The organism is Rhizobium sp. NLR22b, assembly GCF_019685295.1.
Classification (GTDB): Bacteria; Pseudomonadota; Alphaproteobacteria; order Rhizobiales; family Rhizobiaceae; genus Rhizobium.
This window is the reverse complement of the sequence record NZ_JABDWM010000011.1, coordinates 1-113,977: the sequence shown is the minus strand read 5'-3', so window position 1 is coordinate 113,977 and position 113,977 is coordinate 1. Positions and strand designations below refer to the sequence as shown.

The following is a 113,977-nucleotide window of genomic DNA, read 5'->3' as shown; positions in this document are numbered from 1 at the left end:
GCACTTGTCGAGGCGGGGCTCCTGTTGCGCAAGGACAGTCCCAACGGCAAGCGCTATGTCCGCAGGGACAGCGCAGGGGAGGTCAACGAGGCCTTCGGCTTCTCGCTGGCGCCACTGCTTGCCCGGGCCGAGGAGATCGAGCAGCTCGCAGCCGAGGTGATGGCGGAGCGACAGCACGTCCAGCGCTTGCGCGAACGCGTCACGCTTTGCCGCCGTGATATCGCCAAGCTGATCGAAGCGGGCGTCGAGGAGGACGTGCCAGGGGATTGGCAGGGGCTGTATCAGGAATTTCGGGACTTGGTCGAAGGCCTGCCGAGGTCGCCGACGACAGCCCAGATCGAACAGCTGCTGGATGAATTGACGGCACTTCGGGCGGAGATCCTTAACCGGCTGCAAACTCAGATTAAATCAACAAAACAGCGCGGCAATGCCCATTATATCGAGCGTCACATACAGAATTCAAATCCCGAATCCACTTCTGAACTTGAACCAAGCTTCGAAACGAAGCAGGGCGCAGCGGCGGAGCAAGACAATGGGCGAGGGGTCGTGACGATGGAAGGGAAGAAGCACGAGGATGCCGAGATGACCAAGCCGGAGGAACGGCAAGGCGGGGGACCGGGCGGTCGCCATAATGCTGGCGGCCTGAAATCCTTCCCGCTTGGCCTGGTCCTGCAGGCCTGCCCGGAAATCCTGGCCTATGGGCCGAATGGCGTGATCGGCAACTGGCGCGAGCTGATGAGCGCTGCCGTCACGGTTCGATCGATGCTGGGCGTCAGCCCGTCAGCCTATGAGGAGGCGGCAAATGTGATGGGCGCTGAGAACGCTGCGACCGTGATGGCATGCATCCTGGAACGCGGGGGCCACATCAATTCAGCCGGCGGCTATCTTCGCGACCTGACGCGGCGAAGTGAAAAGGGAGAATTCGCGATCGGCCCGATGCTGATGGCGCTCCTGCGGGCAAATGCGCCGGCCGGCCGAAAGGCTGGGTAGGTCTCGGCGGCTGCCGGTGGTCGGGTGGATGCCGGCGAAACATGTCAAAACGGAGGAGGGACGATGTGGAGAATTTCAGCGGATAAGCCTTCGCTCGAGGAAAGCCTGCATGTCGCGGCGTCCGTCCACCACGCAATAGACGACGACGTCGGTGCCGATGATGCGGTAGATCATACGCCAGGGTTTATGGTGCAGTTCCCGGTATTCGGAGATGCCGATGCTGGCCAATTCCCTTGGGATATTTCTGCGGGCGGGGAATTCTTCGAGATCGGCACAGGCGCTCTCGATTTCCGTCAGGATGCGTTCCGCCGTTTCGGTGCCGTCGCGACCGGCGATGAAACGATAGAGATCCTCGACGTCGCGCTCCGCGCCTTCGGCGAAAAGAACACGATAAGGCATCAGGACTGGCTGTCGGCCAGACGCTTGCGAATGTGCGCGAAGGATTCCGCAGCGGGGCGCGTCTTGCCTTCCTCGACTTGCCGATTGGTAAGCGCCAGCACCTTCAGGAGCGCCAAGGTCTCCTGTGTCTCTTCATACTGGCCGACATCCTGAAGGATCGCCTTTGCCTCGCCGTGAAGGGTTATGACGACAGGCTGCGGGTTGTCCTTCAGCGTCCGGATGATTTCGGGCGCATGCGCCTTGAGATAGCTGATCGGCTTGACCCGTTCTGACAGCTTCATGCGATTACTCCCTTTCGACCAAAATATAGATCATCAAATGGTCGATTGGAAGAGCTCAACCGGCGATCCCAGCACGCCATCGGAGCGTTCAGGCGCGCCTGCTTTTTTCCCCTCAGTGGCTGCGAAAGAGAATGTCATTTCTTATAACAAAGTTTGTCTACTGATTTTATAGAGTAAGTTTTGCAACCATTGAGCGGATCGCGGCGTCATGACTTACCTCCTCAGCCTTCTCGACAAAAGCCCGATCGAACAGGGCCTTTCCGCCGTGGACGCGTTGAGGGCGACGGTGAAGATCGCCACCCGGGCCGAGGAACTCGGTTATCACCGATTCTGGGTCGCCGAACACCATAACATGTCCAACCTGGCGAGCTCCGCACCGGAAGCGTTGATCGCCTACCTTCTCGCCAGGACCTCCAAGATCCGCGTCGGCTCCGGCGGCGTCATGCTGCAGCATTATAGCGCCTACAAGGTTGCCGAGACCTTCAATCTACTGGCTTCGCTCGCGCCCGGCCGCGTCGATCTTGGAGTCGGCAAAGCGCCGGGCGGTTTCCCGCTATCGACGCGGGCTCTGCAGCTTGCCGTCGATCCGTCTAGGAAGCCGGATTTTGCACGCCAACTTTCGGACCTCAATACCTATCTCGCCGCCGACCCCAACTACGACGGCGCGCAGGCAACGCCCTTTCCGCCGATGGCTCCTGAACGTTTCCTGCTCGGCGCCAGTGTCGAAAGCGCTGAACTCGCTGCCGAGAAGGGCTGGCAGCTCGTCTTCGCCGGCCACCTGAACGGCGATCCTGACAATCTCAGCAAGACTTTCGCGGCCTATGAGCGGGCATCCGGCGGCAAGCGCCCGATCCTGGCGCTCGCCGCCTTTGCCGCCGAAAGCGAGGAATATGCCCGCGAGCGCGTCGGTAGTCTGCGCATCGTCAAGGTGTTCCTGCCGAGCGGCCAGACCGTCAATGTCGGCAGTGAGGAGCAGGCAGCCGAATTTGCCCGTCAGGCGGGCGTCACCGACTACCGCATCGAGGAAAAGGTGCCGAGCGTGCTCCACGGCACGGCCAAGCAGATCCGCGGGGAACTGGACCAGCTTCACCGCCGGTACGGCGTCAAGGAGTTCGTCCTCGACACGCCGGCGCTTTCAACCGCCGACCGCCTTGCCTCGATCGAGCTGCTCGCCGCCGAGCGGCTGTCCCTCGTCGCCTGACCCTTTTCAAGGAGGATCGAATCCCATGACTCAGAAACACGTCACGTTCGGCATCATGCTGCAGGGGCCTGGCGGCCATATGAATGCCTGGAAGCATCCGAGCGGGCCAGCCGATGCCAGCGTCAATTTCGACTTCGTCGTCGAAACGGCACGCAAGGCGGAGGCTGCCGGCATCGCCTTTGCCTTCGTCGCCGACGGACTTTATATCAACGAACACTCGATCCCGCATTTCCTCAACCGGTTCGAGCCGATCGCCATTCTCTCGGCGCTGGCAGCCTCCACCTCGAAGATCGGGCTTGTCGGCACGGTCTCGACCTCCTACAGCGATCCCTTCACCATCGCCCGCCAGTTCGCCTCGATCGATCTCATCAGCGGCGGCAGGGCAGGGTGGAATGCGGTGACCTCGCCGCTCGAAGGCTCGGGGCGCAATTACAGCCGCGAACATCCCGAGCACGAGCTGCGCTACGAGATCGCCGAGGATTATATCGAAGCGATCAAAGGCCTCTGGGATTCCTGGGACGACGATGCTTTCGTGCGCAATCGCGAGACTGGCGTCTTTGTCGATAAGACGAAGATGCATCGGCTCAACCATAAGGGCCGTTTTTTCCGCATCGAGGGGCCGCTCAACATCGGCCGTTCGAAGCAGGGCCAGCCCGTCGTCTTTCAGGCCGGTGCTTCGGATTCCGGTATCCGGCTTGCCGGCAAACATGCCGATGCCGTCTTCACCAATGGCGGGCCGTTCGATGAGGCGCAGACCTTCTACCGGCAGCTCAAGGACAGCGTGATTGCGCATGGCCGCAGTGCCGCGGAAGTCGGTATCTATCCAGGCATCGGGCCGATCGTCGGAGCGACGCCCGAGGAGGCGGAAGCCAAGTACCAGGCGATCCGCAATCTCGTCACGATCGAAGAGGCGCTCCTCTACCTCGGCCGCTTCTTCGATCATCATGATTTCAGCGTCTACCCGCTCGACGATCAGTTCCCTGAACTGGGCGATATCGGCAGGAACAATTTCCGCGCCACCACCGATCGCATCAAAAGGACAGCACGGGAAAAAGGGCTGACGCTGCGCCAGGTCGCGCTCGATTCAGCAACGCCGCGCACTGCCTTCATCGGCACTGCCGAGCATATCGCCGACGAGATCATCCGCTGGGTGGATCATGGCGCCGCCGACGGCTTCATCCTCGGCTTTCCCGTCATTGCCGAGGGCTTCGACGATTTCGCCCGATATGTCCTGCCGATCCTCACCGAGCGCGGCTATTTCGATCCCGTCCTGAAGGGCGAGACGCTGCGCGACCATCTGGGCCTGCCCTTCCGCGAAAGCCGCTATGCGACCGCTACGGATGAGCTCGAACGCGGAAAGGCTGTCGGCGCCTGAGGCGCCGGCGAACCGCCATGGACGTCATCGCTCAGAACCCGTGCAGCAACGATCCGGTCGAGAAGGGCATCGCCTGCTATCTCGATGAAATCATCGCGCTGCGCCATGATCTGCACCAATATCCCGAGCTGGCGTTCCAGGAGCTGAGGACCAGCAAGCTCGTGGCATCCCGCCTTTCCTCCTGGGGCTATGAGGTGGCGACGGGCATTGCCGGCACCGGCATCGTCGCCACCCTCAGGCGCGGCGAAGGCAAGAGGCGCCTTGGCATCCGGGCCGATATGGACGCGCTGCCGATCGAGGAGGCGACCGACCTTGGTTATGCCAGCAGCAACCCCGGCGTCATGCATGCCTGCGGCCATGACGGGCACACGTCCATCCTGCTGGCGGCTGCCCGCTATCTCGCAGAGAGCGGCACTTTCAACGGCACGCTCCGGCTGATCTTCCAGCCGGCGGAAGAGATCGGCGCGGGCGCCCGAAAGATGATTTCGGAAGGGTTGTTCGAACGTTTTCCCGTCGATGCGGTGTTCGGGTTGCACAACTGGCCCGGTGTCGCGGCAGGTCAGTTCGGCTTTGTCACCGGCCCCGCCATGGCGTCGGTCGACCAGGCGGTCGTCAGGATCATCGGCAAGGGCGGCCATGGCGCCGAGCCGCACCGCGCCGTCGACCCGGTGCTGGCGTCGGCCTCCTTCATCACCGCGCTCCAGAGCGTCGTCTCGCGGAATGTCGATCCGCAGGACATGGCGGTCGCCACCGTCGGCTCGATCCATGCCGGATCCGCCTCGAACGTTATCCCGGAAAGCGTGGAGATGAAGCTCACCATGCGGGCCTTCAGCGAGACGGTCCGCCAGCTGCTGCAGGAGCGCATTCCGGCCCTTGCCCGCGCCCAGGCCGAAAGCTTCGGCGCCGAGGCTGACGTGAACTACCGGCTCGGTTTTCCGGCGCTCATTAATCACGCAAAAGAAACGGCCTTTGCCCGCGACGTCGCCTATGACGCGCTCGGTCTTGCCGCGATCGAGAAGGATTTCCGGCCGAGAACCGCAAGCGAGGATTTCGCCTTCATGCTGCAGGCCAATCCCGGCAGCTATCTCTTCGTCGGCAATGGCGACAGCGCTCCTCTCCACAGCGCCCATTACGATTTCAACGACGCGATCATCGCGCCGGCCGCCCGCTATTGGGTGCGCCTCGCGGAAACCTTCCTCACTGAAGACAACGGGTGATGAACGATATGAGCGATTCGTTTCTCTATACGACCCCTCTCGATCCCCGCGCCAAGCCGCTGATCGATGAGCTGATCTACGAATATGACAGCCGCTACGGCAATTATTTCAACGCCGGGGGTGCAGCGGCCGAGCTCAACCGCTATCCCCCCGAGGCCTTCGCGCCGCCTCATGGCAATTTTCTGCTGTTGATCCGGAATGGTGAAACCATCGGCGGCGGCGCCTTCAAGCACTATGACGATCGCACGGCCGAGTTCAAACGCATCTGGACGCGCTCCGATCTGCGCCGCCAGGGCCTCGCGCGCAAGGTTTTGGTGGAGCTGGAAGCCCAGGCCGCGCGCCAAGGTTATGGCAGGATCTATCTGACGACCGGTTTCCGCCAACCGGAGGCCGTCGGCCTTTATCTGAATTATGGCTACACCGCGCTCTTCGACACGGCTGCCGACCCCGAGATCTACAAGAGCCTGCCCTTCGAAAAGGACATCACCCATCTCGCTGCGCCGGCTTTCGAAAGCGAACCGCGCCTGAAGGTGGCCGGCGCAAGTCTCTGAAACGGCAGACCGACAATCATAAAAGGGAAACAACAATGGCACTGACGACGGATTTTGCAGGCCTCGAGCCCGCCAGCGGGACGGCAGAACCGAGGCAGGACACTTCCCGTTACCGCATCGTGCCGGCCCGCCATCCCGAGCGGCTGGCGGGTACGATATTCGCCGCTGTCGTCATCGTCGCGGTGCTCTATTCCACCTTCACCAATCCGCGTTGGGGTTGGGGCGTCTTTGCCGAATGGTTCTTTGCCGAACCAGTGCTCGTCGGCCTTGGCAGGACATTGATCCTGACCGCGCTCGCCGCCGTTTCCGGCTCCATCCTCGGAACGGCTCTGGCGCTCGCCCGTGTTTCCAAGTCGCCGCTGCTATCAGGCCTTTCCTGGGGCTATATCTGGCTGCTGCGCTCGATCCCCATGATCGTGCTGCTCTTGATCTTGAACAATCTCGGCTACCTCTACGAAACGATCAGGATTGGGGTTCCCTTCACCGACACTGTCTTGTTCAGCTATCCCACCGTGCAACTGCTGACGCCTTTTGCCGCTGCGTACCTTGGCCTCACGCTCAACCAGTCGGCGTTTTTCGCCGAGATCGTCCGCGGCGGCATTCTGTCGGTGGATCATGGGCAGCTGGAGGCCGCAGCCGCGCTCGGCCTGCCGCGCCGCCGCCAGGCTTTCCGCATCGTGCTACCACAGGCCATGCGCTCCATCCTGCCGACCGGTTTCAACGAGCTCATCGGATTGGCAAAAAGCACATCCATGGTTTACGTGCTGGCGCTGCCGGAGCTCTTTTACACGGTCCAGGTCATCTACCGCCGCAATCTCGAAGTCATTCCGCTGCTGATGGTCGCGACGGTCTGGTATCTGATCATCATGACCGTGCTCTCGGTCGCCCAGCACTATATCGAGCGCTATTTCTCCAGGGGCGCCGTGCGCAATCCGACGCCGCTGCCCTTCCAGGCATTCCTGGAGCGCTTCCGCCGTCCGCTGCCGGCCCTCGATAATACGACCGACAGAGCACGCAATCTCGGGTTCCATGACTCGACGGCACTGCGGACAGGCGGTGCGGTGCGCATCCACGCTATCTCCAAAAGTTTCGGATCGTTGAAGGTGCTCGATGGTGTCGAGCTCAACCTGGCGGCGGGCAGCGTGACGGCCCTCCTGGGCCCTTCCGGTTCGGGAAAATCGACTCTGCTGCGCTCTATCAACCATCTGGAACGTGTCGACGAGGGCTTCATCTCCGTCGACGGCGACTTCGTCGGCTACAGCAGGAAAGGAGATACGCTCTATGAGCTCAAGGAAAAGGATATCCTCAAGCGCCGCGCCGATATCGGCATGGTTTTCCAGAGCTTCAACCTCTTCCCGCATCTGACCGTTCTCGAAAACCTCATCGAGGCACCGATCCAGGTTCGCGGCATCGGCCGCGAGGAAGCCGTGCAATTGGCGCGGGAACTCCTCGCCCGTATCGGCCTCAGCGACAAGATCAACGCCTATCCGCGCCAGCTCTCCGGTGGCCAGCAGCAGCGCGTGGCGATCGCCCGGGCGCTGGCGCTCCGCCCCAAGGTTCTGCTCTTCGATGAGCCGACTTCCGCGCTCGATCCGGAACTCGTCGGCGAAGTGCTCGATGTCATCAAGGAACTGGCCCGCACCGGCACGACGCTCGTCATCGTCACCCATGAAATCGGTTTCGCCCGCGAGGTCGCCGACACCGTCGTCTTCATGGAAAGCGGCCGTATCCTGGAGGCTGGCCCTCCGGCCCGGATCTTTACGCAAGCGGAACATCCTCGAACACGCGAATTCCTCGCCAAGGTTCTCTAGCGCCGACAACGCTGGTGAAATGCCGGGCCGCGACGGGCTGCTCCGGTCGAATGACAACAATCACAACCTTAAGATGAAGTGGAGAAGGGGCATGACATTTACAAATAGAGCAAGGCTTCTGATAGCGGGAGCCGTCACTATTGCGGCGGTCGTTTTCGGTTCCGCTCAGGCGCAGCAGAAGTTCGATCTCAGTCCCGAACAGCCGAACCGGCTGCGGGTGGAAAAGAACGAGAAGCGCATCGCCGAAATCAAGGACTTCAAGTTCGTCGAAAAGGGCGTCTTCACTGTCGGCATCAGTTCGAGCGGCAATCTGCCGCTGCACGACTACGCCTCCGATTCCAAGACCGTCATCGGCTATGACGTCGATCTCGCGCAGGCGATTGCCGACAGCCTTGGCCTGAAGCTTAACCTCGTGTCTGTCGCATGGGCCGATTGGCCGCTCGGGCTCACCTCCGGCAAGTTCGACGCGGTAATCTCGAACGTGACGGTCACGGAAGAGCGCAAGGAGAAATTCGATTTCTCGACCTACCGCAAGGATGAGCTCGGTTTCTACGTCAGGGCCGATAATCCGATCAGCTCGATCAAGCAGCCTAAGGATATTGCCGGTCTGAAGGTCATCACCGATGCCGGCACCAACCAGGAGAAGATCCTGCTGGAATGGGATCGGCAGAATGTCGCGGCCGGCCTGAAGCCGATCGAGGTGCAATATTACGACGATGACGCGGTCAAGGATCTTGCCGTCCAGTCTGGCAGGGCCGACGCCGTCTTCAGCGTCAACGCGACGCAGGCCTATTCAGCGGGGATCAACGGCAAGACCAAGCTCGTCGGCACGGTCAGCGGCGGTTGGCCGATCACCGCCGAGATTGCCGTCACCACACGCAAGGGCAGCGGACTTGCCGCACCCGTGACCAATGTCGTCAATGATCTAATCGCCAGCGGCGCCTATAAGAAAATCCTCGATGCCTGGAATCTCGGCCCCGAGGCGATCGACAAGGCGCAGACCAACCCGCCCGGCCTGCCGAAGAGCGGTTCATAACGTTCACCTGACGGACCGGCATGTGGGCCGGTCCGTCTCCTGCTTTTCGATGCAAACGGAGACATATCGACCGTGACGACCTTTCCCGCGATCCGCACCTTCTTCTACGCAGCGCTGACGGCTGCCTTAACCGGCTTCGGTGCAGCCCAAGCGGCAGGGGAATTCGACCTCAGCCCGCAGCAGCCGGGCCGGCTTCATGCCGCCAGGAACGATGCGGCGATCGCTGCGATCCCGAAGGATTTCAAGTTCGTTACACCTGGCAAGTTCACCATCGCCGTCAGCCCCAGCGGGCCTCCGCTTGCCACCTATGCCACCGACGCCAAGACAGTGGTCGGGGCCGATCCCGATTATGCCTATGCCGTCGCCGACAGTCTTGGCCTGACGCTGGAGATCGTTCCGGTCGCCTGGATCGACTGGCCGCTCGGTCTGACTTCGGGCAAATACGATGCCGTCATCTCCAATGTCGGCGTCACCGAGCAGCGCAAGGAGAAGTTCGATTTCTCCACCTATCGCCAGGGCCTGCACGGCTTCTTCGTGAGATCTGACAGCTCCATCTCCTCGATCAAGGAGCCGAAGGACGCGGCGGGCCTCAGGATCATCGTCGGCGCCGGCACCAACCAGGAGCGCATCCTGGTGAAGTGGAGCGAAGAGGACGTCGCCGCCGGCCTGAAGCCGATCGAACTGCAATATTACGATGACGAGGCGGCAAGCCTTCTCGCGCTTCGTTCCGGCCGGGCCGACGTCATCGTCCAGCCGCATGCCCAGCTCGTCTTCATCGCCGCGCGTGACAAGAACATCAAGCGGGTCGGCACGTTGAGCGCCGGCTGGCCGGATCGTTCCGATGTCGCGATCGCCACCCGCAAGGGAAGCGGCCTGGCGGACGCGCTGACAATCGCCACCAATGGCCTGATCGAGGATGGTACTTACAAGCGGATACTCGAACACTGGCATCTTTCCGAGGAAGCCCTACCGGCATCAGAGACCAATCCGCCCGGCCTGCCGAAATATTGATCCGGAAAGTATGACATGAGCGGCCGCAATATATCGATCAGCCATATCGGCTTCCTCACGCCCGGAAACTATCCCGATGACGACCCGCTGTCGGGATTGGAGCAGACGCTCCAGCAACTGCAGTATGGCGAGGAACTGGGCTTCGACAGCGCCTGGGTCCGCCAGCGGCATCTGGAGCCGGGGATTTCTTCGGCCAGCGCCTTCCTGGCGGCGGCGACGCAGCGCACCAGCCGGATCGAGCTCGGAACCGCGGTCATTCCGATCGGTTATGAAAGCCCCTACCGGCTGGCCGAAGACCTTGCCACAGTCGATGTTCTCTCGCGCGGGCGGCTGAACATCGGCGTCAGCGCCGGCCGGCCGCTGCATGCCGAGCTGATTGGCCGCTGGCCTTCGACGGAGACTGGACGAGCTATGATTTGTCGCACGCGCGGGTGCTGCGCTTTGCCGACAATCTGCGCGGCAGCTATCTCGGCGACGAGCAGACCTTCATCAAGACGCCCTTTGGTCCGCAGCGGCCGCGTCTGCAGCCCTTTGCCAGGGGCCTGGTCGACCGCATCTGGTATGGCGGCGGGTCGCAGCATTCGGCCGAATGGGCCGGCCACAACGGTTTCAACCTCTTGACGGGGAATGTGATAACCGGGGAGGGGACGGATGACTTCTTCGTCGCCCAGTCCCGGCTGATCGATACTTATCGTGCCTGCGGAACCGCGCGCCGGATCGCACTCGGCCGCGTTATCGTGCCTCTCGACAGCGCCGATGCGGCAACGCGCCGCCGCTACCGCGATTATACCGATGGCCGGCACGAGCGGACGCTTTCGCCGCAGGGCGAGCGGCGTACCTTGTTCGCCCGCGATATCGTTGGCACGTCGGAGGAGATATTGGAGCGGCTTTTTTCCGATCCGATCCTGCCCGAAGTCAGCGAGCTGAGGCTGGAACTTCCTTACGAATTCGAGCACGAGCAATATCGCCAAATCCTCCACGACTTCGTGGCAACAATCGCACCCGAGCTCGGATGGAAAGCGCAATCCGGAACTCGGGCCGCTTCCTAAATCTCGCCAGACCGACGATCTGCGCCATTCGATGGCTGAACATTCACTTTACGAGGAACATTCATCAGTGACCAAAACGGTAGAATATTTCTTTTCGATCGGCTCGCCCTGGTCATACATTGGATTCAACGCCTTTACCGAGCTGGCGGCGCAGAACGACGTCCTCATCACGCCCTATTTGACGACAGTGGTCGAAGAAAACGGCGGCATTTTTTCGCGCAACCGCCCGGAAATCCGCCGCGCCTACTGGATTCGGGATCTCAAACGCTGGGCCCGTGTGCGCGGCAAGCAACTGTGGCTCGAGCACCGCCCCGAGCTCAGCGACCCAACACCGGCGTCCCTCTTCGTGATCGCCGCCTATCTCGACGGGCAGGATTGGGTCGGCGTGGCCCGTGCTCTGCAGCATGCCTTCTGGAGCGAGGCGAAGGATATAGGCAAGGCGGATGTGCGGGAGGCGATCGTGAACGCCGCCGGTTTCGACGGCGCCGCACTGCTCAGGCGCCAAGCCGACGACGATGTTCAGAACAAATGGTCGGCCGACCGCGTGCATGCGCGCGACAGCGGCGTCTTCGGCTTTCCGACCTACGTCCATGACGGCGAGATCTACTGGGGACAGGACAATCTGCCCTTCCTCGAACGTCATCTGCGCGGCGACAGGCCTTAGGCGCAATCAACCGGGCGAAGACGAATATTTTTTCACCCCGGCGAGCAAGGAGAGACGCCCATTCCTTTAATCTATCAATTTTGTAGACAATAGTTGAAGCAATCACAGAGAGGAAAACTGATGTCAGGTTTCAAACTCGTCGGCATTGCTGGCAGCTTCAATCGTCCATCGAAGACACTGGCCCTCGTCCGGTATGTCGCCGAACGCGCAAGTGATCGATACGGCTTTACGAGCAAGACCTATGATCTCAATGATGTCGGTCCCTCACTGGGAAGCTCCTTATGGCGCAAAGACCTCGATGAGCAGGCGAGGCGCGTCCTCGACGAGATCGTGCATGCCGATGCCCTGATTATCGGCTCGCCGACCTACAAAGGCTCCTATCCCGGCCACTTCAAGCACCTCATCGATCTGATCGACCCGCACGAATTGCGGGCGAAGCCGATCATCATCACGGCGACCGGCGGCGGCGACCGGCATGCGCTGATGGTCGAGCATCAGCTTCGACCGCTGTTCGGGTTTTTCATGGCCCATACGCTGCCGACGGCCGTCTACGCCTCCGATCGCGATTTTATCGACTACGGGGTGTCGTCGGATGCGCTTTCGAACCGCATCGGCGAAGTGGTCGGGGAATTGGCGGCTTTCTTCCCCGAGGTAAAGCCGGCACTGGCGGCGGCCGAATAGGGTGGCCGCCATGCTCCGATCTCAGAAGGCGGCGCCGGACGATGCGGAAAGGCCCGAAGCGGGCGAGCAGATGTGGAGTGTCTTCGAATTCGCTCGGCGCTATCGCCTCGCCAAGCGGGAAGAGAACCGTCTGCTGATGCTCTATGGACCGAGCGCACCGCTTGGCGATCTTCTCGCCAACGCGCGACGTCATTCGCTGATTTCCTGATGCAGTTCGCCCACAAGTGCGCAGCGGTTTTGGCATTACGACATCAAAGGCGCTCCGCATAAATCCGATTTGATGCGATGCGCTTTCGCCCGAGAACATCAGTTCCAGACAGGAGATTCGCATGAAGTTTGATTTCCACTTCTGGCTGAAGCTCGCGATCGGCCGCTTCCTTGATCCGAAGCCAGCGCGAAAGTTTCAAAACGAATTGCTTGTCCGCGACGAAGAGCGCGACCGGTCTGCACGCGAATACGAACTTCATTATTGGGGCGCTACACCCGGCCATTGGTATTGAGGAGGTGGTATGATGGCAATCGTCATCGAGACCGGCCTCCGCCGGCACGCTGCTGTAAGAGCAACGGGAAGCCTTATGTCGCGATTCCGGCATGCGGCCGGGATCTGCACGATAGCGGGCTCATTCACATTTCTGTTCGCGCTGGTGATCGGGTTGATTCGATGAGTGATGTGCTCATTCTTCCCGGCCTGTTCGGTTCGGCTGAAGGACATTGGCAACAGCACTGGCTGCAGGACCAGCCGGGCAGTCGTTGCGTTACCCAGGACGATTGGGACCATCCGAACCTTGACCGCTGGCTGCTTCGACTGGAAAGTGCGCTCGAAGAGGCTGGCGAGGCCTATCTCGTTGCCCATAGTCTCGGATGCCTGCTGGCCGCCCGGCTCGCCGGACGAAGCGCGGCGCGCCGCGTGAAAGGGGCCTTGCTTGTTGCGCCATGCGACTTGGCGGTCACGGAAATTCTGCATCCGGGGCATATCTCGTTCGGCGAGATGCCGACAGCGCCTTTGCCTTTTCCTTCCGTCGTCATCGGCAGCATGAATGATGCTTACATGGCCGTCGACCGGTTGACCCTGTTTGGCCGCCTGTGGAACGCCGAGACCAGGAATATCGGCCTTGCCGGACATATCAACATCGCGAGCGGCTTCGGCCGTTGGCGCAACGGTTACCGGCTGCTGGAAGGCTTGAAGACGCAGGCGCGGGGTCGACGTAATATCGCTTCCGCGTCGCCGGCCTTTGCGATGTGAATGGAGCCGGAATGTCCGATATCGTCGCCGATCTCCTGCGCCTGAGCGAAGATCCCAATGCCGACCCGAGAAGCAGGCGCCGGCAGACGATGGAGCGGCTGGTGCATGCGCTCCTTCGCATGACCGATAGCCAGGTTGGACCGGAAGATGCGCACAGCCGCCAGTCACTCCTCCATCTGACGACGATCATCCGCGACATGACCACAAGGATCGCCGAGGCCGACGATGCGACATTCTCGGCGATTGTGAGGGAGGCGGCGATGCTGATACGCAGCCTGGAGCGTCGTCGAACCGATGCGGCCAGGTTTACGGTGCATTGAGACTGAGCGCGCCGTGGGTCTTTTCGGACGCACAAAGAATGCTGCTAACTCCCTGACTCTCCGCGTCGTAAATTGAAGGAGCCGCTGAATTGCCCGCTCAAAGCTTGCCTTTCCACGGAACGAGGAAGGCCTCGAGGAAGCGGATGGCGGCCGAAAATGTGAAGGCGCAGATCGCGATGATGGCGATGCCGACAAACACGACGTCAGTTGCCAGGAACTGCGAAGCCGACATGATCATGAAGCCGATGCCGCGGGTGGAGGCGATCAGTTCGGCCGCAACCAGCGTGCTCCAGCCGACACCGAGCGCGATGCGGATGCCGGTGAGGATCTCGGGCAGGGCCGAGGGCAGGACAATGTCCAGGAAGAGCTGCAGCCGGCTTGCTCCGAGCGAACGGGCGGCGTTGACGCGCTCGATCGGCAACGACCGAACGCCGGCCTGAGCCGAGAGGCAGATCGGTGCGAACATCGCAAGCACCAGGAGCGTGATCTTCGACGTCTCTCCGATGCCGAGCCAGATGATCATCAGCGGCAGGTAGGAAAGGGGTGGAAGCGGCCAGTAGAATTCGATCGGCGCGTCGAGCACGCCTTTTGCCCAGCGGTTAAGCCCCATGAGCAAGCCGAGCGGAATGCCGGCGGAGATTGCGATGAGGGCGGCGACCACGATGCGAAACAGGCTCGCAGAGACATGCTCGAAGAGCGATGCCCCGGCATAACCGTCATGATAGATGACGCCGATCTGCGTCAGCACCTCGTCCGGGCGCGGCAGAAACAGGTGCGGAACGACGCCTAGCGCGGCGACGAACCACCACAGCAGCAATATGGCGAGGGCCGTGGCGACGCTGATGGCCACCGTCGATTTCTCGCCTGCGCCGAAGGCGGCCATTTTTACCAGCTTGACCTGGCGATCCTCGGTGCGAGCCGCAATCGGCGGAGCCTGTGTTATATCGCTCATGCGACGCTCCTCAAATCTTCGTTGCTGTGGAGAATGGCGCGTATCTGCTGGCGCAACTCGGCAAATTCTGGCGAGGCCTTGATCGAGCGGGCATCTCCTGTTTCGGCAAAGCGTGTGACGAAGTCGAGGTCGAAGCGGGCGACGACGCGCCCCGGCCGAGGCGACATGACGAGCACCTGCGTGCCGAGGAACAGAGCCTCTTCGATCGAATGGGTGATGAAGAAAACTTTCTTTGCCGTCTTGTTCCAGACGGAAACCAGCAATTCCTGCATCTGCTCGCGCGTCAAGCTGTCGAGCGCGCCGAACGGTTCGTCCATCAGCAGGATGTCGGGATTGGTGGCCAGAGCCCGCGCGATGCCGACGCGCTGACGCATGCCGCCCGACAATTCGTAGGGAAAGGCGCTGGCGAACTCGTGGAGACCGACGAGCCGGAGCAGCTCCAGCGCCTGCGCTTGCCGCTCCTTCCGGCCTACGCCGGCGAATTTTAGCCCGAGCGCGACATTGTCGACGACTGACTTCCAAGGCAGCAGCGAGTCCTTCTGGAAGACGACGCCGCGGTCGGCGCCCGGACGTTCGACGCTGCGGCCATCGAGCGTGATCCGGCCATCCGAAAGCGGAAGAAAGCCGGCAATCGCGTTAAGAAGGGTCGACTTACCGCAGCCCGAGGCTCCGAGTGCGACGACAAAACCGCGTTCGGGAATATCGAAAGACACGCGATCGAGCGCGTGAACGGTCCGCCCGTCGCGGGCGGAGAAGAAAACGCTGGCGTGATCGACTTTGAGCATAGGGGAACTCGCGCGTTAGGCGCCGGCGCGGCAAGCCGCGCCGGCGCCGGGGAGGATCAGTTTGTGGCGCCGGCGAGCGCGTCGACGGTGACGAAGCTGCCGTAATTGTCCAGCACGCCGGACACCTTGCCCTGCTCCTTCAGGAAGGATGCCGTGTCCTTGAGGATCTTGCCGGCCCCCGCCTTTTCTCCGCCGCCGAGCCAGGCGTCCGATGCCTGGACTTCGGGCGTAAGAAGCGTCAGGTTCTTCAGGGCCGAGGCCTGCTGCTCGGGCGTTCCGCCGAGAAGCTTGGCGAGTGACTTGGCATTGTCGCTGTCGGGACCCCAGGCGGCTTTGTCCGCCGCGAAGGATGCGTAGTATTTGGTGACGACCGAAGCGAAGCTCTTGAGGAAATCCGGATTGTCGGCGGCGAACTTCGAGGTCGCAACCCAGGCGGAAAAGGTCGGTGCACCCTTGTCCGCCACGTCCTTGGAGGTCACAAGGACCTTGCCGTTCTTTTTCAACTCTGTCAGCGCCGGATCCCAGACGAAGCCGCCGTCGATATCGCCGCGATTATAGCTGGCAACGATTTCCGGCTGGGGGATGGCGAAGACCTGGACGTCTTTTTCGGTCAGGCCCAGCGATTTGATCAGCGCCAGCAGCTGATAGTGATCCGTCGACACGGGCGCGGCGGCAAGCTTCTTGCCCTTCAGATCGTTCAGGCTTTCGATGCCGGAGCCGTTACGGACGACAAGAGCCTCGTCGATCCCCGAGATGGACGCCAAGTAGAAGGCTTTGACCTCGAGCCCGCGTGATACCGCGGCCGCGAACGGGCTGGAGCCGACATAGCCGACCTGGACATCGCCCGAGGCAACGGCGGCAAAGATCTCAGCGCCCGAATTGAACCTGCGGAAGTCGATATCGTATCCCGTCGTCTTGGCAAATTCACCATTGGCGATCGCGACCGATGACGGTAGCGCATCAGTTTGATAGCCGACGACGACCTTCTTGTCGGCCGCTTCAGCGACGACAGCCGTTGCAAGAGTTCCGACGCCGACGGCGATCGCGGCAATGAAATTTCTGAAATTCATCTTGAGCCCCTTTGTTCAGGGCCACATCCGGCCCTTGATCTCACCCTCAAAAGGGTAATGGTTGAGAACGGGCTAGCGGGAGGAATAACAAACTATATTTATAGACTATGGAGACATTTGTTTTCGTGATTCTGCCGCTTGCGCGGTCCCCGGAACGGGTGAGCGGCAGGAGCCAAGGTGCAGACCCTCAGGGAGAATGCGTTGATATACGATGTTATCGTGGTCGGTTCTGGGTTTTCGGCGATAGCCGTAACCTGTAATCTCATCGGGCAGCTTCCAGCTTCGGCGACGGTTGCCGTCGTTGGCGACGATCCCGGCTTCGGCCGCGGGACGGCGTACCGGACGGAACTCTATCTTCATCGTCTCAACGTGCCCGCGGGCCGGATGAGCCTGATGCCGCATCAGCCCGACGACTTTGTCGACTGGTTGAAAAATCGCGGACGGAGGCTGCAGGCCGGCGATTTCGCTTCGCGCAGCGATTACGGCCTGTATGTCAGGGATACGCTCGCGCAGCTGCTTCGGAAGCGGGACGGCCGCTGTCGGGTTGATTTCATCCGGGCCAAGGCAGCGGGATGCGTGGAACGTTGCAACAGCACTCTGGCCTTCCATCTCGGCAATGGCGACGAGATTGCCGGCAGGAACGTGGTGCTCTGCCTTGGCGTCGGCAACGCCAACCTGCCCATCGATCCGGCTGGCGTGCCACTGTCGGCGCGATCGCGGATAATCGAGAACCCGTGGCGGCTCTCCTGGCTGAGACGTGTCGCATCGTCCGATATGGTCTGCATCCTCGGTTCCGGGCTGACGATGATCGATCAGGTTCTGGCTCTGCGTGCTCACGGCCATAGAGGCAGGATCGACGTGCTTTCGCGCCGCGGGCTTGCGCCGCTCGGGCATGCGAGAAAACCGCCCGCACCTCTGAAGATCGATGTCGAGGCGCTTCCCGGTACGATCAGCGGCATATTGAAGTGCTTGCGGGAAAAGGGCAGGTCGGTCGACGACTGGCGGAGCGTGATGGATGGCCTGAGGCCTCAAACGCAGGCTCTCTGGCAACGGCTTTCCAGCAAGGAGCGGGCCCGTTTCCTCAGGCATGCGCTTCCCTGGTGGAACATCCACCGTCACCGCGTCGCGCCTGACGTGTTCGACAGGTTCGACCAACTTGTCTCGGAGGGAACCGTTCGATTCCACGCCGGTTTCCTGAAATCGCTCGAGGCCGAGAAGGGCAGGTTCGTTGCCGGATACAGGTTCAGAGCGACACGCGATCTCGCCGCAATCAAGGCGGATTGGGTGATCAACTGCACGGGAATGGAGCGCGCCGGGATCAGCCATTCACCGCTTTTGAAGGAAATGAGCCGGTCTCAGCTGATCGCCGCCGATCCTCTCGGCCTCGGCATTCAGGTGGATGCCGCTTCCGAGGTCATAGGGCCATCCCGGATCTCGCCTGTCCGGCTGTTTGCGGTGGGAGCCTTGACGGCGGGACAATTCTGGGAAATTACGGCCGTCCCCGACATTCGGGTGCAGGCCAAGGCCGTGGTCGAAGAGATCGTCGCGCAGCGGCCGGCGGCCGAGTCATAGACCGGCTATCCCCAGTGGTCGGTTCGGTGCTTGTTGAATTGACAGCCGCCGACAGCTACAGTGCGTGGTACGCCATAATACGATTTCGAATTCGGCTGCCGCAGCGTGTGAAGCCGGTCAACACTGAGGTGCAGAATGAGCGGCGCTCTGAAGGACGCAACAATCAGGGTCGAGCGTCCTGCAAAGACATTGCGGGAATTGGCGCTCGACAAGGTCCGGGAAGCCATCGTGAACGGCTATTTTCGTCCAGGAGATCGGCTTGTCGAACGTGACCTCTGCGCCCAACTCGGCGTCAGCCGGACTGTCGTGCGCGAGGTTCTGAGACACCTGGAATCGGAAGGGCTCGTCGCCAATCTGCCGAACAAGGGACCGATAGTCGCCCAACTCGGCATCGAGGAAGCCAAGCAGATCTATGAGATCCGCGGTGCTCTCGAGGGCATGGCGGCGCGGCTCTGCGCGGAGCACAGCAGCCCCCAGATCGTCGCGGCGCTGGAAGAATCTCTGAACGAAATACGCAACAGCTATCGCGACAACGATATGGCGGGAGTGCTGACCAACACCTCTTCCTTCTATCAGACGCTGTTCACGATGGTTGACAGGCACGTTGCCTGGGGTGTCGTCAATCTCCTCACCGTGCGCATAAACCACTTGCGCTCGATGACGATTAAAACGGAGAGGCGCGGCATTGAAGGGCCGGCGCAGATGGCGAAGATCGTCGACGCCATCCGTCGCGGCGACGGCGAGGGGGCTTACCGGGCGGCGATGGATCATGTCGCTGCCGCGAGCGCGATTGCTGAAGCGGTGCTGTCGGCCAAAAAGTCAGCCGAGTAAACCCTGCAACCGCCGCAGCTTCCATTGGAAGCGGGCGAAGCATTCGCATCATCGATTTCTATCAGCATACGTGGTCAAGATGCCGGAGGGCCCACACTCCCGCTTGACACCCAGTTTGTCTGATGTGATGGTATGCCATAATAAATAATATGGCGTTGGCATGAGCTTGGATCCTTCCGGCTTTCAGCCTCCTTCAAAGCCCGTGGGCCGCCATGCGCAGGGGCTGTGTCAGCTGACAACAATTGACAGGAACGAAGAGATCATTGGGACTAAGCGACGTTAGTGCGCCCCGAAGTTGTCAGCCAAGTAAATGCCTTGGTGGCCTATGGGGATAAGGCTGGCGAAGCGGTAATCTATTGTTTTTTGCGAATATCCTGAAAGGCGCTTGTCTCTGTCGAGGCCGCGCGCACAGCGAACTTGACAGTCCGATACTATGGTATACCATAATACAAACTAAACGAGATTGAGGTATTCGATGGCCATTCAAATTCGCAAGACGGGACTGCAGATCGAAACGACGCTGATCGAAGGCGGCAAGGCCGCGGCCGTGCCGCTGAAGCTGTTTTCGGCCTACGCTGTCGTGAAGAACCCCTGGGCAGGGCAGGGCTTCGTCGAAGATCTCAAACCCGAAATTCATGCGGGCGCTCCGGTGCTTGGCGAATTGCTGACCAAGATGATCATCGATGCCGTCGGATCGGGTGAGGCTGTCGAAGCCTATGGAAAGTCGGCCCTCGTCGGCCTGGATGGCGAAATCGAACATGCGTCCGCGCTCATCCACACGCTGCGTTTCGGCAATTTCTATCGCCAGGCCGTCGGCGCCAAGTCCTATCTCGCCTTCTGCAATACCCGCGGCCCTGCCAACGCGCCGATCATGATCCCGCTGATGGACAAGAATGACGAAGGCCGCCGCTCGCACTATTTGACCATCCAGACGTCGATCCCCGACGCGCCTGCCGCCGACGAGATTGTCGTGGCTCTCGGCGCTTCGGTGGGCGGACGTCCGCATCACCGCATTGGCGACCGCTACCAGGATCTGAAAGACCTGGGGCAGGACGTCGCCAATCCTGCGGGCGTTTGAGGGAGCGCGTCTCAGATGCTGACAGCCGGATCGACCAAAGGCACCGCTGCAGCAACGAGCGCCGCTGGTGCCTTGCCCCGAAAGAGGACGGCAAGCGGAACAGCCTATCACGAGGCCGGCAGCGGGGAACCACTAGTTCTGGTCCATGGCGTCGGCATGCGGCTTGAGGCTTGGGCGCCGCAGATCGCCTTTCTGTCGGCTGGCCATCGCGTCATCGCTGTCGACATGCCGGGACACGGCGAGAGCGCGAAGCTGCCGGCGGGCAGCCGCCTCGAGGAATTCGTCGCCTGGCTCGGGCGTTTTCTCGACGAGATGGCGATCGACACGGCGAGTGTCGCCGGACATTCTATGGGGGCGTTGATCTCCGGCGGGGCGGCGGCGACCTTGGGCGAGCGAATCGGCCGTGTCGCTTACCTCAACGGCGTCTACAGGCGCGATCCGGAAGCGAAGGCGGCCGTCCTTGCGCGGGCTGCCGCCATTCCGGTGACGGGCGTCGACAAGGAAGGCCCGCTGGCGCGCTGGTTCGGCGACGACCCGGACAGCCTCATTGCGCGCGAATTGACGCGGGAGTGGCTGAACCTCGTCGATCCGGAAGGCTATGCCGTCGCTTACGCCGCCTTCGCCGGAGGCGACGAGACCTATGCCGATCGCTGGAAAGACGTCCGCGGTCCGGCCTTGTTTCTGACGGGATCGGATGATCCCAACTCGACGCCTCTGATGGCATCGCAGATGGCGGCGCTTGCACCCAAGGGCTGGGCCCGCATCGTCGAAGGTCATCGTCACATGGTGAACCTGACCGCGCCTGATATCGTCAATTCGCTGCTCGCCGAGTGGCTATCGTTCGGGGAGGATGAACGATGACAATCCAGACTGTCGATCCACGAGCATTGCGAGATGCATTCGGGGCTTTTCCGACCGGCGTGACCGTCGTCACCGCCTGCGACGGGGAGGGGAATCCGATCGGCTTCACGGCGAATTCATTCACCTCAGTCTCCCTCAACCCGCCCTTGCTTCTCGTCTGCCTTGCCAAGACCTCGCGCAATTTTGCCACCATGACCGGCGCGCAGCATTTCGCGATCAATGTGCTGTCGGAAACGCAGAAGGACGTGTCGAACACTTTTGCGCGTCCTGTTGAAGACAGGTTTGCGGCGGTCGAATGGGACAAGGGATCGGCGGGTTGCCCGATCTTCTCGAACGTCGCCGCTTGGTTCGAATGCGCGATGGAAGAGGTCATCGAGGCTGGCGACCACGTCATTCTGATGGGACGCATCGAATCCTTCGACAATAGCGGCCGCAACGGTCTCGGTTATGCCCGTGGCGGCTACTTCACGCCGACGCTCGCAAGCAAGGCGGTTTCCGCCGCGGCCGAAGGCAATATCGAACTTGCAGCCGTCGTCGAACGCCGCGGCGAGGTTTTGCTCCTCGGCGACGACGTGCTCGCTCTCCCGAGCATCGATGCCCATGACGGCAACCCGACCGAGGCGCTGGAAAAATATCTGGAGGCTCTCACCGGGCTGAAGGTTAGCATCGGCTTTCTCTATTCGGTTTACGAAGGCAAGAGCGATGGCAAGCAGCATATCGTCTACCACGCTGTCGCAGGCGATGGGGAGCCGGCGAGCGGCAGGTTCGTAAAGCCGGACGCACTGGCTGCCGTAAAGTTCAAGACCAGCTCGACCGCCGATATCGTCAACCGTTTTGCCATGGAAAGCTCGATCGGCAATTTCGGCGTCTATTTCGGCGACGAGACCGGCGGCAAAGTTCATCCCATTCCAGCCAAGGGCGCAAAAGCATGAAGTTCTCCCTCTTCGTCCATATGGAACGGCTCGACGCCAGCCAGAGCCATAAGAGCCTCTACGACGAATTCGTCGCGCTCTGTGAGATCGCCGACAAGGGCGGCATGCATGCGATCTGGACGGGTGAGCACCATGGCATGGATTTCACCATCGCGCCCAACCCCTTCGTGACCATTGCCGATCTTGCACGCCGCACGTCGCGGGCAAGGCTCGGGACGGGGACGGTAATCGCCCCCTTCTGGCATCCGATCAAGCTTGCCGGCGAGGCAGCCATGACCGACATCATCTGCGACGGCAGGCTCGATATCGGCATTGCGCGCGGCGCCTATTCCTTCGAATACGAGCGGTTGCTGCCGGGTCTCGACGCCTGGGGTGCCGGCCAGCGCATGCGCGAGCTCATCCCGGCGGTCAAGGGCATATGGGCCGGTGACTACGCCCATGACGGGGAGTTCTTCAAGTTCCCCGCGACCACGTCGGCGCCGAAGCCGCTGCAGCAGCCGAACCCGCCGATCTGGGTGGCGGCGCGCGATCCGAATTCGCACGAATTTGCCGTCGCCAACGGCTGCAACGTTCAGGTCACGCCGCTCTGGCAGGGTGACGACGAGGTTCAGTCGCTGATGGACCGCTTCAACGATGCCTGCGCCAAGAATCCCCATGTCGAGCGGCCGAAGATCATGCTGCTGCGCCACACCTATGTCGGCTCTTCGGAAGAAGACGTCGCCGAGGCGGCCCATGAACTGAGCGTCTACTACAACTACTTCTTCGCCTGGTTCAAGAATGAGAAGCCGGTGACCCAAGGCCTGATCGAACGGATCCCGGACGAGCAGATCCGAGCGAACGCCATGCTGTCGGATCAGGTCATGCGCATCAACAATGTCGTTGGCGACGCCGAGACCGTCATCAGCAGACTCAAGGCCTATGAAGCCCTCGGCTACGACGAATATTCCTTCTGGATCGACACCGGCATGAGTTTCGAGCGCAAGAAGGCGTCGCTCGAACGCTTCATCGCCGAGGTCATGCCGGCATTTCAGGAGTAGGGCCATGCGGCGTTTCCAGCATTATATCGACGGCGAATTCTCGGATGGCGAAGCGAGCTATCCGAGCATCGATCCGGCCACCGGTGCGGTCTGGGCTGAAATGCCCGAAGCGCGCGAGGGCGATGTCGATCGGGCGGTGAACGCTGCCGAGAGGGCGCTCTACGAAGGCCCCTGGGCGAAGATGACGGCCACGCAGCGCGGCAAGCTGCTCTATAATCTCGCCGACCTCGTTGCCGCCAATGCGCAGGTCCTCGCGGAACTGGAAACACGCGACACCGGTAAGATCATCCGCGAAACATCCGCGCAGATCGCCTATGTCGCCGAATATTATCGCTACTACGCCGGCGTATCAGACAAGATCGAGGGTTCCTACCTGCCGATCGACAAGCCCGACATGGATGTCTGGCTTCGCCGCGAGCCGATCGGCGTCGTTGCCATGGTCGTGCCGTGGAACAGCCAGCTCTTCCTGTCGGCTGTCAAGATCGGACCGGCGCTCGCTGCCGGCTGCACGATGGTTGTGAAGGCGTCGGAAGACGGGCCGGCGCCGCTTCTCGAATTTGCCCGCCTCGTGCACGAAGCTGGCTTTCCCGCCGGCGTCGTCAACATCATCACCGGTTTCGGCGCCTCCTGCGGTGCGGCACTCGGCCGTCACCCGAAGGTCGCCCACGTCGCCTTTACCGGCGGTCCCGAGACCGCCCGGCACGTCGTTCGCAACTCGGCCGAAAACCTCGCCTCCACCTCGCTTGAACTCGGCGGCAAATCGCCCTTCATCGTCTTCGCCGACGCCGATCTCGAAAGTGCCGCCAATGCCCAGGTCGCAGGCATCTTCGCGGCGACAGGCCAGAGCTGCGTTGCCGGATCGCGCCTCATCGTCGAACGCAACATCAAGGACAGATTCGTCGCGCTGCTGCGGGAGAAGGCTGAGGCGATCCGGATCGGGCCGCCGCTCGACATGACGACGGAGGTCGGCCCGCTTGCCACCCGGCGCCAGCAGGACAATATCGGTGCACTCGTTACCAAGTCGGTCGAAAGCGGCGCCCGTCTTGTCACCGGCGGACGCAAGATCGATGGTGAAGGCTTTTACTTCGCCCCGACGATTCTCGATTGCGATGATGTCGCTTCGCCCTCGCTGATCGAGGAATTTTTCGGCCCGGTCCTCTCCGTCGTCTCGTTCGAGACCGAGGCAGAGGCGCTGCGGCTTGCCAACGACACCCGCTACGGCCTGGCCTCCGGCCTCTTCACCCAGAACCTCACCCGGGCGCACCGGCTGATGAAGGACATCCGCGCCGGCATCGTCTGGGTCAATACCTACCGCGCCGTATCGCCGATTGCGCCCTTCGGGGGCTTCGGCCTGTCGGGCCACGGCCGGGAAGGCGGCATGGCCGCAGCCCTCGATTATACCCGCACCAAGACGATCTGGTTGAGGACGTCCGACGATCCGATCCCCGATCCTTTCGTGATGAGGTGACGCCGATGTTTTACGAGATCCGCACCTATCGGCTGAAGAACGGCGCGATCCCGCAATATCTCAAGGTCGTCGAGGAAGAGGGGATCGAAATCCAGAAGAGCCATCTCGGCCGGCTCGTCGGCTATTTCTTTTCGGAGATCGGGACGATCAACGAAATCGTTCACATCTGGGCGTTTACAAGCCTGGACGACCGGGAGGCGAGACGCCAACGGCTTCTGGCCGATCCCCGCTGGCAGGCCTTCCTGCCCAAGATCCGCGATCTCATCGAGGTGGCGGAAAACAAGATTATGAAGCCAGCAAGCTTTTCTCCCAGGGGCGAGGCGCACTGACGGCATAAGGCATACCCGTAGGACAAACCAGAACAGGGATAAGGGAACATGAAAACAACATTTGCTTTTGCGGCGGTTGCCGCATTCGTGGCGGTCTCCGCCCCGGCCAAGGCCGACAGCCTGGTTTTCTCGAGCTGGGGGGGAACGACCCAGGACGCACAGAAGGCCGCTTGGGCAAGCCCCTTCACCGAAAAAACCGGCATCACCGTCGTGCAGGACGGGCCGACGGATTACGGTAAACTCAAGGCGATGGTCGAGGCCGGCGAAGTTAACTGGGATGTCGTCGATGTCGAAGGCGATTATGCCGCCCAGGCCGGCAAGAACGGCCAGCTCGAGAAGCTCGACTTCTCCGTTATCGACAAATCCAAGCTCGATCCGCGTTTCGTCACCGATTATTCGGTCGGCAGCTTCTATTATTCCTTCGTCATAGGCTGCAATGCCGATGCGGTCAAAGCCTGCCCGAAGACATGGGCCGACCTGTTCGACACGGCGAAATTCCCGGGCAAGCGCACCTTCTACAAGTGGTCGGCGCCGGGTGTGATCGAAGCCGCGCTGCTTGCCGACGGCGTGCCTGCGGACAAGCTTTATCCGCTCGATCTCGACCGTGCCTTCAAGAAGCTCGATACGATCAAGTCCGATATCATCTGGTGGTCGGGCGGCGCCCAGTCGCAGCAACTCCTGGCCTCCGCAGAGGCGCCCTTCGGCAGTGTCTGGAACGGCCGCATGACGGCGCTTGCGGCGACCGGCATCAAGGTGGAGACCTCCTGGGAGCAGAACATCACCGCTGCGGATGCGCTCGTCGTGCCGAAGGGCGCGCCGAATGCCGAGGCTGCGATGAAATTCATCGCGCTGGCGACCTCCGCCGAACCGCAGGCCGCCTTGGCAAAGGCCACGGGATATGCGCCGATCAATGTCGAGTCGGCCAAGCTGATGGATCCTGAAACCGCCAAGACCCTGCCGGACCAACAGACCGCAAGCCAGGTCAATGCCGATATGAATTACTGGGCCGATAATCGCGATGCCATCGGCGAGAAGTGGTACGCCTGGCAGGCGAAATAAGCTGGAATGGCATAGCAACGGGCACGGCGATTGTTCGCCGTGCCTCCCGCAGCGTCGGCGCCGGTCATCGGACCTCGCCGCCAGCGGAAACTGACGGGTGGGAAGGACTGTCATGTCGACATATAGCGATGCCTCTGGCGCGATTATGCCTCTGCCGAAGGCGCGCAGGGCAACAGGTTTTGGCGGGGTCGTTCCGGCTCTGGCCTTCGTGGGAATCTTTTTCGTGGTTCCGGTGGTGGTCCTGCTGCTGCGAAGCGTATTGGAACCCGTCCCGGGTCTGGGCAATTATGCGCAACTGATCGGGTCGGCGACCTATCTCAAGATTTTCGCAAATACGTTCATCGTCTCCGGTTTCGTCACGGTCATTTCGCTTTTGATCGGTTTTCCCGTCGCCTGGGCGCTGGCGATCATGCCCGGTCGCCTGACGTCGGTGATCTTTGCGATCCTGCTCTTGTCGATGTGGACCAATCTGCTGGCTCGCACCTATGCCTGGATGGTGCTGTTGCAGCGGACCGGCCTGATCAACAAGATGCTGATGGGAATGGGCCTGGTCGACCAGCCGCTCGCACTCGTCAACAATCTCACAGGCGTGACGATCGGCATGACCTATATCATGCTGCCTTTCATCATCCTTCCGCTCTACGGTGTGATCAAGAAAATCGACCCGTCGACCCTGCAGGCGGCAGCCCTTTGCGGCGCCAACCGCTGGCAGTGCCTGACCCGCGTTCTGCTGCCCTTGGCGATGCCCGGCATGGCGGCCGGCGCCCTCATGGTCTTCGTGATGTCGCTCGGCTATTTCGTTACGCCTTCGCTCCTCGGCGGTACCGCCAACATGATGCTCGCGGAGCTGATCGCGCAGTTCGTGCAGTCGCTGGTCAACTGGGGAATGGGCGGTGCGGCGGCGCTGGTGCTGCTCGTGGTGACACTGTCGCTCTATGCCGCGCAGCTGCGGTTCTTCGGCAGCCAGAACCCGGGAGGGCGTTGATATGTTGCTCAATTTCGACCGTCTTGGCTGGTGGAAATATCTCCTCCTGGCGATCACGCTTCTGACCGCGGCTTTCCTGCTGCTGCCGATCGTCTTTATCGCGGCGCTGTCCTTCGGCTCGTCGCAATGGTTGATCTTTCCGCCGCCGGGCTGGACATTTCAGTGGTATAGCGAGCTCTTCGCCGACCCGCGGTGGCTGGAATCGGCTTTGACGAGCTTCAAGATCGCGGTCATTGTGACGGTTTTGTCGGTGCTGCTCGGGCTTGTAACGTCCTTCGGACTGGTGCGCGGTTCGTTCCTGTTCCGCGATGCGCTGAAGGCGCTGTTCCTTACGCCGATGATCCTTCCGGTCGTGGTTCTCGCGGTTGCTCTCTACGCCTTCTTCTTGAGGATCGGCCTTGGCGGCACCTTGACGGGCTTCGTCATTTCGCACCTCGTGCTCGCGCTGCCCTTCTCGATCCTGTCCATATCGAGTGCGCTGGAGGGTTTTGACAAATCGATCGAGGATGCGGCGGTGCTCTGCGGTGCCGCGCCGCTCGAAGCAAAGATCAGGGTCACGCTTCCCGCGATCAGCCATGGGCTGTTTTCGGCCGCCGTCTTCTCGTTCCTGACATCCTGGGATGAGGTGGTGGTGGCGATCTTCATGTCCAGTCCGACTCTGCAGACACTGCCCGTGAAGGTCTGGGCGACGCTGCGACAGGATCTGACACCCGTCGTCGCAGCAGCCTCGACCCTTCTCATCCTGTTGACGATCATCTTGATGGCGCTGGTTGCCGTCGTGCGTAAGGTACTGAAACAATGAACGAACCATTCCTTCAGATCCGCGGCATACGCAAGGAATACGGCCCTGTCGTCGCCGTCCACGACGTCAATCTCGACGTCCGGCGCGGGGAGTTCCTGACCTTTCTCGGACCGTCCGGCTCCGGCAAGAGCACGACACTCTACATCCTGGCAGGCTTCGAAAACCCGACCAAGGGCGACATTACGCTCGAGGGCAAGACCTTGCTCGCCACACCGTCGCACAAGCGCAATATCGGCATGGTGTTCCAGCGCTACACGCTGTTTCCACATTTGACAGTGGGCGAGAACATCGCCTTTCCGCTGAAAGTCCGGCGCAACTCGAAGGCCGAGATCGACTTGAAGGTGAAGGAAATGCTGCGCCTCGTCCGACTCGAAGGCTTCGAGGATCGCAAGCCCGCGCAGATGTCCGGCGGCCAGCAGCAGCGTGTCGCCCTTGCCAGGGCGCTTGCCTATGATCCGCCGGTGCTGCTGATGGACGAGCCGCTGTCGGCGCTCGACAAGAAGCTGCGCGAGGAGATCCAGCACGAGATCCGCCGCATCCACCAGCAGACGGAAGTGACGATCCTTTATGTCACGCACGACCAGGAGGAAGCGCTGCGGCTCTCCGATCGCATCGCTGTCTTTTCGAAGGGCGTCATCGACCAGATCGGGACTGGCCCCGAACTTTACGCCAATCCCAAGACCCGCTTCGTCGCCGAATTCATCGGCGATAGCGACTTCATTTCATGCGACCTGGTGTCCTCATCCGATGGACAGGCCACCATTGCGCTCGGAGGCGGAACCATCTTCAATCAAATCCCGGTGCATGGCAAAGGCACCTCCGGCGCAAGGGCGGCGCTGATGCTGAGACCGGAGCGCATTCGGCTGTCGCGCGCAAGAGCCGCCGGCGCAGGCCTTGCCGCAACTGTCAGCGACATTACCTTTCTTGGCAACAATATCCACGTCTCCACAGAGACGACGACAGGCGAGGCGCTTTCGGTTCGCTTGCCGTTCGGTCATGAGGCTATTGCCGGGCTCAATCGTGGAGATATAGTCCATCTGGATTTCGATCCCGGCGCCGCTCACGTATTCTGCTGAAAGTTGTCCCATGAAGCTCAATGATCCCTCGCTGTTCCGTCAGGCCTGCCCCATCGCCGATCGCTGGATCGAAGCGGAGGGGCGCCGGGCGGCCATGGTCCGCAATCCGGCGACAGGTGAGGTGCTGGGCGCGGTCCCTGACTTCGGTGCGGCGGAAACGGAAGACGCTATCCGGGCAGCCGTCGTCGCCCAGAAGCTTTGGGCCAAGAAGACCGCCGGCGAACGCGCCGCCGTTCTCAAAGCATGGCACCGCCTGATGATCGAAAACCGCGATGATCTGGCGATGATCCTGACGCTGGAGCAGGGAAAGCCGCTCGCTGAGGCCAAGGGGGAGATCACCTATGGCGCGAGTTTCATCGAATGGTTTGCCGAAGAGGCAAGACGCATCAACGGTGAGACCATACCGGGACACCAGCCCGACAAACGCCTCCTCGTCCTGCGTCAGCCGGCCGGCGTGGTCGCGGCGATCACGCCCTGGAATTTCCCGAACGCGATGATCACCCGCAAGATCGGCCCCGCCCTTGCCGCCGGCTGCGCCGTCGTTCTCAAGCCGGCGCTGCAGACGCCGTTCTCCGCAATCGCGATTGCCGTTCTCGCAGAGCGCGCCGGCTTGCCGGCGGGGCTTCTCAATATCGTCACGGGTGACGCCGCCGCAATCGGCGGGGCGATGACCGCAAGCCGCGACGTCCGGGTCCTGACATTCACCGGTTCCACCCGGACGGGCGAACTGCTTTACCGGCAATGCGCGCCGACGATCAAGAAACTCGGTCTCGAGCTCGGCGGCAATGCGCCCTTCATCGTCTTCGACGACGCCGATCTCGACGCTGCGGTCGAAGGCGCAATCATCGCCAAGTTCCGCAACAACGGCCAGACCTGCGTCTGCGCCAACCGGCTTTACGTCCAGGACGGCGTCTACGAGGCATTTGCCGTAAAGCTCGCCGCGGCCGTTTCGGCATTGAAGGTCGGCAACGGTCTGGAACGTGACGTCGTGCTTGGCCCGCTCATCGACGACAACGCCGTCGCCAAGGTCGAAAGCCATATTCAGGACGCCGTTGCAAAGGGCGCCGGCATCGTTTCGGGCGGCAAGCGCCACGCGCTTGGTGGTCACTTCTTCGAACCGACGATCCTGCGTGACGTCGATGCCGGCATGCAGGTCGCACGCGAGGAAACCTTCGGGCCGCTTGCCCCGCTTTTCCGTTTCCGCGACGAAGAGGATGTCATCGAACAGGCAAACGATACCGAGTTCGGCCTTGCTTCCTATTTTTACGCCCGCGACCTGTCGCGAGTATTTCGCGTCGCCGAAGCGTTGGAATATGGGATGGTCGGCGTCAATACCGGTCTCGTCTCGACGGCGGAAGCGCCATTCGGCGGCGTCAAGATGTCGGGTCTCGGCCGCGAGGGGTCAAGCCACGGTTTGGACGAATATACCGAACTCAAATATGTGTGCCTGGGCGGCATCGCCTGAGCGGGCCGATGCTTGCGCTTCCCGCGGAAAGCACCGGAACGGGGCTCGTCAGCATCGCCATGTATGTCACATCAGAGCCGCTCGCGCATGCGACGGCCGAGCTGTGGTCGTTCCTCCGAGACTACCTCTCGAACGCCGGCCTTCAGGATGTGCCGGAAAAGCTTGACCGGACGGTTGGCTATGACGAGGCCTGGCTACGGCCGGATCTGCTCCTGTCCCAGACATGCGGTTATCCTTTTGCCAGGCGCCTGCGTGGCAGGGTCCGCCTGGTGGCGACACCTGTCTACGGACATCCCGGCTGCGACGGCGCGCTGATGCGCAGCTTCATCATCGTCCGAAAGGATTCTCCGCTTCGGTCGCTGGAGGATTTGCGCGGCACCACCGCTGCGATCAACAGTCTCGACAGCAATTCCGGCAGCAATCTGTTTCGCGCCGCAATCGCTCCGCTTGCCCGGGGCGGCCGCTTCTTTGGTCGGATCATCGAAACCGGCAGCCACGGCGGCAGCATTGCCGCCGTGGCTGAAGGCCGGGCAGACAGCGCGGCCATCGATTGCATCACCTATGCCAATATAGGCCGGTTCGATCCCGACGATCTGAGGCAGGTTCGCATCATCGCCGAAACACCCAAGGGCCCCGGCCTGCCGTTCATCACCTCGGGCGATGCACCGGAGGAGAGGGTCGAGCTCCTGCGTAATGCACTGCGTGCCGCCATCAAGGATCCGTCGCTGGCCGCCATGCGTGCGGCTCTGGGTCTCATTGATATCTCGGTGCTTTCCGAAGTCGATTACGAGCCGCTTCTGTCAATGGCCGGAGATGCGTTGCCGCAGCTGAGAGCTTGATGAGCCGAATGGATTCAGAGTGCCGGCTTTGCTTCTGTTTCGGCAAGACGATGGGCGATGCGATCGGCATTGGCCATGATCGTCATCGTGATATATTTCGATGACAGATCCGGAATAATCGAGCCGTCGACGATGTGAAGACCGGGATGGAGGTTCAACTCGCCGTCGGCAGAGGTGCCGGACGGACCGGAGGCACCCATCGGTAAGGTGCCGGCGAAATGCGCGTCGACACCCGGCTCTGCCAGCGATGCGCCCGGCAGCTGAATCAATCCCAATCGTTTCCATTCGCGACGAAGCGCCTTTTTCAAAGCTTCGGCACGAATCTCAAAGCCGTCCGCGAAGCCGCCCCGGATGATCAAACTCCTTCCCGTCGTTGCATCTCGGTGGATATAGCTGCGGCTTTGATCGCCAGGATAATAAATCGTGGCGACGAGCAGGCTTCCGGCGATCGTCTCGAACGCTGCACGTCCGGCCTTCCGGCCGAGCGGCATCCTGTTGATGAAGCTTTGTGCCGGCAGGGAGCCCACCTCATAGATCGCTCCCGTCACATAATCGGATGTGCCCCCGCCGTAGCGCAGCGATAATCCGAGCTGCGCCAGGCTGTGCGTCGGCGTTGACGAGCGCAGCAATCTCGCGGGGGAGAGCAGGGGAATGGCCAGCGTGGGACTGTTCAAGAGGCGCAGTCCCTGTTCCTCAAGCGGAAGATGGTCGGCCAGCAGGGCGGCCGTTCCAAGCACCCCTGCGGCAAGAATGATCCTCGGAGCGGAAAACGACAAGCCGTCGGCCGTTCCGACCGTCCAGCCCGCGTTGCGGGCCAACGAGACGGCCCGCATGTTGTCGAGCAAACGAAAATGCGGGGATTTCCGCAACAGAAGGAGATCTTGCCTGCTGTTATATATCGCCCCGCTCGGGCAACCATAGAGACAGTCGCCGCGCAGGTCGCATGCCGCCCGCCCGGGTCTCGCCTGCGAAAGCATGGCATTGACGGCAGGAAAAAGCCGAAACGATCCGTCCACCGGCTTCGCGACCTTGTGTCTCTGAAGAATATGGGCGGCCGTCGCCCCGAGCGGCAGGACGGGCTGCTCGTTGGCGCTTTCCGTAAAATCGGCATTCCTGCTGATCCCGATGCGTTGGGATATGCGCTCGTAGGATCTTTGAAGGGAAGCAATGTCTATCGGCCAATCGGCAATGTCCTCGGCGTCGAGATAGCTGATCTGCGCGCCCCAGATATTGGAGAGGCCGCCGCGGGCGAGGCTGCCGATGGGCATGAAGCCGGCGCCCGCTATGCCGGAATCGCGTCGAAACCGTTCGACAATTCCACGCGACACCGGCGTCTGCAGTTTTGGCGAGCTGCCATCGTCCACGCGCAGGGATTCGAGATCGCTTCCGAGGATGCGCACACTGCGGCTTTCCTCCTGCGATCCGAGATCATTGCCCGCATCCAGCATCAGAACACGGCGGCCGGCCGCTATAAGCGGAAACGCGGCGGAAACACCAGCAGGGCCGCTGCCGATGATGATGAAGTCGGCATCGGCCCCTTTCATCGATATCTCCCGGCGAAAAGAGCGCGGAGCGGAAGCAGCAGGACATCGCTTGATATGGTCAGGATTGCCTTGAAGAAGCCGGCCTTTTTGCGCCGCTGCCGTTCCGGCTCGCTCGCGAGATCGGCGAGGTAAAGCGCTCTTGCGAGGCGATGCTGCGTCTGATTGGCGGGTGGTTCAAAGAGCGACAGCAGACGCGGATGCCTGATCAGCGTCGGGGAGAGACCGAGCGGCGCCAGTCCCTCGCGCCGAAGCCCTTCAGAGAGGCGCTGCACCTGCGCTTCGGTGGGTGCGGCGCCGAGATAGTGCAGCAGCGCCTCGGCCTCGTTTCGCGACGGTTCTCCACTCTTCTGGCCGAACTCCGCGGAAAGCACCACCAATGGATCAGCCAAGTTCAACTTCAGCAGCCTGAGGCTCTCGCCGCTTTCCATAGGAGCGGCCCCCGCGAGCCCCAGGACGCGCTCCGGATCGACCGTCGGGATCAGCGGCAGAAGCTTCGTCATGCGACAGGCAAACAGGGCCGCAGTGAGGGGGATCGGGATGAAATGCAGATTCCCTTTGCCTTGGCTGCGGCGAAGAATGCGCAGCCAGGCGGCAAAGCTTATCGGCTTCTCCTGAGCGAGCACGAATGTTTGCGGCAGCTGGCTTTCGTCTGTCGCCAGCGTCAACAAGCCCGCTGCGACTTCGTCGAGATGAATGGGCTGAACCTTCCGGCTAAGCCCAATCATCGGCAGAAGCGGACTTAAGGCCGATAATTTCGCCATGAGACCGTACATCGCCGCGCGCGGGCCGCCGTAAACAAGCCCTATTCGCGCGATCCGAACGATCGGTGCCGCGAAGCTGGCCGCCAAATGCTGTTCAATTCTGTACTTGGTGCGGCCGTAGACGTTCAGCGCTTCCTGCCTGGACGAGGTGGAGGAGGCAAAGACGAAGCGTAGCACTCCGGCTGCCTTTGCCGCTTCCGCCAATTTTACGGTGCCCGAGATATTGATGTTGTTTTCCTCGGCCGTCTCCGGCCCGGTGGCCCAGGAATGCGCGAGATGAACGACGGCAGCCCCCCCCTTCAGATCGGACGCGGCGGGCTCATCGCCGATGCGCCACTTTGCTTCGGAGCGCCGGCCGAGCTCGACCACCTCGAAGCCGCGCTCACGCGCCAGCGCGGCAAGTCTTGCACCGATATAGCCGGTTGATCCGGTGATGATGAGACGCGGTGCCATTCACGTCCTCTATTGTGCGAAGGCGATACGCGCGCCGCTCCAGTCAAAACGAAACTCGATTTCCTTGAGCTGCGACAGCGCTTGCCGGACTTTTGCCTGGCGATCTCTGGGGCAATAGAGAACGAGGAAGCCGCCTCCGCCGGCGCCTGCGAGCTTGCCGCCGATCGCGCCGGCAGCGCGTGCCGCCTCGTAAAACTCGTCAATGGCGCTATTGGTGATCTGTGACGTCAGCGATCGCTTCATCATCCATCCGCGATGCAGCGCTTCGCCAAAGGCGCCGAGGTCGCCAGCCATCAGGATGTCGCGCATTTCGTAAGCCAGCTGCACCATGCTCTCGACCGTCCGGAACTTTTCTTCGTTCGTCTCCATGGCCTGCACCTGCGTCGACAGCACAGAGCGCGTGTCGCGCTGGCTTCCGGTGAAAAACAGGAGGATATTGCTCTCGAGCTCCGCCATCTTGTTGGCGCTGAGCACGACGGGCTGCACGTTGACGCTGCCGTTGGAATTGAATTCGATGAAATTCAAGCCGCCATGGGCGGCTGCGTACTGGTCCTGTTTGCCGATCGGCTCCTTCAGGATGTCGATTTCGAGTCTGCAGGCTTCTTCCGCCAACTGATCCTTGGAAGCAAAACGCGACCTGTGGGCATAAAGCGCGTTGATCAGCGCCACGGAAAAGGAGCTTGATGACCCCAGCCCAGTCCCGGAGGGAATGTCGGCGACGGAAGCGACTTCGATGCCCGGCTCGACCTGATGCATACGCAGGGCTTCGCGCAGCAGCGGATGCGCGACCTCTTCAAGGGTGTCAGCCAGTTCGGTGCGCGTGTATTTCAAATGGTATTTGTTTTCGTTGAAATAGTTATGCACGATGACGAAGCTGTACTTGGCTATCGCGCAGGACAAGACCGCTCCGGCTTGCCGACGGTAATAGGACGCGATGTCCGAGCCGCCGCCGGCGAAGCTGACCCGAAAAGGTGCGGATGAAACGATCAAAGGGTTGTCTCCTCGAGATTGATGACGATATCGGCCGATGTGCGCTGCAGATCGATCCTCGGCCACTCTTCTTGAATTCGCGACTGCCAGAGCCCTTCGGCGGCAAGCGGCGTGAGGCCTTTCCAGGCATAGAATGTGTGAAAGCGGTTCAGCAGAGTCTGCTGCGACGCTTCGACGAAGACGGCTATATCGACCTCTTCGCGGATCGACGCATGGCCGGCAAAGATGCCGTCCAGCAGGATGACCTCGGCATCTCGCGCATCATAGATGGCAGTACCCCTCAGCTGGGCACGGCTGGCCGCGTCGTAGCCGGGTGCTTCGACCCGTCCCGCTCGGCGCAGCACGCTGACGATTTCGGGATAGAGCTCTACCCTGCTGCGCTCTTCCGCGCTCATATCCGGGCTGCGATGTTCGAGCGGCAATATCCAGCGGTCGAGTTCCAGCCTCAGCACCCTGCGCCCTGCTTCCGAGAGGATGCGTTGAACGGCATGCGCAAACGTACTTTTCCCGGAGCGGGAACGACCGCATATGCTGACGAGCAGAGGCCCTGCCATACCTGAAAGCCGTTCCTCAATCGCTCTGGCTGGAGCTTTCCCGATATGCTGGTAGCCGCACTGAAAGCGAACGGCGTCATGGACCGTATCGAAGACAAGGTCGGCTCGCGGGATTTCGGTTTCGGCGGCAGGATAGCTCTTCACATCCCGCAGTCCATAACCGGTCCGCACACCATAGGCCCAGATGCCCGCCTTGCGGCCCGCACCTATGTCGCGCAGGCTGTCGCCGATAATGACGGATTTCGATTTTTCGATCGGCAGTTCCGACATGGCCCGGCGGATCATCAGATCGCCCGGTTTGCGGCAAGCGCATTCGATCTTGAGTTCGGGGACCTCGTCAGGGAATCCCTTGTCCGGATGGTGCGGACAAAAATAGATTCGGTCCAGGACGCCGCCGTCTTCGGCAAGCTCGGCCTCCAGGCGACCAAGAACATGATCCAGGCCGGTCTCGTCCAGCAAGCCTTTGGCGACCTGCGGCCGGTTGGTCACGGCAACCGCAAGGAAGCCGGCCTCGCGCGCGAGCCGCACCGCTTCGCCGGCTCCGCTCACCAGCTTCACCTGGTCTGGACGTATGACTCCGTGGCCGCCGACATCTTCGTTTAGCACGCCGTCGCAATCGAAAAACACAGCGGGTCTTCGAACCGAGAGATGGACGGCATGAACCCGATCATGGCGAATATCCTCAGCCGCGGCGGCATGTCGGCTCGGAGAGCCGGTATCCTTTATATATTCGGGCGTATCATAAATTGCGACCGGTATGGATCGCTCGAGGAGGCCGGGGATCACATCATGGATCATATCGGCCGGCTGCCCCGACTGGAGAGTGTCGAAGAACTGGCCGCAAGCCACGTACAAACCGGCCGGCACCAGATTGCGCCAATCGGCGTCACGTGGCGCCTTGCGGGGCAACAGGCGCTGGAGATAGCCGTTCTTCTGAACGACGATATCGGATGTGCGAGGATGATCGTTGGGATGGGCGATTATCGTCAGCGCGGCGGGAAATTGCCGCCGATGACGCGCAAGGGCCGACAGATCGATATCGAAAAGCATGTCACCGTAGACGATAAGGACGTCATCGGCGATCGTGTCCAAAGTCGTCAAGCAACCGGCCGTACCGAGCGGAGACTTCTCAACGAAGACGTCGATCGCAATGCCAAGCTTTTCGGCTTCCGGTCCAAGGGCAGGCTCGAGCTGGCTGCCCAGGTGGCCGCCAAGCACACGCACATGCTGAACGCCTTCGCGGGCGAGCACGCGAATCTGCCTGACAATGATCGGCACGCCGGCAAGCGGCAGAAGAGCCTTCGGAATGACATCGCCCGTCATGCTGCGCGCGCGCGTTCCGAGGCCTCCGGCGATAATGATAGCCTCGCAGATAGCGTTCTCAGAACCCATTCGCCAGGATCCGCTCGACGGCGAGTTCAACAGCCTCGGTGGACTTCCGCTTCGGCGTCCAGCCGAGCGCGACAAGTCGGCTTATGTCGTAGCTGAAGCGCGGCACGTCGCCCAGCCAACCACGGTCTTCGCTGCCGTATTCGATAGCGGCTCCGGATGCGACCTTGGAGACTACGATCTCGGCGATATCCCGGACAGACGTTTCACCGATGCCGCTGGCATGAAATACCTCATAGGCACCGGGCGCCTTTTCCCAGGCAAGCAGAATGGCATCCACCAGGTCGCCGACATAGAGATAGGGTTTTGTCTGCATGCCGTTGCCGAGCACCTGGAGCCGCGCAGGATCAGCCTTCAGTCTGTTGATGAAGTCATAGATGGCTCCGTGGGTGGAGCGTTCCCCGACGACATTGGGAAAGCGCAGCACGAGCGTCTTGATGCCGAATGACAGCGCGTAGACGGACAAATAGGCTTCGGCGGCAAGCTTGCTGGCGCCATAGAGCGAAATCGGCCGCAGCGGGCCATGATTTTCGTGAATGTTGCCTTCGGCTTCACCGAATACGGCGGAGGTGCTGGCGAAAAAAAGCTTGCCGATCTCATGCTTGCGCATGATGGCGAGCAGCGTCGTCGTCGTCAGTTGGTTCAGCTGGAGGTCGAGTTCGACATTGGCATTGCCGGCGGCAATATCGGAGTTGGCGGCGAGATGGAAAACGGCGTCGGGACGATCCGCGCCAATGAGCCGATCCATGCCTTCCCGATCGAGCATATCCAGCTCATGGAAGCGGAAATCCGATCGCTGCAGCAGATGATCGATGTTGCGCATGCGGCCAAGATGAAGATTGTCGATTGCGGTTACCCGATAACCCGAATCCAACAGACGATCGCAGAGATGGCTGCCGATAAAACCGGCCCCTCCTGTTACCAAGGCATGCATGTCGGCAGCTCCATATGATCTGTTAAGGCTCTTCAGAGCGCTTTGATCTTTCCCGAATGAGGACGCGATAGGACGAATACACCACCGGCCAAGCCGACCACAAGCTGCAACAGGCCGAAAACCACCGACAGCGTCGCGGCATCTGTCGTGCCGATGCCGAACACTGCAAGGGAAACGATCATGCCGCCTTCGCGCAGCCCCCATCCTCCGACGGAAATCGGAACCATGGCGATCAACAGGACTGGCGGGAAAGCGGCTGCGGCCTGACCCCAATCGAGCGGAAGACCGAGACCGAGAACGAGGATTTCAAGCGAGACGACACTCAATCCGTGAATGACGAGGGTCAACAGGAATACCCCGAGCATTCTTCGGTGGGCGAGAAACGCTGCTAGCGCCTCGGTCAGCGCGTGCAGCTTTGCCGGAAGAAACCGCACGAAGAAATGCCGGCGCCAGCTGAAGACCAGGGCCGATGCGATCGTTCCCGCCACGCCAAGGGCCGTGAGTTCGACCAAATAGGGGATTGGGAAGTCGTGCCCGTAAAAGCCGCGCATGATGATCAGTCCGATCAGCGCAACCACCGCCAGCCCGAAAAGCGTGAGGATACGGTCGATTACCACACCCAGTGTCGCTTCCGTTATCGTCAGGCCATATTTGATGGCGCCGAATATGCGGGCGGCATCGCCTGGAATGGGACTTGGAAGAGCTTGATTATAAAAGAGGCTCTGCATGAAGAGCTTCGTGGCGCCGGTCAGTTTCAGTCTTTGCCCTATCATTTCCGACAGGAGGCACCATCGCCATGCCGAAAGCACGGCCTGCAAGAGAAGCAGGAAGACGCTGGCCCAGATGATCGTTACCGACAGGGTCCGGATCGCAGCCCACCCTTCTGCGAAATCGACCTTACGCGCGATCCATATGACGAGGCCAAGCGCGACGGCCACTTTCAGAATCGGGATGGCGATGCGAAGCAATGCGCGGAGGGATGGTATAGTCACGATGCCCGATCCGCTTCAAAGCGATAGAGCTTCCAGCCGAACCGATCCGTCAATATCAGCGAGGAGCGAGGCATCATATGGGCTATGATGCTGTTGGCCATCACGATCTTGTTTTCTCCGATGCGTTCGGCGAGAAACGCGCTATCGGCATCGGGTGGAACGATGAAGTAAGCTATCTTATTGTCTTTGATGAAAGCATCGATATCCGAACCCGGCGCTGGCAGCACGTAGCGCGGCAATTGCCAGCCGCCGTCACGACCGTCGTTATAAGCCGTGGACAATAACATATTGGCCGTATCGAAAGGTTGAAAGACGGTTCGCAGGTCGTGATCTGCGATATAGCGGTACATGAAATAAGCTTCGCGATGGCTCTCCAAGTATTTATCGACGCTTATCATCCCGAGCACCACATCGAAGTCTTTCGCCTTGACGGGGTCGATGTCGCTACCGCCCATTCGGTGCCAGTGGGCAATCCAGAGCCCGCCGGCCAGCAAGACTATTATCATCGGGCTGGCGACCATGCCTGCTGGCGAAGAGGCCATTTTTGTCAGTGGAGCCATCTGCGGCATGACCCGTCGGTCGAGCCATGCATCCAATCTTTCCCGAACCAGGGAGGCGCCGATAAACCCGGTCGAAAAGAAAAGCAGATAGGCTGGCGTCGCCCACCGTATGTGATTGAACATAACGGTGTACCATATCACGAACATGGCAAGGACCATCGCTGCGAGAAAGGCGATGCGCCGGAAAGCCACTGCCAGACCGGCCAGAATCAAAGCGAGAGCGACGAAAGCATTTGGCTTATTTTCGAGAAACCAGTCGTAAAGGATATAGAGGAAGTCGTGCCAACCCTGCAAAGTAGCGAGGTTCGTAACAAAGTGCCGGTTGGCGGGATCGAAGGCCCTGCCCAATTCGAGCATGTAATCCGCCATCCAGGCATCGCTGAGGCCCTGATGGCCGAACATGAAGGGATAGATCGGATTGCCGAGGGCGATCAGGTTTTTCGCATACCAGTAGCCGGCGACCGCGAGGAATGCGCAAAGGCATGACAGAAGGAGCGGCAGGGATATCCTTCCCTTGAGAAGCATCGGTATCAATACCAGCCCTACGAGGCCGACCATTTGCAGTTCCGTATATTTTCCTCCGACTGCGCCTCCCAATACGAGCGCACAATGAAAGAGCTCCGCCGGCCGCCGGGTCTCCAGATAACGCCACAGGAAAAGCACGGCTGCGACGGAGAAACACGACCGGGCCAAGTCCGTCATCGGTTCGCCGATACTCCCCCTGAAGAAGGGGATGCTGAGGATCAGCGCTGCCACCAGGAAAAAACCGCATGCTCGCCAACGATTGGCGCAACTTGAAAGCAGGAACAGAAATCCGAAGAAAATTGCGATGTTCATGGCGGCCGCGCCGGTCCAGTGACCGCTGACCATCATGACGAGCGCAAACAGCAGATTGAAGAAGAGGGGAATATTGCCGTAGAAGGGATGATCGATCTGCGGCGACACAAAGCCGGCATGATCGATGATACTGTTGGCGAGCGGGATATGGAAAACCCACACGTCGGCAACGGCTGACGGGAAGAGGGACAGCACGCTCCACACATAGCAGAGTATGATGCATGTGAAGGCCGCAAGCGCCGGAATTGGATTTCCGTTTTTCGATTCAGTTGCGATTCTACGAAACAGCAAAGCCAGATCGCAAAGAACAGCGACGAGATCGCGCCGCCGCCAGATCATCGAGACTGCCACTATGGGAAGAACGATTTCCCATCTCAATCCATGAAACGCGCCAAGAATGGTGGCCGCGCCGCCGGCGATCGCCAGAGCCGGCAGAATACCGCTGAACAGAAAATCGATGCCGTCTCGAAAGGGCTGATCGCAACGTCGGTTGAGCCGGGCAACAATGCCTCTGTCGATCACGAGGCCCCATAATATTATGGAAAGAACCGTGCACCAGCCTAGGATCATGATCGCCCTTTCGTGGCTCTTATCCCGCGAGAGGCGGCGCAGGCTTCTTGACGGGCAGCATGACCCCGAGCGCTCGTATCATGAGCCCTGATATAAAGATCTGGAACGCCGTGATGATAAGCCACAGCCCGAAGACGGCCCAGTTGGTCTCGATGCCGATCTCGGGCAGCACGTAGCCGTTCCCGACATAGGAATCGAAGAGCGGAACCGCCAGCAAGACGCCTGCCAGAACGGCGATAACCGATCCCCATACCGTTGCATTGTAGGGAAGGCGCCGCTCGAGGCGAGGCTGCACATGTCCCGAATAGTCAAAGATCACCCGACCGATCGCTGCCGAAATCAGCATTGATTGACCAAGGACGGCCAGAGCCATCGCAAACAGCATGGCATTCGAGGAGAACCGCACGCCTGCTATCGACATAGGTCCCGCGAGCAGCGGCAACATGGTGATCAAGCCGAGGGCCAGCAGCAGGAAGCCCGGCCAGATCAAAAAGAAATCGAACCCGTAGACAAACATCGCTTGCAGATTGCGCCAGCCGGCGCGCCAGGGCTCCATCCAGCCTCGGCGCTTCATGTGACTCAGCCGTCCTTCCGGATCCTTCAGGAAGTGAATCGGCACCTCGGTCGTCGCAAGCTCCATATGGACTGATTTCAGCACCATTTCCGAGGCGTATTCCCACCCTTGCGAGCGGAGATCCATACGAAGCAGCGCATCGACACTGATGCCCCGCATGCCGCAATGGATGTCGGAAAAGCGGCTGCCGAACATCCGATTGAGAATCCACGTCGTCAGCGGCGTTCCGAAATAGCGATGCAGCAGCGGCATCGCATTGTCCTCGATCGAGCCTTTGAACCGCGAGCCCATGACAAATTCGGATCCCTTCCGGAATGCCTCGATGAAGGGCGCTATCTGGCGAAAATCATAGGTGCAGTCCGCATCGCCCATGATGATGAACTTGCCGCGGACGAAGGGAATGGCATCGATGTAAGCTCTGCCCAAGCCGCGCTTCGGCGTCCGCAACACGCGCGCGCCCCGCTCACGTGCGATTTCCGGCGTGCGATCGGTCGAACTGTCGACGATCAGGATTTCGACCGCCGCACCACTTGCCGCGATGCCTTGACGGCACCAGTCGACGAAGGTTCCGATCGTCAATTCCTCGTTGAGCGAGGGGACGAGAATGGTGACTTCCGGGTCGGTGACGTCGTCGTCCGGCGTAAGGAGCGACAGTTCCGGATCGTGGATGTGGGGGAAATTCATGGGCGTGATAAGGCTCTTAGGAAAGGCTGGGCGGGACGAGGCCGCAGGAAAAATCCAATATGGCGTGGCAGATCGCCAGATGGGCAATCTCCACATAGCCATATTGATCGGAGGCGACGTAGAAGTTCAAATCGCCGAGCGCACGCAACGGGTTGCCTGGAGCGAAGCCGCTCAGGGTGATAACGGCGCCGCCTTTTTCGCGGGCGGTGCGGACGGCCTTGGTGATGCTTTCCGATCTGCCTGAACTGCTGATCGCGACCAGCAGATCCCCTTCATTCGCATGCATTTCGATCTGCTTTGCGAATACGTTCTCATAGCCGAGGTCGTTCGAGAGGCATGTCAGCGTCGCGCCATCGTTCATTGCCATGGCGCGGAGTCCGCCATTTTTGGAATAGTCCGTCGCCATATGGCTGGCAATCGCGGCGCTGCCGCCGTTACCGATGAAGATGATCTTCCGGCCGGCATCATGGGTAGCACGGGCCAGCCGCATGGCCTCACTCATCGCAGTTGCATAATCGAGGCTTTCGTCACCCCGCCGCGACGCGGCTGCATTCACGAGAACATGGCGGAGAAATGTAAAATAGCGATCGAGATCGCCGGCCGTCACGGCGAGGTCCGAGGGTATGGTCTGGTTGTGTGACATGCTGGTTCAGCCTCTACGCCTTCGAAATTGGGGCGTCCTTAAAGACTAAATGATACAAAGGCAAGTTGCCCGGCATCCCTCCGGATGGTTGTTAACGAGTGTCACGGGCTTGCAACTAACGGTCTTCCGTCAAGCATCCGGCCCCGACGTGAGGGTTACTGCTCGACCTTAGCGCTGCTGAACCCGACCAGTTATTAAAGCTACGAAGGCGTGCGTGATGAATATTGACAATATGTGCCACGCTACCCATCATAGACAAAACGAAGGGTATGCCGATGGCATCGGGTAGCATTCATGTGAAGGTCAGTGGGCAGTTGCAGGATCATATCCAGCAGCAGATCGGCGATGATGGCCTTTATGAAAACGCCAGCGAGTATATTCGTGCGCTCATTCGCCGCGACTTGCAGTCCCGTAATGAGGCCTGGGACATGCTGCAAAGAGAGCTTGCGCCGGCGATGCGGGCTGAAGACAGCGAATTCATCGCGGTTTCGGCCGAAGACGTCATCCGCCGCAACAAGCGTCAATAAGCCTGATGGCAGCCTATCGATTTTATCCGCGCCCTGACGACGCGCAGGACAAGATTTGGCGCGACACGATTGAGGCGTGGGGAGAGAAGCAGGCGGATGCCTACATTTTCGGGCTGCACGCCTATTTGCAGCGTTTGTGCGAGGATCGGTCGATCTGGCGACAGCTTCCGCAACGTCTGGCAGTTCCGACAGACATCAAGCGGTTGGCCTATTTCGGTCGTTATGAACAACATTACGTGTTCTTTCGCGAGCTTAAGAACGGCGATCTTGGTGTCATGAGCATTCTTCACGAACGGATGAATCTGCCGGTCCGGCTCAAAGAGGATCTGGCGGCTCTCTCAAACAAACTGCCGTGAGGGCGCGGAATCTTCGGTCGGTAGGATTGATCCTCGATGTGCGCTTTAACCCGGACTCAGAACCGGTGTTCCGCTCCCTCCAGCGGGTTTGCCCAGACCGTCATGCCAGGCCCGAAAGGCGTTTCGCCTTCGGCGCGCACGATCATTTCACCGAGTTCGGGGACGTCGAGATAAAGGATCGCGTCGGCGCCGAGCCGTTCCACATGGCGGATTCTGCCTTGCCACTGGCCGGTGCCTTCCGAAAGCCTGACATGTTCCGGGCGGATGCCGTAGGTCGCGCAATTCATTCGCCGTGCCGTCTCGCCGCCATAGAGGTTCATTTTCGGGCTGCCGATGAAGCCGGCGACGAAGGGTGTCGCGGGATTGCGGTAGAGCTCCATTGGGCTGCCGATCTGCTCGACCGCGCCACCGTTGAGGACGACGATCTTGTCGGCCATCGTCATGGCCTCGACCTGGTCATGGGTGACATAGATCATCGTCGACTTCAGACGGGCGTGGAGTGCCGAGATCTCCAGGCGCATCTGTGCCCGCAGGGAAGCATCGAGATTGGAGAGCGGCTCGTCGAAGAGGAAAACCTTGGGATCGCGCACGATGGCCCGGCCGATGGCGACACGCTGCCTCTGGCCGCCGGAAAGCGCTTTCGGCTTTCTCTGCAAGAGATGGGTGAGCTGCAGCGTTTCGGCCGCCGCCGCAACCTTCTCGGCGATTTCAGCCTTAGGGCGGCGGGCGAGCGAAAGTCCGAAGCCGATATTCTCGGCAACCGTCATATGCGGGTAGAGCGCATAGCTCTGGAACACCATGGCGATGCCTCGCTCGGAAGGTTCCGCATAGGTCACGTCCTTGCCGCCGATGGTCAGCCTGCCCGAGGTCGTCTCTTCCAGGCCGGCGATGATGCGCAGCAGCGTCGACTTCCCGCATCCCGACGGGCCGACGAAAACGACGAACTCGCCGGAGGCAACCTCCAGATCGACGCCCTTGATGACCTCAAGGGCGCCAAAGCTCTTGCGAACCTGTTTGAGAGTGAGCTCAGCCATTCTGCTATCCCTTGACCCCGCCTGCCGTCATGCCTGCGACGATCTGGCGGTTGAAGAAGATGAAGACGATCAGCGGCGGGATCGTCACGAGGAGGATGTTCATGAAGAGCAGATTATACTGGCTCGAATACATGCTCTGGAAATTATAGAGCGTCAGCTGCACCGTCACGTTCTCCTTGCCCGGCAGGTAATAGAGCGGATTGGTGAAATCGTTGAAGATCGCGATCGACTGGACGACGATATTGGTCACGGTCACCGGCTTCAGCAGCGGCAGGACCACCCTGAAGAAGATCTGCCGAGGCTTGGCGCCGTCGATCAGCGCCGCCTCGTCGAGATCGCGCGGGATGGTCGAAATGAACGACCGATAGAGCAGGACCGAAAAGGAGAGATTATAGGCAACCTGGATCAGGATCATTCCCGTCATGGTCTTGAAGAGGCCGATGTCCTGCAGAAGGCCGATGGTGGGAACAACGGCCGGCGGCATCATCAGGCCCATGAACAGCGCAGCGAAAGCCACGCGGTTCCACGCCGTCTTGCGGCGCTGCATCACATATCCGACCATCGCCGACAGCAGGATCAGGATCGTGACGGAAACGACCGTGATCAGCGTCGAATTGAAATAGGCGAGCACGAGCTGATAGTCGCGCGCCTTGAAGACGGCGACGAGATTGTCCCGGAACAGCCAATGCTCAGGAAGTTCGAAATCGAGCCGGGAGGCCTCGGGTTTGGATTTGACCGCCTGCAGGGCGACGAAAACGAAAGGCATAACGAAGATGACGGCCGCGACGGCAAGGGCTATCGCACCCGTCAGATAGGGGCGGACGCTTCTCATTCCTCGACCTCGCGCCGGTTGAACCATAGGGTGAAGGGCAGGATGATCACGGCGATCAGCGCGAACAGGATGACGTTTCCAGCCGTCGACAGTCCATAGAAACCAGCCTGGTACTGCTTGTAGATAACCGAGGCGATCACATCGGAGGAGAAACCGGGTCCGCCGCGGGTCATGGCCCATATGAGATCGAAGGAACGAAGCCCGCCGATCAGCGACAAGGTCACCACGATGACGGTGGCGGGACGCACGAGCGGTAGGGTGATCCGAAAGAATTGCTGGAGCCGCGTGGCGCCATCGATCCTCGCCGCCTCGTAATAATCGGGGCTGATCGCAGCAAGACCAGCGATGAAAATCAGGGTGGCGAGGCCGACGCCCTTCCAGACGTCGACGAGGGCCACCGAAAAAAGCGCGAGCGCCGGATTGGTCAGCCATCCCGGCCCAGGAATGCCGAGCGTCTCGAGTGTAACATTGATGATGCCCTTGGTCGGATGCATCATCACCGTGAAGGTGATGCCGATGCCGATGGTCGAGACCAACACGGGAAAGAAGACCAGCGTGCGCAGGAAGCCGCGGGCGAAGATATTGCTGGTGAGCAGCACGGCGAGCAGCAGGCCGCAGACCGTTTTCAGGCCAGATGTCGTCACGGCATAGAGCAGGGTGTTGACCAGCCCCTTGACCAAGAACGGCTCGGAAAAGAACTGCTGGAAATTTTCGAGCCCGATGAATTGGGCCGTCGAGAGATCCCAGCGCGTCAGGCTGTACCAGAGAGACGATATGGTCGGAAAAAGGAACAGCACGCCGTAGATGATGGCGGCGGGAATGAAAAACCACAGCGGGTAGGGCGATTTGCGCGAGTGCGGGGGTGTCTCGGTCATGACTACCTCTTCGATCGGGGAAACCTCGCCCCGTCAGGAGCGAGGTTAGCTGGCCCGAGTGACCGCTACCAGTTGGGCAGGCCGAGCTGCTTGGCCTGTTTGCGCACATCCTCGTCATAGAGCTTCGCTGCCTCGGCCGGCTGGCGAATGCCGGAACCGACTTCGACGGTGATCTGCTCGAGAGCCGGGCCCTTCACCGGCGATACGAATTCCAATGCGGGGGTCGTCTTTTCCTTGGCGTCGAAATAGGGGAGCATGTCCTTTACGGCAGGCGGTACGTTGGCAGGCAGATCGCAGCCGTTGATCAGCGGAGGCCCCTGCACGGTGTTGGTTTCCACCATGATCTTGCAGCCTTCGACACTTCCGGCGAAATCCACGAATTTCTTCGCTTCCTCTGTGTGCTGGCTGGTCAGGGGAATATAGAGGGCGGGCGGCATCCAGACGGTCAGACCATTCGTCGCCGCATCGTCGCTCGGCTGCGCGAAGAAACCGACATCTGCAAGATTTTCGGGATAATTCTGCTTGATGGCGCCGATGGCGAAGCTCAGCATCGGATAATGCGCCGCTTCGCCCGTCGCCACCATTCTGAGGCCATCGTCATAGCTTGCCGCGCCGAAATCCTCGTTCATCAGGCCGGCGTCGTGAACATCCTTCAGCCGTTCGAAGCCTTTTGTGGCGGCGGGCGTCTCCGCATATTTCGCCTTGTTGGCGGTATAGTCGCCGGCGAAGTTCGGCACGGCGGCATGCAGATTGTAATAGTCGGCCAGAACGAACAGCTGCGAGGTCCAGGTATCGCGATAGGTCTGGGCCACGGCGACCTTGCCCGAAGCCTTGACCTTGGCATTGTTGGCCATGAAATCCGCCCATGTCTTCGGAACGGTGAGGCCGAGGTCCTGATAGACCTTCCTGTTGTAGAGGATGCCACCCGCCATCGCCGTGCCGAAGGGAACGCCGTAGAGCTTGCCATCGGCACGGACGACCGATTTGAAGCCTTCAACCACCTTCGCCTGTGAGGCGAGACCGCTCAGATCGACAAGTGTCTGCGCCGGCTTCAGCGCCTGTAAGAGGGATCCGGAATTATAGAGGAACACATCGGACATCTCCCCCGTCGCCAGGCGCGTCTTGATGATGTTGTCACCCTCGCCGCCGCCTGCCCGCGGCTCGATTTCGATCGTCACGTCGGGCGCTTTGGCCTGGTAGGCGGCAACCAGTGCTTCGGCTGCCGCGACCGTGTCGGGGTTGTTGTCGATCAGGAAAGACAGCGTGGTTTCCGCATGCGACGGGCTGGCCGCAGCCAAGGCCAGAAGCGCGGATGCGCCGGCAAGAATGAGCTTTATCCGATGTGTCATGACGTTCCTCCTCTGAACGGTGTGACCTATATGCTCCTCAGTAATCGGGTAGGGAAAAGACCAGCTGGTGCGTACCCGGGGGGAGAACCGCCTCCTCAATGACAGGCTCGCCATTGAGTGACGCATTCCGGTGCCGCCGGCCGGGCCGGAAGCGGCCGACGCAACCCTCCGGAAGCGTCAGCACATAGGTGACCTCGCTGCCGGTGCAGTGCCAGCCGGCCTCGATGCGCCCTTGGCTGATATCGTGATAGGCCGAAACCGACGAAAGCGACCGGATCGGTGCCGGGTCGACGATCACTTCGGCAAAGCCGGGTGCGGCCGGGCTCGGCGAAATGCCGGCAACACATTCGAACAGCCATTGGCAGACCGCGCCATAGGCATAGTGGTTATAGCTGTTCATGTCGGGTTCGTAGATGGTGCCGTCGGGCGCCATGGAATCCCACCGCTCCCAGATCGTCGTCGCTCCCTTCGACACCTGGTAAAGCCAGCCCGGCACGTCGTCCTGCAGGAAGACCTTTTCAGCGAGATCGTCCATTCCGAGCTTCGTCAGGGCCGGCAAAAGGGCGGGCGTGCCGATGAAACCGGTGCCGATCTTGTAGTCGGCGTCGACGATCACCTTCCGGAAATGCTTCCGAGCGGTTTCCTCATGCACCGCCGGTATCAGATCGTAGAGGAAAGCGAGTGCGTAGGATGTCTGGTCATTATGGGCGAGCCGCCCTGCCGGCGTGATGAACTCATTAGCAAAGGCCATCCGGATATTGTCGGCGCGGCCTTTCATCTGTTCTTCAAGCATTTGCTCGCCGAGCACGCCTGCGATCTTCGCCAGAAGATCCGTCGAGATGAAGTGGTAGAGGGTGGCTGCACAATCGTCGGCAATTGTCGGGCGCGGCTTTCTGTTATCGCCGACCGGCTGCAGCCAGTCGCCGAAGGTGAAGCCGCGGGCGCCCCAATGCGAGGGCGGACGGACGATCGGGCCATCCGAGATGGACCAGACGAAATCGACCCAGCGCACCATCGAGCCCAGGCACTCCGAAAGAACCGACCGGTCGCCGTAATGGGTGTAGAGGACCCAGGGGATCACGACAATCGCGTCACCCCAGCCGGTCGAGCCGGCATAGCCCGGGAAATTGCCCGGGTGCAGACGCGTCGGGTCAGGCGAGAAATGCGAAACGGCGCCGTCTTCGCGCTGGTCGGCCATCACATCCCGCAGATATTTCCTGAGGAAGGACTGGCTGTCGCTCAGCCAGCAGGCCGTCGCGGCAAAGACTTGGGCATCACCCGTCCAGCCAAGCCGTTCGTCGCGCTGCGGGCAATCCGTGGGCACTTCGATGAAATTGGCGCGCTGCGACCAGATGGTATTCTCAACCAGTCGATTGACGAGAGGATTGCCCGAGGTGAAGCCGCCGGCCGGTTCCGGCACCGAGGAGATCGGGATCGACTGGATCGCAAGAATCTCCGCTTCGCCTTTGATCGTCACCCTGGCATAACGGAAGCCGTGGAAGGTGAAATGGGGCGCATAGGTCTCGTCGCCATCTCCGCTGAGCGTATAGAGGGTATGCGCGGCCGCCGCGCGATAGTTGCGATTGTCGAAATGGCGTTCCGGCCCAAGGACTTCCGAGTGCTCGACCCGCACTTCGGTGCCGCCGACGCCACGGACCGCATATCTGACGTAACCGCCGACATTCTGGCCGAAATCATAGATCGTTCTGCCTTCGTGATCGGTCCAGCTTTCGATAGGGGCGAGCGGCTGCAGCTCCCGCACCGCCGCAGTCTCATGCGCGACGAGCAGCCCCGTGTCGAACGGCAATCGCGCGGTCCCGTGGGTTTCGGCGACGTTTTCCAGGCGTGCGTCGTAAATCTCGCCGAAATAAATCCCCGACTTCTGGATCGGCAGAAGGCCGCTTTGCCATGTCGTGTCGGTAGAAAGAAGGGTGCCGCTGGGGCCGACCAGATCCGCAATGGCCCCGATCCTGTCGCCCCAGCAATTGGGAATAGCCTGGGCGCCCCACATGATCGGCGAGCGGTACCATCCGTCGGCGAGCCAGATTTCTATCCTGTTGAAGCCTGACTTCAGCAATCTCGAGATGTCGTATCGCTGATAGGCAATGCGGGCGTCGTAATTTGTCCAGCCGGGCGTCAGCACATCGTTCCCGACGCGGGCGCCGTTGATGAAGCAGCGATAGAGGCCGAGCGCCGAGATGAAGAGTTCTATCGGAAGGCCGGTGCCGTCATGATCAAAGGTCTTGGAGACGAAGCTTGCGGCCGTTCCCTGGCCGCGGTCCGATAGTGGTGCGATCATCTCTCCGGCCCAGGCGCGCGAAACGAGATTGCCGTCGATGGCTGCCGGCTGAAAGTTCATCAAGTCCTCCCGGAGAGTTGTAGAACGTTCTCCATATAACGTTCTACATTTTTTTCGGAAGCGCAATAGAAATTTCGTCGCCAGTCTGCCATGGTGGTTCTGCGAGCGATTGTGACGGCCCGCAGAGTAGTCCAGAGATTTCATGTCGATCGAAGAGCAAAAAAGACTGCAACGAAATGATCGCGTGACGATCCGGACAGTGGCAGCGCATGCGGGCGTGTCGGTCGCCGCAGTTTCCAAGGTGATGCGAAACGCTTATGGCGTTAGTGAAGCATTACGGGCAAAGGTGATCGAGGCTATCGAAGTTCTCGGATATCGCCCCTCACGGGCGGCGCGCGGGTTGCGCGGCCGGAGTTTCACCATCGGCGTGCTTTTGATCGACATCCGCAACCCCTTCCTTCCGGAGGTGATTGCCGGCGTCAACGGCGTGCTCGCGCCTTCGCACTACCAGGCGATGATCGGCGTCAGCGACGCGCGCGTGCAGCTGGAGACTTCGTTGATCGAGTCGATGATCGATTACAAGATGGACGGCCTGATCCTGGTTGCGCCGCGCCTGCCCTCGGACATCATCGCAAAGTTTGCGGCTCAGATACCGATCGTTGCGGTCGGTTATCACGATGCCGGCGCCACGGCCTTCGATACGGTCAATGCCGACGACCAGCGCGGGGCGGAAATCGCAGTCGAAGCGCTGCTTGCCTGCGGCTATCGCGACATCGAGATGCTGAGCCTCGGCGAGCGTGAAGGGCACCAGGTCTCCGTCGTGCGCCAGCGTGAGATCGGCTTTCGCCGGGCGATACAGCGCGCCGGACTGGGATCGTCTGCGCCGATCACCAAAATTCCGATCGCCCCGCCAAAGCGGGAGGAAACGATGCGAAAGTTCCTATCGAGAAAGAACAGGCCGCGCGCGGTGTTCTGCTGGAGCGACCTCGACGCCATCACCCTTCTGAGCCTGGCGATGGAAACGGGTGTGCGCGTGCCCGAGGATCTTGCCGTCGTCGGATATGACAATTCGTCGACCGCAGCGCTCGGCCTCGTCAATCTCGCAAGCATCGATCAGTCGGGCAGGGAACTCGGCCAGGTCGCCACCCGAACGTTGATTTCCAGAATAGAGGGCCGCACCGGCGCCGAGCACATTTTCCAGATACCGTCGCTGGTCAGCCGCAACAGCCTGACTCGCTCCGTTAACGCTCCAGGCACATAGCGCCAGAGATGGTAAGGCCGGCTGCGGCTGCGCGCTCGCCGGCCTCGTGATCTCAGGCTGCCTTGCCGAGTTTCGAGGGGCGCGTCGCAGCAGCCTTCTCGACCATGGCGGTGACTTCGGTGCGCCGTGCACCCGAAAGCGGCAGGCGCGGCATGCGGACGCGCTCGGAGCCGCGGCCCATGATCTGCTCGGCGAGCTTGATCGACTGCACGAGGTCATGCTCGGCATCGAGATGCAGCAGCGGCATGAACCAGCGGTAGATCCTGCGGGCCTCTTCCCAGTCGCCGCGTTCGGCCGCTGCAATGAGCTGCACGGACTCCTCAGGGAAGGCGCTGGTCAGGCCGGAGACCCAACCCTTGGCGCCGAGCATCAGGCCCTCAAGCGCGACGTCATCGAGGCCGGCAAAGATATCGAAACGATCGCCGAAGGCATTGATGAGATCGGTGAAGCGGCGTGGATCCGGGGCGCTTTCCTTGACCGCTTTGATGTTCGGCACGTCGGCAAGCACCTTCAGCACGTCGACGCCGATGTTGACGCGGTAGGCGGGCGGATTGTTGTAGAGCATGATCGGCAGCGAGGTCGCCTCGGCGACGGTGCGGAAATGCGCGATCAGCTCCTCCGGCTTCGGGACATAGACCATGGCCGGCAGCAGCATCAGCCCGTCGGCGCCGAGTTTTTCGGCGTCGCGGGCATAGGCGACGGCGCGGCGCGTGTCGAATTCGGAGACGCCCGTCACGACAGGAACGCGGCCGTTGACGACCTCGACGGCGGCTTTGAGGATCGTGCGCTTCTCATCGGGATCGAGCGAGTTGTTCTCACCGCATGTGCCCATGACGATCAGGCCGTTGACGCCGTCGTTGACGAGCGCGTCCTGAACACGCTGGGTTGCGGAAAGATCCACGGAAAGATCTTCGTTGAACTGCGTCGTTACGGCGGGAAATACGCCCTTCCATCCTGTTGTCATCTATCGAAACTCCGTTAAAGTCGGTTCGTTATATACAAACTGTCGACAAGACTCAATCGCGGTTATTTGTAAATTCGTGGGGCGTTGCCGAAATCGGCCAAAACGCACTACAAGGCTCTCATCAAGGGGAGGGACGCATGCAGAACGACGCGGAAAATGTGCGGGTGCGCGGTTCCGGCACGCAGAGCATCTATGCCGCGCTGCGCCGGGAGATCCTGTCGATGGCGCTGGAGCCAGCCAGTCCGCTCGACGAGGTGCGGCTGTCGGAGCGTTTCGGCATGTCGAGGACACCCATCCGCGAGGCGCTGTTACGGCTTGCCGCCGATGGGCTGGTCACGACCCTGCCGAACCGGAACACGATCGTTGCGCCGATCGATTTCGCCAACCTGCCTACCTATTTCGAAGCGCTGACGCTGATGTACCGGGTGACGACGCGCGGGGCCGCCGGTCGGCGGAACGACGCGATCATGGAGACCATCCGCCGCCACCAGAAGGACTTCGCCGGCGCGGTTGCCGCGCGCGACGCCTATGCGATGATCGAGGCGAACCGCGAATTCCACGTGGCGATCGCCGAGCTTGCCGGCAACGCCTATTACACGGCCTTCTTCGCCAAACTGCTCGACGAAGGCCGGCGCATCCTTCGCTTGTATTATTCGACCTTCGACGACCGGCTGCCCCGCCAATACGTCGACGAGCATGAGGAAATCATCGCCGCCATCGACGCCGGAGACGCCGAACGCGCCGATCGGCTGGCGATTGCCCACGCCGGCCAGATCGTCCGGCAGATTCAGGATTATCTCGCCCGCAACCTCGATCGGCCGGTGGCGATCGGTCTGTCGTGAAGCGCTACGCTGGACCAGGCATAAACGGTAAGAACAGGAAAACGACATGTCATGGCAGCACCCCGTACCCCGGATCACTGAAGACGAGCGTCAGATCCGCCTTTCCAGGCTTCGCGAAGCGATTGAAGCCGAAGGGCTTGCCGGCCTGCTTCTCGGCCCGACCGAAAGCCTGCGTTATTTCACCGGGCTCGTCTGGCATCCGAGCGAAAGGTTCCTCGGCGCGCTGATCACACCCACGGCCGTTTCCTACATCGTTCCGGGTTTCGAGCGCAGCCGCGTCGAAACGCTGCCGCATCTGCCGGGGGAAATCCTGGTCTGGGAAGAGGAGGAAAGCAGTGCAGCGCTCATCGCCCGGCTTGTCGGCCAGGGCGGCACGCTCGCCCTCGACGATGGTTTGCCGCTGTTCTTCTATCACGCCTTGGCAGCGGCGATGGGCGCCGACAGGCTCGCCGACGGCGGGCGGCTGATCCATGGCCCGCGCCGCATCAAGTCGGCGGCCGAGATCGCGCTCATTCAACATGCGATGAACCTGACGCTCGACGTCCACAGACAGGTGCACGCGCTGTTGAAGCCGGGCATCACCTCATCCGAGGTGGTCGATTTCATCGATCGGCAGCATCGCCAGGCGGGTGCCGACGACGGCTCGACATTCGCAATCGTTTCCTTCGGTGCGGCGACTTCGCTTCCTCATGGCGCCGACGGCGATCAGATCCTGGGCGACGACGAGGTCGTTCTCGTCGACACGGGCTGCCGGATCGACGGCTACCATTCCGATATTACCAGGACCTATATGCTCGGCGGCGGTAACGGCGACTTCGAACGCGCCTGGTGGATCGAACGCGAGGCGCAGCAGGCCGTCTTCGATGCCGCCCGGATCGGCGCCGCCTGCTCGAGCCTCGACGATGCGGCCCGCAAGGTGCTCGCCAAACATTCGCTCGGCCCCGACTACCGCCTGCCGGGCTTGCCGCATCGCGCCGGACATGGCCTTGGGCTCGAGATCCATGAAGAGCCTTACATCGTTCGCGGCAACGACACGCCGCTTGCCGCCGGCATGTGTTTTTCCAACGAACCGATGATCGTCTTCCCCGATAAATTCGGGATCCGGCTGGAGGACCATATCTGCATGACCGCGGACGGTCCGCGCTGGTTCACCGATCCGGCGGCCGGACCGACCGAGCCGTTCTCCTGAGCGGGCGCCGTCCGCCCGCTCAGGCAACTGCACCTCAATTTTGAACGCCGGCAGCGCTTCCGGACTTGAGCTTGACCTCTATGACCGGGACCACGAGCTTAGGTCGGCGCACCGCAGGATGAAGGTCAGTTCATCCTCGGCGACCGGGAACTGGTATTTGCTCATAAGGTATCGGCGGCCGGGCGCAGCCAGGTGACATCGCTGGCGTCATGTAGGAATTGCGCATATTCGATCTTGCCGGCCAGCGCATCCAGGCCGCCGGGGCAGGCTTGAGGAATTGACGGGCGCCTGTATCTTTCTGGCCTCGGAGGCTTCGAGGTACATCAATGGTCACAGACTTTACGAAGACGGAGGCATGTGGGCATGTCCTTGAAAATCAGTAAGGCGCCGGGGGAATTGCGGTCGGCGCGCTGGTTCGCATCCGAAGACCTGCGCGGCTTCGGCCATCGCTCGCGCCTGATGCAGATGGGTTATGACGCCGGTGACTGGGGCGGCAAGCCGCTGATCGGCATCCTGTCCACCTGGTCGGACCTCAATCCCTGCCACGCCCATTTCAAGCATCGCGTCGAAGACGTGAAGCGCGGCGTGCTACAGGCGGGCGGCTTTCCGGTGGAGATGCCGGCGCTGGCGCTGTCAGAAAACTTCATGAAGCCCACGACCATGCTCTACCGCAACCTTCTGGCGATGGAGACCGAAGAGCAGATCCGCGCCCACCCCATCGATGGCGTGGTGTTGATGGGAGGATGCGACAAGACCACACCTGGCCTCATCATGGGCGCGCTCAGCGCCGGCGTGCCGATGATCTACCTGCCGGCGGGGCCGATGCTGCGGGGCAACTATGCGGGCCAGCAGCTCGGTTCCGGCTCGGATGCCTGGAAATACTGGGACGAGCGGCGCGCCGGAACGATATCGGACAAGCAATGGGCCGGCATTGAAGCCGGCATTGCGCGCTCCTACGGCCATTGCATGACGATGGGCACCGCTTCGACGATGACGGCAATTGCCGATGCGATGGGGCTGACGCTGACGGGGGTCTCTTCGATTCCCGCGGCTGATGCCAATCATATTCGCATGTCGGCTCATTCAGGCCGGCGGATCGTCGAGATGGTCTGGGAAGATCTGACGCCGGACCGAATCGTCACTCCGGCGGCCATTCGCAATGCGGCGACGGTCGCCATGGCGACCGGCTGTTCGACCAATGCCGTCATCCATCTCCTGGCCATGGCGCGCAGGGGCGGGGTCGCGCTGACGCTCGACGATCTCGACGCGCTTGGCCGCGTCACTCCGGTAGTCGCCAATGTCCGTCCGTCCGGAAAGACCTATCTGATGGAGGATTTCTACTATGCCGGCGGTCTTCTGGCGCTGATGTCGCAGATCCGCGAGCGGCTCGATCTCGACGCATTGACGGTTTCGGGGGAAACGCTGGGCGCGGCTCTGGCCGATGCAAAGATCTATAATGACGATGTGATCCGCCCGCTTTCCAATCCGATCTATCCGGAGGGCTCGCTTGCCGTACTCAAGGGCAATCTGGCGCCCGACGGCGCGGTGATCAAACCCGTCGCCTGCGACCCGCGCTTCCATGTCCACCAAGGCCCGGCCCTGGTCTTCGACAGTTACCCCGACATGAAGGCGGCGGTGGAGGACGAGACGCTCGATGTGACGCCGGATCATGTGATGGTGTTGCGCAATGCCGGACCGCTCGGCGGCCCCGGCATGCCGGAATGGGGCATGCTGCCGATGCCCAAGGCGCTGCTGAAGCAAGGATATCGCGACATGCTGCGGCTGTCGGATGCGCGCATGAGCGGCACCAGCTATGGCGCCTGCGTGCTGCACGCGGCGCCCGAAGCCCATGTCGGCGGCCCGCTCGCTCTGTTGCGGAACGGCGACATCATCAGGATCGACATCCCCAACCGCCGGCTGGATATGCTGGTCGACGAGGCGGAGCTGGTCCGGCGCCGCGCCGCCTGGATGCAGCCGGCGGATCGTTTCGGCCGCGGCTACGGCTGGATGTACGCCTCCCATGTCAGCCAGGCCAACAAGGGTTGCGATTTCGATTATCTGCTGCCCGAATTTGGAGCGGCAGCCGGAGAACCGGACATTTTCTAGGAGGACATGCATGATCACACTTTCAGACAGCACGCGCGAAAAACTCATGCGGGTGAGCGTCGCCACCATCAGCACTGCGCTCTTCAAGCGCGGCCTGCGCAACCAGACGATCCAGGATGTGCAGCCGGTCGCCGGCAAAGGCCGCAATATGGTCGGCCCGGCCTATACGCTGCGCTACATTCCGGCGCGCGAGGACCTGAACAAGCTCGAGGTTTTCCGCAATCCCGAACACCCGCAGCGCGCCTGCGTGGAAAGCTGCCCCCCCGGCGCCGTGCTGGTGATGGACAGCCGCAAGAATCCACGCGCCGCCTCCGCCGGCTCGATCCTCGTCACGCGGCTGATGGTGCGCGGCGTGGCGGGTGTCGTCACCGATGGCGGTTTCCGCGACAGCCCCGAAATAGCGAGATTGGCGATCCCTGCCTATCACAACCGCCCCTCGGCGCCGACGAACCTGACGCTGCACCAGGCGCTCGACATCAACGTGCCGATCGGTTGCGGCGACGTGGCGGTCTGGCCCGGCGATATCATGGTCGGCGACGACGAAGCGGTGATCGTCATTCCGGCGGAACTGGCCGACGAGATTGCCGAGGAGGCCGTGGAAATGACCGCTTATGAGGACTTCGTGACCGAGCGCGTGCTGGCCGGCCAGTCGATTATCGGTCTCTATCCGGCGACGCAGCCGCACATTCTCGAAGAATTCGCCGCCTGGCGCGCCAAGCACGGCCGCTGACATTTTCCGACTGGAAGCATGCGGAGTTCAGGGATTATATGCATTTGAAGGTGCGCCTCATTATGCTCTCCTGCAGCGCCCTGGCTTATCGGATGGACAGGACGCGCAGGCGGCTGACGCCGCCTGCGGGGGAACACGTCCCGCGGTCTTGTTCCGGGGGGAACGCGACCGAAGAGGTTGCCATCAAGATTCACCGAGCCTCGCCCGCAGCGGGCGTGGGACGATCCGGCTGATCGCTCGCCGGAAGGCGATCATCGCTGACCTTGCCCTCGCCTCGATTGCCCGGGCTTGAAGGTGATTGCCGCGTGATCGTTGGAAGCCTGCGGTTCGCGGTCGGGAGCTTTCGGTTCGGCTCGACGGAAAAGACGCTTGAGCGCCTCGTCCAGATCGTCGACGAAGGTGAAGATGACGGGGATGACGATGAGGCTGAGCAGCGTCGACATCATCACGCCGCCGATCACCACGATCGCCATCGGCTGCCGGAAGCTCGAATCGCCGCCGGTCAGGCTGAGGGCGACCGGAAGCATGCCGCATGCCATGGCGATGGTGGTCATGACGATCGGCCGGGCGCGCTTGTGGCAGGCATCGACGAGGGCATCGAAGCGGGCCATGCCCTGGCGGCGCGACATGATCGCGTATTCGATCAGCAGGATCGAGTTCTTCGTCACCACGCCCATCAGCATGAGCAGCCCGATGACGGCCGCCATCGAAAAGCTGGTCCCGGTCAGCACCAGCGGCAGGAGCGCGCCGCCGAGCGAGAGCGGCAGAGCCATCAGCAGGGTGAGCGGCTGCAGGAAGTCGTGGAAGAGCAGGACGAGGACCGCATAGATGCAGAACACGCCGATCGCCATGGCAAGGCCGAAGCTCTGGAACAGCTCCGAGCTGCGCTGAAGTTCACCCTGTTCGACAAGCGTGACGCCGGACGGCAGATGCTGGAGCGCCGGCAGCGCCTGCGACTCGCGGTTGACGTCGCCGAGGATGCGGCCGTTGAGCTCGACCGATACGGTGACATTGCGCATCCGGTCGATGCGATCGATTTCGGAGGGGCTGCCGCCGATCCCAATATCGGCGATCGATCCGAGATCGACATTGCCGTTGGTGCCCGCCACCCGCATGTTCTTGATATCGTCCAGGCTGGTGCGCGACTCCGGGCTGAAGCGGACGACGATCGGAACCTGGCGCTGCGGCAGGTTGAGTTTTGGCAAACTGGCGGAATATTCGCCATTCGTCGCCACGCGGACGGCCTCGGCGATGGAACTCGACGTCACGCCGAGCGCTGCTGCGCGGTCAAAATCCGGCTTGATCTGGATTTCGGGCGCCTGCCTCGCGGCAGTCGACGTCACCGCGCCTATACCCTGCAGCGTGCGGAGCTGTTCCTCAAGAGCCGTGCTTGCACTTTCCAGGACATTCGCATCGTCGCTCGCCAGCGTGATTTCGAGCTTCGTGCCGTTGCCGCCGCTGCCGACCTCCACGCGCACACCGGGCAGCAGGGAGAGCGCCTGCCGGATGTCGTTTTCGATTTCCGACTGCTTGCGGTCACGCTCGCCGATCGGGGTCAGCACGGCGACGATCGTGGCGGAATTGACGCTGCTCGTGGTGCTGGCGTCGGCGCCGCCACCCGAAGATGCGGAGCCGACCGAAGAGAAGACACGGGTGACATCCGTGAGCTTGCCGACGAGATCGGCGGCTTTTCTGATCGCCGCATCGGTCTGCTCTATGGTGGCGCCCGGCTGCATGGTCAATGTGATCTGGGTGCGCGCGTCGTCCGAAGCCGGCAGGAAGCCGGATTTCAGCAGCGGAATAGTGGAGAGAGAAAGCGCGACGACAATGGCGGTTACGGCCACGGTGGTCTTCCGGCGGTTCATGGCAGCTTTCACGATTGCCAGATAGGCGCGCATGATGCGGCCATCATTTTCCTCCGTCGGCGGGACCGCTTTCATGAAATAGGCTGCCATCATCGGCGTCAGCAGGCGGGCAACGACGAGCGAGGCGAGAACGGCGACGGCGGCGGTGACCCCGAACTGGCGGAACAGAAGCCCCGGAATGCCGCTCATGAAGGCCGTCGGCAGGAAGACCGCGACCAGCGTGAAGGTGGTTGCGATGACGGCGAGCCCGATCTCGTTGGCCGCTTCGAGGGCGGCATCGATCGGCCGTTTACCCATCTGCAGGTGGCGGTCGATGTTTTCGATCTCGACGATGGCGTCGTCGACCAGGATACCGACCACCAGCGACAGCGCCAGCAGCGTGATGATATTCAGGCTGAAGCCGCAGAGGTACATGACCAGGAAGGTCGGGATCACGGACAAGGGCAGTGCCACGGCCGACAGGATCGTCGCGCGCCAGTCCCGCAGGAAGAGCCAGACGACGATGATCGCCAGGATCGCCCCTTCGAACAGCATGTGCATCGAACCGTCATAATTGTCGATGATCGGGCCGATCGTGCTGTAGGCTTCGTCGATCTGCACATTGGAATGTTTGGCGGCGAACTGTTTGATCGCCTTGTCGACGTCGCCGGCGACGCCGCTGTCGGAAAAGCCGTTCGAGCGCTTGATCTCGACCGCGATCACCGGCTTGCCGTCGAGATAAGCCATCGAGGACCGCTCCGCGAAACTGTCCGTTACCGATGCGACTTCGTCGAGACGAACCTGCTGGCCGTTGGCCAGGGGAATTCTCAGCCCTTTCAGTGCCTCGACCGACGGCAGAGCGCCGAGCGTGCGCAGGGTTTGACGAGTGCCGCCGATTTCGCCGAGGCCGCCCGACGTATCCGCCTGCACCGCCTTCAGCTGCGACGATACGGTCGCCGCAGTGACCCCGAGCGACGCCATCGTCGCGGGATCGAGATCGACGTGAATCTCGCGGTCGATGCCGCCGATGCGGTTGACTTCTCCGACGCCGGGCACCGAAAGCAGCGTCTTGGTCAGATCATTGTCGACAAACCAGGAAAGCTCGGTTTCGTTGAGGGCAGTCGAGCGGACGGCATAGGTGACCAGCGCGGAGCTTTGGACTGTGACCTTGGTGACGCTTGGTGTCTCCATCTGCGAGGGAAGATCACTCTTGACGCTGTCGACGGCGTTGCGGACTTCGTTGAGCGCCGCTTCGCTGTTTTTCTCCAGCTTGAAGGAAACCTTGATCGAGACGGTGCCGTCGGTGATGGTCGTGGTGATGTGGTCGAGATAGCTGAGCGAAGCCAAACTGTCTTCGATGGTGCGGGCGACCTCGGTTTCGAGCTGTGTCGGCGCTGCGCCGTCGAGCGTCGCTGTGACGCTGATCGTCGGAAGGTCCATATCGGGGAAGTTCTGGACCGCCAGGGTCTTGAAGGCCAAGAGTCCCCCAACCGTCAGCATCACGAACAGCAAGATTGCCGGGACGGGGTCGCGGATCGACCATGCCGAGAAGTTCATCAGTTTTTCTCCGCGATCTTCACGAGGTCATTGTCCGAGAGGAACGCGCCGCCCGAGGTCACCACCTTCGACGTCCGGTCTATGCCGGAGACGATTTCCACCTCGCCATTGTTGCGGCGGCCGGTTTCCACCCGGACCCTTTGCACCCGTTGATCCTCGCTCGCAGTGAAGACGTAACTGATCCCGTCCCGGAACACGATTGCGGTCTCGGGCACGGTCAGCGCCGGGGAGGTCTGCAGCTCGATGTTGCCCGTGACGTAAAGGCCCGTGCGTGGACGGGTGTCGGCCGGCAGCGTGACATAGACGATTGCCCGGCTGGTATCAGTGCTGACCGACGGCCCGACAAGCCTCACCTTGCCCTCGATGGCGTGGCCTTCAGGCCCGTTGACTTGGACGCTCAGGCCTTGTGAAATGCGTGGGAGGTAGCGAGCGGAAACCTCGGCCTGCCATTCGATCCGCTGCTGGCGAACCATGCGGAACAGTTCGGTGCCGGCGGAGACGACGGCGCCGAGATCGGCGGAACGCGACGTGATGAGGCCGTCATCGACGGCCGTTATGGTCGTCTGCGCAAGCTTGATCTTTTCGCTGTCGAGCGCGGCCTCTTCGGATGCAAGACTTGCCGTCGCCGTCTGCTCGTCGGCGAGATATTCGACGATCTTCTCGTCGGAGAGCGCCCCTGAAGGCTGGAGCTGCCGCGCCCGGTCGGCATTGGCTTTGGCCATTGAAAGGCTTGCCTTGGCGGTCGCGACGGCGGCCTCCTGCTTGCGAAGATCGGCAAGCACGCTCTCCTGCGAAAGCCGCACGAGCGTCTGGCCCTTGGTGACGACCGAACCGACATCGACCAGAACATCGGTTATGCGCAGCCCGCTCGTCTCGGAGGCGATGACCGCTTCCTGCCACGGTTTCAGCCATCCGCTCGCGGGAACGGTCTCAGGCCAGTCCCGCTGAGCCGGCGCCGTCAAAGAGACAGTGAGGGCGGTTGCCGCGGCCTGTTCCGCCATGGCGTTGCGGAGGGGAGCAAACAGCGCCATCGCAACGAAGGCGGAGGCGAATAGTCTGGAGGTTTTTCTCAACGATGCATTCCTTGTCGTCAAGGCATCGGCGCCTTTTCCCGATCGGCGCCAATTCGACCAAGAATTACCGTTCATGCATGGCAACCGGGTCTCGGCGCGGGTCGATGTCATGACCGCTATGTAACGGGGCGAACGTTAAGTGCGGTCAAGTTAGTGTTAAGTTGGGTAAAACTTGGTCGCCTGAGCGTGTTTGTGCTGTATGGCTTGCCCGGCTTGATAATGGATGACGCGAATGAACAAGGTTCTCCTGATCGACGATGATGCGGAGCTGACGACACTTCTGCAGGAATATCTGGTCGAAGAAGGATATGACGTCGTAACGGACACGGATGGCCGCGCCGCCATTGCCGCGGCGGCCGGCAATACGGTCGACATCATCGTGCTCGACATCATGATGCCCCGGATGAACGGCATCGAAGTGCTGCAGCGGATCAGGAAGCTGAGCCAGGTTCCGGTGCTGATGCTGACGGCCAGAGGCGACGACGTGGACAGGATATCCGGTCTCAATCTCGGCGCCGACGACTATGTGCCGAAGCCATGTTCGCCGGGCGAACTGGCCGCGAGGCTGCGCGCCATCCTGCGCCGGGCAGGTCAGCCGGCGGCCGGCATGTCCACAGACACGGTCAGGGCAGGGCGGCTGGTGATCCATCCGGGCAGCCGGATCGCCGAATGGCGGGGGGAAAGCCTTGACCTCACCGGCACGGAGTTCAGCCTGCTCGAGGTTCTCGCCCGCAGCGCCGGCCAGCTCGTGTCGAAACAGGATATTTCCAAGCGGGCCTTCGGCAAGCCGCTCACCCCGTTCGATCGCCGCATCGACGTCCACATCAGCAGCGTTCGCCAGAAGCTCGGGCTGCGGGAGGACGGGCAATCCTGGATCCAGTCCGTTCGCGGCCAGGGCTATCAACTTCTCGTGGACTGACCATGCCCCGGCTTTTCTGGAAGTTCTTCAGGATTATCTGGCTGACTCTGGCGGCAAGCCTTGCTGCCGTTATCCTTATCGTCAAACTCCTTCAGGCGGTTCCCTTCGCAAGCGAGCTGGAACATGAGCGGCGGACGCTTGTGCTCAACCTGACTGCAAATATTCTGGCTGAGGACGGCGAAGCCGCCGCCGCGCGTTTCGTGACCACAAGCCAGAAGACGCTACCGCTTGGCCTGACCTTGTCCAAGCCCGACGACGCCGACGCCTGCGCCGAGAAGGACACGGGCACCGCCCGATCCATGCTGAAGGATGGAGTCTGCTATCGGCTTTCCGTGTCGGCTCCGGCCGGTTCCACTTTCGACAGCCTTGGACCATTCCTGCCGTGGCTCACCATCCTGGTCGCCAGCACGACCGCGGCCGGCGCGCTGGCGCGATACCTCATTCGTCCCGTCGTCCACCTTCGCGATGGCCTGAGCGCGCTTGCCCACGGCCGTTTCGACGTCCGTATCGGCGACAAGATGGCGGGACGCAGGGACGAGGTCACAGCACTTGCGCATGATTTCGATTCCACTGCCGCCCGCCTTCAGGAGCTACAGGATGCGCAGCAGAGGCTGTTCCATGACGTCTCCCATGAGCTGCGCTCGCCTCTGTCCCGGCTGCAGGCCGCCGTCGGTGTGTTGCGGCAAAGCCCCGCCAAACTCGGCGCCATGCTGGATCGAATGGACCGCGAGGTCGAACGGCTCGATATGCTGGTGGGCGAGGTTCTGACGCTCGCCAGGCTGACGGCAGGATCCAGCCTGCCGCTGAAGACGCAGACCATCGATGTCATCGAACTCCTCAACGAGATCCTCAGCGATGCGGCATTCGAAGCCCAGGCGCGGGAGATCTCGATCACGACGAGCGTCGATGGCACCTTCCGGGCCGAAGTCGAAGGCGAGCTTATCTATCGGGCGCTCGAAAACGTCGTTCGAAATGCCGTCAAATATACGGCCGACCATTCGCACATCTCGGTCTCCTCAGAGGCGACAGCCGACCGGCTAAAAATCTGCGTCACGGATCAGGGGCAGGGCGTCCAACGGGACGAACTCGAACGCATTTTCCAGCCGTTCTCTCGCGGGAGAGAGGCGGTGCCGAGAGGCGGATACGGTCTCGGTCTTGCAATCACCCGGCAGGCCGTCGAACGGCATGGCGGGCGCGTGCATGCGTCATTGCCGGAGGCGGGGGGGCTGGCGATCACCCTGGAGCTTCCCAGGAAGCCGATACCCTATGGTTTGGCGGACGAACAGGCCTGAGCACCAATCGACGAAGCTTGGTATCGTGGTTGCTCATCCCGAAGTAAAAGCGACGGGCGCGATGGTCGCGAACCGCGCCATCGCACATTGCGGTAAGTCAAGGCGGCCGCCAAGCCGATCCGGTATCGTGCATGCTCCTTTAGCTGGAGCCTTTACACATGACGATCCCTGCCAAGTCGGTGATGACAACGGATTTAATTACGGTATCGCCTGAGACCACGGTGGCCGAGGCCGCCCGGTGCATGCTTATCCATCATATCACCGCCGTACCGGTGGTGGACGCCGATAACCGGCCGCTTGGATTGGTCAGCGAAGGCGATGTGATGCGCCACTTTGGCTCGCAGTTTCAAAGCAAGCGAGCGCAATGGCTGCGCATGCTGGCCGAAGGCGAGAAGCTCGCCCCGGAGTTTCTCGCCGAAATCCGCCTCAACCAGCAGCATGTCCGCGAGATTATGAACGAGACCATCATCGCCGCGGATGAGGAAGCCTCGCTTGCGGAGTTGGCCGATCTGATGCTGAAACATCGGATCAAGCGCGTCCCTATCCTGCGTGACGGCGTGTTGGTTGGCATCGTCAGCCGCGCTGACGTGGTTCGGGCCGTCGTCGAAAAACTGGACGATTTGCTTGAGCCGACGGACTAGCACCGGAAGCTGGTCGGTCGGGCTCCATCATCCGCCAGCGCAGCGGCCGGCCGGACCAACAGCAGCGGCAGGACAAAAAGCAGCGAGTGGCAGGGGCGGCACGGCTTGATCCCGTCATGTTGAGCAGCATTTGCATTGTCGATTTGAGGCAAGAGTTCGCTGGCGCGAAGGCGGGCATAGCCCCCAAGCCTCTCGACGATCTGACCGACGAGAAGATCGCGAATAAGCTGGGTGCCCCTCGCTATCTTCCCACCCGCTCGCGGCATCAATGAGGGAATTGCGGTGCCTTCCTTCCATCCGGACTCGATGCATCTCTCCCTCATCGAGGACGAGGCCGCGCAGCTCTGCTGAACCGAGATGTGCGGCGGGACGCTGCTTTTACCTAACTTTACCGTTTCTTAACCGCCATTAACGCTAGCGCCGCTAAGCCTGAACCCACGATCCCGGTTCAGAAGGCTCCCCCGTGAGTACGTCGCTTAGCACTAGATTATCATCCCTCCGCTACACCGCAGCCGCATTCACACTGCTGCTGGCAGGCTGCGTCAGCGGCCCGGATCACGTTGCCCCCGAGATGCCGCTTCCCGCCAAGTTCGAAGACGGGGGTAATAAGAGCAACGGCGATGTCGTGACGGCAAGGTGGTGGACGGCCTATCGCGACAAGAAGCTCAACGGGCTGGTCACGCAGGGTCTCAGCGAGAACCTAGATGTGTTGCAGGCACTCGAGAGCATCAATTCGGCTTCCGCCAACGTCACGGTAGCCGGCGCCGGCGCCCTGCCGAGCCTGACGGTCGACGGATCGCATACTCTCTCCGGGGAGAAGGGGCGGCTGCGGACGACGGTCGGCACCACGAACACGACGGGAGGCGATGCCAGCCTTTCCTGGCTGCTCGACGTCTTCGGCCAGTACCGTCGCTCGAAAGAGAGCGCCCTCGCCTCGCTTGGAGCCGCTTACGCGACGGCCGACAATGCCAGGCTCACCTTTCTGAAAGACCTGGTCGAGACTTATATCGACGCCCGCTACTACCAGGAGCGCATCGCCCTTTCTCAGGCGAATTTGAAATCCCGCCAGCAGACTTACGAACTCACTGAGCTGCAGTTGAAAGCTGGTGCGGCCTCCCGCCTCGACGTCGTCCGGGCCGAGGGTCTTGTACAGTCGACGAAGTCCGACATTCCCGGCCTCGAACAGAGTTTTACCGAATCGGCCCATCACATTGCCACACTGCTCGGGATGCCGGCGGCTTCGCTGACGGAAGAGCTGCGCAGGAATACTGGCCAGCCGGTGTTCCGCGGCGACATTGGTGCCGGCATCCCGGCCGATCTCATCCGCAACCGTCCCGATATAAGAAAGGCCGAACGCGAGCTGGCGGCAGCTGTCGCCGATATCGGTGCTGCCGAAGCCCAGCTTTACCCGTCGATCTCGCTTTCCGGTTCGATTTCGCCGAGCTGGGTCAAATCATCGGGCGCCACCGGCGCAAGCCTGACGAGCTGGTCTTTCGGACCGACGCTCAACCTGCCGATCTTCGATGGCGGCAAATTGCGGGCCAATGTCGATATCGAGAAATCCGATGCCAAAACGCAATATCTGGCGTGGAAAGCGGCGGTGCTGAACGGCGTCGAAGAGGTCGAAAACGCGCTTGCGGCCGTTCGCCACGACACGCAGACGCTGGGACCGTTGCGCAGGCAGGTACAGACGGCGCAGGAATCGCTGGCGCTTTCGACCACGAGCTACAAGGATGGCGCCTCTTCGCTGCTCGACGTTCTGGACGCGCAGCGGTCCGTCTCGGATGCTCAGGAAAGCCTTGCTGCCACCATGCAGCAGGTCGCGAAGGATTATGTGGATCTCTATGTCGCCATCGGCGCCGGTTACCTCGAGCCGGAGCAGGCCGCCTCCAGGCAAATCGCAAAACCGGGCTGATCCGCTGGATGGGTGGGCTTATCGTCCGGCGCTTTCCAGAATGCGCAGCGCAAGCTTGAGGTGCGGCAGGTCAAGCATGCGTCCGTCAAGCTGGATGACGCCGGCGTCAGGCCTGGCGGCGAAGGCGGCGGCGACCTTCTCTGCCCAGGCGAGCTCGGCGGCGTCAGGTGTGAAGGCGTGGTTGATCGTTTCGACCTGGCTCGGATGGATGGCCATCATGCCGGAAAAGCCGTCGCGCCGGCCGCGGCTGGCATAGGCCCTGAGACCGTTGAGATCGCGCAAATCGGGATAGACGGTTTCGATTGCCGGAACGGCGGCGGCATGGGCTGCGAATAGGGTGAGCGAGCGGGCAAGCTCGTAGGGCGGCGTATAACGGCCATCCGTCCTCCGCGCTGTCGCAGCCCCTATCGCGGCCGGCAGATCCTCGGCGCCCCAGGTCAGGCCGCAAAGCTTCGCCGAGACGTCGCGGTAGCTGCCAATCTCGAAGATCGCGGACGGCGTTTCCGTCGCGATCGGCAAAACGGGAACGGCCGGCGTCAACGAGGCTGCGAGTTTGCCCACGGAAACGGCCCCCTCGGCCTTCGGCAACATGATGGCGAAGGGATGAAGACCGTTCAGAGCGGCAAGGTCGGCTTCGAATTCAGGGGAGGTGAGGGGATTGACGCGGATCAAGAGAACGGTCTCGCCGGCATAGCGGTGGGCGAATTCGTGCACGGTCTCGCGTGCTTTTGGCTTGTTCGCGGGCGCAACCGAATCTTCCAGATCGAGAATGACGGCATCGGCGCCGGAAGCGAGCGCTTTCTCGAAACGCTCCGGCCGATCGCCGGGTACGAAGAGCAGCGAGCGCAGCCTCATGACGGTTTCACCTTCAGCATCGCCGTGCGCAGGCACTGGCAGACGATCTCGTCACGTTGGTTCAACGTGACATGCCGGAAAGTGACGATGCCGGCATCGGGGCGGGAGTTCGAGCGGCGCAGCTCCGTCACCTCGGTTTCCACCCGCAGCGTATCGCCGATGAAGACCGGCCTCGGCATCGTCACCGTGTCATAGCCGAGATTGGCGACGAGCGTGCCGAGTGTGGTGTCGCCGACCGAAAGGCCGATGGTGAGCGCAAAGGTGAAGGTGCCGTTGACAACGATGCGGCCGAACTCGGTGCCGGCGGCATAATCGGCATCGAGATGCAGCGGCTGCGGATTGTGGGACAGCGTCGTGAACAGCAGGTTATCGGTCTCGGTGACGGTGCGGCGGATCTCGTGGGCGATGCGGTCGCCGACTGTCCACTCGTCGAAATAACGGCCGGCCATCACGCCTGCTCCTTGATGACGCTGACGACCAGCTGGTTTTCCGAGACCCTGGCGCCGGTGGAAACCTGCAATTTCCCAACGATGCCGTCGAAGGGCGCGCGTAACGTATGTTCCATCTTCATCGCTTCGACCGTCAGCAGACGATCCCCCTTGGCAACAGTGTCGCCTTCGGCGACATCGACCGAGATGACGAGGCCCGGCATGGGCGAAAGGATCGCGCCGTCGCCCGCACCCTGATTTGCCTCGACTTCGCCCGCATGGGGCAGGCCGATCGGCCAGGCATTGCCGGCGTCGAAAAGCACGGTCTTCGCGTCGATCTCGACGGCATTCGCCTCAAGGTCGGGGCGCACGCGCCCCCAGTGGAGGTGACCGTCGATGCGCACCCGAACGCGGCCGTCACTTGGCCCGGCGATGCGAAAACCGGTCAGCACCGACCAGGGATCCTCATTTGCGGCCTTCGAAAGTGCCGTTGCCGCTTTGTCGATTGTCGTCTCATCTGGCTCCGTCGCCACAAGGCCCTCGCCATGCCGGTCGAGGAAGCCGGTATCGATCCGGGCGGCGCGAAAATCCGGGTTGGTGGCGACGCGGGCGAGAAGGCCGGCATTGGATCTGACCGGCCAGATCTCGATACCGGCACAAGCGGCGGCCAGCTTCGACAGCGCGGCTTCGCGGTTCGGCCCATGCGCAATGATCTTGGCGATCATTGGATCGTAGAAGGCGGTGATCTCATCGCCCTGTTCGACACCGCTCTCGACGCGGACGGTTCGGGGGAGTTTGAGATGTTCGAGCCGGCCGGTCGAGGGCAGGTAGCCGGCGGCGGGATTTTCGGCATAGAGCCGGGCCTCGAGGGCCCAGCCCTTCATGGCGATCTCATCCTGGCTTTTCGGCAGCGGCTCGCCGTTAGCCACCTTCAGTTGCCAGAGCACCAGATCCTCACCTGTTATGGCTTCAGTGACGGGATGTTCCACCTGCAGGCGTGTATTCATCTCCATGAACCAAATTCGATCCGGACGCAGGCCTTGCGAGGCATCGGCGATGAATTCGATCGTGCCGGCGCCGACATAGTTCACCGCTCTTGCGGCCTTCACCGCCGCATCGCAGATCGCAGCCCGCGTGGTTGCATCGAGCCCGGGAGCGGGGGCCTCCTCGATGACCTTCTGATGACGGCGCTGCAGCGAGCAGTCGCGTTCGAAGAGGTGGACGCAGTTGCCATGCTCGTCAGCGAAGATCTGCACCTCGATATGACGCGGATTGGCGATATAGCGTTCGATGAGAACGCGATCATCGCCGAACGAAGCGGCGGCTTCGCGGCGGCAGGAGGCGAGAAGCTCGGTGAAATCCTGCGGGCGGTCGACGCGGCGCATGCCCTTGCCGCCGCCGCCGGCCACCGCCTTGATGAGTACGGGATAACCGATGGCCTCGGCCTCGGCCGCCAGTCTTGCTTCGCTCTGGTCTGGTCCGAGATAACCTGGAGTGACCGGCACGCCGGCTGCCTGCATTAATTCTTTGGCCGCGTCTTTCAGCCCCATCGCCCGGATAGCGGCCGCCGGCGCTCCGACCCAGATGATACCGGCCTTCTCGACTGCTTCGGCAAATTCGGCATTTTCCGACAGGAAACCATAGCCCGGATGAATCGCGGCCGCCCCGGTCTTGCGGGCGGCTTCGAGGATGTGTACCTCAGACAGGTAGCTTTCGCGGGCCGGCGACGGCCCGATGGCGATCGCCTCGTCGGCTTCTCCGACGAAGGGCAGGCCGGCATCGGCCTCGGAATAGACGGCGATGGTGCGGATGCCGGCAGTCTTTGCCGTGCGGATGATGCGGCGAGCGATTTCGCCTCTGTTGGCGATGAGAAGGCTTTCCATCATAGCCGCCTCACATCCGAAACAGTCCGAAGCGCGGCCCTTTTGGGATCGGCGCGTTCAGGCAGGCGGAAAAGGCAAGGCCGAGCACGTCCCGCGTCTGGCCGGGATCGATGATGCCGTCGTCCCAGAGGCGGGCAGTGGCATAATAGGGATTGCCCTCCGCCTCGTAGCCGGCGCGGATCGGCGCCTTGAAAGCCTCCTCTTCTTCGACAGACCAATTCTCTCCGCGCGCCTCCAGTGCGTCGCGGCGGATGGTGGCGAGCACGGAAGCCGCCTGTTCGCCGCCCATGACGCTGATGCGGCTGTTCGGCCAGGTGAAGAGAAAACGGGGGCGATAGGCGCGGCCGCACATGCCGTAATTGCCGGCGCCGAAACTGCCGCCGATGATGACGGTGACCTTAGGCACGGTCGCCGTCGCAACCGCCGTCACCAGCTTTGCCCCGTCCTTGGCGATGCCGCCGGCCTCATAGCGGCCGCCGACCATGAAACCGGAAATATTCTGCAGGAACAGCAGCGGCACGCGGCGCTGGCAGGCGAGCTGGATGAAATGCGCACCCTTCAGCGCGCTTTCGGAAAAGAGCACGCCGTTATTGGCGATGACGGCGACCGGCATGCCCCAGATGCGGGCGAAGCCGCATACGAGCGTGGAGCCGTAGAGCGGCTTGAACTCGTGCAGTTCCGAGCCGTCGACGATCCGTCCGATCACCTCGCGCACATCATAGGGCGAGCGCACGTCATCGGGAATGAGGCCAAGAAGATCCTGGAAATCGAGTTTCGGCGGCCGCGGAGGCTGGATGTCGATATCGACCGATTTGACGCTGTTGAGGCTGGCGACGATGTCTCGCACCAGAAGCAGCGCATGTTCGTCATTCTCGGCAACATGATCGACGACGCCGGAGCGGCGGCCATGGGTTTCGGCGCCGCCGAGTTCTTCGGCCGAGATGATTTCGCCGGTCGCGGCTTTGACCAGCGGGGGACCCGCGAGGAAGATCGTGCCCTGATTGCGCACGATGACGGTTTCATCAGACATGGCGGGGACATAGGCGCCGCCGGCCGTGCAGCTTCCCATCACGCAGGCGATCTGCGGAATGCCTTCGGCCGACATCTGCGCCTGATTGTAGAAGATGGCGCCGAAATGGTCGCGGTCGGGAAAGACCTCGGCCTGATGCGGAAGATTGGCGCCGCCGCTATCGACCAGATAGAGGCAGGGCAGCCGGTTCTGCAGGGCGATCTCCTGCGCCCTAAGATGTTTCTTCACCGTCATCGGGAAATAGGCGCCACCCTTCACCGTCGCGTCATTGGCGACGATCATCGCCTCGCGGCCGCAAACGCGGCCGACGCCCGATATGATGCCGGCGCCCGGCGCCTCGTCGCCATACATGCCGTTGGCTGCCAGCGTGCCGATCTCCAGGAAAGGGCTGCCGGCATCGAGCAGGAGCTGGATGCGGTCGCGCGGCAGGAGCTTGCCCTTGCCGGTATGGCGCGCGCGCGCCGTCTGCGATCCGCCCTCGCGCGCTCTCGCCGAATGCGCGTAGAGTTCGTCGACGAGGGCTTTATTCTTGGCGGTATTGGCTTTGAAGCTTTCGCTGTCGCGATCGATCGCAGTCGAAATCACCGTCATGATGCGATGAGCTCCCGCCCGATCAGATAGCGGCGGATCTCGTTGGTGCCGGCGCCAATATCGTAGAGCTTGGCGTCGCGCAGGAAACGCTCGACCGGCCATTCCTTGGTATAGCCGGCGCCGCCGAGCGCCTGGATCGCTTCCAGTGAGACTTTCACGGCATTTTCGCTGGCAAAAAGGATCGCGGCGGCCGCATCGGTGCGCGTTGCCCGGCCGGCATCGCAGGCGCGGGCCACGGAATAGACATAGGCGCGCGCCGAATTCAGCGCGACATACATGTCGGCGATCTTGCCCTGCATCAGCTGGAAATCGCCGATCGCCTTGCCGAACTGCTTGCGCTCGCGCACATAGGGCAGCACGACATCGAGGCAGGCCTGCATGATCCCGAGCGGGCCGGCGGCGAGCACGGCGCGTTCGTAATCGAGGCCGGACATCAGGATTTTCACGCCTTCTCCCTCCCGGCCCATCAGCGCATCGGCTGGCACCTCGCAATCCTGAAAGACCAGTTCGGCCGTGTCGCTGCCGCGCATGCCCAGTTTCGAGAGCTTCTTGGAGACGCTGAAGCCGGTCAGGCCCTTTTCGATGATGAAGGCGGAAATGCCCTTCGGGCCGGCGGCCGGATCGGTCTTGGCATAGACGACGAGTACGTCGGCATGCGGGGCATTGGTGATCCAGAACTTCGTGCCGTTGAGAATATAGCGGTCGCCTCTTTTCTCGGCTCGCAACCCCATGGAGACGACATCGGAACCGGAGCCGGCCTCGGACATGGCAAGCGAGCCGACATGGTCGCCCGAGATCAGCTTCGGCAGATGGCGGCGTTTCTGCTCCGTTGAGGCCCAGCGGCGGATCTGGTTGACGCAGAGATTGGAATGAGCACCGTAGCTCAAGCCCACGGAAGCCGAGGCGCGCGAGACCTCCTCCATGGCGACGACGTGCTCGAGATAGCCGAAACCGGCGCCGCCGAACTCTTCCTCGACGGTGATCCCATGCAGGCCGAGTGCGCCCATCTGCGGCCAGAGCTGGCGTGGAAACGTGTTGCTTTCGTCAATCTCCGCGGCGAGCGGAGCAATATGATCGGCGGCAAATCGCGCCGTCGTTTCGCGGATCGCGTCCGCGGTTTCGCCGAGCGAGAAATCAAACATGGCACTCCTCCCGCTGAAATATGTAGCGCGGGTTGCGGCAGGTTCAAAGAGGCACCCCATGCCTCCCTCATGCCTGTGCTTGTCACCGGCATCCAACCATCGCGCGTCCGCGCGGAGAATGGCTCGTTGCTCGCTCGAAGAAAGTCTCTTGCGCCCAAGGACTTGGGCGCGCTGGATGCCTGTGACAAGCACAGGCATGAGGGAGGGTGTGGAACCGCCAGCGCCAAATAGCGACTGGGTCTAGATGCAGGTCTCGGCTTATTACCCACTGCGCTATTCCCCCGCTTCCTCCCGTCGAAAAGTCTCAGGGCTCTTGCCCATCCATTTGCGAAATGCGCGAAAAAAGGCGCTGGGTTCGGAATAGCCGAGCTGTACGGCGATCTCGCCGATCGTTTTCGAGGTATTCAGCAGCAGTTCGACGGCGAGATCCCGGCGGATGTCGTCCTTGATGGCGGCATAGCTTTGTCCTTCGTCGTGCAGGCGGTGGCGCAGCGTCGAGGGCGGCATGCGCATGTCGGCGGCGAGTTCGGCGAAGCTGCGCCACGTCGCCGGCGTTGCCTGGCTCAATCGCCGACGGACGGCGGCGGCGATGCCCGCGTCGTAGCGGTAGCGCACCAGAATATTGGCGGGCGCGCCGCGCAGGAACTGTTTCAACGCCTGTTCGCTACGGGAAATCGGCAGGTCGAGCAGGGTGCTGTCGAAGCCGAGACGGCTGATCGGTTGCGAGAAGCGCACCGGAGCGCCGAAGAACAACCGGTAGTCGGCGCCCTGTTTCGGTTCGGCGCAGCGGAAGTCGACAAGCCGGATGGGGATGCGGCGGCCGACCAGCCAGCATATGATGCCGTGCAGGATGATCCAGTAGGTGCGATAGGCGAAGGCCGATCGCGGGCCGCCCACATCCCTGAGCTCAATCTCGGCCAAGCCGTCGCGGATGACGAGCCGGCCTCTAGGGTCGTCGAGCACGACATCGAGAAAACGTAGCGCCCGACGCAGCGCCTGACCGAGCGTCGGCGCATGCAGCACACAATGGCAGAGCAGCGTGAAGCTGCCGCTGCGCATCGGTCGGCCGCCCATGCCGAAGAATTCGTCGTCGAGTTCGGCGGCGATCATCAGCCAGAGGGCGCCATAAGTTTCGGCAGACACCGGCTGATCGACGATCGGCGGCAGGCCGACCCGCGCAAGGATCGGCGCCGTCGGCTTGCCGAGCCGCCGCAGGCTGTCCAGCGCCTCTTCGACGAAGCCCGGTGCAATCATGCGTCGCTCGATCTCGGCCATCTCAACCCCGCTATGGCAAAACTGGCCGAAATAATGGAGCAGTTCTGTCATCGCTTGCAATAGGTGGAACGAATAGAATCGTGACCGTCGGTGGCGCTCGGAGGAGGACGCAGCCGACAGGGAGGAACAGATTCATGCTGATCCGTGGGGCAAGTTTCATCGTCACCGGCGGCGGCTCCGGGCTCGGAGCGGCGACGGCGCGCATGCTCGTCGAGGCCGGCGGGCGCGTGACGATCGCCGATCTCAACGTTGACCTGGGCGAGGCGATCACGCGGGAATTTGGCATCGATGCCCGCTACGTCAAGGCGGATGTGACCGATGGCGAGGCTGGAGCAGCTGTGGTTGCCGCGGCGGCCGAAGCCTTTGGCGGTTTGCGCGGGCTGGTGAACTGCGCGGGCGTGGCGCCGGCCGAAAAGGTGATCGGCCGCGACGGGCCACACCGGCTGGAGAGTTTCGCGCGCACCGTCGGCATCAATCTCATCGGCACGTTCAACATGATCCGGCTTGCCGCCGCTGCGATTCAGACCGGGGAGCCGGATGCCGAAGGCGAGCGCGGCGTGATCGTCAATACGGCCTCGGTTGCCGCCTTTGACGGTCAGATCGGCCAGGCGGCCTATGCCGCCTCCAAGGGCGGGGTGGCGGCGATGACCTTGCCGATCGCCCGCGAGCTCGCCCGTCACGGCATCCGCGTCGTCTCGATCGCGCCCGGCATTTTCGAGACGCCGATGATGGCCGGTATGCCGGCCGAGGTTCAGGCGGCACTCGGCCAGAGCGTGCCCTTTCCGCCGCGGCTCGGCCGGCCGGCGGAATTTGCTGCGCTGGTGCGCCATATCTTTGAAAACCCCATGCTGAACGGCGAGGTCATCCGCCTCGACGGCGCATTGCGGATGGGCGCGCGCTGAGCGTTTGCCCCAGGGAGGAAACATGGCACTGCAGGACCCTATCGTCATCGTCGGCGCGGCGCGCACGCCGATCGGCAGTTTCCAGGGAGAGCTGAAGGAGGCGACAGCGCCGGAACTCGGAGCCACGGCGATCCGCGCGGCAATGGAGCGTAGCCATGTCTCGGCCGAGGCGGTTGAAGAAGTCGTTCTCGGCTGCGTGCTGCCTGCAGGCCAAGGCCAGGCGCCGGCGCGCCAGGCGGCGATCGGCGCCGGCCTGCCTTTCGCGACGGGGGCAAGCTCCGTCAACAAGATGTGCGGCTCGGGCATGAAGGCGGTCATGACGGCTCATGACCTCATCACCGCCGGCAGTGCTTCTGTGGCAGTCGCCGGCGGCATGGAAAGCATGACGAACGCGCCCTATCTCCTTGACAAGGCCCGCGGCGGCTACAGGCTCGGCCATGGGCGTGTCGTGGACCACATGTTCCTCGACGGGCTGGAGGATGCGTATGACAAGGGGCGCTTGATGGGCAGCTTCGCGGAGGACTGCGCCCAAGCCTATCAGTTCACGCGCGAAGCGCAGGATAATTACGCCATCGCCTCCCTGACGCGGGCGCAGAAGGCGATCGCGGAAGGCTGGTTTGAAAGCGAGATCGTGCCGGTGACGGTCAAGTCGGGCAAATCAGAGCAGCGGGCGAGCCGCGACGAGCAGCCGGGTCGGGCGAAGCTCGACAAAATCCCGATGCTGAAGCCCGCCTTCCGAGAGGATGGCACGGTGACGGCCGCCAATTCAAGTTCGATTTCCGACGGCGCGGCAGCGCTCGTGCTCATGCGCCGCTCCGAGGCAGAGCATCGCGGCCTGACGCCGCTCGCCACCATCCTCGGTCATGCCACCCATTCGCAGGCGCCCAATCTTTTCGCCACCGCGCCGATCGGCGCGTTGCAGAAGCTCTCAGATCGGACCGGCCTGGCGCTTTCGGACGTCGACCTCTTCGAAATCAACGAGGCTTTTGCCGTCGTCGCCATGGCGGCGATGCGCGATCTCGACCTGCCGCATGAAAAGGTCAATGTGCATGGCGGCGCCTGCGCGCTCGGCCATCCGATCGGCGCATCAGGCGCCCGCATCCTGGTGACGCTGCTTTCAGCATTGGAGCGCTACGATCTGAAGCGCGGCATGGCGGCGCTTTGCATCGGCGGCGGCGAGGCGACGGCCGTCGCCATCGAGCGGCATTAGCGGGAAGGAGGAGCGACATGATCCTTTCCGACCTTCAGCAGCAGATCACAGATCTCGCCCGCGACTTTGCCCGCGACCGGTTGGCGCCGGGAGCCGCCAAACGCGACCGGGAACATCTTTTCCCGCGCGAGGAACTGAAGGAGATGGGCGAACTAGGGCTGCTCGGCATGCTGGTGCCGGAGGCCTATGGCGGCTCGGACACGGGTGTTGTCGCCTATGCCGCGGCACTCGAGGAGATTGCCGCCGGCGATGGACCCTGTTCGACGATTATGAGCGTGCACAGCTCCGTCGGCTGCGTGCCGATCCTGAAATTCGGCACCGAGGAGCAGCGGCAGCGTTTCCTGCCGAAGCTTGCGACCGGCGAATGGATTGGCGGCTTCGCCCTCACCGAGCCGCAGGCCGGATCCGATGCCTCGAACCTGAAGACAAGGGCCCGGCGTGACGGCGACCACTATGTGATCGACGGTGCCAAGCAGTTCATCACCTCGGGAAAAAACGGCAATGTCATCATCGTCTTTGCCGTCACCGATCCCGATGCCGGCAAGAAGGGCATCACCGCCTTTATCGTGCCGACGGACACACCCGGCTATGAGGTGATCCGCGTCGAGGAAAAGCTCGGACTGCATTCCACCGACACCTGTCAGATCGCCTTCAACACGATGCGCATTCCCGTGGATCTGAGGCTGGGTGGGGAAGGCGAAGGCTATCGCATCGCGCTCGCCAATCTCGAGGGGGGGCGGATCGGCATTGCCGCGCAGGCGGTCGGCATGGCACGGGCGGCCTTCGAGGCGGCGCGTGATTACGCCAAGGAGCGCACGGCTTTCGGCAAGCCGATTTTCGAACATCAGGCCGTCGCCTTTCGCCTTGCCGACATGGCGATGCAGATCGAGGCGGCGCGCCAGCTCGTCTTTCACGCCGCGTCTCTTCGGGAGGCGGAGTTGCCCTGCCTGTCGGAAGCCTCGATGGCGAAGCTCTTCGCCTCTGAGATGGCCGAGCGCGTCTGCTCCGATGCGATCCAGATCCACGGCGGCTACGGCTACATGGCCGATTATCCGGTCGAGCGCATCTACCGCGATGTGCGCATCTGCCAGATCTACGAGGGAACGAGCGACGTGCAGCGCATGGTGATCGCCCGCAATCTTTAGGAATGACATCCGGCCCGCTTCCGGGAGGGAGGCGGGGTCGGCAAAGGGAGGAACGCAAAAACATGGTGGATTCCGCTCATTTGAGCCTGCACGTCCCCGAACCCGCCGTCCGCCCGGGCGGCCAGCCCGACTTTTCCAACGTCAAGATCGCCAAGGCCGGTTCCGTGCCGCGGCCGGAGGTCGATGTCGCGTCCGAGGATATCCGCGATCTCGCCTATTCGATCATCCGTGTCTTGAACCGTGACGGCGAGGCGGTCGGTCCCTGGGCCGGATCGCTCACCGATGAGGAACTGCTGACCGGGCTTCGTAACATGATGAAGCTGCGCGCCTTCGATGCCCGCATGCTGATGGCGCAGCGCCAGGGCAAGACCTCCTTCTACATGCAGCATCTCGGCGAAGAGGCCGTCAGCTGCGCCTTCCGCAAGGCGCTTGCTAAGGGCGACATGAATTTCCCGACCTATCGCCAGGCGGGCCTCTTGATCGCCGACGACTATCCGATGGTCGAGATGATGAACCAGATCTACTCTAACGAGAGTGATCCGCTGCACGGCCGGCAGCTGCCGATCATGTATTCTTCCAAGGAGCATGGCTTCTTCACCATTTCGGGCAATCTCGCCACCCAATATGTGCAGGCCGTCGGCTGGGCGATGGCTTCGGCGATCAAGAACGACAGCCGCATTGCCGCGGCCTGGATCGGCGACGGATCGACGGCGGAATCGGACTTCCATTCGGCGCTCGTCTTCGCCTCGACCTACAAGGCCCCTGTGATCCTCAACATCGTCAACAATCAGTGGGCGATCTCCACTTTTCAGGGAATTGCTCGCGGCGGCTCCGGCACCTTTGCCGCCCGAGGCCTCGGCTTCGGCATTCCGGCGCTCAGGGTCGACGGCAATGATTATCTCGCCGTCCATGCCGTCGCCCGCTGGGCAGCTGAACGCGCCCGGCGCAATCTCGGGCCGACGCTGATCGAACATGTCACCTACCGCGTCGGCGCGCATTCGACCTCCGACGATCCGAGCGCCTATCGGCCAAAGACGGAATCGGAGGCCTGGCCGCTCGGCGATCCCGTGCTGCGGCTGAAGAAACATCTGATCGGCAAGGGCGTATGGTCGGAGGCGCGGCATGTGCAGGCGGAAGCCGAAATCGCCGATGAGGTGATCGAGGCGCAGCGCCAGGCCGAGGCGCATGGCACGCTGCATGCCGGCGGCAGACCTTCGGTGCGCGACATTTTCGAGGGCGTCTATGCCGAGATGCCGGCGCATATCCGCCGCCAGCGGCAGAAGGCAGGATACTGACATGGCCAGGATGACGATGATCGAGGCCGTGCGCAGCGCCATGGACGTGTCGATGGCGAAGGATGACAATGTCGTGGTCTTCGGCGAGGATGTCGGCTATTTCGGCGGCGTCTTCCGCTGCACCCAGGGCCTGCAGGCAAAATACGGCAGGACGCGCTGCTTCGACACGCCGATCAGCGAATCCGGCATCGTCGGCACGGCAATCGGCATGGCGGCCTACGGGCTCAAACCCTGCGTCGAGATCCAGTTCGCCGATTACATGTATCCCGCCTATGACCAGCTGACGCAGGAGGCGGCGCGTATCCGCTACCGTTCCAACGGCGATTTCACCTGCCCGATCGTCGTGCGCATGCCGACTGGCGGCGGCATCTTCGGCGGCCAGACGCACAGTCAGAGCCCGGAAGCGCTCTTCACCCATGTCTGCGGGTTGAAGGTGATCGTGCCGTCCAATCCCTATGACGCCAAAGGCCTGCTGATCGCGGCGATCGAGGATCCGGATCCGGTGATGTTCCTCGAACCGAAGCGGCTCTATAACGGCCCCTTCGACGGCCACCACGAGCGGCCGGTCACACCCTGGTCGAAACACGCTCTCGGCGAGGTGCCCGATGGCCATTATACGATCCCGATCGGCAAGGCCGAGGTGCGGCGCACGGGATCGGCGGTAACAGTCGTTGCCTATGGCACGATGGTGCATGTGGCGCTGGCCGCGGCCGAGGATGCCGGCATCGACGCCGAAGTGATCGATTTGAGAAGCCTGCTGCCGCTCGATCTCGATACGATCGTCAAATCAGTTTCGAAGACGGGCCGCTGCGTCGTGGTTCATGAGGCGACCTTGACGTCGGGCTTCGGCGCCGAGGTCGTGGCGCTGGTGCAGGAACATTGCTTCTATCATCTCGAAGCGCCTGTCGTGCGCGTCGCGGGCTGGGATACGCCCTATCCGCATGCGCAGGAATGGGACTATTTCCCCGGTCCCGGCCGGGTCGGGCGGGCGCTTGCCGAAGTCATGGAGGCCTGAGCCATGGGCGAATTCATCATCAAGATGCCCGATGTCGGGGAAGGGGTCGCCGAGGCCGAACTTGTGGAATGGCATGTGAAGCCGGGAGATCCCGTCCGCGAGGACATGGTGATCGCCGCCGTGATGACCGACAAGGCCACAGTGGAAATTCCCTCTCCCGTCGATGGCACGGTCATCTGGCTCGCCGGCGATATCGGAGACCGCATCGCGGTCAAGGCGCCGCTGGTGCGGATCGAAACGGCGGAAGGTGCCGGCGAGGCCCAGCCGATGCGGATTTCGCAGGCGCCGACCGCCGAAGTCGTCACAGCGGAAATCACGAGGCCTGCCCCGGCAGCGCCGGTCTCCGCAATCCCGTCTACTGCCGCCCCGCCCGTCGAAAAACCGCTTGCTGCCCCTTCCGTTCGGCTCTTTGCCAGGGAAAGCGGCGTCGATCTCAGGCAGGTGCAGGGGAGCGGGCCGGCCGGACGTATCCTGCGCGAAGATGTCGAGCAATTCCTGATGCAAGGCGCCGCTCCGGCCCTCCTAAAGGGTGGATCCGTCAAGAAGACAGCGACGGAGGAGATCAAGCTCACCGGACTGCGGCGGCGCATCGCCGAAAAAATGGTGCTTTCCACCTCGCGCATTCCCCACATCACCTATGTGGACGAAGTGGACATGACGGCGCTGGAGGAGCTGCGCGCCACCATGAACGGCGACCGCAGGGAGGGCCATCCGAAGCTGACGGTCCTGCCCTTTCTGATGCGGGCGCTGGTCAAGGCCATTGCCGGGCAGCCGGAGGTCAACGCCACCTTCGACGACGATGCCGGCATCATCACGCGCCATAGCGCCGTCCATATCGGCATCGCCACGCAGACGCCGGCCGGCCTGACCGTGCCTGTCGTGCGGCATGCGGAAGCGCGCGGCCTCTGGGATTGCGCCGCCGAAATGAGCCGGCTGGCGGATGCGGCGCGTTCGGGCACGGCGACGCGCGACGAGCTTTCCGGCTCCACCATCACCATCAGCTCGCTCGGTGCGCTCGGCGGCATCGTTTCGACGCCTGTCATCAACCATCCCGAGGTGGCGATCATCGGCGTCAACAAGATCGCCACACGCCCGGTCTGGGACGGCACGCAATTCGTGCCGCGCAAGATCATGAACCTCTCTTCGAGTTTCGATCATCGCATCATCGACGGCTGGGATGCGGCGACCTTTGTCCAGCGTATCCGCACGCTCCTTGAAACGCCGGCGCTCATTTTCATCGAAGGCTGAGCACATGAAAGAAATGGTCTGCAAGCTCCTCGTCATCGGCGCCGGCCCGGGCGGCTATGTCTGCGCCATCCGCGCCGGACAGCTCGGCATCGATACCGTCATCATCGAAGCCGGCAAGCCGGGCGGCACCTGTCTGACGGTCGGCTGCATTCCTTCCAAGGCGTTGATCCATGCGGCCGAGGAATTCGACGCCACGCAAAAAATGCTGGCAGGCAAGAACCCGATGGGCATCCGCGTCGAAGGCGCCTCGATCGATCTCGCAAGGACGATCGCCTGGAAAGACGGCATTGTCGGCCGGCTGACGGGAGGTGTTTCAGGTCTGTTGCAGAAGGCGCGGGTGAAAATCGTCCATGGCCGCGCGCACTTCCGTGACGGCAAGACGGTGGAGGTGGAGACCGAAACCGGTCAGCAGGTCATCCGCGCCGAGACCGTGGTGATCGCCACCGGTTCCGATCCGGTGGAGCTTGCCAACCTGCCCTTCGGCGGCCGCGTCATTTCCTCGACCGAGGCGCTGTCGCTGACGGAACTACCGAAAACGATCGTCGTGGTCGGCGGCGGTTATATCGGGCTGGAACTCGGGATGGCCTTTTCGAAGATGGGCTCGGAGGTGAGCGTCGTCGAGGCGACTCCCCAGGTGCTGCCGCTCTATGATGCGGAATTGGTGCGTCCCGTGATGCGCAAGCTGACCGAGAGCGGCATCCGGGTGCTGACGGGTGCGAAGGCGATGGGTCTTGCCGATAATGGCGAGTCATTGATCGTTGAAACGTCGGATGGCCGGCATGAGACACTGCCGGCGGATCGCATCCTTGTCACTGTCGGCCGCCGCCCGCGAACGGCAGGGTCCGGTCTCGAGGAGTTGGATCTCGACCGCGCCGGTCCATATCTGAGGATCGACGATCAATGCCGCACCTCGATGCGCGGCATCTATGCGATCGGCGACGTGACCGGCGAACCGATGCTGGCGCATCGGGCGATGGCGCAAGGGGAGATGGTGGCAGAAATCGTTGCGGGCAAGAAGCGGGGCTGGGACAAAAGATGCATTCCCGCCATCTGCTTTACCGATCCTGAGATCGTCAGCGCCGGCCTGACGCCGGCGGAGGCGCGCGCGCAAGGATATGAGATCCGCACCGCCCAGTTTCCGTTCAGCGCCAACGGGCGGGCGATGACGATGGTCTCTGAGGAAGGTTTCGTGCGCGTCGTCGCCCGTGCCGACACCAATCTGGTTCTCGGCTTGCAGGCGGTGGGAGCCGGAGTCTCCGAGCTTTCGGCAGCTTTTGCGCTAGCGATCGAGATGGGAGCACGCCTGGAAGACATCGCCGGCACCATTCACGTCCATCCGACCCGCAGCGAAGCGCTCATGGAAGCGGCGCTGAAAGCGTTGGGAAACGCTTTGCACATCTGAGCCGACTGGACCCGGATCACGCATTGACGTCAGCCGGTTCGGATCCCATCAACTGAGACCGGAATAAGGCCGTGCCGATGCCGAAAAGCTTTGCCCACAAGGGCAAGAGCCCGACCTGTCGTACGAGGATCAGCGTCACACGGACGTTGATCGACAGGCCGACTACCCCTGAAGCGCTGACTTCGTCATCGCGTAGGCGGCAATCCCCGGATATGACACAGATCGCCGTTCGTGGAGCCGATTGACAAACTTTGCCAAGTCCAGCTAACCTACTCGCACCATGGAGGCTCGAATGGCTACGATGAACGTATCTCTTCCGGACCCGATGAAAGATTGGGTTGAGGCACAAGCAAAGAGCGGGCGATATTCCAATGCGAGTGACTATGTGCGCGACCTGATCCGGAGGGACCAAATTCGCAGTGACAAGGTTGCCGCCATGCAGCGTTTCGTTGATGACGGTTTTAAAAGCGGTATTGGCAGCCGCTCGAAGGACGAACTCTTTGCCGCGGCAGTGGCACGTGCAGAAACAACGCGCGGCGGTAGATAATGCGCTTTGACCTTTCAGTCGAAGCGGAAGAGGACATCATTGCGATCGCCGAACAAGGAGTGCGCATGTTCGGAGCCGCACAGGCTAGGCAGTATCATGACGAGTTGTTTACCGTGCTTGATCTGATTGCGGCCAATCCGCGAATGGCGCGTGAGCGAGAGGAGATTTCGCCGCCAGTTAGAGTTCATCCGTTCAAAGCCCATCTCATTGTCTACCGGATCGAGGAGCACGGAGCTATATTCGTGATCCGAATACGCCATGGACACGAAGACTGGGCCAGCGATCCTGCTTAGGCCTGGCTGAGCGAATGAACAAGCACAGTTGCATGGCGGCAATAGGCCCCGGGAATATCGTCAGCAAGGCCTGTTAAGAGAACGCCGACCGACCGCTGGAGGAACCGCGTCGTCTCCTCGGATAGCAGGGGACGAGGTGTTCGCCGCGATCAGCCCCTCCGAGAGGCAAACACGTAATCGCCTCCCATGCGCTAGAGCAGATCCTGTGATCGATGAATCGATTGTGAGGTGACGAGGCGAGTCGAAGCTGATTCAACATTCATATCATTTCTCTGGGGCGTGGCCTCATTTTGGCCCGAGGGCGACACAGAAGCCGGATCAAACATCAACGCCAGTGCCGTTCGATCTCTTCGGCTTAATGGCAATTAGATTGCCCAATTCCATCGGGAAGGGGAATAAAATCGTCGAAGTCTTCTCGCTGGCGATGACGTTCAAAGTGCTCAAGTAACGAAGTTGCATCGCCTCCGGCTGTTTGGCCAGAATTTCCGCCGCTTCCAGTAGCTTCGCTGCAGCTTGCTGTTCGCCCTCGGCATTGATGACCTTTGCGCGGCGTTCGCGTTCGGCTTCCGCTTGGCGAGCGATCGCCCGTATCATCGACTCGTTGATATCCACATGTTTGATCTCGACAGTGGCTACTTTAATTCCCCAAGCGTCCGTCTGAGAGTCGAGGATTTCCTGAATATCGGAGTTGAGCCTGTCGCGTTCTGCCAGCATTTCATCGAGGTCGTGCTTGCCGAGCACGGAGCGCAAAGTCGTCTGAGCAAGCTGGCTTGTTGCCATCATGAAATCCTCGACCTGTATTGTCGATTTCTCGGGGTCAATGACCCTGAAGTAGATCACCGCGCTGACACGAACCGAGACATTGTCATGTGAGATGACGTCCTGGCTAGGGACATCGAGTACGCGCGTGCGCAAGTCGACCCGGATCATCTGCTGGACATAGGGAATGAGCAGAATCAAGCCGGGTCCCTTGACTCCGGTAAAGCGGCCAAGTGTGAACACGACGCCGCGTTCATATTCCCTCAGGATCTTAACCGCGGATGCGAGGATGGCTACGGCAATGACTATGGCCACCAAGTAGAAGGCAAGATCTGCAAACATATCCATGACTTCTCCTCCTGCGTCCTTGAATGCCGCTAGGTGTTCTTAGGACGGCTGGCGACCTCGAGCGCCAGCCCGTTGCGGCCCGTCACCCTGACAGGGTCACCAGCAACAAGGGGTTCGGCGGAAACGGCCTTCCAGCGTTCGCCATGCGCGATGACGTACCCCGTGAGCCCCGTCCAACTCTCAACTTTGCCGGAAATGCCAATCATCTCCTCTGCACCGGTGGCTACCCGGCGCAATCGCGAGGTGAATGCCACGCGAGCAACGACAAGGCTAAAGGCAAGAGTCGCAAATGCAATTGCGCCCAGTAGGGGGCGCGATACTTGCAGCCCGGGTATATCGGTATCAAACAGGATGGTTGCTCCCAGGATCATGGCTACCCCGCCGCCGATGCCCAGAGCGCCGAAGCTTGGCGAATGCGCCTCAGCCACAGTCAATCCCACGCCGAGTAAAATAAGCCCAACGGCGGCAAAACTTACCGGCAGCAATGCCAGGGCATAGAGACCAAGGAGGAGACAGATGCCGCCGATCGTTCCAGGAAGCATTGTCCCAGGTGCGAGAAATTCGAAGATCAGGCCATAGATACCAACCATCATCAGGATGATTGCGATGTTCGGATCGGTAATGACGGAAAGCAGGCGCGTGCGCCAGTCAGGCTCGAATTCCTGCACGGCCAAACCGGCGGTATCGAGCCGGACCTCCGTTTGACCGACCCGCACCATGCGGCCCTGCGCCTTTGCAAGGAGATCGTTGACATCAGTTGCCGTGAAATCGATGGCATGTTCGCGCACTGCCGCTGTGGATGAAAGGCTTGCAGCTTCGCGGACAGCACGCTCTGCCCAGTCGGCGTTGCGATTGCGCAATTCCGCAAGCCCACGAATGTAAGCGACTGCGTCGTTAACGGCTTTTGCTTCGTGGGCATTGCCTGAAGCTTCCGGCTGCTTGCCACTAGGTTCGCTCGGCTTCTTTTCCGGTTCCTCATCACCGCCGAAAGGCTTTACGCTGAGCGCGATTGGTGTCGCCGCACCCAAATTGGTCCCAGGGGCCATTACCGCAATGTGGCTTGCGTAGAGAATATAGGTGCCGGCGCTGGCAGCCCGTGCCCCGCTTGGCGCGACGAAACTCGCGACAGGCACCGGCGAGGCAAGGATCGCGCGGATGATTTCCCGCATGGAGGTGTCAAGGCCGCCTGGTGTATCCATTTGCAGGACGATCAAGACCGCTGCACGTTCGCCAGCACGCTGAATGCCTCGTACCACGTAGTCAGCTATAGCAGGCCCAATGGCGCCATTCACCTTGAGGACGACAGACGCCCGGTCAGACGCCGACGGTACGCCGAATCCCCAAGCTGAAAGCAGCAAAAACAACAAAGTGAAGATTGGCGGTTGCCATCGCCAACACCTCAATCCCCGCGTGCCAATCGGCGAAACGTACATAATATTTAATGTATGTCGGAAATTACAAAGAAAAAGACGGAGGTGTCAAAGGCTCAGCCGTCTTACGCGCTCGTAAAGGCGAAGTTGGCTAAGCGCGTTACACGGATGCGAACCGCGTGGCCTATGTTTTTTGAAGGTCGCTGGGCCATCGACCGATCGGAGATGGCATGTCACTCAGATATTCAGTATCTTGCGGCCAGGCGAGAATATCCCGTTCGGCAGGATGTCTTACGATCAAACTATATGTGGGCCGCTTCAATATTTGGCAACTAGATTGTGCCATTCTACAGATCGTCAGCGGTTAGTTCTTCCGCTTCCATGACCCATGAAGGGTTTCACTCCGCGTCATCAAGTGCTGCGAGGAGCCCAAGGTCGCATGTCCCTTTCAGAAGATGAGAGATTGAATCTCCTTCACCAGGCCAGTATTCTCGATACGCCGCCGACGGAAGAGTTCGATGCAATCGTGCGGCTGGCTTGCAGCGTGTTCGACATGCCGATGGCGTTGGTTTCGTTCGTCGACGGGGATCGGCAGTGGTTCAAGGCCGAGCACGGTCTCTTTTTGAAAGAGACGCCTCGCGAGCATTCCTTCTGCAGCCATATCGTACAAACGAAGTCACCGCTCGTCGTTAAAAACGCCGACAAGGATTCTCGCTTTTCCGGAAACATCTTCGTCAGAGAGCGTTCGGTCCGGTTCTATGCGGGAGTGCCGCTTTCGGAAGGGGAGACCTGCTACGGCAGTTTCTGCGTCCTCGACACCAAGAACCGCCGCTTCGGCGATCGGGATCTCGGACAGCTTCGCAGTTTGGCAAGCGTCGTCGTCGGCCTCATCAGGGAACATCGTCAGCAAAGCCTGCTGAGAGAGCAGCAACGTGAACTTGAATTGAAGCAGGCCCGCTTCGAGCAGACCGAACGCTCTGCCAAGGTCGGCGGCTTCGAGATGGATCTCGAGACCGGCACGATCATTTGGTCCGACCAGATTTACCGCACCGTTGGATTGCCGGTCGGCAAACGAATGACCTCGGAGGAGGTGATCGGCTGCTATGCTCCCGAAGAGCGCGAGAGCGTCAGACGCAGGATACGCGATGTCCTCGATGGTTCTGCGGCCGGCATCGACAGGGAATATCGCATCATGACGCCAGAGGGGGAGGAGCGCTGGGTTCGCGTGGTCAGCGATATCGAGCGCTTGAGCGACAAGCCCAGTCGTCTGTTTGGCATCGTTCAGGATGTTTCCGAAAAAGTGCGGTACGAGCAACGTCTGCTCCAGGCGGCAAACGCCGATCCGCTGACCGGACTTGGCAATCGGGCAGCCTACAACGCTCATATGGAGCGGCTCACAGCGGCCGACGCTCCTTCCATCGGTTTGCTGCTGATCGACGTCGATCGCCTCAAGCAAGTGAACGATATCCTTGGCCATGCGACAGGTGACCTGCTGCTGAAAGGCGTGGCCTCACGTCTGGATGAACGCTTGGGAAAGCGAGGAAGGGTCTTTCGCCTGGGCGGCGATGAGTTCTCCGTTATTCTGGACGCGCCCGCAAGCGTACGCCGCATGGGTTCGCTCGCCCGCCACCTGATCGAATATATCGGTCGCCCTCTGGAGGTTGGGGGGTCGACGATAAATCCGACGATAACTGTGGGTGGAGCGATTTCGGAGGGCAGGATGGATGCCGCAACGCTTTCGCAAAACGCGGATTTCGCCCTCTATCACGCCAAAGAAACGCGGCGCGGCAGCTATGTCCACTACGAGCCCAGCCTGCGTTCGAGGATAGCGCGACGCATTCAGATCATCCGGGAGGTGGAGTCGGCTCTTACCGAATATCGGATGGTGCCGCACTATCAGCCGATCGTCGGTTGTGCCGACGGTCGGGTATGGGCGTTTGAAGCGCTGGTGCGAATGCAGCATTCGGATGGTTCAATCGTGTCGGCGGCGCAATTTCACGAGGCGTTCACAGATCCAAGCGTTGCCCACCACATTACGACCCGCATGCTCGAGCAGGTCGCGACCGACATTCGAAGCTGGATCGACCGCGGGCTGGAATTCGGGCGGGTGGGTCTCAATATAAGCGCCTCCGATTTCATGAGGGGCGACTTGGAAACCCGGATCGTTGCCGCCTTTGCGTCGAGAGGCATTCCGCTGGATAAGCTCGTGCTGGAGGTGACGGAAACGGTCTTCCTGCAGGGCTTGGAAGATACCGTTGCAACAACCCTGCAACGTTTGCGCAAGAAGGGCCTGACAGTGGCGCTTGATGACTTCGGGACAGGTTATGCATCGCTGACGCATCTGCGAAGTCTGCCGGTCGACATCATCAAGATCGACAAGACCTTTATCGACACCATGCTCGTGGATGAATCGAGCCTCGCAATCGTCGAACTGGTGCTCAATCTGGCGCGGAAGCTCGATATGAAGGTCACGGCGGAAGGCGTAGAGAGCCATCGGCAGGCGATGTGTTTGCTGGAAATGGGCTGCACCACGCTGCAGGGCTATTTGTTCGGCAAACCCATGGGTCGCGAACATGTTGGCGAATACCTGTATGCACGCAAACCCGACGTGACGGAGAACGCCGACCGACCGCAGGAGGAACCGCGTCGTCTCCTCGGATAGCGGGGGGCGAGATGTTCGTCGCTATCAGCCGCTCCGACAAGGCTCCGGCGGCGGCCGTGGAAAGATCCGCATCGGCTGGTGGGGCGGTGAGCAGTCCGGGCGCTGCCGTCCTGTTCTTCAAGGCCGGCTCCTGTTCGGCACAGATCGATGTCGCCTTCCAGCAGCGTGTTCGAAAACGGCATCCGCTCGGCGGATCGACGGGCTTGGCAAATCAGTCCTGTTGTTTGATCTCTATAGGGCTTTTCATGATGATTTCATGATGCGGAAATGGGATAGAGATGCCAGCTTTCTTGAAGGCGTCCCACAGCGCCATCAGGACTTGCCCACGAACATTCGTCAGCCCGTTCGCTGGATCCGAGATCCAGAAGCGAAGCCGAAAGTCGAGCGACGAAGCGCCAAAGGCGGTCAGCCAGCAGACGGGTGGCTTGTATTCGTTAGCGACCCGGGGCACGGTCGATGCTGTCGCAATGGCGATCTTAACGACTTGATGAGGATCACTATTATAGGACGTCCCGAAGTCAACGTCGATCCGCACATAATCACTGGAGAACGACCAGTTGACGACCTGCTGCGATATGAAGTCCTCATTTGGAATGAGGTACTCCTTGCCATCGCGGGTGATGACGGAAACAAACCGCGATCGCAGGTCGCGGATCGACCCGAACGTGTCGCCAAGGGTGATCGTGTCACCCGGCTTTATCGACTTGTCGATCAAGATGATTATGCCGGATATGAAGTTCGATACGACTTTTTGAAGGCCGAAGCCTATTCCGACGCCGACTGCGCCTGAGAAAATGGTCAGGGCCGTCAGGTCGACCCCGGTCGCCGACAAAGCGATGGCTCCAGCGATTATGATCAGGCTGATCTTGATGCATTTGCTGATCAACACCTTGATGGAAGGCGACAAGTCGGCCGACCGCTGAACCCAGTGGGAAAGCATATTGCCAATGAGGACGGCCAACCAGATCAGGGCGATCGCCAGCACGAGGGCTTTGAGCACAAGCAGAAGCGAGAGTCTCACCGCGCCTAAATTAATCGCGAGACCGTCAAGAGCAGATAGAACTGGGCCGTCAAGACCGACTGCATAAAGAGCGATGTAGCTCCAACTGCCGATCGCGACGGCGCGTGACAGGGTTGGGTTGCGGATGATTTTGGTCAGAACGGAGATGACGAACCATGCCGCTGCCAGCGTCAGAGCCGTTGACACAAGCCAGCGTTGTGAGGGCCACGCGCTCTTGCTCAGCACAACGTTGGCGAGCCATAACCAACCTACAAGGAAAAGCCACATCATCCGGCGCATAGGAGCAATGATGACCCGAAGGAGGTCTGGATTACCCTTGATCAGGCGCGCCTTTGCCTCCATCGCAGGCTCTGTGCGTGACGCAAGTAAGGACGCAAAACCCAAGCCCGCCACGATGATCGCAAGCTGAAAGAACGTCCATTCGTTCAGAATGAATGTCGTTAGCCACTGCTCGGCGATCTCGGTCATCTGCCTGATATTCATGATGATGATCCGATGAATGTCAGCTAGAGAAAGCTAGCGCACGAGTTTAGTTCATTTGGAAGAAACAAGCATCAGCATTCCATTTCGTCGTGCGAAAACAGGTCGATGAAACGATACTCGCGGGGTATCGAGCAGCTTGCGCGCCTGCGCAGCCATGTGCGGCCTTCTTTCGCTGAGCTTCACGTCGAAGATGGAACGGTGCTGCGGCAAAGTCTGGGTTCCCGCAAAAAATGATATTTCGGCGCCAACTGACACAAGACGTTCATTTGAACACTGTATCGAGCATCCGAGTGGCTGACGGCGAACTCCGTGCCCAGCCAATCATGCTTTGGAAGCAGGAGGCCCGTGCGGCCTTCGGTTTACGAGCGCTTCAAATGTTCATGTGAACATTCCGTTGTTGCAAAGTGAAACTCGGCTGCTACCATCCGCGCGTCTGGAGCGGGAGGCTGCGGACCGAGAGAAGTGGGAGAGATTATGAACAAGATCGCTTTTTTCCTGTCCGCAGGATTGACCAGCCTGTCCTTGTCCGTTCCGGCGATGGCCGCCACGAAAATCCAGTGGTGGCACGCGATGGGCGGCGAGAACGGCGCGAAGCTGGAGCAAATCGCCAAGGGTTTCAACGCATCTCAGTCCGATTATGAAATCGTGCCGGTTTACAAGGGCACCTACGACGAGACGCTGACGGGCGCTATCGCTGCGTTCCGCGCCAAGCAACAGCCGGCCATCGTGCAGGTCTATGAAGTCGGCACCGGCACCATGATGGCAGCACAGGGCGCGGTCTATCCGGTGTATCAGTTGATGAAGGACCAAGGCGAACCCTGGGACCAGAACAAGTTCATCGCGCCGGTTGTCGGCTACTACTCCGACACCAGCGGCAACGTGTTGTCGCTGCCCTTCAATTCGTCGACGCCGATCATGTATTACAATAAGGATGTCTTCAAGAAAGCCGGGCTTGATCCGGAGACGCCGCCAAAGACATGGGCCGAGGTGGAGGCCTTTTCGCGCACGATCATCAAGTCGGGCGCCGCCAAATGCGGCTTCACCAGCGCCTGGATCTCCTGGATTCAGACGGAAAATCTCAACGCCCTGCACGACAAGCCTTATTCCACCAAGGCCAACGGGTTCGGCGGCCTGGATGCGGAGTTCACCTTCAACAATGATCTGACGATCCGCCATTGGGGGAACCTGAAGAAGTGGCAGGACGAAGGGCTCTTCAAGTTCGGCGGGCCGGTCGGCGGAGATAACGCGCCTCCGATGTTCTATTCGCAGGAATGCGCGATGTACATGAACTCGTCCGCCGGCCGGGCGGGCGTCATCAACAATGCCAAAGCCTTCAAGGTCGGTTTTGCGCCGCTTCCCTATTATGACGACGTCATCAAGCAGCCGCTCAACTCGATCATCGGCGGCGCCACACTCTGGACGCTGAGGGGGCGTCCGGAAGAAGAATATAAGGGTGTGGCAAAATTCTATACCTATCTGCAGAAGCCGGAAGTTCAGGCCGACTGGCATCAGTTCTCGGGGTATCTGCCGATCACCGAGGCTGCCTACAAGCTGAGCCAGGAGCAGGGATATTACGAAAAGAACCCCGGTGCAGATGTTGGCATCAAGCAGCTGACGCGGGTGACGCCGACCGAAAATTCCAAGGGCATCCGCTTCGGCAATTACGTCCAGGTCCGCGGCATCATCGATGACGAATTCGCGGCATTGCTCGGCGGCAAGAAGACTGCCAAGGAAGCGGTTGATTCCGTCGTCGCACGCGGCAACGAACAGCTTCGCGATTTCGAATCTGCCAATTAAGGGCTCGGGGCAGGGGCCGGCCAAACCGGCCCCTGCCTCTCCGTCATTCTGTGAGGGCCCATGCAAACGAAACGAACCGTCTTTCCCAATAAGGTTTTGCCTTATCTGCTTATTGCTCCCCAGCTTCTGATAACCGTCGTCTTCTTTCTCTGGCCGGCCGCAACCGCCTTCTGGCAATCGTTCCTTCGCCAGGATGCGTTCGGTTTCAAAACGAACTTCGTCTGGTTCCAGAATTATCGCCGGCTGTTTGCCGACCCGCTCTATATGGACGCCTTTGGTCACACCCTGGTTTTCGCCGTCTCGGTGACGGTTCTGTCGACGACGATTGCGCTCACTCTGGCCGCCGCGGCCATGCGTGTGCTGCGGACGTCCCGCATCTATTCGACCTTGCTGATCTGGCCTTACGCCGTTGCGCCTGCGATCGCCGGCATACTCTGGTGGTTCATGTTCAATCCCTCGATCGGCATCGTCGCCTATATGCTTCGCAGCATGGGGATCAGCTGGAACCATCTGATCAATCCGGACAACGCGATGGTCCTGATCGTGATCGCCGCCACCTGGAAGCAAATTTCCTACAATTTTCTGTTTTTCCTGGCCGCGCTGCAAAGCGTGCCGCGCTCGCTCCAGGAAGCCGGCGCCATCGATGGCGCCGGGCCGGTGAAGCGCTTCTGGACGATCGTCTTTCCGCTGATCTCGCCGACAACCTTCTATCTGGTCGTCATCAACATCGTTTACGCCATGTTCGACACTTTCGGCATCGTTCATGCGACGACGCAGGGCGGACCGGCGCGCGCCACGGAAATCCTCGTCTACAAGGTTTATTTCGACGGTTTCATCGGCCTCAACCTGGGCTCCTCGGCAGCGCAGTCGGTCATACTGATGATCATCGTTGTTGCTCTGACCGCGGTCCAGTTCCGCTTCGTCGAACGCCGTGTGCAATATTGAGGAGCGTCAAAGGTGGTTGAAAATCGTCCTTTCCTGAATTTTCTGGCTCACCTCGTCCTTATCCTCGGCGTCACGATCGTGATCTTCCCGGTCTATATCGCCTTCATCGCCTCGAGCCATGGCCCCAACGACTTTTTGTCCGGTGTCGTGCCGCTGATGCCGGGACCGCACCTCATTGAGAATTATTCGACCATGCTGTCTTCGGGTATGACGAGTTCCGGCGCACCGCCGATCGGACCGATGCTGTTCAACTCGTTGATCATGGCCGTCGGTGTCGCGGTCGGTAAGATTGCCATTTCCATCCTTTCCGCCTTCGCCATCGTCTATTTCCGATTTCCCTTTCGCACGCTCGCCTTCTGGATGATCTTCATCACCCTGATGCTGCCGGTCGAGGTGCGCATCGTGCCGACCTACAAGGTGGTCGCCGACCTGGGAATGCTGAACAATTATGGCGGACTCATCATTCCGTTGATTGCATCGGCGACGGCCACCTTCCTGTTTCGTCAGTTTTTCCTCACCGTGCCCGACGAGCTGATGGAGGCTGCGCGTGTCGACGGGGCGGGGCCGATGAAATTCTTCCGCGATATCCTGCTGCCCTTGTCGGTGACCAACATCGCAGCCTTGTTCATAATCCTGTTCGTGCTCGGCTGGAATCAGTACCTGTGGCCGCTCATCGTCACGACCGACCAGAGCCTCTACACCGTCGTCATGGGCATTCAGCGCATGGCCGCGGTCGCGGATGCCGAGCCGCGCTGGAATCTTGTCATGGCAGCGGTCATCCTGGCCGCCTTGCCGCCCGTCCTCGTCATTGTCGCCATGCAACGCCTTTTCGTCAAAGGCCTGGTCGAAACGGAGAAATGAAATGGCCCCGATCAATATCGTCGACGTCAAGAAAAACTATGGTTCGATTCCTGCTGTCAAAGGCATCAACCTGACGGTCGAAGACGGTGAATTCATCGTGCTCGTCGGCCCTTCCGGCTGCGGCAAGTCAACCTTGCTGCGCATGATCGCCGGATTGGAATCGATCACCGGCGGCCAAGTAGAAATCGGCGGCCGTAACGTCAACAAGGCGGAGCCGGCCGAGCGCGATATCGCCATGGTCTTCCAGAATTATGCGCTTTATCCACATATGACGGTGCGCGGAAATCTTGAATATGGCCTGAAGAACCGCGGCACGCCGCGGGCGGAAATCGATCGCCGCGTCAAGGAAGCGGCCGACATTCTCGAAATTGGGCCAATGCTGGATCGCAAGCCGCGCGAATTGTCGGGAGGACAGCGCCAGCGCGTCGCGATGGGACGGGCCATCGTGCGCGAACCGGCGGCGTTTCTTTTCGACGAGCCTCTGTCCAATCTTGATGCCAAGCTGCGCGTGCAGATGCGCGTCGAAATACGCCGGCTGCAACGCCGCCTGAGGACCACCAGCATCTACGTCACCCATGATCAGCTCGAAGCGATGACGCTTGCCGACCGGCTTGTCGTCATGAATGGCGGACTGGTCGAACAAGTGGGAACGCCCGTTGAAGTCTACGACCGTCCGGCAAGTTTGTTCGTTGCCGGCTTCATCGGCTCTCCGCCGATGAACCTCGTGCCGATCGAGGTGCTGGGTACGGCCGATGCCAGGAACGTCCTAGCCTTGCCTGACGGGACGGACATCGTCGGTCTCAGGCCGGATGCTCTTCTCATCGCAAAGCCCAGCGAGCCTTCCGTTCGTCTGAACGCCATCGTCGAATTGCTCGAGCCGATCGGCGGCGAAAGCCACTTGCATGTAAGACTGGGGGAAGGCCAACAGACGGTCGTTCTGACGGTTCAGGGCCGGCCGGACTTCGCCGAGACTGCAAAGATCGAGATCTTCGCGCGGATTGATCAGATGCATCCATTCAACAGCAAAACTGGACGACGTACGGACTGAAACGGCCGGATAGAGCTGTCCGACATCTGCAGCGTCGAAAAGTGAGGAAAAAGAGAAAGACATGCCAAAGTCAGAGCCGCGATCCGGACCCGGCCGCAGTGAGGTTCAAGCACATCGAGGCGCATCCGCTGTCGCGCCCGAAAACACGATTGCCGCGTTTCGGGCGGCTGCGGACCGGGGCGCCGAATGGGTCGAACTGGACGTCGCGCTCCTTGGCGATGGGACCGCAGTCGTCATCCACGACGTGTCCGTCGACCGTTGCTCCTCATCGACCGGCAGGCTCGGCGATCTCACTGCATCCGACCTGCGGGAGATCGACGCCGGCGCGTGGTTCGCCCCCCGTTTCAAGAGCGAACCCTTGCCGACCCTTGCCGAGGTCCTGTCCGCATTGGGAGAGCTGGGATTGAACGCCAACGTCGAGATCAAGCAGCATCCGCATCACAAATCTCTCGACCAGCTGGTAAAGACCGTTGACGAGCATCTGAAGGCGCGCGCGCCGCAGACCAAGATCATGATATCGAGCTTCGACGCGGCGGCGCTCAGGCGCATGCACGAAATCGATCCCAGTTACGAGCTCGCTATGTTGTGGAGTAGACTGCCGGATGACTGGAGTGATGTTCTCCAATCAATTCCCGCAAGAACGATCCATCTTGGTTACAAGTCTCTCAGCATCGGTTTCCTTGAGGAGGCGGCGCACCAGGGGATCAAGGTGCGGGCATGGACCTGCAATGACCCCAAGCTCCTCGCATCTTTTTGGCCTGTCGGCTTGACCGGTGTGATAACAGACGACCCGAGTGTCTATCTCTCATAGGAAAAAGCGATGGGGCAGCGGGTCATATCGAGCCGACAACGCGAAATACTGGCGCTGATCGAAACGGAGGGCGTCCAATATATCGATGATCTGGCGCGCCGGTACGATCTGACGACCCAGACGATCCGCCGTGATATCAATGCGCTGTGTGATCTCGGGCATGCCCGCCGCTTTCACGGCGGTGTCGATGTGCCGGTCGAAGGCAGCAATATTTCGCTGAACGCCCGCGCCCAACTGAACCGTCGGGCCAAGCGGCTGATCGCCAAGCGGGTCGCCGCCGACATCGGCCCGGATGCGACGGTATTCCTGGGAATCGGCAGCACGGTCCAATTCGTCGCGGAGGCGTTGCGCGATCACCAGGGGCTGACTGTTATCACCAACAACATTCATGTCGCTCTGACCCTTTGCGAATCGCCGAGTGTCGAGGTCCATCTCACCGGCGGCCTGCTGCGCCATGACGACCGCGACGTCGTGGGCAGCGATGTGATCAAATTCGTGGAAAAATTCTATGCGACTTATGCCGTCGTCGGTGCCGGTGCACTCAGTCCGGTGAACGGCATGATGGACTTCAGCTATAGCGAGGCGCAGATCACCAATGCGCTTCTGGAGAATTCGCAAACGCGTCTTTTGGCTGCAGACGTCAGCAAATGGACCCGCCATGCGGCGGTGCGCGTTGCACCTTTCAATAAGATAACCCGCTTTTACACGGATCGGCTGCCGGCCGATCCGTCCGTCGCCAGTGTGCTGGCCGATAGCAGCATGGAGGTGGTGACCTGCGAGGACATGACGTGACGTTCGTAGATCTGGCACCCTCCGCGCATGAATTGCAGCATGTGCGTTATCTCTTCACCGATATCGACGACACGCTGACGACAGAAGGTAAACTTCTGCCGCGCACCTATGATGCCCTTTGGGAACTCAGCCGGGCCGGCATCGCCGTCGTGCCGGTCACGGGTGGTTCAGCCGGCTGGTGCGAACACATCGTCCGTGCCTGGCCTGTTGCCGCGGTCATCGGCGAAAGCGGTGCTTATGCCGTCACCCGCCGCAACGGTGAGGTTGTTTTCGATTACTGGGAGAACGGCGCATTGCAGGGCGAGCGTCAACGCCAGCATCTTGGTGCCATCGAAAAACTGATCGCGGAAAAAGGCGGCACATTCAAGATCGCACACGACCAAGTGTTCCGCCTGGCTGACGTGGCAATCGACATTCAGCGTCATGATACCCAGGACGTCGAAGATTTTGCATGCGATATCAGGGCAATCGGCGGCACCGTCGCCATCAGTTCCATCCACATCAACACCTGGATTGGCGATTATGACAAACGCGCCATGAGCGAGCGCCTCCTGACCAGCAAATTCGGGGTGGATCCCATAGAATTGCCATCGGTCACGGCGTTCGTCGGCGATTCTCGAAACGATGCGCCGATGTTCGGCTTCATCCGCAACTCTTTCGGTGTCGGCAATATTCTTCCTGTTCTTCCGCACCTTCAGCATGTGCCGCGTTGGATCTCCTCCCAGCCGGCAGGACTTGGTTTTGCCGACATTGCCGGGACAATCCTGAATGCCAGGACCACCGGCGAATAACCGGCGGGGAGCCCACAAGGCCATGCGCGGCCGCACGATGCGCTGAAGACGGAGCGTCATGAAGCCTACAAAAAAACGCAGCAAGTCCCGACCAGACAAGTCTCAGCCATTGCTGCGGCAGCTCGCTGCGGTTCCTGCGAAGCTGTTTGCTGGCGCCTTCCGCCAACAGTACGGCGCCATCTGCTTCCGCTATTGCGATGGCGGGCCGAAGATCGAAATTCTCGTGATCACATCGCGCGAGCGCGCGCGCTGGGTCATACCGAAGGGCTGGCCGATGAAAGGAAAGAAGCCTTTCGAAGCGGCGGCGATCGAAGCCTGGGAGGAAGCAGGCATGCGCGGGGCGGTGAAAAGGAAACCTGTCGGCCGCTATACCTATCTCAAGGAATTCGACGACGGCGATGTGGCGCCATGTATCGTCGATCTGTTTCAGATCGAAGTCACCGAGATCGGAAACGACTTCAAGGAGCAAGGCCAGCGTATTCTCGAATGGGTCAGCCCTGACGAGGCGGCGCGACGAGTTCGAGAGGTCGAACTCAAGTCGCTGCTCGTCGAATTTGAACCTCGGGGTCAGAAGAAGTCTGACCACGGCTGATACGATTGCGGGGCTCCTCGTTCTGATTACCGTTCGTGGCGGGCTCGGAAGGCAAGTTGACTCTCAATTGCCATCGCTTCGACGGGCGTTATCATGATCGCTCGAACGGCTCGCCGAGCGAGGCGACGCCATTGAGTTTGAGCAGGCGGCGATCCGCCGAAATAATACCGAGCACGATGATCGTCACCAGATAGGGCAGGCAGGCGAGCAGCTGCGACGAGACGTTGAGACCGGTTGCCTGGGCGGCAAGGCCCATCAGCGATACTGCGCCGAACAGGCATGCCCCGAGAAAGATGCGGCCGGTCAGCCAGGTTCCGAAGACGACGAGCGCAATCGCAATCCAGCCGCGACCGGCAATCATCCCATCGGCCCAGAGCGGCGTGTAGATCGTCGCTGCATAGGCGCCCGCAAAGCCGGCCATCATGCCGCCGACTGCGACCGCGGCGAATCGGATGGCGATAACCGGATAGCCGATGGCATGCGCCGCTTTCGGGTTTTCACCGACGGCGCGGATGATCAGGCCGAGCTTGCCATAGGCAAACATCGCCCAGATGGCGACAGTCACGAGCAGTGAAAGCCAGACGACGATATCCTGGCTAAACAGGCCGCCGATGACGGGGATATCGGAGAGGCCGGGAAGGGCGATTTTCGGCACAGCTTTAACCGTCAGGCTCTCATAGGTTTTGCCGAACAACGCTGACAGGCCCTGGCCGAGAATCCCGATCGCCAGCCCGGTCGCCACCTGGTTCGCGTTGAAGCCGAGGACAATCGCCGCAAAGATCAGGGACAGAAGCAGGCCGCCGAGGCCGGCGGCGAGAAAAGCCAGAAAATGCCCGCCGCCGTGATAGACAATGATGAAGGCGATGACGGCGCCGAATGCCATCAGCCCCTCGACGCCAAGATTGAGCACGCCGGCACGCTCGACGACAAGTTCTCCGAGAGCGGCCAGGAGAAAGGGTGTCGCAGCCGCCAGCATTCCGGCCAGAACGAACTCGACGGCGTTCATGTGGGGCTCCTGGTGGATGTGGACCGCCAGGCAAGACGGTAGCGCACGAAGGCGATGGCCACCAGATAGGCAAGGAGCAGGCTGCCCTGGAAAACCCGGACCGCCGCAACCGGCAGATTGGCGGAGACCATCGCATTGTCGCCCCCGATATAGAGCGCGGCCATGACGATCGCTGAGACAACGATGCCGACCGGGTGCAGGCCGCCGAGATAGGCGACGATAATTGCCGCATAGCCGTATCCGGTCGAGATCGAGCGTTGCAGCTGGCCAAGCGGACCGGCGACTTCGGCTGCACCGGCAAGACCGGCTGCGGCTCCACCGATCAGCAGCGAAAGCCAGATTGCGCCGCTCTCCCGGAATCCGGCATAGCTCGCAGCGCGCGGCGCCAGTCCGCCGACCTGCAGTTTATAGCCGATGAAGCTCTTCTGCATGAAGACCCAAGCGGCAATCGACAGGAGAACGGCGAGGATGAGCGCGACATTGACGCGCGTTCCCTCAATCAGGATCGGCACCATCGCGTCATATTGGAACATGACGGACTGCGGGAAATTGAAGCCGTTCGGGTCCTTCCAGGGGCCGAGCAGCAGATAATTGAGGAGCTGCACGGCGACAAAACTCAACATCAGGGAAACGAGAATTTCGTTGGCATTGAGCCGGACGCGCCAGAAGGCGGTGAGCGACGCCCAGAATGCGCCGCCCATCGCGCCGAACAGCAGCATTAGCGGCCAGATCCACTGGCCGGTTGCGCCGGGCCACCAGATCGGAATGGCGGAGGCGAAGATCGCGCCGAGGACGAATTGTCCTTCGGCACCGATATTGAAGACCTTGGCACGAAAGCCGACCGCAAGCCCCTGCGCGATGAGGAGCAGCGGTCCGGTCTTCAGCAGCACTTCGGAAAACGACGCCCATGAAAAGAAGGGCTCGATCAGCATCGCGTAGACGACCGCAGCCGGATCGCGCCCCATGATGACGTAAAGTCCGAGATTGAGAATGACGGTGACGATGAGGGCTATGGGCGGCGCCAGGAGGGTGGCGGCAAGCGATGCCCGCTCCCGGCGGACGAGAATGGGCGGAGCGGCGAGGAAGGGTCTGCTCATGCGGTGGCTTTCTCGCGCTGCGGCTGAGCTCCGATCATGTATCGGCCGATCTCCTCCGGGTTGGTGTCACGCGTGAGCAACGGCGGGCTCAACGTGCCGTGATGCAGGACCTGTATAAAGTCGCTCAGTTCGAAGAGTTCCTCGAGCTCTTCGGAAATGACCAGGACGGCCATGCCCTTGTTGCGAAGACTCATGAGGCGCTTGCGGATCGCCGCCGCCGCGCCGATATCGACGCCCCAGGTCGGCTGGGCGAGGAAAAGAAGCTTCGGCGCCAGCATGATTTCGCGTCCGACGATGAATTTCTGCAGATTGCCGCCGGAGAGCGAACCGGCCTCTGCCCCTGGACCGCGCGTGCGCACGTCGAAGTCCCGGATACAATCACTTGTGAAGGCCTTCGCCCTCACCTTGTCAAGCAGGCCATGTTTTACAAGGTTCAGCGGGTGGGCGGTCAGCAGGCTATTATAGGTGAGCGACATCTCAGGGACCGCGCCGCGGCCGAGCCGGTCCTCCGGGACGAAGGCGAGACCGAGCCGTCGGCGGGCGGCGGAGTCGAGCGTGCCGACATCCTGGCCCATCATGAAAATCTGGTCGCGTTGATCCCGCGGCAATTGGGTTTCACCCGAAATCAGCGCTGCGAGTTCGCTTTGACCATTTCCCGAAATGCCTGCAATGCCGAGGATTTCGCCGGCGCGCACGACCAGGCTCACATTCGAAAGCGGCACGGCGAAAGGATCCGCCCGGTAATCGAGCCCGACAAGTTCCAGCCGCTTTTCACCTTCTCCCAAAGGCAGCGCAGGCATGGGTTCCGGCATGTCGCGGCCGATCATCAAGCGGGCAAGCTCGTGGGCATCGTGTTCGCGGGGATCGACGTGGCCGGTCACCCGACCGCCGCGCAAGATCGTGGCGCGATCGCAGAGCGACTGGATTTCTTCCAGCTTGTGAGAGATGAACAGGATGGACACGCCGCCGTCCCGCAGCCGGCGCAATGTTTCGAAGAGCTTTTCCACCGCCTGCGGCGGCAGCACCGAGGTGGGCTCATCAAGGATGAGCAGTTTCGGATCGGTCATCAGGCAACGGATGATTTCCACCCGCTGCCTCTCGCCGACGGAAAGCGAATGGATATGAGCGTGTGGATCGACCTCGAGGCTGAACTCATGCCCGAGCTTGCGAACGCGCTCTGCAAGCTCGCTCTTCTTGCCGGACACGATCAGGCGGATATTCTCCACGACCGTCAGGCTCTCGAACAGCGAGAAATGCTGGAACACCATGCCGATACCGGCTCGCCTTGCCTCTGCGGGAGAGGCAAGGCTAAGGGCTTTCCCGTTCCATGCGACGGTGCCGCTGTCCGGCTGCTCGACGCCGTAGATCAGCTTCATCAGCGTCGACTTGCCAGCCCCGTTTTCTCCGAGGATGGCATGGATGGATCGTGGAGCGACGTCGAGATCGATCTGCTGATTGGCATCGACCGGGCCGTAGCTCTTGGTAATGCCGCGCAGCGACAGGAGCGGGCTCGGCATGGCTTACTTCGGCAGCGGCGTCGTGACACCCTTGACGTGCCAGTCCATCGCGACGATCTGGGCGTCCGTCGCCGTGGTCCCCGAAGCGACACCTTCGCTCCCACCAGCCTTGGTGATCGGACCGGTAAACGGCGAGAAGCTGCCATCGGCAATCTTGGCCTCGATTTCCTTGATCCTGGTCATAATATCGGCCGGGATTGCCGGGTTCCAATCGACGACCTGGACAACCTTGTCGGCAACGCCGAGGAAGGCGTTGGCGCCCTTGAAGGTGCCGGCAAGATGGGCGTCGACCGACGCCTTAAAGAAGGGCGACCAGTCGGTGGCGATGCAACCCAGATAGGTCTTCTCGGCATATTTCTTCATCGACGAGTTGAGGTTGAAGGCATAGACGCCGGCTTCCTCGCAGGCCGAGATCACCGAAGGGGTATCCTGCGCATTCGAGAAGATCACGTCGCAGCCCTGAGAGATCAGCGCCTTGGCGGCTTCCTGCTCCTTGGCCGGATCGAACCAGGAATTGACCCAGACGACAGACACTTCGATATCCGGCTTGACGGCCTGGGCGCCGAGCGTGAAGGCGTTGACGGAGGTGATCAGCTCAGGAATGGCAAAGGCTGACACCGAGCCGAGTTTGCCGCTCTTGGAAAGGGCCGCCGCCGCCATGCCGAACAGGTAGGTTCCCTGAAAATATTTGGCGGCGAAGGGCGAGAAGTTCGGTGCGACCTGGAAGCCTGAAGCATGTAGGACGGTCACCTTCGGATTGCGGCGGGCAATCTGCAGCGCGCCATTCTGATAGCCGAAGGAGCCGGCGATCAGGAAATGGTTTCCGTCGGCAACGGTCTTGTTCATGATGCGGTCGGCGTCCGGGCCCTCGGCGATGTTTTCGATGACCGTGACCTTCAGCTTGTCGCCATAGGCGGCCTTGATCGGATCGATGCCGGCGGCAAGCGCATGACCCCAGCCGACGTCGCCGATAGGCGAGGGAACGACGAGCGCGATGCCGAGCGGTTCGTCGGCGGCAAGCGCTGAGCGGCCGGCAAAGGCCGTCGCGAGACCGGCAGCCGCCGCGCTCTTCATAAGTTTTCTGCGGGTGAAATCGTTGGTCATGTCAGTTCCCTCTTTTGGTTTTAGAATTCGACTGTCTCGAGCGCCGCTTCCGCGGCGGCGAAAAGCTGAGCTTCGTCGAGGCCGGTAAATTCGCCGGCCTGCCAGACGATGCGCCCGTTGATCATGGTCAAATCGGTCGGCATGCCGATCCCCACCTTGGCAATCAGGCTCAACGGGTCGTGGCGGGTTCCGACATAATCCATGCGCCTGGTATCGATGGCGAAGAGGTCGGCGGCCATGCCGGGAGCAAGGCGGCCGATATCGCTGCGGCCAAGCAGGCTTGCGCCACCCGTGGTCGCGTAGCTCAGGAAATCGACGGGCGCTGGAATCGGATGGGCGCGCGTCGAGGCCGTCAGGCATTGCAGCATATAGGCAGAGTGGATGCAGTGCATAAGGTTGGAATTGTCGTTCGAGGCCGCGCCATCGCAACCGAGGCCAATACGTAGGCCGAAAGCGGCCATAGCGGGAATGTCCGTCACTTCGGCGCCGACCAGATAGACCGGTTCGGGGCAATGGGAGACACCCGTGCCGCTTGCCGCCATCTTGCGTAATTCGTCGTGTGTCAGCTCCCAGCAGTGGGCATAAAAGCTGTCAGGCCCGGCAAAGCCGAGTTCGGCGCAGTAGTCGACCGTCCGCATTCCATGCCGCGCCTGGATGACCGGGCTTTCGCCTTCACCGACATGCGTGTGCAGTCGGACGCCGCGATCTCGGGCGAGCGCGACCGACTCGACGAAGGTTTCGCGGTGGCAATTGACGGGCTGGCAAGGCGCGACGACCACCTGCCGCATGCTGAAGGCGCCGGCATCGTGGTAGCTGTCGATCAGCCGGGCGCAATCGGCGATGAACTCGTCCGTCGTTTCCAGCATGGCGTCCGGGATCGTCGAGCCCTCGGACTTCGGCAGCGTGTTGCCGCCGCGTCCCGCGTGGAAACGCATGCCGAGAAGATCGGCCGCCTCGAACTGACGATCGATCAGGCGTTTGCCTGCGTGCCGGGGGAAGCAATATTGATGGTCGAAGGCCGTGGTGCAGCCGTGCTTGATCATCTCGGCCATGGCCGTGACCGACGAATGAAAGAAGCAATCCTCGTTCAGTCGCGAGAAGATCGGATAAACCCGGTCGAGCCATTCGATAACCGAAAGCTTCGTCCAGTCGAGATCGGCCCGATTGCGCACGAAGCATTGGAAGAAGTGGTGATGGGTGTTGACGAGACCCGGATAGACAAACCAGCCTGATGCATCCTGAATGACCGTGTCCGCAGGCAAGGGCTCTTGCGACAGGTTCGTCCCGATCGCCTGGATCGCCGGACCATTGGTCAGCAGATCGGCGTTCCGGCGCACGGCCGGCCCGTTGCCTTCGTCGACGATAATCGCTGCGCAGTTCTTCAGCAGGTAGCCCGCCATCTCACGTCTCCTCGTTGACGGGATGAGGGTCGGGTTTCAACTCGTGCAGCCGGTGGATGCCGGGCATTTCGATAAAACCTTCAAGGCTGCGGATGGCGCGCAGCCAAAGCCTAATGTTCGGATAGGGATCGAGCGAGATTCCGCCGTCGGGCGCCAGTGCCACATAAGGGAAACAGGCGATGTCGGCGATCGTCGCACGGTCGCAAGCCAGGAACCGCATGTCGCGGAGCCGCTGCTCAAAGAGGCCGGCTTCGAGCTCGCGCAGCGCCGCGACTCCTTGTGCCTGCAGGACTTCGATATTGCCGGGACGCAGAAGCATCTGATGCAGCCGTGCGCCGCCGAGATTTGTCGTCAGCCGATGCGAAAACGAGAGCCATTGGTGCACCCGCGCGGTCTCCTCAGGCGCGCTCATACCCAGCCAGTCAGGCCCGCTCCGGGCGGCGAGATAGGCGAGCATGGCCGAAGATTCTGTCAGCACCAGATCGCCATCCACGAGGATCGGGATTGAGCCTGCCGGATTGAGGGCCAGAAGCTCAGGACCACGATGTTCCTTGCCGGGATGGAAATCGACCGGCCGGATATCCAGCTCGACGCAGAGGATGGCAGCCATCAGGCGGATCTTGTAACAGCTCGGCGATAGGATGTAGTCGTAGAGCTTCATTGTGCGACCAACTGCGCGCCATAGAGATAATTGTGGCGCTTCAGCCAGCGCCGGTAAGCGATAGAGGTCAGGTCGGCCCTGGTCGGGATTTCCATGCCCGGATCGAGCGGCAGAAGCGCCGGGATCTGGTTTTCGAGGATCGATCGATCCTGCAGGAAAATCATTTGCTGAAAATGGATGAGGTCCGTCATTGGCGTCACGTCGTCGAAGAGGGCCATCCACGGCCATACGTCACAGAGATCTTCGGCAAGCGGCTGGACGAATAGGGTAATGACGTCCCATTCCTCCGGGCGGGGAGGGCAGGTCTTGTAAAGCACCGAGCAGGTCGGGGCAGGCACGCGGTACATATACTCGGTGGTTATTCCGCCGGTCGCCGACTTTGCAGCCTGCGGCTGGTAGAATTTCACCTGCGTCGCCCAGACTTCATCCTCCTCCTCGCGGATCTCGACTTTATAATTTTGAACTTCGGTATGCGGTTCGGCGCCGAGTATATCGGTGTGGACGAAGGGAAAATGCGCAATATCGAGGAAGTTCTCGACTGCTCTCAAGGGGGAACAGCGTACCCGCACGACACCGACATCGACGAAGCGGCGGCCGGGCTGATCCGCTTCGGGAATGGAGAAGAGCTCCTTGGCGGGGGTGCCAAGAGAAGACCAGACATGACCATAACGGACGCGGACGGGCAGGGCACGCCCATCGCCCGATGTGACCCGCGCCGCGCCATCAGCCGTGCGCATCACCTCTATGGGCTCGCCCATCAGAGCAGTCCTGCTTCCTGCACCGGTGAGCTGGCTGAAGAGGCCAACCGGGTACCATTCGTCGATCATCGCACCGGCCCCTTTCATGCGACATCCTTCTGGGGTGTTTCCGCGCGGCGGCGCAGGGCTTCGGCGATGCGGGACGCCGCAATCCGATCTGCGACAGTGCGCTCCCGTTCGACCAGGACATGTATCAGAGTGCATCCGATCTGCGCCGCGGGCAACAGCCGAACCCATGGATGGTCCGCGACTGGGATCAACCCGCTCGCGGCCTTGCCGCCGGCTGCTGCTTCGATTGCCACGATGTCGGCAACAAGCGTCAGCGAGCGTATTGGCGCCAAACCATCCAGGCTTGGCGGCGGCATTGCCGGCTCGCCGACTGCGACCCAGACGATTCCATCTGATTCCTCGACCCGCTGAACTGCCACGCGGATCGTTTCCGGCGGCACAAGGTCTGGATGAGCCGGGATGCGAATGCATCCTCCCGCCGGAGAATAGCTCCAGCCATGATAGATACAGGAGAGCGCCTCGCCCCGCACGAAGCCGTGCGACAGTCGCATCCCGCGATGCGGACAGCGATCCGAAGAAGCTGATGCGCGCCCGGACCGGCTGCGCCAGAGAGCGATCGATCCTGCCGGCGTCCAGGCCGGAATGACGCTTGCCGGAGGCAGATCGGCAGAAAGGGCGACAGGCGTCCAGGAGCCGGTCGTATCGGAAGGCATGACGGTCAATTCCTCAATCTTACCAGGGGGCTGGCGCCTGCGAGCTTGGTGTCGGTGCAACCCCGGTTTCTGACGCTTGCATAAAAAATTCGCATTGGCAACAATGATCAAATTAAGGGCATCAAGTCGGATGGCGTTCCGACTTCGGTGTAGAGATGGGATCTACAATCCTGCGCTGAATCTCGTCGACCCAGACATCGATTGGCCCCAACGAACACGCCATTTCCAGCATGTCGATCAGCTCGACAGGCCCTGCGACCTCGAGTTCGATCCGCTCGGCGCCGGCCTGCAAAAAATCTTGGGAAAGGCCGAGCTTGTCGGCATGGCGGCGTATCCACGGGACGAATGAGGCGGAACTGACGTCGCCAAGGATCGCGATCCGTTCGCGTAGCTCGTTCTGCCGTGATCGTGTCATGGAATTCTCTCGTTCGACCTGCGATAAACAGCATAGCAATTCGCCGTCGTTGCGAAAGGGGCATAAGGGGCATAAGGGGCGTTCCTGGATCGTTCGAGCGATCACGGCTGAGGGTGCGTGCAATCTCTGCCTGCCAGATCTTCTTGGCATGCATCTGCGCTATCACTCGGCGTTCGTCCGAACTCAACTGCACGAAAAGCAGACCATTCCGGGATCGCCCGTGGCGCGATCCGTCTCCCATTGCAGCCGGCGTCGATTATGTTGAGGTAATCGCCGGACTTTCTTGCAGACTTATAGAGGTTGCGCCGCTCGCTGCCGATAGCTTCCAACGGGATCCGCCGGCATCGAATGCTAGTCTAGCGACTGGGTGATCAGCACGAAGAGGGCGACCTGATACATCCGGCATAATGGGTCTCGTTTAGGAAATCGGGCGAAAGGGCTAAACAAATATACTTCGGCATAATAGCGGGGGCGCTCCAGGCAGAGTTAATGTTGCAACGGCCCTAAAGCAAAACGCCCTCCCATCACGGGCCGACTTGCCGCGCCGGCGTTTTGCTTGACCGCAAGACCTTCACCCCTGCCGGCGCGGCGCCTCTTATAGCATGAAACCGCATTGCCGCAGCTTTGCTCTTCGCGGACCTGCCTTAACAACATGCACTGGAACCTGAGTCGGGAAGATCAGCAGAGATGCGACCCCCTCAATAATCCGAAGCATAGGCTCGTTGACATGAGAGGAAAGTCGGTGAAGCTTGATTGGGTCTGCGATGCCTGCACCTCCGATCGTATGCGGGCAGCATCGAAGCGAGCGGTGTGCAATGGACGACACGGTCAAAGATGCGCAGAAGACCAGGAAAAACATGTTCGGACGGAAGCGCGCTCTCGCTTCCGTCGGCCAGCAGACTTCGACTGACCTTCGGCACTACGAGCCACAATCATCCTGGAGTGACGGCGATCGCATCTTTACACGAGAGCTGATCCGGAGCGGCAACGGCGCATCAAAAGCCGTTCTGAGGGTGCAGCTTGCAGCCGAACATCCCAGCCGAACCAGCCTCGACAGACTGGCCCACGAATATCGCCTGAAAGACGAACTCGACCGGGAGTGGGCAGCCAAACCGCTGGATTTCACAACGGAAAACGGTCGTGTCGTGCTCGTCCTCGAAGATTGCGGCGGCGTGCCCCTCCCGCAGTTGATGGGACGGCACAGCCATGGCATGGCCGCCGAACTCACCGTCTTTTTGCGTCTTGCCAAGGGCATTGCGGCGGCAGTCGGCAAGGCTCACGGATGCGGCCTCATTCACAGGGACATCAAGCCGGCGAATATATTGGCGGACGAGACGGAAGGGCGGGTCCGTCTCACGGGCTTCGGAGTGGCGTCGCATCTTTCTCGTGAGCGCCAGGCCGCCGAGCCCCCTGAGGTCATTGCTGGCAGCCTCGCATACATGGCGCCCGAACAGACCGGGCGCATGAACCGGTCGGTGGACTCGCGTAGTGACCTCTACGCCGTCGGCATCACGCTCTACGAAATGATCACCGGCCAGTTGCCGTTCACCGCTTCGGAGCCGATGGAATGGGTGCACTGCCATGTTGCCAAGCGACCGGTGCCGCCGTCCGAGCGTGTCAGAGAGCTACCAGGCGTTATCTCGGCAATCGTGATGAAGCTGCTCGCCAAGAACGCAGAGGAACGCTACCAGACGGCCGCAGGGCTAGAGGCGGATCTGCGACGTGCCCTCGTCCAGAGCGAGAAGCATGGGCGGATTGCAGAATTTCCGCTCGGGACACGCGATGTGCCGGACAGACTGGTGATTCCCGAGCGGCCCTACGGTCGCGAACGCGAAATCGCCGCCCTAACCTCCGCATTCGACCGGGTCGTCGCAGGCGCCGGGCCGACGCTGGTGCTGGTTTCGGGTCATGCCGGCGTGGGCAAATCCATGGTCGTGAATGAGCTCCACCGCGCGCTCGTGCCGCTGCGTGGGCTGTTTGCCTCCGGCAAATTCGACCAGAACCAGCGCCACATTCCTTATGCGAGCGTAGCGCAGGCCCTGCAAGGCCTCGTCCGAGTGCTGCTGGGCAAGAGTGAAGCGGAACTCGCGCCCTGGCGCGCTGCTTTAACCAAAGTACTGGGCGCGAGCGGTCGGCTGCTGGCACCGCTTATTCCGGAACTTGAATCTCTCATCGGCCGGCTTCCGGCGGTTGCGGATCTGCCGCCTCAGGACGCCAAACGCCGCTTCCAATTGAACATTAGGCGCCTACTGCGCGTGTTTGCCACAGCAGAACATCCGCTCACGCTGTTTTTAGACGATCTCCAATGGTTGGACGCAGCAACGCTCGATCTGCTTGAAGATTTGTGCACCCAGCAGGACATGCGTCACCTGCTGCTCATCGGCGCCTATCGCGACAACGAAGTATCGTCCACCCATCCGCTGATCCGCCGGCTGGCAGCGATCCGGGAGGCCGGTGCCCAGGTGCATGAAATCGTGCTGACACCCCTTAGGCTGGAAGATCTGACCCGGATGCTGGCCGACGCTCTTCATTGCGGAAGCAGCCGTGTCCAGCCGCTTGCTCGACTAGTGCACAAGAAGAGCGGAGGCAATCCCTTCTTCGCGCTCCAGTTCCTGAGCACCCTGCCGGACGAAGGCCTGCTGGAATTCAATCGCGAACAGACGCACTGGGATTGGGATCTCGATCGCATAAGAGCCAAAGGCTATACCGATAACGTCGCGGATCTGATGCTAAGCAAGCTGCGGCGCCTGCCCGATATCACGCAGGCTGCCCTGAACATGCTGGCGTGTCTCGGCAATCACGCGGCGGTTGATACCCTGGCTTTGATCAGGAGCGAAAATCACGACGCGGTTCATGCAGCCTTTTGGGCCGCGGCGCGGGCCGGACTCGTGCTGCTTGAAGAGGGGTCATCATACCGCTTCCTGCACGATCGTGTGCAGGAGGCCGCCTATGGGCTGATCCCTGAAGACGAGCGGGCGGCAGCGCATCTTTCCATTGGCCGCCTCCTGCTGATGCATACGCCGCCGCAGGCACTCGAGGAGAATATTTTCGAGATTGTCGGCCAACTCAACTGCGGCGGCGCGCTCATCGCGCCCGGCGAAGAGCGCGAGCGTCTCGCGGACCTGAACCTGCTTGCCACTCGCCGCGCCAAGGCGTCGGCTGCATACGAATCGGCGCTGACCTATGCCGGCACGGGTGCGGCTTACCTGCCGGACGATGCCTGGGAGCGCCGATACGAACTCGCTTTCGCCCTCGAACTCCACAGGGCCGAATGCGAATTCTTGACTGGGGCACCGGCGGAGGCGCAGGCCCGCCTTGCAGAATTAGCAAGCCGAGCCGCCAGCCTCGCCGATCTGGCCCGCGTCACGCGCCTGCGCGTCGACCTTTTCATGAGCCTGGGTCGGAGCGATCAGGCCATCATATTCGGCCTCGACTACCTGCACCGGGTCGGCATTTCGTGGTCGTCCCACCCGACCAGGAGCCAGGTGCGCCAGGAATACGCGCGGCTTTGGCGACAACTGGGAGGCCGCCCTATCGAAGCGCTGCTTAACTCGCCCCCAATGGCGGACCCTGTCGCGCTCGCGACCATGGACGTTCTGACTTCACTTGTTACTCCGGCCCTGTTTACCAACGAGAATCTGCGCTGCCTCATTATCGGGCGAATGGGCAACCTCAGCCTCAAGCACGGCAACAGCGACACATCGCCTTATGCCTTCACTGCCGTGGGCACGGTGCTCGGGCCGTATTTTGGCAATTATGAAGCCGGTTTTCGGTTCGGCCTGCTGGGACTGGACCTGACGGAACAGCCTGGAATGGAACGCCTGAAGGCACGGGTCTACCTCGCCTTCGGCAACCTTGCGAAATCGTCATCGCGTCATGTCCGCACCGGCCGTGCGCTTGCGCAGCGCGTATTAGAAACGGCACAGCAGGTCGGCGATCTCACCTATGCCGTCTTAAGCCGAAATAATCTTGTGACTTATCTTCTGGCCGCCGGCGAGCCCCTCTCGCAGGTTCATCGCGATGCGGAAGCCGGCCTGGACTTCGCGCGTCAGGCCGGCTTTGGAGTCGCCGTCGGTTTCATCAGCGGGCAGCTGCAACTCATCCGAACGCTTCGCGGGCTGACGCCAATCTTCGGATGCTTCAACGATGAAGGGTTCGACGAGCAGCAATTCGAACTTAAGACCGACGGCAAGCCGGGCAGTTGCTTGTACTGGATCCGCAAGCTGCAGGCTTGTGTATTTGCCGGGGATACCCTCACAGACTTTCGGCAGCGGCGAAAGCAGAAAGCCTCCTCTGGATGACTCCTGCTATTTTCGAGCGGGCGGAATATCACTTCTACACCGGCCTTTCATTGGCCTCTGCTTTGCAAGGATCGACTACTGAAACAGCTCTTTATCGCAAGGCCATGCGCGCTCACCGCCGCCAGCTCGACACTTGGGCCGCACACTGCCCGGAGAATTTCGCAAGCCGCGCAAAATTGCTTGGCGCAGAGATCGCCCGCCTGGGAGGCCGCGAGTTGCATGCCGAGCGCCTCTATGAACAGGCGATCCAGTTGGCGCATGCGCACGCGCTCCCACACGATGAAGCGATTGCGTATGAGCGCGCTTCCGCCTTTTACCGGGCGCGCGGCTTCGATCAGATTGCTCGCCTCTATCTTCAAAACGCCCGTCGCTGTTATCTCAGTTGGGGAGCCGACGGCAAGGTGCGGCAGCTCGAAGAAGCCTATCCCCAACTGCGCGATGGACAATCGGCACCGGCTGCAACAAGCACGATCGAAGCGCCGATCGAGCATCTCGACCTCGCCACCGTCATCAAGGTGTCGCAAGCCGTTTCCAGCGAAATCGTCGTCGAGAAGCTGATCGATACGGTCCTGCGAATGGCCGTCGAGCAGGCCGGAGCCGAACGTGGCCTTCTGATCCTGTCGCGTGGCGGCGAACCGCGGATTGCCGCTGAGGCGACGATCCACGGCGAAGCGGTCCTCATAGAGTTGCGTAATGAGGCCATCGCCGGCGTGATGCCGGAGTCAGTTCTCAATTACGTCCTGCGTATGCGGGAAATCGTCAGCCTCGACGATGCGTCGGCTGAAAACGCCTTTGCGGACGATCCCTATATTCGCTATCGCGCGGCCAGATCCATTCTCTGTTTGCCGCTGATCAATCACGCCAAGCTGATCGGTGCGCTTTATCTGGAAAACACTCTGGCGGGCCGTGTCTTCGCGCCAGGGCGCATTCCGGTGTTGAAGCTGATCGCCTCGCAAGCCGCCAGCACGCTCGAAATAACCGGACTTTACCGAGACCTGGCAGAACGTGAAGCGCGAATAGGCCGGCTTGTCGAAGCGAACATCATCGGAATTTTTATCCGGGATATCGAAGGTCGGATTATCGAGGCCAACGAGGCGTTCCTGCAAATGGTGGGCTACAGCCGTGACGAACTCTTGGCCGGTCAGATCATCGATAAAGAGCTGACGCCGCCGGAATGGCGCGAGCGTGACGCCGAAGCCGAGGCCGAGCTGAGAGTGACCGGCAGCGCCCGCCCCTTTGAAAAGGAGTATCAGCGAAAGGATGGCGGTCACGTACCCGTGATGATCGGTGAGGCAAGTTTCGAGGGGGCCGGGAGCCAGGCCGTGGCCTTCGTGCTCGACCTGTCCGAGAGCAAGCGAGCAGAGGAGAGGCTTCGAGCAAGCGAAACTCGTTTTCGGACCTTCGTCGACCATGCCACCGATGCCTTTTTCCTCCATACGGATGATCTGATCGTCATAGACGTCAACCGCCAAGCCTGTGAAAGCCTCGGTTACACCCGGGAGGAATTGATTGGCATGCACCCGCGCGACTTTGACGGAGCTATCGACGAAAAGGCTCTTGCGACATTGGTGGATCGCGTCGACGCAGGACAGCCAATGACTTTCGAAACGCTCCACCGGCGCAAGAACGGAACAACGTTTCCGGTCGAGGTTCGCGTCGGCAAATTCCGACAGGAAGAGCAATGGTTTCGTCTTTCGCTGGCGCGTGACATCGCCGACCGCAGGCAAGCCGAGGATGCTATTCAGCTTGCGCGAGCAGAACTTGCCCATGTAAGCAGGCTCACCACCATGGGAGAACTTGTAGCCTCCATCGCCCACGAGGTCAGACAGCCGCTCACCGGGCTGGTCAGCAGCGGCAATGCCTGCCTTCGCTATCTCGACGCTGATCCTCGTGACATCGTCTCCGCCCGTCGCGCCATCGAGCGCATGATCAGCGACGCTTTTCGCGCATCCGAGGTCATCGACCGGATTCGGGCAATGGCGAAGAAATCACCCGAACGCCGGGACCGGCTGAACATCAACGATATCGTGTCCGAGACGATTGCGCTGGTGTCCACGGACCTCGAACGCAGTGCGGTGTCGCTTCGTACAAACCTTACCGACGGCTTGCCCCCGATCGTGGGGGACCAAGTGCAGATCCAGCAGGTGATCCTGAACCTTATCATGAACGCCAACGACGCGATGGCGGCGATGCCAAAAGGAGCGCGCGAACTCATCGTGAGCACTGAAAAGGCAGCACCCAATACCGTTTTAGTGGCAGTCCGCGATAGCGGCCCTATCCTCGACCTGGCGAAGATCGGCGATATATTCGAGGCGTTCTACAGTACCAAACCCAAGGGTATGGGCATGGGCCTGACGATCAGTCGTTCGATCATAGAGGCTCACAAAGGCCAACTCTGGGCCACGCCAAACGCGCCCCACGGTGCCATTTTTCAGTTTACATTACCAACCGAGGAGAAATAATGATCCATGTCCGGGGCGGCGCCTGACCGGCGCGAAACTTGGGGACATGGATGAAGGAGATTGTCTACATCATTGATGATGACGCATCTGTCCGCGAAGGCCTCGGCGATCTCCTGCGCTCGGTTGGACTTGAGGTACTGACATTCGCTTCCAGCCAGGAGTTTTTGGACAGCAAGCGCCCTGACGTTCCGGGCTGTATCATTCTCGATGTAAGGCTGCCGGGGCGGAGCGGCCTGGAATTTCAGAGCATGCTCACTTCCCTTGGAATTGAGCTTCCGGTCATTTTTATCAGTGCCCACAGCGACATTCCGATCTCTGTGCGGGCGATGAAAGCCGGCGCCATCGAATTCCTGACGAAGCCGCTGCGCGAGCAGGAATTGCTCGATGCCGCCTATGCCGGGATCGAGCGCGACTGCGCTCGGAGGCAGGAAGTCGCGCTCATTGCCGAGCTGCGGTCCCGCTATGATTCCTTGACGCCGCGCGAGCGCGAGATCATGAACCTGGTGGTCGCGGGCAGCGTCAACAAGCAAATCGCTGCTCAAGTGGGCTTGAGCGAGGTAACCGTCAAGGTTCACCGCGGCCACGTCATGCAGAAGATGCAGGCGAGATCTCTCGTTGACCTGGTCCGGATGGCGGACAGCCTCGGATTGACGACGAAGCCGGCGTGGGTCCGGTAGGCTCACATATCTAGACCAAAGTATCGGGCGCCTGCCACGGGTGGATAGTCGGGGCTTCAATTCGGCTGGTCGCTTATCTCATTCGGCAATACGTTCCGAAGGCCGTCGGCTCTATCCTCTTACCAGCTGAAAAAACATGCAGAGACAAGACGGACGTTATCACGTCTCGGTGCAAGAATCTGCGTCGGGTCGGCGCATCCCTACCATTGGACGGACGCTCATCGATGTTGACGCAACGCGAGTAACCGAAAGATCGTGGAAAGGTATGATCCATGCAAAACCAGAGATACGCCCTGCAGAAGAACCTGAACATCTACTGGACGGTAATCGATACGGTTTCAGACCGGAAAGCTCTCGTCGATGGCTTCGTTATGGACATGCTTACCGCCGATGAGGGCGAAGAATTGGTCAACATGCTGAACCGTGCAGAATCTCATGCTATCCTTGCGCCTGCCGAGATGGAGCACCGCGATCGAAGACGACAGTAACTGTTCGATCGCCATCGTATGGCGAACCGGCCGTCATCGTCGGTCGCTCGAGCGTGCAGTCCCGGCGAAAGGCGCTCCAAGAGCACGAACCGCAACACTGCATCAACTTGCCTGTCGCATCATCGACAAACACCAACAGCGAGCACGGATCTCGACGATCTGAAACCAGCGGTGCTCGGCCCCGTCGATCTGCACCGGCTCGCCACAGGCTTCGCGCCGTAATCGTGGCTGATGAAACGTCCGCCGTGGCTTGCGCGACAGCCAGAATCTCCGACATCCAGCCGCGCAACGTCTCGCGCGACACACGCAATCTATCGCGCTCGGCAAGCTTCTCGGCCGCCAGCGTCGGGCCGAAGCCCGCATGACGTTCACGAACCAGCGTCAGCGCATAGTCTCAAAGCTAAAGCCGATGGTGCCACGAACCCGTCCCGATCTGATCTTGCAACCCGGACCAGCGCTCAGATCGGGGCTGGTCGGCGCAATCACCGCAGGATCATTCATGAAATCCGTCCTCCGCCCCGGCTTGCCGTCATTTGTTCACTTCACGCCTGAACACTTCAGCTGGGGTGCGGAACCCAAGGCATTTTCTCGGCGTACTGTTCAACCGATCGATCAGTGATCGTATCGATTCATCAGGAACTGACAGGACAGCAGTATCCCTCGGCAGGTAACGCCGAATCCGCCGATTCATGTTCTCAACGGAGCCTTTTTGCCAGGGCGCAGACGGATCGCAGAACCATGCATCGGTTCCCATTCCTTGCTTCAGTC

The 113,977-nt window shown here is 61.2% G+C and carries 101 protein-coding genes and 5 pseudogenes (1 of these 106 cut by a window edge); 62 read left to right on the top strand and 44 right to left on the bottom strand.

What is annotated here, in order from left to right; all coding sequences use genetic code 11:
- Positions 1–990, top strand: the 3' portion of a protein-coding gene (repC, locus tag HJC00_RS18780; RefSeq protein ID WP_221164465.1) for a plasmid replication protein RepC. 315 nt of this gene lie to the left of the window's left edge; only the last 990 of its 1,305 coding nucleotides appear in the window; its start codon lies beyond the left edge, outside the window; it ends in the stop codon at positions 988–990.
- Between the two features lie 75 nt (positions 991–1,065).
- On the opposite strand, the gene HJC00_RS18775 is transcribed toward repC, so the two are convergent.
- Positions 1,066–1,389 carry a type II toxin-antitoxin system RelE/ParE family toxin gene (locus tag HJC00_RS18775; RefSeq protein ID WP_221123305.1) on the bottom strand — a complete coding sequence of 108 codons (324 nt, stop codon included), beginning with the start codon at positions 1,387–1,389 and terminating at the stop codon, positions 1,066–1,068.
- Entirely contained in the window at positions 1,389–1,670 is a 282-nt protein-coding gene (locus HJC00_RS18770; protein ID WP_210633523.1) for a type II toxin-antitoxin system Phd/YefM family antitoxin, read from the bottom strand. The genes HJC00_RS18775 and HJC00_RS18770 overlap by 1 nt, the downstream gene beginning before the upstream one ends.
- 208 nt (positions 1,671–1,878) lie before the next feature.
- Here HJC00_RS18770 and HJC00_RS18765 point away from each other — a divergent pair, with 208 nt between their 5' ends.
- The 14 genes and pseudogenes from HJC00_RS18765 (at position 1,879) to HJC00_RS18700 (ending at position 13,829) form a co-directional block, all read left to right on the top strand.
- Positions 1,879–2,871, top strand: coding sequence for an LLM class flavin-dependent oxidoreductase (locus tag HJC00_RS18765; RefSeq protein WP_210633524.1), 993 nt, complete (start codon positions 1,879–1,881; stop codon positions 2,869–2,871).
- 25 nt (positions 2,872–2,896) lie between these two features.
- Complete coding sequence (locus tag HJC00_RS18760) at positions 2,897–4,246, top strand: LLM class flavin-dependent oxidoreductase (RefSeq protein ID WP_210633525.1); 1,350 nt, start codon at positions 2,897–2,899, stop codon at positions 4,244–4,246.
- A 17-nt stretch (positions 4,247–4,263) separates the two neighbouring features.
- Positions 4,264–5,463 carry a M20 aminoacylase family protein gene (locus HJC00_RS18755; protein WP_210633526.1) on the top strand — a complete coding sequence of 400 codons (1,200 nt, stop codon included), beginning with the start codon at positions 4,264–4,266 and terminating at the stop codon, positions 5,461–5,463.
- Positions 5,460–6,014, top strand: coding sequence for a GNAT family N-acetyltransferase (locus tag HJC00_RS18750; protein ID WP_221164464.1), 555 nt, complete (start codon positions 5,460–5,462; stop codon positions 6,012–6,014). The genes HJC00_RS18755 and HJC00_RS18750 overlap by 4 nt, the downstream gene beginning before the upstream one ends.
- 35 nt (positions 6,015–6,049) lie before the next feature.
- On the top strand, positions 6,050–7,825 hold the full coding sequence (locus HJC00_RS33030; protein WP_210633528.1) for an amino acid ABC transporter permease/ATP-binding protein: 1,776 nt from the start codon (positions 6,050–6,052) through the stop codon (positions 7,823–7,825).
- 91 nt (positions 7,826–7,916) lie between these two features.
- Positions 7,917–8,861, top strand: coding sequence for an ABC transporter substrate-binding protein (locus HJC00_RS18740; protein ID WP_210633529.1), 945 nt, complete (start codon positions 7,917–7,919; stop codon positions 8,859–8,861).
- Between the two features lie 72 nt (positions 8,862–8,933).
- Positions 8,934–9,872, top strand: a complete 939-nt coding sequence (locus HJC00_RS18735; protein ID WP_221147223.1) for an ABC transporter substrate-binding protein — start codon at positions 8,934–8,936, stop codon at positions 9,870–9,872.
- A 15-nt stretch (positions 9,873–9,887) separates the two neighbouring features.
- Positions 9,888–10,921: pseudogene (locus HJC00_RS18730) on the top strand (LLM class flavin-dependent oxidoreductase).
- A 67-nt stretch (positions 10,922–10,988) separates the two neighbouring features.
- On the top strand, positions 10,989–11,585 hold the full coding sequence (locus HJC00_RS18725; RefSeq protein WP_210633532.1) for a 2-hydroxychromene-2-carboxylate isomerase: 597 nt from the start codon (positions 10,989–10,991) through the stop codon (positions 11,583–11,585).
- Between the two features lie 120 nt (positions 11,586–11,705).
- Positions 11,706–12,266: an FMN reductase gene (gene msuE, locus HJC00_RS18720; protein ID WP_210633533.1), complete on the top strand. Its 561-nt coding sequence runs from the start codon at positions 11,706–11,708 to the stop codon at positions 12,264–12,266.
- Between the two features lie 10 nt (positions 12,267–12,276).
- Positions 12,277–12,474, top strand: a complete 198-nt coding sequence (locus HJC00_RS18715; RefSeq protein ID WP_210633534.1) for a hypothetical protein — start codon at positions 12,277–12,279, stop codon at positions 12,472–12,474.
- A gap of 121 nt (positions 12,475–12,595) precedes the next feature.
- The gene (locus HJC00_RS18710; protein WP_221164463.1) at positions 12,596–12,766 is read left to right on the top strand and encodes a hypothetical protein; all 171 of its coding nucleotides are present in this window, start codon (positions 12,596–12,598) and stop codon (positions 12,764–12,766) included.
- A 161-nt stretch (positions 12,767–12,927) separates the two neighbouring features.
- A complete protein-coding gene (locus HJC00_RS18705) occupies positions 12,928–13,509 on the top strand; it encodes an alpha/beta hydrolase (protein WP_221164500.1) in 582 nt (193 codons plus the stop codon).
- 11 nt (positions 13,510–13,520) lie between these two features.
- A complete protein-coding gene (locus HJC00_RS18700) occupies positions 13,521–13,829 on the top strand; it encodes a hypothetical protein (RefSeq protein ID WP_221164462.1) in 309 nt (102 codons plus the stop codon).
- Positions 13,830–13,926: 97 nt separating this feature from the next.
- On the opposite strand, the gene HJC00_RS18695 is transcribed toward HJC00_RS18700, so the two are convergent.
- From HJC00_RS18695 to tauA, 3 genes are read right to left on the bottom strand one after another with little or no spacing between them, the layout of a single operon-like run.
- Positions 13,927–14,781: an ABC transporter permease subunit gene (locus HJC00_RS18695; protein ID WP_221164461.1), complete on the bottom strand. Its 855-nt coding sequence runs from the start codon at positions 14,779–14,781 to the stop codon at positions 13,927–13,929.
- A complete protein-coding gene (locus HJC00_RS18690; RefSeq protein WP_210633539.1) occupies positions 14,778–15,566 on the bottom strand; it encodes a taurine ABC transporter ATP-binding protein in 789 nt (262 codons plus the stop codon). The genes HJC00_RS18695 and HJC00_RS18690 overlap by 4 nt, the downstream gene beginning before the upstream one ends.
- Positions 15,567–15,622: 56 nt before the next feature.
- Positions 15,623–16,636, bottom strand: coding sequence for a taurine ABC transporter substrate-binding protein (gene tauA / locus HJC00_RS18685; RefSeq protein WP_210633540.1), 1,014 nt, complete (start codon positions 16,634–16,636; stop codon positions 15,623–15,625).
- Positions 16,637–16,837: 201 nt separating this feature from the next.
- On the opposite strand from tauA, the gene HJC00_RS18680 reads away from it, so the two are divergent.
- From HJC00_RS18680 to HJC00_RS18615, 14 genes are all read left to right on the top strand, one after another.
- Entirely contained in the window at positions 16,838–18,208 is a 1,371-nt protein-coding gene (locus tag HJC00_RS18680; RefSeq protein WP_221164460.1) for an FAD/NAD(P)-binding protein, read from the top strand.
- A 135-nt stretch (positions 18,209–18,343) separates the two neighbouring features.
- The gene (locus tag HJC00_RS18675; protein WP_210633542.1) at positions 18,344–19,039 is read left to right on the top strand and encodes a GntR family transcriptional regulator; all 696 of its coding nucleotides are present in this window, start codon (positions 18,344–18,346) and stop codon (positions 19,037–19,039) included.
- Between the two features lie 475 nt (positions 19,040–19,514).
- On the top strand, positions 19,515–20,117 hold the full coding sequence (locus HJC00_RS18670) for an amino acid synthesis family protein (protein WP_210633224.1): 603 nt from the start codon (positions 19,515–19,517) through the stop codon (positions 20,115–20,117).
- Between the two features lie 15 nt (positions 20,118–20,132).
- A complete protein-coding gene (locus HJC00_RS18665; protein ID WP_221164459.1) occupies positions 20,133–20,978 on the top strand; it encodes an alpha/beta fold hydrolase in 846 nt (281 codons plus the stop codon).
- Positions 20,975–21,910 (top strand): flavin reductase family protein, encoded by a 936-nt coding sequence (locus HJC00_RS18660; protein WP_221164458.1) that lies wholly within the window; start codon positions 20,975–20,977, stop codon positions 21,908–21,910. The genes HJC00_RS18665 and HJC00_RS18660 overlap by 4 nt, the downstream gene beginning before the upstream one ends.
- Positions 21,907–22,947 (top strand): LLM class flavin-dependent oxidoreductase, encoded by a 1,041-nt coding sequence (locus HJC00_RS18655; RefSeq protein WP_221147215.1) that lies wholly within the window; start codon positions 21,907–21,909, stop codon positions 22,945–22,947. The genes HJC00_RS18660 and HJC00_RS18655 overlap by 4 nt, the downstream gene beginning before the upstream one ends.
- 4 nt (positions 22,948–22,951) lie before the next feature.
- Positions 22,952–24,415 (top strand): aldehyde dehydrogenase, encoded by a 1,464-nt coding sequence (locus HJC00_RS18650; protein WP_221155734.1) that lies wholly within the window; start codon positions 22,952–22,954, stop codon positions 24,413–24,415.
- Positions 24,416–24,420: 5 nt separating this feature from the next.
- Positions 24,421–24,744, top strand: a complete 324-nt coding sequence (locus HJC00_RS18645; RefSeq protein WP_210633229.1) for an NIPSNAP family protein — start codon at positions 24,421–24,423, stop codon at positions 24,742–24,744.
- A gap of 48 nt (positions 24,745–24,792) precedes the next feature.
- A complete protein-coding gene (locus HJC00_RS18640) occupies positions 24,793–25,803 on the top strand; it encodes an ABC transporter substrate-binding protein (RefSeq protein WP_221147213.1) in 1,011 nt (336 codons plus the stop codon).
- Positions 25,804–25,915: 112 nt separating this feature from the next.
- A complete protein-coding gene (locus tag HJC00_RS18635) occupies positions 25,916–26,788 on the top strand; it encodes an ABC transporter permease (RefSeq protein WP_210633231.1) in 873 nt (290 codons plus the stop codon).
- A gap of 1 nt (position 26,789) precedes the next feature.
- Entirely contained in the window at positions 26,790–27,590 is an 801-nt protein-coding gene (locus HJC00_RS18630) for an ABC transporter permease (protein ID WP_210633232.1), read from the top strand.
- Positions 27,587–28,666 (top strand): ABC transporter ATP-binding protein, encoded by a 1,080-nt coding sequence (locus HJC00_RS18625; protein ID WP_210633233.1) that lies wholly within the window; start codon positions 27,587–27,589, stop codon positions 28,664–28,666. The genes HJC00_RS18630 and HJC00_RS18625 overlap by 4 nt, the downstream gene beginning before the upstream one ends.
- Before the next feature lie 10 nt (positions 28,667–28,676).
- Positions 28,677–30,131 (top strand): NAD-dependent succinate-semialdehyde dehydrogenase, encoded by a 1,455-nt coding sequence (locus HJC00_RS18620; protein WP_221164457.1) that lies wholly within the window; start codon positions 28,677–28,679, stop codon positions 30,129–30,131.
- Between the two features lie 8 nt (positions 30,132–30,139).
- Positions 30,140–30,970, top strand: coding sequence for a phosphate/phosphite/phosphonate ABC transporter substrate-binding protein (locus tag HJC00_RS18615; protein ID WP_221164456.1), 831 nt, complete (start codon positions 30,140–30,142; stop codon positions 30,968–30,970).
- Between the two features lie 14 nt (positions 30,971–30,984).
- Here HJC00_RS18615 and HJC00_RS18610 read toward each other — a convergent pair whose 3' ends face one another.
- The 9 genes from HJC00_RS18610 to HJC00_RS18570 are packed head-to-tail and all read right to left on the bottom strand — an operon-like array spanning position 30,985 to position 42,455.
- Positions 30,985–32,514 carry an FAD-dependent oxidoreductase gene (locus HJC00_RS18610; RefSeq protein ID WP_210633236.1) on the bottom strand — a complete coding sequence of 510 codons (1,530 nt, stop codon included), beginning with the start codon at positions 32,512–32,514 and terminating at the stop codon, positions 30,985–30,987.
- Positions 32,511–33,728, bottom strand: coding sequence for an NAD(P)-dependent oxidoreductase (locus tag HJC00_RS18605; protein WP_210633237.1), 1,218 nt, complete (start codon positions 33,726–33,728; stop codon positions 32,511–32,513). Before HJC00_RS18605 ends, HJC00_RS18610 begins: the two co-directional genes overlap by 4 nt.
- Before the next feature lie 9 nt (positions 33,729–33,737).
- Positions 33,738–34,718, bottom strand: a complete 981-nt coding sequence (locus HJC00_RS18600) for a GHMP kinase (RefSeq protein ID WP_210633238.1) — start codon at positions 34,716–34,718, stop codon at positions 33,738–33,740.
- Positions 34,715–36,664: an HAD-IIIA family hydrolase gene (locus HJC00_RS18595; protein WP_221155737.1), complete on the bottom strand. Its 1,950-nt coding sequence runs from the start codon at positions 36,662–36,664 to the stop codon at positions 34,715–34,717. The genes HJC00_RS18600 and HJC00_RS18595 overlap by 4 nt, the downstream gene beginning before the upstream one ends.
- On the bottom strand, positions 36,654–37,595 hold the full coding sequence (locus tag HJC00_RS18590; RefSeq protein WP_210633240.1) for an NAD-dependent epimerase/dehydratase family protein: 942 nt from the start codon (positions 37,593–37,595) through the stop codon (positions 36,654–36,656). Before HJC00_RS18590 ends, HJC00_RS18595 begins: the two co-directional genes overlap by 11 nt.
- Positions 37,596–37,627: 32 nt before the next feature.
- Positions 37,628–38,587 carry a lysylphosphatidylglycerol synthase transmembrane domain-containing protein gene (locus HJC00_RS18585; protein WP_221164455.1) on the bottom strand — a complete coding sequence of 320 codons (960 nt, stop codon included), beginning with the start codon at positions 38,585–38,587 and terminating at the stop codon, positions 37,628–37,630.
- Positions 38,584–40,554, bottom strand: a complete 1,971-nt coding sequence (locus HJC00_RS18580; protein WP_210633243.1) for a hypothetical protein — start codon at positions 40,552–40,554, stop codon at positions 38,584–38,586. The genes HJC00_RS18585 and HJC00_RS18580 overlap by 4 nt, the downstream gene beginning before the upstream one ends.
- A gap of 19 nt (positions 40,555–40,573) precedes the next feature.
- Positions 40,574–41,812 carry a glycosyltransferase family 2 protein gene (locus HJC00_RS18575; protein ID WP_210633244.1) on the bottom strand — a complete coding sequence of 413 codons (1,239 nt, stop codon included), beginning with the start codon at positions 41,810–41,812 and terminating at the stop codon, positions 40,574–40,576.
- 16 nt (positions 41,813–41,828) lie between these two features.
- On the bottom strand, positions 41,829–42,455 hold the full coding sequence (locus tag HJC00_RS18570) for an SIS domain-containing protein (protein WP_210633246.1): 627 nt from the start codon (positions 42,453–42,455) through the stop codon (positions 41,829–41,831).
- Positions 42,456–42,730: 275 nt separating this feature from the next.
- Between HJC00_RS18570 and HJC00_RS18565 the strand changes: the two genes are divergently transcribed.
- Both HJC00_RS18565 and HJC00_RS18560 read left to right on the top strand, forming a co-directional pair.
- The gene (locus tag HJC00_RS18565; protein WP_210633251.1) at positions 42,731–42,982 is read left to right on the top strand and encodes a transcriptional regulator; all 252 of its coding nucleotides are present in this window, start codon (positions 42,731–42,733) and stop codon (positions 42,980–42,982) included.
- A 5-nt stretch (positions 42,983–42,987) separates the two neighbouring features.
- Positions 42,988–43,338 (top strand): type II toxin-antitoxin system RelE/ParE family toxin, encoded by a 351-nt coding sequence (locus HJC00_RS18560; protein ID WP_210633253.1) that lies wholly within the window; start codon positions 42,988–42,990, stop codon positions 43,336–43,338.
- Positions 43,339–43,394: 56 nt separating this feature from the next.
- On the opposite strand, the gene HJC00_RS18555 is transcribed toward HJC00_RS18560, so the two are convergent.
- The 5 genes from HJC00_RS18555 to HJC00_RS18535 all read right to left on the bottom strand — a co-directional run bounded on the left by HJC00_RS18555 (position 43,395) and on the right by HJC00_RS18535 (position 49,787).
- Positions 43,395–44,372 carry an ABC transporter ATP-binding protein gene (locus HJC00_RS18555; RefSeq protein ID WP_221164454.1) on the bottom strand — a complete coding sequence of 326 codons (978 nt, stop codon included), beginning with the start codon at positions 44,370–44,372 and terminating at the stop codon, positions 43,395–43,397.
- A gap of 4 nt (positions 44,373–44,376) precedes the next feature.
- Positions 44,377–45,204 (bottom strand): carbohydrate ABC transporter permease, encoded by an 828-nt coding sequence (locus HJC00_RS18550; protein WP_221164453.1) that lies wholly within the window; start codon positions 45,202–45,204, stop codon positions 44,377–44,379.
- Entirely contained in the window at positions 45,201–46,079 is an 879-nt protein-coding gene (locus HJC00_RS18545) for a carbohydrate ABC transporter permease (RefSeq protein ID WP_221147201.1), read from the bottom strand. The genes HJC00_RS18550 and HJC00_RS18545 overlap by 4 nt, the downstream gene beginning before the upstream one ends.
- A gap of 65 nt (positions 46,080–46,144) precedes the next feature.
- Positions 46,145–47,428, bottom strand: a complete 1,284-nt coding sequence (locus tag HJC00_RS18540) for an ABC transporter substrate-binding protein (protein WP_221102727.1) — start codon at positions 47,426–47,428, stop codon at positions 46,145–46,147.
- Between the two features lie 37 nt (positions 47,429–47,465).
- Complete coding sequence (locus HJC00_RS18535) at positions 47,466–49,787, bottom strand: alpha-L-rhamnosidase (RefSeq protein WP_221147199.1); 2,322 nt, start codon at positions 49,785–49,787, stop codon at positions 47,466–47,468.
- A gap of 142 nt (positions 49,788–49,929) precedes the next feature.
- On the opposite strand from HJC00_RS18535, the gene HJC00_RS18530 reads away from it, so the two are divergent.
- Positions 49,930–50,988, top strand: a complete 1,059-nt coding sequence (locus HJC00_RS18530; RefSeq protein ID WP_210633260.1) for a LacI family DNA-binding transcriptional regulator — start codon at positions 49,930–49,932, stop codon at positions 50,986–50,988.
- A gap of 52 nt (positions 50,989–51,040) precedes the next feature.
- On the opposite strand, the gene HJC00_RS18525 is transcribed toward HJC00_RS18530, so the two are convergent.
- Positions 51,041–51,952 carry a dihydrodipicolinate synthase family protein gene (locus tag HJC00_RS18525; protein WP_221164452.1) on the bottom strand — a complete coding sequence of 304 codons (912 nt, stop codon included), beginning with the start codon at positions 51,950–51,952 and terminating at the stop codon, positions 51,041–51,043.
- Between the two features lie 137 nt (positions 51,953–52,089).
- Here HJC00_RS18525 and HJC00_RS18520 point away from each other — a divergent pair, with 137 nt between their 5' ends.
- Positions 52,090–52,794 carry a GntR family transcriptional regulator gene (locus HJC00_RS18520; RefSeq protein ID WP_221147198.1) on the top strand — a complete coding sequence of 235 codons (705 nt, stop codon included), beginning with the start codon at positions 52,090–52,092 and terminating at the stop codon, positions 52,792–52,794.
- Positions 52,795–52,840: 46 nt separating this feature from the next.
- A complete protein-coding gene (locus HJC00_RS18515; protein WP_221155743.1) occupies positions 52,841–53,983 on the top strand; it encodes a Xaa-Pro peptidase family protein in 1,143 nt (380 codons plus the stop codon).
- Between the two features lie 34 nt (positions 53,984–54,017).
- Here HJC00_RS18515 and HJC00_RS32670 read toward each other — a convergent pair.
- Positions 54,018–54,234 (bottom strand): annotated as a pseudogene (locus tag HJC00_RS32670) (alpha-L-fucosidase); the annotation flags it as partial.
- 26 nt (positions 54,235–54,260) lie between these two features.
- On the opposite strand from HJC00_RS32670, the gene HJC00_RS18510 reads away from it, so the two are divergent.
- The 3 genes from HJC00_RS18510 to HJC00_RS18500 are packed head-to-tail and all read left to right on the top strand — an operon-like array spanning position 54,261 to position 56,819.
- A complete protein-coding gene (locus tag HJC00_RS18510) occupies positions 54,261–54,356 on the top strand; it encodes a hypothetical protein (RefSeq protein WP_405047672.1) in 96 nt (31 codons plus the stop codon).
- Positions 54,347–56,089: an L-arabinonate dehydratase gene (araD, locus tag HJC00_RS18505; RefSeq protein ID WP_221164451.1), complete on the top strand. Its 1,743-nt coding sequence runs from the start codon at positions 54,347–54,349 to the stop codon at positions 56,087–56,089. The genes HJC00_RS18510 and araD overlap by 10 nt, the downstream gene beginning before the upstream one ends.
- 10 nt (positions 56,090–56,099) lie before the next feature.
- A complete protein-coding gene (locus tag HJC00_RS18500; protein ID WP_221147195.1) occupies positions 56,100–56,819 on the top strand; it encodes a ribonuclease activity regulator RraA in 720 nt (239 codons plus the stop codon).
- 251 nt (positions 56,820–57,070) lie between these two features.
- Here HJC00_RS18500 and HJC00_RS18495 read toward each other — a convergent pair whose 3' ends face one another.
- Both HJC00_RS18495 and HJC00_RS18490 read right to left on the bottom strand, forming a co-directional pair.
- On the bottom strand, positions 57,071–60,220 hold the full coding sequence (locus HJC00_RS18495; protein ID WP_221164450.1) for an efflux RND transporter permease subunit: 3,150 nt from the start codon (positions 60,218–60,220) through the stop codon (positions 57,071–57,073).
- Entirely contained in the window at positions 60,220–61,251 is a 1,032-nt protein-coding gene (locus tag HJC00_RS18490; RefSeq protein WP_259668929.1) for an efflux RND transporter periplasmic adaptor subunit, read from the bottom strand. The genes HJC00_RS18495 and HJC00_RS18490 overlap by 1 nt, the downstream gene beginning before the upstream one ends.
- Positions 61,252–61,525: 274 nt before the next feature.
- Between HJC00_RS18490 and HJC00_RS18485 the strand changes: the two genes are divergently transcribed.
- The 4 genes from HJC00_RS18485 (at position 61,526) to HJC00_RS18470 (ending at position 66,060) form a co-directional block, all read left to right on the top strand.
- Entirely contained in the window at positions 61,526–62,212 is a 687-nt protein-coding gene (locus tag HJC00_RS18485; protein WP_210633270.1) for a response regulator, read from the top strand.
- Positions 62,213–62,214: 2 nt separating this feature from the next.
- A complete protein-coding gene (locus HJC00_RS18480) occupies positions 62,215–63,504 on the top strand; it encodes an ATP-binding protein (protein WP_221147192.1) in 1,290 nt (429 codons plus the stop codon).
- Positions 63,505–63,662: 158 nt separating this feature from the next.
- Positions 63,663–64,145 (top strand): CBS domain-containing protein, encoded by a 483-nt coding sequence (locus HJC00_RS18475; RefSeq protein ID WP_221147191.1) that lies wholly within the window; start codon positions 63,663–63,665, stop codon positions 64,143–64,145.
- A gap of 463 nt (positions 64,146–64,608) precedes the next feature.
- The gene (locus tag HJC00_RS18470) at positions 64,609–66,060 is read left to right on the top strand and encodes an efflux transporter outer membrane subunit (RefSeq protein ID WP_221147190.1); all 1,452 of its coding nucleotides are present in this window, start codon (positions 64,609–64,611) and stop codon (positions 66,058–66,060) included.
- 18 nt (positions 66,061–66,078) lie between these two features.
- Here the strand turns inward: HJC00_RS18470 and HJC00_RS18465 are convergent, their stop codons facing one another.
- The 6 genes from HJC00_RS18465 to HJC00_RS18440 form a co-directional block, all read right to left on the bottom strand.
- Positions 66,079–66,915, bottom strand: a complete 837-nt coding sequence (locus tag HJC00_RS18465; protein WP_210633274.1) for a CoA ester lyase — start codon at positions 66,913–66,915, stop codon at positions 66,079–66,081.
- Positions 66,912–67,364, bottom strand: a complete 453-nt coding sequence (locus tag HJC00_RS18460) for a MaoC family dehydratase (protein WP_210633277.1) — start codon at positions 67,362–67,364, stop codon at positions 66,912–66,914. Before HJC00_RS18460 ends, HJC00_RS18465 begins: the two co-directional genes overlap by 4 nt.
- Positions 67,364–69,229, bottom strand: coding sequence for an acetyl/propionyl/methylcrotonyl-CoA carboxylase subunit alpha (locus tag HJC00_RS18455; RefSeq protein ID WP_221147188.1), 1,866 nt, complete (start codon positions 69,227–69,229; stop codon positions 67,364–67,366). Before HJC00_RS18455 ends, HJC00_RS18460 begins: the two co-directional genes overlap by 1 nt.
- 7 nt (positions 69,230–69,236) lie before the next feature.
- Complete coding sequence (locus HJC00_RS18450) at positions 69,237–70,847, bottom strand: carboxyl transferase domain-containing protein (RefSeq protein ID WP_221147187.1); 1,611 nt, start codon at positions 70,845–70,847, stop codon at positions 69,237–69,239.
- Positions 70,844–71,989: an isovaleryl-CoA dehydrogenase gene (locus HJC00_RS18445; protein ID WP_210633282.1), complete on the bottom strand. Its 1,146-nt coding sequence runs from the start codon at positions 71,987–71,989 to the stop codon at positions 70,844–70,846. Before HJC00_RS18445 ends, HJC00_RS18450 begins: the two co-directional genes overlap by 4 nt.
- A 273-nt stretch (positions 71,990–72,262) precedes the next feature.
- On the bottom strand, positions 72,263–73,315 hold the full coding sequence (locus HJC00_RS18440) for an AraC family transcriptional regulator (protein WP_210633284.1): 1,053 nt from the start codon (positions 73,313–73,315) through the stop codon (positions 72,263–72,265).
- Between the two features lie 83 nt (positions 73,316–73,398).
- Between HJC00_RS18440 and HJC00_RS18435 the strand changes: the two genes are divergently transcribed.
- The 9 genes from HJC00_RS18435 (at position 73,399) to HJC00_RS18395 (ending at position 82,321) form a co-directional block, all read left to right on the top strand.
- Positions 73,399–74,166, top strand: coding sequence for a 3-hydroxyacyl-CoA dehydrogenase (locus tag HJC00_RS18435; RefSeq protein WP_221164449.1), 768 nt, complete (start codon positions 73,399–73,401; stop codon positions 74,164–74,166).
- Positions 74,167–74,188: 22 nt separating this feature from the next.
- Positions 74,189–75,376, top strand: a complete 1,188-nt coding sequence (locus HJC00_RS18430; RefSeq protein WP_221155749.1) for an acetyl-CoA C-acyltransferase — start codon at positions 74,189–74,191, stop codon at positions 75,374–75,376.
- A gap of 17 nt (positions 75,377–75,393) precedes the next feature.
- On the top strand, positions 75,394–76,521 hold the full coding sequence (locus HJC00_RS18425) for an acyl-CoA dehydrogenase family protein (RefSeq protein ID WP_221155750.1): 1,128 nt from the start codon (positions 75,394–75,396) through the stop codon (positions 76,519–76,521).
- A gap of 62 nt (positions 76,522–76,583) precedes the next feature.
- Positions 76,584–77,816, top strand: a complete 1,233-nt coding sequence (locus HJC00_RS18420; RefSeq protein WP_210633289.1) for a 3-methyl-2-oxobutanoate dehydrogenase (2-methylpropanoyl-transferring) subunit alpha — start codon at positions 76,584–76,586, stop codon at positions 77,814–77,816.
- Between the two features lies 1 nt (position 77,817).
- Positions 77,818–78,831 carry an alpha-ketoacid dehydrogenase subunit beta gene (locus tag HJC00_RS18415; RefSeq protein WP_210633291.1) on the top strand — a complete coding sequence of 338 codons (1,014 nt, stop codon included), beginning with the start codon at positions 77,818–77,820 and terminating at the stop codon, positions 78,829–78,831.
- A 3-nt stretch (positions 78,832–78,834) separates the two neighbouring features.
- Positions 78,835–80,079 (top strand): dihydrolipoamide acetyltransferase family protein, encoded by a 1,245-nt coding sequence (locus HJC00_RS18410; RefSeq protein ID WP_221164448.1) that lies wholly within the window; start codon positions 78,835–78,837, stop codon positions 80,077–80,079.
- 4 nt (positions 80,080–80,083) lie between these two features.
- Positions 80,084–81,481, top strand: coding sequence for a dihydrolipoyl dehydrogenase (lpdA, locus tag HJC00_RS18405; RefSeq protein ID WP_221155752.1), 1,398 nt, complete (start codon positions 80,084–80,086; stop codon positions 81,479–81,481).
- A gap of 292 nt (positions 81,482–81,773) precedes the next feature.
- Positions 81,774–82,028 carry a type II toxin-antitoxin system ParD family antitoxin gene (locus HJC00_RS18400; protein WP_221147182.1) on the top strand — a complete coding sequence of 85 codons (255 nt, stop codon included), beginning with the start codon at positions 81,774–81,776 and terminating at the stop codon, positions 82,026–82,028.
- Positions 82,028–82,321, top strand: coding sequence for a type II toxin-antitoxin system RelE/ParE family toxin (locus tag HJC00_RS18395; RefSeq protein WP_210633303.1), 294 nt, complete (start codon positions 82,028–82,030; stop codon positions 82,319–82,321). Before HJC00_RS18400 ends, HJC00_RS18395 begins: the two co-directional genes overlap by 1 nt.
- 318 nt (positions 82,322–82,639) lie before the next feature.
- Here HJC00_RS18395 and HJC00_RS18390 read toward each other — a convergent pair whose 3' ends face one another.
- Positions 82,640–83,428, bottom strand: coding sequence for a slipin family protein (locus tag HJC00_RS18390; RefSeq protein ID WP_210633304.1), 789 nt, complete (start codon positions 83,426–83,428; stop codon positions 82,640–82,642).
- A 29-nt stretch (positions 83,429–83,457) separates the two neighbouring features.
- Positions 83,458–84,861, bottom strand: a complete 1,404-nt coding sequence (locus HJC00_RS18385) for a nodulation protein NfeD (RefSeq protein WP_221164447.1) — start codon at positions 84,859–84,861, stop codon at positions 83,458–83,460.
- Between the two features lie 376 nt (positions 84,862–85,237).
- Between HJC00_RS18385 and HJC00_RS18380 the strand changes: the two genes are divergently transcribed.
- Positions 85,238–87,460, top strand: a complete 2,223-nt coding sequence (locus HJC00_RS18380; protein ID WP_221164446.1) for an EAL domain-containing protein — start codon at positions 85,238–85,240, stop codon at positions 87,458–87,460.
- Between the two features lie 82 nt (positions 87,461–87,542).
- On the opposite strand, the pseudogene HJC00_RS32665 reads toward HJC00_RS18380, so the two are convergent.
- Together HJC00_RS32665 and HJC00_RS18375 are read right to left on the bottom strand one after the other, a co-directional pair.
- Positions 87,543–87,662: pseudogene (locus HJC00_RS32665) on the bottom strand (dipeptide/oligopeptide/nickel ABC transporter ATP-binding protein); the annotation flags it as partial.
- A 9-nt stretch (positions 87,663–87,671) separates the two neighbouring features.
- Positions 87,672–88,964: a mechanosensitive ion channel family protein gene (locus tag HJC00_RS18375; protein ID WP_210633307.1), complete on the bottom strand. Its 1,293-nt coding sequence runs from the start codon at positions 88,962–88,964 to the stop codon at positions 87,672–87,674.
- Positions 88,965–89,438: 474 nt separating this feature from the next.
- Between HJC00_RS18375 and ugpB the strand changes: the two genes are divergently transcribed.
- The 8 genes from ugpB to HJC00_RS18335 all read left to right on the top strand — a co-directional run bounded on the left by ugpB (position 89,439) and on the right by HJC00_RS18335 (position 96,601).
- On the top strand, positions 89,439–90,761 hold the full coding sequence (gene ugpB / locus HJC00_RS18370; protein ID WP_210633309.1) for a sn-glycerol-3-phosphate ABC transporter substrate-binding protein UgpB: 1,323 nt from the start codon (positions 89,439–89,441) through the stop codon (positions 90,759–90,761).
- A gap of 60 nt (positions 90,762–90,821) precedes the next feature.
- Positions 90,822–91,706 carry a sn-glycerol-3-phosphate ABC transporter permease UgpA gene (ugpA, locus tag HJC00_RS18365; RefSeq protein ID WP_221147178.1) on the top strand — a complete coding sequence of 295 codons (885 nt, stop codon included), beginning with the start codon at positions 90,822–90,824 and terminating at the stop codon, positions 91,704–91,706.
- Positions 91,707–91,718: 12 nt separating this feature from the next.
- Positions 91,719–92,567, top strand: a complete 849-nt coding sequence (gene ugpE / locus HJC00_RS18360; RefSeq protein WP_221155755.1) for a sn-glycerol-3-phosphate ABC transporter permease UgpE — start codon at positions 91,719–91,721, stop codon at positions 92,565–92,567.
- Position 92,568: 1 nt separating this feature from the next.
- Positions 92,569–93,615 (top strand): sn-glycerol-3-phosphate ABC transporter ATP-binding protein UgpC, encoded by a 1,047-nt coding sequence (ugpC, locus tag HJC00_RS18355; protein ID WP_210633314.1) that lies wholly within the window; start codon positions 92,569–92,571, stop codon positions 93,613–93,615.
- A 61-nt stretch (positions 93,616–93,676) separates the two neighbouring features.
- Positions 93,677–94,426 carry a glycerophosphoryl diester phosphodiesterase gene (locus HJC00_RS18350; RefSeq protein WP_210633316.1) on the top strand — a complete coding sequence of 250 codons (750 nt, stop codon included), beginning with the start codon at positions 93,677–93,679 and terminating at the stop codon, positions 94,424–94,426.
- Between the two features lie 9 nt (positions 94,427–94,435).
- Complete coding sequence (locus HJC00_RS18345) at positions 94,436–95,218, top strand: DeoR/GlpR family DNA-binding transcription regulator (RefSeq protein WP_210633318.1); 783 nt, start codon at positions 94,436–94,438, stop codon at positions 95,216–95,218.
- The gene (locus tag HJC00_RS18340; RefSeq protein WP_210633320.1) at positions 95,215–96,009 is read left to right on the top strand and encodes an HAD family hydrolase; all 795 of its coding nucleotides are present in this window, start codon (positions 95,215–95,217) and stop codon (positions 96,007–96,009) included. Before HJC00_RS18345 ends, HJC00_RS18340 begins: the two co-directional genes overlap by 4 nt.
- A 58-nt stretch (positions 96,010–96,067) precedes the next feature.
- Positions 96,068–96,601, top strand: a complete 534-nt coding sequence (locus HJC00_RS18335; protein WP_210633321.1) for an NUDIX hydrolase — start codon at positions 96,068–96,070, stop codon at positions 96,599–96,601.
- A 91-nt stretch (positions 96,602–96,692) separates the two neighbouring features.
- Here HJC00_RS18335 and HJC00_RS18330 read toward each other — a convergent pair whose 3' ends face one another.
- The 9 genes from HJC00_RS18330 to HJC00_RS18290 all read right to left on the bottom strand — a co-directional run bounded on the left by HJC00_RS18330 (position 96,693) and on the right by HJC00_RS18290 (position 105,281).
- Positions 96,693–97,607, bottom strand: a complete 915-nt coding sequence (locus HJC00_RS18330; protein WP_221147177.1) for an ABC transporter permease — start codon at positions 97,605–97,607, stop codon at positions 96,693–96,695.
- On the bottom strand, positions 97,604–98,704 hold the full coding sequence (locus tag HJC00_RS18325) for an ABC transporter permease (RefSeq protein WP_221155756.1): 1,101 nt from the start codon (positions 98,702–98,704) through the stop codon (positions 97,604–97,606). The genes HJC00_RS18330 and HJC00_RS18325 overlap by 4 nt, the downstream gene beginning before the upstream one ends.
- Positions 98,701–100,221, bottom strand: coding sequence for an ABC transporter ATP-binding protein (locus tag HJC00_RS18320; protein ID WP_210633325.1), 1,521 nt, complete (start codon positions 100,219–100,221; stop codon positions 98,701–98,703). Before HJC00_RS18320 ends, HJC00_RS18325 begins: the two co-directional genes overlap by 4 nt.
- Positions 100,222–100,224: 3 nt before the next feature.
- On the bottom strand, positions 100,225–101,325 hold the full coding sequence (locus tag HJC00_RS18315; protein ID WP_221164445.1) for a BMP family ABC transporter substrate-binding protein: 1,101 nt from the start codon (positions 101,323–101,325) through the stop codon (positions 100,225–100,227).
- Between the two features lie 20 nt (positions 101,326–101,345).
- On the bottom strand, positions 101,346–102,725 hold the full coding sequence (locus HJC00_RS18310; RefSeq protein ID WP_221164444.1) for an amidohydrolase: 1,380 nt from the start codon (positions 102,723–102,725) through the stop codon (positions 101,346–101,348).
- A gap of 1 nt (position 102,726) precedes the next feature.
- Positions 102,727–103,386 (bottom strand): glutathione S-transferase family protein, encoded by a 660-nt coding sequence (locus HJC00_RS18305; protein ID WP_210633334.1) that lies wholly within the window; start codon positions 103,384–103,386, stop codon positions 102,727–102,729.
- Positions 103,383–104,231 (bottom strand): aromatic ring-hydroxylating dioxygenase subunit alpha, encoded by an 849-nt coding sequence (locus tag HJC00_RS18300; protein ID WP_221164443.1) that lies wholly within the window; start codon positions 104,229–104,231, stop codon positions 103,383–103,385. Before HJC00_RS18300 ends, HJC00_RS18305 begins: the two co-directional genes overlap by 4 nt.
- Positions 104,228–104,866, bottom strand: coding sequence for a Rieske 2Fe-2S domain-containing protein (locus tag HJC00_RS18295; protein ID WP_221164442.1), 639 nt, complete (start codon positions 104,864–104,866; stop codon positions 104,228–104,230). The genes HJC00_RS18300 and HJC00_RS18295 overlap by 4 nt, the downstream gene beginning before the upstream one ends.
- Before the next feature lie 121 nt (positions 104,867–104,987).
- A complete protein-coding gene (locus tag HJC00_RS18290; RefSeq protein WP_221147172.1) occupies positions 104,988–105,281 on the bottom strand; it encodes an acylphosphatase in 294 nt (97 codons plus the stop codon).
- An 815-nt stretch (positions 105,282–106,096) separates the two neighbouring features.
- On the opposite strand from HJC00_RS18290, the pseudogene HJC00_RS33160 reads away from it, so the two are divergent.
- The 3 genes and pseudogenes from HJC00_RS33160 to HJC00_RS18275 all read left to right on the top strand — a co-directional run bounded on the left by HJC00_RS33160 (position 106,097) and on the right by HJC00_RS18275 (position 113,209).
- Positions 106,097–112,044: pseudogene (locus tag HJC00_RS33160) on the top strand (AAA family ATPase).
- A gap of 50 nt (positions 112,045–112,094) precedes the next feature.
- Entirely contained in the window at positions 112,095–112,721 is a 627-nt protein-coding gene (locus HJC00_RS18280) for a response regulator transcription factor (protein ID WP_210633342.1), read from the top strand.
- Positions 112,722–112,993: 272 nt separating this feature from the next.
- Positions 112,994–113,209, top strand: coding sequence for a hypothetical protein (locus HJC00_RS18275; RefSeq protein WP_210633343.1), 216 nt, complete (start codon positions 112,994–112,996; stop codon positions 113,207–113,209).
- 67 nt (positions 113,210–113,276) lie between these two features.
- Here HJC00_RS18275 and HJC00_RS18270 read toward each other — a convergent pair.
- A pseudogene (locus HJC00_RS18270) lies at positions 113,277–113,603 on the bottom strand (ISNCY family transposase); the annotation flags it as partial.
- Between the two features lie 135 nt (positions 113,604–113,738).
- The coding region (locus HJC00_RS18265; RefSeq protein WP_405048794.1) for a transposase at positions 113,739–113,977 on the bottom strand (239 nt) is incomplete at its 5' end.

Excerpts from the sequence above, each read along its gene's own strand:
- HJC00_RS18775 (WP_221123305.1), bottom strand. The coding sequence starts at position 1,389 with ATGCCTTATCGTGTTCTTTTCGCCGAAGGCGCGGAGCGCGACGTCGAG.
- HJC00_RS18770 (WP_210633523.1), bottom strand. The coding sequence starts at position 1,670 with ATGAAGCTGTCAGAACGGGTCAAGCCGATCAGCTATCTCAAGGCGCAT.
- HJC00_RS18765 (WP_210633524.1), top strand. The coding sequence starts at position 1,879 with ATGACTTACCTCCTCAGCCTTCTCGACAAAAGCCCGATCGAACAGGGC.
- HJC00_RS18760 (WP_210633525.1), top strand. The coding sequence starts at position 2,897 with ATGACTCAGAAACACGTCACGTTCGGCATCATGCTGCAGGGGCCTGGC.
- HJC00_RS18755 (WP_210633526.1), top strand. The coding sequence starts at position 4,264 with ATGGACGTCATCGCTCAGAACCCGTGCAGCAACGATCCGGTCGAGAAG.
- HJC00_RS33030 (WP_210633528.1), top strand. The coding sequence starts at position 6,050 with ATGGCACTGACGACGGATTTTGCAGGCCTCGAGCCCGCCAGCGGGACG.
- HJC00_RS18740 (WP_210633529.1), top strand. The coding sequence starts at position 7,917 with ATGACATTTACAAATAGAGCAAGGCTTCTGATAGCGGGAGCCGTCACT.
- msuE (WP_210633533.1), top strand. The coding sequence starts at position 11,706 with ATGTCAGGTTTCAAACTCGTCGGCATTGCTGGCAGCTTCAATCGTCCA.
- HJC00_RS18715 (WP_210633534.1), top strand. The coding sequence starts at position 12,277 with ATGCTCCGATCTCAGAAGGCGGCGCCGGACGATGCGGAAAGGCCCGAA.
- HJC00_RS18710 (WP_221164463.1), top strand. The coding sequence starts at position 12,596 with ATGAAGTTTGATTTCCACTTCTGGCTGAAGCTCGCGATCGGCCGCTTC.
- HJC00_RS18705 (WP_221164500.1), top strand. The coding sequence starts at position 12,928 with ATGAGTGATGTGCTCATTCTTCCCGGCCTGTTCGGTTCGGCTGAAGGA.
- HJC00_RS18700 (WP_221164462.1), top strand. The coding sequence starts at position 13,521 with ATGTCCGATATCGTCGCCGATCTCCTGCGCCTGAGCGAAGATCCCAAT.
- HJC00_RS18695 (WP_221164461.1), bottom strand. The coding sequence starts at position 14,781 with ATGAGCGATATAACACAGGCTCCGCCGATTGCGGCTCGCACCGAGGAT.
- HJC00_RS18690 (WP_210633539.1), bottom strand. The coding sequence starts at position 15,566 with ATGCTCAAAGTCGATCACGCCAGCGTTTTCTTCTCCGCCCGCGACGGG.
- tauA (WP_210633540.1), bottom strand. The coding sequence starts at position 16,636 with ATGAATTTCAGAAATTTCATTGCCGCGATCGCCGTCGGCGTCGGAACT.
- HJC00_RS18675 (WP_210633542.1), top strand. The coding sequence starts at position 18,344 with ATGAGCGGCGCTCTGAAGGACGCAACAATCAGGGTCGAGCGTCCTGCA.
- HJC00_RS18670 (WP_210633224.1), top strand. The coding sequence starts at position 19,515 with ATGGCCATTCAAATTCGCAAGACGGGACTGCAGATCGAAACGACGCTG.
- HJC00_RS18665 (WP_221164459.1), top strand. The coding sequence starts at position 20,133 with ATGCTGACAGCCGGATCGACCAAAGGCACCGCTGCAGCAACGAGCGCC.
- HJC00_RS18660 (WP_221164458.1), top strand. The coding sequence starts at position 20,975 with ATGACAATCCAGACTGTCGATCCACGAGCATTGCGAGATGCATTCGGG.
- HJC00_RS18655 (WP_221147215.1), top strand. The coding sequence starts at position 21,907 with ATGAAGTTCTCCCTCTTCGTCCATATGGAACGGCTCGACGCCAGCCAG.
- HJC00_RS18650 (WP_221155734.1), top strand. The coding sequence starts at position 22,952 with ATGCGGCGTTTCCAGCATTATATCGACGGCGAATTCTCGGATGGCGAA.
- HJC00_RS18645 (WP_210633229.1), top strand. The coding sequence starts at position 24,421 with ATGTTTTACGAGATCCGCACCTATCGGCTGAAGAACGGCGCGATCCCG.
- HJC00_RS18640 (WP_221147213.1), top strand. The coding sequence starts at position 24,793 with ATGAAAACAACATTTGCTTTTGCGGCGGTTGCCGCATTCGTGGCGGTC.
- HJC00_RS18635 (WP_210633231.1), top strand. The coding sequence starts at position 25,916 with ATGTCGACATATAGCGATGCCTCTGGCGCGATTATGCCTCTGCCGAAG.
- HJC00_RS18630 (WP_210633232.1), top strand. The coding sequence starts at position 26,790 with ATGTTGCTCAATTTCGACCGTCTTGGCTGGTGGAAATATCTCCTCCTG.
- HJC00_RS18625 (WP_210633233.1), top strand. The coding sequence starts at position 27,587 with ATGAACGAACCATTCCTTCAGATCCGCGGCATACGCAAGGAATACGGC.
- HJC00_RS18620 (WP_221164457.1), top strand. The coding sequence starts at position 28,677 with ATGAAGCTCAATGATCCCTCGCTGTTCCGTCAGGCCTGCCCCATCGCC.
- HJC00_RS18615 (WP_221164456.1), top strand. The coding sequence starts at position 30,140 with ATGCTTGCGCTTCCCGCGGAAAGCACCGGAACGGGGCTCGTCAGCATC.
- HJC00_RS18610 (WP_210633236.1), bottom strand. The coding sequence starts at position 32,514 with ATGAAAGGGGCCGATGCCGACTTCATCATCATCGGCAGCGGCCCTGCT.
- HJC00_RS18605 (WP_210633237.1), bottom strand. The coding sequence starts at position 33,728 with ATGGCACCGCGTCTCATCATCACCGGATCAACCGGCTATATCGGTGCA.
- HJC00_RS18595 (WP_221155737.1), bottom strand. The coding sequence starts at position 36,664 with ATGGGTTCTGAGAACGCTATCTGCGAGGCTATCATTATCGCCGGAGGC.
- HJC00_RS18590 (WP_210633240.1), bottom strand. The coding sequence starts at position 37,595 with ATGCATGCCTTGGTAACAGGAGGGGCCGGTTTTATCGGCAGCCATCTC.
- HJC00_RS18580 (WP_210633243.1), bottom strand. The coding sequence starts at position 40,554 with ATGATCCTAGGCTGGTGCACGGTTCTTTCCATAATATTATGGGGCCTC.
- HJC00_RS18575 (WP_210633244.1), bottom strand. The coding sequence starts at position 41,812 with ATGAATTTCCCCCACATCCACGATCCGGAACTGTCGCTCCTTACGCCG.
- HJC00_RS18570 (WP_210633246.1), bottom strand. The coding sequence starts at position 42,455 with ATGTCACACAACCAGACCATACCCTCGGACCTCGCCGTGACGGCCGGC.
- HJC00_RS18565 (WP_210633251.1), top strand. The coding sequence starts at position 42,731 with ATGGCATCGGGTAGCATTCATGTGAAGGTCAGTGGGCAGTTGCAGGAT.
- HJC00_RS18560 (WP_210633253.1), top strand. The coding sequence starts at position 42,988 with ATGGCAGCCTATCGATTTTATCCGCGCCCTGACGACGCGCAGGACAAG.
- HJC00_RS18555 (WP_221164454.1), bottom strand. The coding sequence starts at position 44,372 with ATGGCTGAGCTCACTCTCAAACAGGTTCGCAAGAGCTTTGGCGCCCTT.
- HJC00_RS18550 (WP_221164453.1), bottom strand. The coding sequence starts at position 45,204 with ATGAGAAGCGTCCGCCCCTATCTGACGGGTGCGATAGCCCTTGCCGTC.
- HJC00_RS18545 (WP_221147201.1), bottom strand. The coding sequence starts at position 46,079 with ATGACCGAGACACCCCCGCACTCGCGCAAATCGCCCTACCCGCTGTGG.
- HJC00_RS18540 (WP_221102727.1), bottom strand. The coding sequence starts at position 47,428 with ATGACACATCGGATAAAGCTCATTCTTGCCGGCGCATCCGCGCTTCTG.
- HJC00_RS18535 (WP_221147199.1), bottom strand. The coding sequence starts at position 49,787 with ATGAACTTTCAGCCGGCAGCCATCGACGGCAATCTCGTTTCGCGCGCC.
- HJC00_RS18530 (WP_210633260.1), top strand. The coding sequence starts at position 49,930 with ATGTCGATCGAAGAGCAAAAAAGACTGCAACGAAATGATCGCGTGACG.
- HJC00_RS18525 (WP_221164452.1), bottom strand. The coding sequence starts at position 51,952 with ATGACAACAGGATGGAAGGGCGTATTTCCCGCCGTAACGACGCAGTTC.
- HJC00_RS18520 (WP_221147198.1), top strand. The coding sequence starts at position 52,090 with ATGCAGAACGACGCGGAAAATGTGCGGGTGCGCGGTTCCGGCACGCAG.
- HJC00_RS18515 (WP_221155743.1), top strand. The coding sequence starts at position 52,841 with ATGTCATGGCAGCACCCCGTACCCCGGATCACTGAAGACGAGCGTCAG.
- araD (WP_221164451.1), top strand. The coding sequence starts at position 54,347 with ATGTCCTTGAAAATCAGTAAGGCGCCGGGGGAATTGCGGTCGGCGCGC.
- HJC00_RS18500 (WP_221147195.1), top strand. The coding sequence starts at position 56,100 with ATGATCACACTTTCAGACAGCACGCGCGAAAAACTCATGCGGGTGAGC.
- HJC00_RS18495 (WP_221164450.1), bottom strand. The coding sequence starts at position 60,220 with ATGAACTTCTCGGCATGGTCGATCCGCGACCCCGTCCCGGCAATCTTG.
- HJC00_RS18490 (WP_259668929.1), bottom strand. The coding sequence starts at position 61,251 with ATGGCGCTGTTTGCTCCCCTCCGCAACGCCATGGCGGAACAGGCCGCG.
- HJC00_RS18485 (WP_210633270.1), top strand. The coding sequence starts at position 61,526 with ATGAACAAGGTTCTCCTGATCGACGATGATGCGGAGCTGACGACACTT.
- HJC00_RS18480 (WP_221147192.1), top strand. The coding sequence starts at position 62,215 with ATGCCCCGGCTTTTCTGGAAGTTCTTCAGGATTATCTGGCTGACTCTG.
- HJC00_RS18475 (WP_221147191.1), top strand. The coding sequence starts at position 63,663 with ATGACGATCCCTGCCAAGTCGGTGATGACAACGGATTTAATTACGGTA.
- HJC00_RS18465 (WP_210633274.1), bottom strand. The coding sequence starts at position 66,915 with ATGAGGCTGCGCTCGCTGCTCTTCGTACCCGGCGATCGGCCGGAGCGT.
- HJC00_RS18460 (WP_210633277.1), bottom strand. The coding sequence starts at position 67,364 with ATGGCCGGCCGTTATTTCGACGAGTGGACAGTCGGCGACCGCATCGCC.
- HJC00_RS18455 (WP_221147188.1), bottom strand. The coding sequence starts at position 69,229 with ATGATGGAAAGCCTTCTCATCGCCAACAGAGGCGAAATCGCTCGCCGC.
- HJC00_RS18450 (WP_221147187.1), bottom strand. The coding sequence starts at position 70,847 with ATGACGGTGATTTCGACTGCGATCGATCGCGACAGCGAAAGCTTCAAA.
- HJC00_RS18445 (WP_210633282.1), bottom strand. The coding sequence starts at position 71,989 with ATGTTTGATTTCTCGCTCGGCGAAACCGCGGACGCGATCCGCGAAACG.
- HJC00_RS18440 (WP_210633284.1), bottom strand. The coding sequence starts at position 73,315 with ATGACAGAACTGCTCCATTATTTCGGCCAGTTTTGCCATAGCGGGGTT.
- HJC00_RS18435 (WP_221164449.1), top strand. The coding sequence starts at position 73,399 with ATGCTGATCCGTGGGGCAAGTTTCATCGTCACCGGCGGCGGCTCCGGG.
- HJC00_RS18430 (WP_221155749.1), top strand. The coding sequence starts at position 74,189 with ATGGCACTGCAGGACCCTATCGTCATCGTCGGCGCGGCGCGCACGCCG.
- HJC00_RS18425 (WP_221155750.1), top strand. The coding sequence starts at position 75,394 with ATGATCCTTTCCGACCTTCAGCAGCAGATCACAGATCTCGCCCGCGAC.
- HJC00_RS18420 (WP_210633289.1), top strand. The coding sequence starts at position 76,584 with ATGGTGGATTCCGCTCATTTGAGCCTGCACGTCCCCGAACCCGCCGTC.
- HJC00_RS18415 (WP_210633291.1), top strand. The coding sequence starts at position 77,818 with ATGGCCAGGATGACGATGATCGAGGCCGTGCGCAGCGCCATGGACGTG.
- HJC00_RS18410 (WP_221164448.1), top strand. The coding sequence starts at position 78,835 with ATGGGCGAATTCATCATCAAGATGCCCGATGTCGGGGAAGGGGTCGCC.
- lpdA (WP_221155752.1), top strand. The coding sequence starts at position 80,084 with ATGAAAGAAATGGTCTGCAAGCTCCTCGTCATCGGCGCCGGCCCGGGC.
- HJC00_RS18400 (WP_221147182.1), top strand. The coding sequence starts at position 81,774 with ATGGCTACGATGAACGTATCTCTTCCGGACCCGATGAAAGATTGGGTT.
- HJC00_RS18395 (WP_210633303.1), top strand. The coding sequence starts at position 82,028 with ATGCGCTTTGACCTTTCAGTCGAAGCGGAAGAGGACATCATTGCGATC.
- HJC00_RS18390 (WP_210633304.1), bottom strand. The coding sequence starts at position 83,428 with ATGGATATGTTTGCAGATCTTGCCTTCTACTTGGTGGCCATAGTCATT.
- HJC00_RS18385 (WP_221164447.1), bottom strand. The coding sequence starts at position 84,861 with ATGTACGTTTCGCCGATTGGCACGCGGGGATTGAGGTGTTGGCGATGG.
- HJC00_RS18380 (WP_221164446.1), top strand. The coding sequence starts at position 85,238 with ATGTCCCTTTCAGAAGATGAGAGATTGAATCTCCTTCACCAGGCCAGT.
- HJC00_RS18375 (WP_210633307.1), bottom strand. The coding sequence starts at position 88,964 with ATGAATATCAGGCAGATGACCGAGATCGCCGAGCAGTGGCTAACGACA.
- ugpB (WP_210633309.1), top strand. The coding sequence starts at position 89,439 with ATGAACAAGATCGCTTTTTTCCTGTCCGCAGGATTGACCAGCCTGTCC.
- ugpA (WP_221147178.1), top strand. The coding sequence starts at position 90,822 with ATGCAAACGAAACGAACCGTCTTTCCCAATAAGGTTTTGCCTTATCTG.
- ugpC (WP_210633314.1), top strand. The coding sequence starts at position 92,569 with ATGGCCCCGATCAATATCGTCGACGTCAAGAAAAACTATGGTTCGATT.
- HJC00_RS18350 (WP_210633316.1), top strand. The coding sequence starts at position 93,677 with ATGCCAAAGTCAGAGCCGCGATCCGGACCCGGCCGCAGTGAGGTTCAA.
- HJC00_RS18345 (WP_210633318.1), top strand. The coding sequence starts at position 94,436 with ATGGGGCAGCGGGTCATATCGAGCCGACAACGCGAAATACTGGCGCTG.
- HJC00_RS18335 (WP_210633321.1), top strand. The coding sequence starts at position 96,068 with ATGAAGCCTACAAAAAAACGCAGCAAGTCCCGACCAGACAAGTCTCAG.
- HJC00_RS18330 (WP_221147177.1), bottom strand. The coding sequence starts at position 97,607 with ATGAACGCCGTCGAGTTCGTTCTGGCCGGAATGCTGGCGGCTGCGACA.
- HJC00_RS18325 (WP_221155756.1), bottom strand. The coding sequence starts at position 98,704 with ATGAGCAGACCCTTCCTCGCCGCTCCGCCCATTCTCGTCCGCCGGGAG.
- HJC00_RS18320 (WP_210633325.1), bottom strand. The coding sequence starts at position 100,221 with ATGCCGAGCCCGCTCCTGTCGCTGCGCGGCATTACCAAGAGCTACGGC.
- HJC00_RS18315 (WP_221164445.1), bottom strand. The coding sequence starts at position 101,325 with ATGACCAACGATTTCACCCGCAGAAAACTTATGAAGAGCGCGGCGGCT.
- HJC00_RS18310 (WP_221164444.1), bottom strand. The coding sequence starts at position 102,725 with ATGGCGGGCTACCTGCTGAAGAACTGCGCAGCGATTATCGTCGACGAA.
- HJC00_RS18305 (WP_210633334.1), bottom strand. The coding sequence starts at position 103,386 with ATGAAGCTCTACGACTACATCCTATCGCCGAGCTGTTACAAGATCCGC.
- HJC00_RS18300 (WP_221164443.1), bottom strand. The coding sequence starts at position 104,231 with ATGAAAGGGGCCGGTGCGATGATCGACGAATGGTACCCGGTTGGCCTC.
- HJC00_RS18295 (WP_221164442.1), bottom strand. The coding sequence starts at position 104,866 with ATGCCTTCCGATACGACCGGCTCCTGGACGCCTGTCGCCCTTTCTGCC.
- HJC00_RS18290 (WP_221147172.1), bottom strand. The coding sequence starts at position 105,281 with ATGACACGATCACGGCAGAACGAGCTACGCGAACGGATCGCGATCCTT.
- HJC00_RS18280 (WP_210633342.1), top strand. The coding sequence starts at position 112,095 with ATGAAGGAGATTGTCTACATCATTGATGATGACGCATCTGTCCGCGAA.
- HJC00_RS18275 (WP_210633343.1), top strand. The coding sequence starts at position 112,994 with ATGCAAAACCAGAGATACGCCCTGCAGAAGAACCTGAACATCTACTGG.